This window comes from Hoeflea sp., assembly GCF_039975035.1.
Classification (GTDB): domain Bacteria; phylum Pseudomonadota; class Alphaproteobacteria; order Rhizobiales; family Rhizobiaceae; genus Hoeflea.
On record NZ_JBDWHW010000042.1, the window covers coordinates 1 to 115,343 of the forward strand.

Sequence of the window (115,343 nt, forward strand, 5' to 3'; positions counted from 1 at the left end):
GAATCAAACACCTCGTTCATTTCGCTTCGCAACAAGGTGGCGGTGATCCATGCAGTGGACAGCCAGAGGATGGTCAGCCCCAATCCAAGTGTCAGCGCCAATCGTCCCTGCAGAGAACCGGGCATTCTCATGCCGCACCAAATCGGTAACCCAACCCCCTGACCGTGTCGATCCGTTCACGTCCGAGCTTCTTGCGCAAGTGACTGACATGGACCTCGATGGTGTTGCTCTCGATTTCGGTTTCGAAGGAATAGAGCCGGTCTTCCAATTGCGCCTTGGACAGGAGCTGCCCCGGGCGTTGGACGAATGCCTCCAGGAGCACCCATTCGCGGGCGGTCAGCGCCACTGATTTACCGTCACGCCGGACGGATCGCGCCGCAAGGTCAATTTCCAGATCAGCTATCTTGACCAGAGGATTAGGGTTGCCGGAATAACGGCGCGCAACCGCTGCCACGCGCGCCGACATTTCGCTCAGATCGAAAGGCTTGACCATGTAATCGTCGGCGCCGGCATTCAGCCCCTCGATCCGGTCGCTGATCTGATCAAGCGCAGTCATGATGATCACAGGCGTTACGTTACCCCGCGTCCGAAGAGAGGTGAGAAACGTCTGGCCACGCCCATCAGGCAGCATGAGATCAAGCAGGATCAGGTCATACACAGCCACGGCGAGATATTCGTCTGCCGCATCCAACCGGGTGGCCCAATCAATCGAATGGCCATCGGCAGCAATCTGGTCGCGCACGGCAGCCCCCAATACCAAGTCATCCTCGATCAGCAGCACCCGCATGTTCTGTCCTATCCGTTTGAGAGCAGACCACTTTAGCGCCTGCGATTCTGAAGCGCACCTGAAGCGGATAGTCGCAGGTCTTAAGGTTGGCGTCACATCAGCAGTCAATAAGACAGCCTCAACGAGGGTTTAAGGAGTCGACAAAATGAAGAGATATCTGATCGCCATAACGCTGATTGGCGGCCTCGGCGGGGCGGGCATCGCCTTGGCCGATGACGATGATTGTCGGGTGCCTATGGCGGATTGGCAACCGCGTGAGGCTGTCCAGAAAATGGCCGAAGCGCAGGGCTGGACGGTACGCCGTATCAAGACCGACGATGGCTGTTACGAGATTGATGGGCGTGATGCGCAAGGGCGCGAAATCGAGGTCAAGGTCGACCCCGCGACCCTGGCGATCGTCGATATGGAATACGAGGATAACGATCACGACGATAACAGGGGGCACAATAAACCCGCGCTTCCGGCAGGATCAGTACAGCCGCCCGCAAACGGGCTCTTCACGCCTGGAACCAAGCCAGTGGTACAATAAACCCCACTGATCCCGCCTGGAACTTTCTTTTTAGCCCAGCCCACCATACCCCGTCGCCGCTTTCGGCGCGGCGGGGCTTTTTGTTGCCGCGCAAATTCTGAAGGCAGACTGAAGTGAATTGTCTCTCCGCCTCGGGAAGACATCAGCCAGCTCAACCAGACAGAGCCTCAAACAACCCACCCTGGAGATTTACGATGAAAACCCTGCTTGCTTTACTCGCCTTGACAACTGCCCTGACGGGTCCGGTGCTGGCCCGCCCTGTGACGCTAACCACCACTCTGACCCAGTATGGCGGCGATGGCGCCTATCTCGCACTTTATGTAACCGATGCCCAGGGCGTCTATAAAGGCAGCCTCTGGATGGCCGGGGGCAAGTCGAAATACTACACCCATCTCAGTGACTGGTATCGTGCGACCGCTGGAAACCCTGCCGAGATCAACGGGATAACCGGCGCCAGCGTTGGCGCGGGGCGGCAGCTGAAGATCACGCTCGATCTGGCGGATGCGCTGTTTGATGCGGGATATCAACTCCACATTGATGCCTCGGCCGAAGACATGCGCGACAGCCCCTCCGAAGTGGCCGTCCCGCTGAGCACAACCGGTGCGGGCCAGCCGGTTTCCGGCCGCCGCTACATCCGCGATTTCACCTACGACATGTAAGCCCACCAAAGGAGCCCTGCCATGCTGCGCGCCCTGCACAAATTTCCCGGACTGATCGCGGCATTGCTGATCGTCGTGATGACACTCAGCGGTGCGGCGCTGAGCCTTCTTCCTGCGCTGGAGGTCGTACAGGCACCGGCGCAGTCCGAACCAACACTGTCGGTCGCCACTCTGGCCGATCGCATCGCCAATGCCTATCCCGGCGTTGAACAGATCCGCCGCGCGCCATCGGGGCGGATCACTGCGTTCTATTTTGACGCAGGTCGGCCCGGCGCCGCCATCATCGACCCCGCCACCGGCTCCGGCGTCGCGGCGTATGAAGCTTCCGCCTTTCAGCGGTGGATGACCAATCTGCACCGCTCGCTGTTTCTGGACGATGCCGGGCGGCTGAGCGCAGCGGCGGGGGCGGCGGCGCTTCTGGTGCTGTCGATCTCGGGCCTGATGCTGACTGCCCGCCGGGTCGGGGGCTGGCGCCGCTTCTTCTCACGCTTGCGTGGCCCGCTGATGGGACGGTTGCATGTCGAAGTGGCGCGGCTGACCGTCGCCGGTTTACTGCTCTCCTCGATCACTGCGCTGTTGATGACAGCCAGCACCTTTGACTTGCTCCCGCAAAACAGCGTTCCGGCGTTTCCAACCGAGGTCAGCGGCCAGACAGGTGCCGCCCCCGGTGCCATGGCGCTGCTGCGCGAAACGCCAGTCAACTCATTGCGCGAACTGACCTTCCCCTATCCGGGAGACCCGACGGATGTATTCACGCTCAAGACCGCCGGTGGAGAAGGATATCTTGACCAGGGCACCGGGGCTGTGCTGGCCTGGACCGATGCCGGCACCTGGCAACGGATGAACGAAACCATCTACATGCTGCACACCGGGCAAGGCATGGCGTGGCTGGGGCTGGTCTTGGGGCTGATGGCGCTAGGTGCGCCGTTCATGGCCGTGACAGGCGTGGTGCTGTGGCTGCAGGCCCGCCGTGCGCGCCCCCGGATCAAGGGCAACGTGCCTGCGGCACAGGCCGATACCATCCTGCTGGTTGGCAGCGAAGGTGGCAGCACCTGGGGTTTTGCAGCGACATTGCATGGTGCAATGACGCAGGCAGGCCGCAAGGTTCACGCCGCACCGATGGCGCAGTTTTCGCCGGACAGATACAGGCAGGCCGAACAGGTAATCGTACTGGCCGCCACCTATGGCGAGGGCACGGCTCCGGCTTCGGCCAAAGGGTTCCTTGATCGGCTGGCGGCTTTGCCAAAGGCCCCGGCGATGCCGCTGGCTGTGCTGGGGTTTGGCGACAGGCAGTTTCCGGATTTTTGCGCCTATGCCGCCGATGTGGCCAGGATGGCCGAGCAAAAAGGCTGGGAGGCGGTGTTGCCGATGGCCACCGTGGACCGCCAGTCGCCACAGGAATTCGCCCGTTGGGGTCGTGATCTGGGCGCGGCACTTGGCCAGCCACTGGACCTGTCACACAGCCCGGCGATTCCGCCCAGCCATATGCTGACCCTGATCTCGCGCCGCGACTATGGTGCTGAGATGCAGACCCCTGCCGCGATTCTGCGCTTTGCCTTGCCGAAATCCGGTCTCTGGGCACGGCTGACGAGGCGTGGTCTGGGTCGTTACGCCGCTGGCGATCTGCTGGGCATCGTTGCCGAAGGATCCCACGTGCCGCGGTTTTATTCTCTGGCGTCGGGGCAGAACGACGGGTTTGTGGAAATCTGCGTCAGCCGCCATCCCGGCGGGCTTTGCTCGGGTCAGCTTATGGACCTTGCTCCCGGTGACAGCGTCAAGGGCTTTGTCCGCCGCAATCCGGATTTCCGGCCTGCAAGCAACCGAAAGCCGGTCATTCTGATCGGTGCGGGAACCGGGATAGGGCCTCTGGCAGGATTTGCGCGTGCCAACACCGCGCACCGCCCCATGCATCTCTATTTCGGAGCAAGACATCCTGACAGTGATCTCTTCTACGGAACGGAAATGCAGGAGTGGCGCGAAGACGGGCGTCTTGCTTCGGTCACCACCGCGTTTTCGCGGACCAGCGCTCGCTTCTACGTGCAGGATGCGCTGCGAGCCGATGCAATACAGATTGCCAAACTGATCGGCGAAGGCGCGCAGGTCCTGGTGTGCGGCGGCCGCGACATGGCCGCCGGCGTGGCGGATGCACTGGCCGATATTCTCATGCCTGCCGGGCTGCCCCCCGCCGTCTTGAAAGCACAGGGACGTTATGTCGAAGATACCTACTGATTACGAACGCCACGCCCTCAACGGCCCGACCATGGGCACCCGCTGGTCCGCTGTGTTTCATGCCCCCGCCGCGACCGATCCCGAACCGGTCCGCGCGGCACTGGCCGAAGCTGTGGATGTGGTGGATCGTCAGATGTCCACCTGGCAACCCGACAGCGACCTGATGCGGATCAACCGCGCGCCGGTCGGAACATGGCTTCCCGCGCCCGCTGACCTGATGCAGGTTCTTTCGAAAGGGCTGGAGATCGGGCAGCTTTCCGATGGCGCCTTCGACATCGGCATGGGGGACGTCGTCACTGCATGGGGGTTCGGGCCGCAAGAAGCGGATACGCAGGCGATCCGTACTTCGCTGGGCAAAGCCCACGCCCGGGCGCATGAGCATCTGGAGCTAGATCGAGATGCATTGCTAATCCGCAAACTGGCTCCCATCACGCTGGATCTGTCGGGCATTGCCAAAGGTTATGCAGTCGATCAGATGATGAAAGTGCTGCATCGTCTCGGGATTGAAAACGCTCTCGTCGGTGTGGATGGTGAGATGCGCGCTCGTGGCTTGCGGCCCGATGGTCGCCCCTGGACGATCGCCGTCGAACGTCCCGATTATGAGGCGCGGGCGCCGCTGTCGATTGTAGAATTGAACGACAGCGCCGTGGCCACATCAGGCGACTATCGACATTGGGTCGATGCGGGTCCGCAACGGCTCTCGCATACGATGGATCCGGCACGCGGCGGGCCACTGACGGATGCAGCCGCATCGGTCACGGTTCTGACTGAAACCTGCATGGAGGCAGATGCCTGGGCCACGGCCTTGATGGTTGCCGGAACCCGAAAAGCCACGCTGTTGGTCAAAAAGCATGCGCTGGCGGTGCTCTTTGTTCATCGCGATGGAAATGCTCTGCGCCAGACGCATATCGGCTGGAATGTGTAGCATTATCAACAATCGCGGCTCCTTTTTCAGCCGTCCACTCAATCAGAGCCACAGAATACTCCGCTTCGTGCAGCCTGTGTCAGTTGCCTCAAGGTGCGCGCGGCATGTCAGGCTGCAGCGCTTCTGGCGCAATCCCGCGTTTTTCTGCGCTTGCGCGCACGGCAGACTGGAGCGCTGTACTGCGCGACAGCAGCCGTCTGAAGCGCTGCTCGTCGAGGACAAGAAGCGTTGATGGTGCGATCGCGCGCACCTCTGTGCGCACCGCCTTCTTCATCAGGATCGCCATCTGGCCGAACATCTCTCCGCGCCCCAGCCGCCAGGTCTGGCCTGCGCTTGCCAGTTCCACCGCGCCGGAGGCGATGAAAAATACGCTCTTGGCCAAACCGTCCTTGCGCAGGATGACGTCCCCCGCATTCGCATAATGCGTCTGGAACGCCCGACCCAGCCGTTTCAGCGTGACATCGTCCAGATCCGCAAACAGCGGATACTGACGCACAAGCTCCCCGCGCTGGAGCGCTATATCAAGACGTGGGCGCTCTTCCGCAGCCACACGTCGAGCCGTAAGGTTCTCCATCAGAGTGGTATAAACCTCAGCACCGATCATACCATCGTCGCGCATGGCGGTGTACTCGCGCTCCTCAAGCCGCAATGCGGTGCGCCGTATGAAGCGGCGTTCAAGCTCCTCTGCGTATCCTGGATATTGCAGACGCAGACCTTCAAGCGCGGTTTCCACGGCCTCGATGCGTCTTGTCAGCAATTCGTGCAGAAGATCGGCAAGCCGCCGGCCATGGATGCGGCGGATGCGGCTATTGATGAAGGCTCCCAGATCCCGCAGGATCAGACGCTGGGACAGAAGCTGCTCAAAACGATCTGCCGTCATCCGCGCCAGCGGTCCCGACACGTGCAGACGGCTGTGCAGCATCACCGCGGCGCGGAAGGCGCGGCCATAGGAGACCGATTGGCGCGCCGCACGTTGATAGCCGCTGCGCCCGCCAGACCGGGCGGCTTCGATCAGCCGGTCGGCATCCGACAGAACCTGTTCTGCCATCCGGGCCGAGATCGTGCGTTCGCGGACACGCTCAAGGATCATGTCACGCTCGAATCCGGCCAGCGAGATCAGCCCCAGCGTGACCCGGTCCCGGTCGATAATGTCGGCGCTGTCTTCGGCCGCCTTTACCGCCGAAGCCAGTCGTTCGCCGAACTGCTTGGCCTCGGAGCGCACAATGTCGTGGGTCAATTCATAGTTTTCTGCAGTGCGTGCCACATCCTCACGCACGGTTTGCAAAGCCACCGCCACAACCTGACGCGACAACGCCTCGTCGATGGGCGACAAACGGTCCAGTCCAAGCCGGCCAATCACCGATCTGAGCGTCGTGCCCTGAACAATCAATGTAAATAGCGTAAAGCCCGTGGCCAGAATGGCAACGACGCGCTTGACCTCAACCGGCACCCGAAGACTTTCGGTCACCGCGAGCGCAAGTGCCAGTGTGACCGCGCCACGCAGGCCACCCCATAAGATCGCGAACCGGTAGGGTCTTTCGACCGCCGGGGAAATATGAAGGATCGTAAGCAGCGGCAAAAGCCCAAACAGGATTACCAGCCGCGCCGCAATGGCGGCAAGGATCACCACGCCGAGCAAGACAAAATCCTCGCCTCTGACCTCTTCCAATATCCGCGGGATCAGCAGTGCGGCCAGAATGAAGATCAGCGCGCCGGCCCAATGGGCCAGCAGATCCCAGACCTCGCGCAGGTTGACCCAGGCCTGCGGCGGCAGCCTCCCGGGGCCGCTCAGGTTCAAGGTGAGACCCGTGACAACAACCGCGATAACACCGGAAGCGCCGACGCTTTGTTCTGCAATGATATAGGCCAGATAGGGCAAAGCGACCGAGATCGAGATCTGCGCGAGTTCGTAACGGGCGAAAGCAGCCATCACCCAGACGCCAGAGCGCGCGGCCAGCCAGCCAACGATCACACCGCCCAGGATCAGCATCGGAAACCGGGCCAGTGCATCGCTCAACGTGGGATCCTGTCCGCCCAACATGACAAACCCCATGAACAGACCGAACAGCGCAATCGCGGCGGCATCGTTCAACAGGCTTTCCCCCTCAATGATCCGTGCAAGCCGTCGTGGCGCGGAGATCGAGCGGAAGATCGAGACAACCGCCGAGGGATCGGTGGTGGAAACAATGGCGCCAATCAACAGGCAGGCTGCCAGCGGAAGCGTGCTAGCCCATGAAAGCGCGTAGCCAACCGACAGTGTAGCTGCGACCACGGCCACGACTGCCAGCACCAGGATTGGAACCCAGTCGTCGATCATCCGACGCAGATTCATCCCCAGAGTCGCCTGGAATAACAGCGTGGGTAGGAAGACATAGAGAAACACGTTGGATCTGATCGGTAGGCCAAGAATTGCTTCGGCCATCGGGTTCAGCACATCCGTCAAGCCGGTCCGCAGGAAAAACAGCGCGGCTACACCGATCAGAATGCCGATCACCGCCAAAATCACGGTGTAAGGCAGACGCAAGCGCGCCGCCAGCGGCTCCGCTGCTCCAATAACGAGGAAGAGCGATGCGATGACGGTTGTGATCAGTACGATGTCCATGACATTGAAATATCATAAGGACTATCGAGCGCACCCACAAAATTCGAATTTTAAACCCTCAAATGGACGAGGACTCGCACTGTTGGTTTATTATCGGCGGAGTTTCGCGCTGCTTTAAAATCCGTCTGCTTATCGCTTAATGCCCAGCGTGGACATGTCGCGGTCCAAAGCCCCGGCAAGATCTTCAATGGAATCGAAAAGCAGTTCCAGCGCGTAATGCGGGTTGTGCGCATAGGCACCGGGATCGGCGTTGACGAACTTCCAGTTATAGGCGGCTTTCAGCAGGCGCGGGGTCCAGGCCTTGTAGGCCACCGGGTTGTCTCCGGTCAGGTCGGCACGACCGTCCCCGTTGGCGTCGGCAAAGAAATACGGATAGCGGTGTCCGTCATAGACCAGCGGCACGCCTGCCACGTCGGTCGCATAGTCTGCAAGCATCTGCTTCAATACACCCGCGTTGGCCGCGATGTCGGCGCTGATTCCCTTGGAAAGATCGCCGCTGCCATCATAGCTGAGCCGCGACAGGCGGATGTCTTTCGTGGCCGATTGTGCGTGACAGGTCATGCAGGTTCGTTCGGCCACCTCCAGCGAATGAGGCTCGTGGCACGACGCGCAACTGGCGACGGGGCGGGCATGGAAAAAGCGACCCGAATAATCCTTGCCGGGATACTGATAGCCCGAGCCGCCATAACCGCCCATCCAGGTCGAAGCGGCAACCGCATAATGCGGGTTGATGAAGCCCAAATCCGGGTTCGGCGCATCGTCGGCCATGTCGCCCACCGCGTTTTCGACCGTGGCGCCTGCTGCGCGGCCCTGATGGCAGGTCAGGCACGACGCCTCTCCCGGCTGGACAGGATGGATCAGGCCGCTGGGGAAGCGCACGGCTTCGATCTTGGACAGGCCGGGGTTGTGGCAGGTATCGCAATCGACGACTCCGCCGGTCGGCACCGGATGCTCAGGAACGCCAGGTGCGCTGCCGTCCAACCCGTAAAGCGAACGGAAGCCCGCACCAGCATGACAGGTCGCACAGACCGGCGGGATCTCACCATCGCCGTTCCAGTGCGAAAAAGATTCCGATGCGGCATTGGCATGGCCTGAGCGGGCCCATGCCGAGATGGCCGCTGCCTGCCCGATGGCAATCTGATCGGGACGAAACGGACCGGATTTCGGCATCAGATAGGGTTCCAACGCCTCTTCCAATTGTTTGATCGCGGGCGCCGCCGATGAGTCATCGCCGGTTTCCTGCGCCGAGGCGGGCAGCACCGAACCCATTAAAAATGCTGTAGAAAGCAACAATGCAGCCAGGCAAAAACGGTGAATTACAAAAGACATGGGTATCCGCCTCGATAGGTTCGTTCTAGACTGAGCACTTACGAAGCTATGTTAACAAGACCAAGCGTTGCGGCCAACCCGCATATTGTGCGGCAGGCCGACGACGGATCGGAGAATGATGTTCGCCCATCTCTTTCCCGCAGGCCTTCATCTGCCCCCCGTCGCAGTTGCCGCCGCCGAGGATTGTCCGGTCGTGCTGACCGATGAAGCCGCCATCACGGCCGATCGGAACGAAGAATTGCGGGTCGAGCCGCTGGTGACTGAGGATGCCCTGGTTGCCCAGGGTCAACCGCTGCTTCGATTGCGTGCCAATCCGACAATCGCCCTGGTTGCTCCCATGGCCGGCCGTGTGGCCCGAATCGAGCTGAAGCCGGGTCGTCGTCTCACCCGTTTGGTCCTGTTTCGAGAGGGCGAACACCGCCATGACTATCCGCACGGTCTGCAGGATGAAACGGCGCTGCGCGGACTGATGCAGGGCGCCGGGCTGTGGCGAAACCTGCGCAGCCGCCCTTTCGGGCGCATGCCAGACAGCGGTGAACGCCCAGCCGCGATCTTTGTGATGGCCACTGATACGCGCCCCGGCGCGCCCGATCCGGGAACCGCCCTGAAGGGTCGGGAAGAAGATTTCGCCATGGGTCTGGATGCGTTGCAGAGACTTACCGCAGGTCAGGTCTGGCTTTGCGTGGGCAAGGGGTGCGATCTGCCCGTACCCGCCGGCGTCAGCCGTGTTCAATGCGGCCCCCTGCATCCCCAGGGCCTGGCCGGTATCCAGATCCACCACCTGCACCCGGCCCGCCTTGATGCACCCGTCTGGGACATCCACGCCGAGGATGTTGCGGATCTGGGAGGCTTGCTGGCCACCGGGCTGTTGGCGGAAACGCGGCTGGTCAGCGTCACCGGAGCGGCGCTGCGCGAACCGCGCCTGCTGCGGTGTCAATCCGGGGCCGATTTGCGCGGGTTGGGGCACGGCTTTGTGCGCCCCGGTCCGCACCGTCTGTTCAGCGGATCGGCACTGGACGGGCAGCAGGCCCATTGGCTGGCGCCGCGCGACCGGCAGGTAACAGTCCTGCCAGGCGCGGCGGGTGCCGATCATCGCCATTGGTTTGGCGCCGCATTGCGCCGCGCGGCACGGCCAATGCCGGTGATCCCTACGGCGGCGCTGGAACAGGCTCTGGGCGGCGACATCCCCGCCCACGCCCTGATCCGCGCGCTGGCTTCGGGCGATCCCGAAGCTGCAGCCCGGTTGGGTGCGTTATCACTACTGGAAGAGGATCTGGCTTTGGCAGACTACATCACCGGCGCCGTGCCGCGCGTCTCGGCACAACTGCGTGCGGTGCTGCAAGGCATCGCAACCGAGGAAGCCGCCGCATGATCCGGGGCCTGTGGGATCGCGAGATGGTTGCTCTGGTGTTGCTGGCAGCCGTGATGCCGATGGCGCTGGCCTGGCTTTGGTACGGCGGCACTGCGGCCTTGGGCCGGTTGGTTCTGACGCTGTCGCTGTCAGGACTCTGGCATCTGGTGTTCATGCTGGCGCGCGCGCAACAGCCATCCTTTGCCGGGGCGTTGACCGCTCTGGCCGTGGCGATGATGGCACCGCCAGACTTGAGCATGTTTCAGATGGTTCTAGCCATCAGCTTTGGCTCCGTCATGGCCGAACTGGTGATGGGGGGCTGGGGGCGCAATGTGCTGAACCCCGCGACGGTGACGCTTGCATTTCTCGGCTTTGGCTTTCCCGCCGCCGCTTGGCCAGAACTGCCGTTACCGGTGGCATGGGCAGCGATTCCAGCGGCACTGATCGGAATCGTGGCCGGAGTGCTCCCTGCACGCATCGTGGTTGGAGCGGCACTTGTCGGCGGCCTGGCGTATTGGGCCGGACTGCCGATGAAGCCGTTGCTTCCCGCCGCCGGTATTGCGCTGGTGCTGCTGGTCGCCGACCCTGTGGCCAGCGCGTCGACCCGCATGGGCGGCTGGCTGAACGGGTTGCTCTACGGCGCACTGATGGTCCTGTTCGCAGCGTGGTGGGATCTTGCCGCGCCAATGCAGATGGCGGTGTCCGCGGCGCTTCTGGTGTCGCTGGCCGCACCGTTGCTTGATGAAATCGCCATCGCAGCATGGCTTGCGCGAAGGAAACGACGGCATGGCTGACTTGAACCCGATCAATGCGTGGCGCCGGATGCTGGCCCTGCCTAACGAAAGCCGCACCAAGACGGTGGTAATCGCCTTTCTCGTCTCGGGCATCTGCGCGTTGATGGTCAGCGGCGCAACCGTGCTACTGCGCCCGATTCAGACCATGAACCGCGCGGCCGAACAACAGGCAAGACTTGAATCGCTGGTGGCGGGCATCCCCGGAATGTCGGCGCTGCTGCAACAATCGGGTGGCAGGCTCGGCACTGTTGTCGTCGATCTGGCGCGCGGTGCCGCCGCCGCCGATGTCACGCCCGAAACCTTGCCAGCCGCACTGGACGATTCTGCAAACTGGACCGGACTGGAACAATCCGCAGATCTGGCTGGCCTGGGCAATCGCCCGAATTATGTACAAATCTATCTGCTGCGCAACGACAGCGGCGATGTATCGCTGGCGATCCTGCCGATCAGCGGGTCTGGATACAACGGCCCGATCAACGCCATCCTCGCTCTGGCGGCTGACATGACCACCATTGCGGGTCTTGCAATCACCGAACAGTCCGAAACCCCCGGCTTGGGGGCGCGGATCGAAGAACCCGCATGGCTGTCGCAATTCCCCGGCACCAAGGTTGCAGATGCTTCGGGCGACATTCGCTTCGCGGTGGCGCGCGGGGCGTCCGGCAATGAATATGAGGTGGACGGCATCACCGGGGCCACTCGCACCAGCAACGCAATCACGAGGATGGTGCGGTTCTGGCTGGGACCAGACGGCTACGGCCCACTGATTTCCGCGATTCAGCGCGGCGAGTACTAGGAAATGGCCCGTCCCGCTCTGTGGTCCGTTCTGACCGACCCGCTCATCCGCCAGAACCCGGTGACGCTGCAGATTCTCGGCATCTGTTCGGCGCTGGCAGTGACGACATCCCTGGCGACGGCACTGACCATGTCCGCCGCGCTGACGGCGGTTGTGGTCATGGGCGCGGGCATCATCAGCCTGATTCGGAGGCACATTCCCAATGCAATCAGGCTGATCATACAGATCGTCATCATCGCCTCCCTCGTGATCGTGATCGATCAGGTTCTCCAGGCCTATCTGCCCGAAATCAGCCGCAAGCTGTCGGTGTTCGTCAGCCTGATCACCACCAATTGCCTTGTTCTAGGACGCAGCGAAAGCTTCGCGCGCCTGAACCCGCCGGTCCCGGCCATGGTTGATGCACTTGGCAACGGGCTGGGGTATTCGCTGGTGCTGATCGTGATCGGCTCGATCCGTGAACTGTTCGGCGCGGGGTCTCTGCTTGGTTATCAGGTCTTGCCGACGGTGGATCAGGGAGGCTGGTTCACGCCACTGAACCTGATGCTGATGGCGCCCAGCGCTTTTTTTCTGCTCGGCGGGCTGGTCTGGGCGGTGCGCAGCGTGCTGCCCGCACAAATCGAGGCGCCCGAACACGTCGCGCCTGATACCGTGGAGGACCGGACATGAGCGCTCTCGGCTCGCTGTTCCTGTATGCAGCCTTTGTCGAGAACATGCCGCTGACTTTCTTTTTGGGGCTGTGCACCTTCATCGCGCTGTCTCGGCGCCCGTCCTCGGCGGTGGGGCTGGGCGTGGCGATGATTGCGGTGTTGGGCGTGACGGTGCCGCTAAACCATGTGATCTACGCGCTGCTGCTTGCCCCGGGCGCATGGGGATGGGCCGGGATGCCCGGCCTGGATCTGTCCTATCTGTCGCTGATTGCCTTCATCGGGGTGATCGCGGCCGTGGTGCAACTGTTGGAAATGGTGCTGGATCGCTATTTTCCGGCTATCTACACGGCCTTCGGTGTCTTCCTGCCGCTGCTTACCGTGCAATGCGCGATCCTGGGTGGCAGTCTGTTCATGGTTGAGCGGAAATATGATCTGGCCGAATCGGCGGTGTTCGGGCTGGGGGCGGGTACCGGATTTGCCGTCGCCGTGATCATGCTGGGTGCGATCCGCACACGGCTGGCCTATGCCGACCTGCCCGACGGGCTGCGCGGGCTTGGCATCACCTTCGTGATCGCCGGAATGATGTCGCTCGGCTTTTCGGCCTTCGCGCAGATGGTGGCGTCATGATGGAAATTGCACTGGGCACGCTGGTTGTCGTACTGCTGATCCTTGCACTGACGATGGCGCTGCTGATCACCCGGCGGCGGCTGATCCCGGCCGAGGCGCTGGCAATCACCGTCAACGAAACCACCACCATCGAAGCCTTGCGGGGCGACCGCCTGCTTGGGGTGTTGCAGGGCGCCGGTATAGGCATTCCGGCGGCCTGCGGCGGATCGGGCACCTGCGGCTTGTGCCGGGTCACTGTCGAGGGCGAAGGCGCGGGCCTGCCTCAGGCCACCGAAAAGGGCGTACTGTCAGCCGCCGAGCGCAAGGCGCGCCTGCGACTTGCCTGCCAGACCGTGCTGCGCGGCCCCTGCTCTGTCACCGTTCCGCAGGATTTCATGGATGCGTCCGGCTTCACCTGCACAGTGGTTTCGAACCGCCAGCTTGCCCCCCTGATCCGCGAACTGGTTCTGGACCTTCCCGAAGACCAGCCTTTCGATTTCCGCGCCGGGAGCTTCATGCAACTGACGTCACCGGCCTATCGGCTGGATTTTAACAACATCGAGGTCGAAGCACCGTTCCGCGACGCATGGCGCCATGCCGGTTGGCAAGACATGCACAGATCCTCCGACGCGCCGGTGACGCGCGCCTATTCCATCGCCAGCCGGCCCGAGGACGGCCGCCGCGCTGTGTTCAATATCCGGCTTGCCGTGCCACCCGCAGGTCGAGAGCTTGAAATCCCCCCCGGTGTGGTTTCAAGCTGGCTGTTCGCGCTGAAACCCGGTGCCTCGGTCGAGGCGTCAGGGCCCTTTGGGGATTTCCACGTTCAGCCCACGCACCGCGAGATGATCTTTATCGGCGGCGGCGTCGGCATGGCGCCCCTCAGAGCGATGATCCACGAACAGATCGGCCAGGGCACGGCCCGCAGCATGCGCTATTTCTACGGGGCACGGACTGCCGCCGATCTGTTCTATACCGAGGAATTCGACGCAATTGCTGCCGCGCATCCACAATTCAGCTGGACGCCGGCCCTATCCGATCCGGCCCCCGGCGACCGCTGGACCGGCGCCACCGGATTTATCCACGATACCGTTCGCGCCGCGCTGAAAAACCACCCCGCGCCCGAGGATTGCGAATATTATCTGTGCGGTCCCCCGGTGATGATCTCGGCTGTGCTGGCCATGCTGGAGCGGCTGGGGGTCGAACCGCAATCCATCTTCAACGACGATTTCGGAGTGTAACGCGATGAGCAGATATTCACCTCCTCCGACCCGGCGCGGTTTTCTGGCGTTGAGCGGTGCAGCGCTGGTAGTTGCCCCTACCATTCTGCGCGCCGCGCCGGCAGTCCAGCATATCGACGGACAGGCTTTCGGCAGCAGCTGGCGCGTCACCCTGCCCGGCTTGATTGGCACCGCCGCCTTGCGCCCTGCACTTGAGGCATTGTTGGCTGACATCGACCATCTGATGTCGCCCTGGCGCGCCGACAGTGAGATTTCCGCGTTCAACCGTACCGCCGAGTTCAAAGATCTGTCAGCTCAGACGGCGCTTGTCGCCTCCTCGGCGCTGGAGATTGCGCAAGCAAGCGATGGTTGGTTTGACCCCACTGTCGGTCCGCTGGTCCAACGTCTGGGATTTGGCCCGATCGTGGGCGCTGGAGGAAGGTGGACCGGCCTGCACATCGAAGACAACCACCTGTCCAAGGACGATGCCGGACTGACAATGGATCCCTGCGGCATCGCCAAGGGACATGCGCTGGATTTGATGCGCAACCTCTTGATTGCCGCCGGTCAGGGAGATTTCCTGATCGATCTCGGCGGGGAACTTGCCGCACGCGGTCATCACCCGTCCGGGCGTGACTGGCAAGTCGCGATCGAGGATCCCCGACCGGGCAAAACCGGCGGGGCGGCGGTGATGCGGCTGGACGGCATGGCGGTGGCAACCTCAGGCAACCGTGCGCAAGGGTTTGATCTGGGCGGGCACCGCCAGGGTCACATCATCGATCCCCATCGGGCGAGGCCTGCTGTCGGAACGCTGGCGTCTGTCTCGGTTCTTTCGGACAGCGGGATGATCGCCGATGGATGGGCCACGGCGCTGATGGCGGCAGGCGATACCGGGCCAGACCTCGCAAGTCGCAACGGGATCACCGCACTGCTCATCTTTGCCGAGGCGGATGGCCTGCGCCAGGTCACGACCGGCGGCTTTGAACGATACATGCTGTAGGAGGCACGCGATGGAAATTGTTCTGGTTCTGATGATCTTCCTTCTGGCGGTGGGCGGGCTCGCGCTGGGATTGGCGTTGGGGCGCGGGCCGTTGCGCGGATCGTGTGGCGGCATGTCTTGCATGAAGGACATCGCCTGCGAAGGGTGCCCACGTCGCCCCGCCGAGTCTCGGCGATGACCGTGGGACCCATCGACTCGCTGGTTGAAACCGCACCGTTAATTCTGCGACCGGAAACGCAGATTCGTCGCGCTGCCGCGCAACTGGCAGACACAGGCACCGCCTCCGCGCCCGTCACTGATGACACTGGATCCTTATTGGGGATCCTGACCCAGAAGGATTGTTTCCGTCCTGCCCTTCTGGCCAGCTATTATCGGGAATGGAACGGCTGCGTGGGCGATGTCATGAGCGCAACGCCGGCTACGCTGGATCTTGGCACCGATATGGTTTCGGCTGCCGAAGCGTTTCTGGAACTTCCCTTTCGGAGTTTTCCGATACTGGACAAAGACCGTCTTGTCGGGATGCTGCACCGCGAGACCGTTTTTCGGGCGTTGATCAAAGCGGGTTGACCATCACGGTAACCTCGATAGTGCTTTTAGCAAATGACAGGGCACTGCAAACTTTACGTTGCGAAGACACAATTTGGATTGTCGCTTTGGTTCGGATGGGGCGAAGGCGTGCGATCTGATGCCAAGTGTCCATGGCGATTGCCCGCAGCTCGCGATGATCGGCTGATGGGAGTTTTCAGCCCGATTGTTCAGACCTTTGTGCGAGCGATGCGCGACGCCGGGCATGATCTCCCGCTTCGCCGCATAATAGGACCAGAGCCTGTCGGAGATCATCACAGATGGCGAACACCTTGCCCTTGCATGAGCTTTCGCATCAAGCGCTTGGCAGCTTTGGCACAGCGTCAGCTCTGGACAAGGACGTCAAGGGACGAGATCCTCCTGATCAACGGCGCGCCAGAGCCAATGCTTCTTGCCCGTGACCGTGATCACAACCGCATGGGCACTCACATCGGCTGGAAATCGATAGCGGCGACAGAGGGATCACGGGGAAATTGGTCATGCCACCAGATTCCGTATTTTGATCGCAATCCGGTTTGTGACAGTGTCAAACGTTGCATTCATGGAAGGCGCAACATCACCTGTTCCCACCTTCGAAACGCCAGCGAGAATTCTCAACGCGGTTGTCTGCGCAGCGATCAGTTTCCTGCGAACGCACGTCGCATTCAAACGGAGTCAGCTGACGCGCGTCAGTTCTTGTTTCTGCATGTCGTAATCGCAAAACCGCGGGACACTTTTGCGCGACATGCACGGGCCGTCATTGCTGAAATTGTGCGGCGCGGCAGCAGGCGAGCGCAGTTGATTGATCACAATCTCGTCGCCGAGAATTCTCACACCCCGTTTCGGGTTGTTCGGGCGGTGGACTTAAGCGGCATTTAAGGAACCGAGACCAGACAGGGCGCAGAGCGTCCATCGGGACGCCTAAACTGTCCTCAAAGGAGATTCAGAATGATTACGGTAAAACACATTGCACCCGTCTTGTTCGGGCTTGTGCTTTCTCTGTCCGCCGGTTCCGGCTTGGCGGAGACCACTTCTCACCAGGAGCATGCCGCGAGCGAGCTTGCCCTGTCGCTGAATGCGGGTGAGAAATGGCAGGGCGACGCCAATATGCACCAGGGAATGGAGGCCATTCGTACCGCGCTCGCCGGACAACTTGTCGCGATCCACGAAGATCGCCTGCCGACCGACGACTACAAGTCGCTGGCGGCGGTGGTGATCGAGCAAACCGACTTCATGATCGAGAATTGCGTACTGGAACCAGAGGTCGATGAGCAATTGCACAGCGTCCTCGGCCAGGTCATTGAAGGTGCATTCGATATGGAAGAGGGAAGCGAGCGCCGCGCGGGCGCGGTGAGGATCGTGCAGGCTCTCAATGCCTATGGCGAGCATTTCGAGCATCCCGGCTGGCAGCCGTTGGATTAATCCGGGCAGTCAGAGCCACAAGTCCCGCGGGCCGCTGCGACTGATCGCGGCCCGCACTTGTCTCTGAGCCGGTTCTGACGTTCAGTGTCCAGACGGCGTGAAACCGTGGAAATCAAGGTTCATTAGGACGATGCGTATTCTGTTGGTCGAAGACGACACCCTTTTGGGCAAGGGCGTATCCGCAGGGCTTGTTCAGGCCGGCTGGGCGGTCGACTGGACCTTAGACGGGATAGATGCTGAAACTGCGCTGCACAGTATCTGCTATGATGCGGTGGTTCTGGACTTAGGTCTGCCGGGGATGGACGGGTTGACGTTGCTCGGTCGGCTGCGGGCGTCGAAGCATTCGATCCCGGTCCTTGTTCTGACCGCTCGCGAGACTCTTGCCGACCGGGTTGCCGGGCTTGATGCGGGTGCTGACGATTATCTGGTCAAACCATTCGATTTGACCGAGTTGCAGGCACGGTTGCGCGCTTTGCTGCGCCGCTCAAAGGGGGCGACAGGTCCGCTTCTGCATCATGGGCGAATTGTACTGGATCTCACCAGTCACAAGGTTTTTCTGGATAGCGCTCCGGTAGAGCTTTCTGCACGCGAATTTGCCACATTGCAGGAATTGATGATGAACGCCGGGCGGGTACGCACCCGTGGACAGCTGGAAGAAAGTCTTTATGGCTGGGGTGAGGAGATCGGCAGTAACACGATCGAAGTCTACATCCACAATCTGCGCCGGAAACTATATGCGGATCTAATTCGCACGATTAGGGGCGTGGGTTACACCATTACGGCGGGCAACAATTGATCCGTTCGTTGCGCCAACGCCTGATGATGATTCTCGGCGGCAGCATCATCGCGGCTTGGCTGGCCACGGCATTCTTCACCTATCTCGACACGAGACACCTGATTGACGAGATGCTGGACACCCACCTTGAGCAGTCGGCCGATCTTCTTATTGTCCTGCTCGACCGCCTGCCGCAGGGTGATCTGGCTAATACGATGCAGCGTCAGCAGGACGTCGATGCCGATCAAATAATTTCCTTCCGTGTTCATGCAGGTGCAGGCAGCGCGTCAGCCGTGTTCGTGGGCTCGCCGGGTTTTCCGGCGGGCCGTTGGCAACCAGGGTTTCACGATAGATCCTCCGCCGGCCAAATCTGGCGCGTGTTCGGAACATCAGATAGCGCAGGGCGCTCTGTCGAGGTGGCGCTGCGTCATGATGTGAAGAGCAAGTTCGCCGATCTGGTGGCAATTCACATTCTGCATCCGCTGTGGTTTGCAATTCCGCTTCTGGCAGGTCTGATCTGGTTGTCGGTGGGTTGGGGGCTTAGACCGTTGCGGGTCGTCACCAACGCCGTCGAACGACGCCGTCCCAATGACATGCAACCACTTGACGTCGGCGATGCACCGGACGAAATCCAACCGCTTCTTGGTGCGCTTGACCGATTGTTTGGACGGATTGCACAGCTTCTTGAACGCGAACGCCACTTTGCTGCCGATGCCGCGCATGAGTTGCGCACCCCGCTTGCCGCGATCAAGACCCATGCCCAGGTTGCCCGGCAGGAGCGTGATCGGGATAAATGCGCTGCAGCACTTGACGGGGTGATCGAAGGCGCCGACCGCGGCACTCGACTGGTCGAGCAACTGCTGGTGTTGTCGCAACTCGATCAGGATGCAGCCGCCGGTGCCGCGGCGCCGGTGGAACTTGTCGATCTGGTGATCGAATGTGTCGCGGCGGCAGTGCCCAAGGCGGTTGCGGACGGTCTGGATCTTGGCGTCGCCAACGCATCTTGCGATCGGGCCGTCGTGATCGGGAATGCCGATCTGCTTCGCATCCTGGTTCGCAATCTGCTTGATAACTCGATTCGCTATACCCCGGCAGGGGGCGAAGTGACCGCCTCTGTCGAAACCTCCGGTCAGGCTGTCATACTGCGGGTTTGCGACAGTGGCCCCGGCATTGCCCCGGACCTGCGCGATCGCGTGTTCGACAGGTTCTACCGTGTGGCAGGTAATGGACAGCAGGGGTGCGGGCTGGGACTGTCGATCGTCGCACGCATTGCCGCGCTGCACGGTGGAACTGTCGAATTTGAGAACAGGACGGACAAAACCGGGTTTACTGTCATCGTCACGCTGCCCTGGGTCAATCCGGACGAAAAGACAACCCGATGATCCTGCACGCATCTCCTACGGTATCGTGCCACCCATTTGGAATGACTGCATGGGGATGACGGTCCACGCCGATGCCCTCACGTTGGCCCTATATCTGGATTATCCAGGGATGACGCAGCTTGTCGGTGATCATCACATGCGGCGAACGCCTTGCCCATCCATGAGCTTTCGCATCAAGCGCTTGACAGCTTTGGCATAGCGTCAACTCTGGACAAGGACGTCAAGGACGAGACCTCCTGATCAACGGCGCGCCAGAGCCAATGCTTCTTGCCCGTGACCGTTATCACAACCTCATCAAGGTGCCGTTTGTCAGGAAGCCTGCCGGCTGAACTTCCCCGCCCACAGTCTGACAGTCTGGTGCGAGACAATAACGACACACGCTGCCAGCAGATCCTCAACCAAGCGCAGACTGAGCGGGAACCGAAAATAGAGCCAAACCGCATGGTCACTCACACCGGCTGGAAATCGATGGCGGCGACAGAGAGGATCACGGGTGAATTGGTCATGCCACCAGATCCCGGATTTTGATCGCAGCCCGGTTTGTAACAGTGCCAAACGTCGCTATCGAGAACCAAATCCTACAAAGAAATGCGACAGAACCTGCATTGTCACCCCCGAAAAATGTCGATCGAAGATTATCGGCACCCAGGTTAGCGAAAAAATTTCCCAACAGCCCCGCCGCTGATGCAGGGCTGCTGTGTCGGGCTGTTACGGTCAGGGCGCTTTGCCAAGGGTCCTGTAAAAATCTTCAAAGATGGCATCGCGATCGACGTCGAAGGCTTCGAGCATTGGATGGCGATGCGCAGGATGCTGCCAGTATAAATCTTCGTCCAGCACCGGCGATTGAGTCATGTGGGTCGAAACATAATCGGCATTGAACATCCACGCGACGTTGATGATATCCCAGATCACCCAAGTCTTGGTCTCGGGCTGGCTGATCACGTATTTCTTGTGCAGGGGATTATGGGTGTAAAGATGGTGCAAATAATCGCCAATCGCTCCCTTGCCCTTTACGAATTGCTCCATCTCGGGCAGCGAAATCGAAAGTTGGGCGCCGACATGATAGCCGGGCAAATAGACATGCGGGACGCCACAATCGAAGATCAGCCGGGAGGCCAGTTTGTCTTGCACCAGATTCAACGAAGGCCGGTTGCAGAAAGGCGCGTATGACGGAAAGGATGCCGTCCAGACCAGGACTATATTCTTGATGATATCGGGTGCCATCAACACCGCTGAAGCAATATTTGTCAGCGCGCCCATGGCCAGAATGTATAGCGGTATTTCGGGCTCGGCGCGTGCGCGTTCGATGATGAACCGCGCGGCTTCGGTATCCAGCGGGCTGTCAAAATCGCTAAGGTAGGCAGGCGATCCGCGGTAAACCATGCCTTCAGGATCAACACCGCAATGCTCGAAGACACGCACGATTTCCTGATACGACAACTCGGCACCTTCATCAGGCAATACAAATTTTATGCTTTCCGGGTCGGTGCCACTGTCGACGATGCGTTGCGCCCAACCGGCGAAACCGCCCATGAATTTCTCTTCCTCGGCATTGCCGGGCCCGCCGCGTTTCAAAATCTCGACGCTGCGGAGCATGCCTTCACGATGATGGATGAATGAAAACGGCACCGCAGTGACGCCCTCAAGGTTCATCCGTTCGGGCGACAGCAGCGCCCAGGCCAGCGCATACTGATCGTCGATCTCATTTGCAGTGTCGGTGTCGATGATCACCCGAGCCGGGCCTTGTGGCCGTTGCAGTCGCGAGGTGACAAAATCGGGATCGAGCTTGGGAAACCGCTCGAGAACTGTTGCGGGAATGGTCATTAAACTGGCTCCTTAATTGCCGAACCCCTTGCCGAACGCCTCTTCTTTTATGAAACGCTCGGAGATGATCAGAAGGATGATTCCGGGCAAGGTGACGACGAGTGTGATACCCGCAGCCGACGCATCCAGCGTGCCGCCCGCGATCTTGGAGAACAGCAGAGTCGGGAGCGTGATGATCTTGCCCTGTCCGAGAAAGAACGTAAGCAGGAAGATGTTGGTCGACACCAGGAAGGTGAACAGCGCACCCGCGACCACACCGGGCAGCAGCATCGGCAGCGTCACAAGGCGCAGGACCTGCCAGCGGCTTGCGCCGAGGATCATCGCCTGATCTTCAAAATCGCGGCCAAGACCCTGATAGACGGCGGTCAACATCCGCACCATATAGGGTATGGTCGGGATCAGATGCGCTATGATGATGCCAGTATAGCTTCCGGCAAGGCCCAGCCGGATGAACAGCATCAGCAGGGCAATCCCGATGGCGGCCTCGGGCACGATCAGCGGCATGGATAGAAAAAACTCGAACGAGTTTTTTCCGCGAAACCGTTCGCGGGCGAGGACACGCGCCGCGGGCAGGCTGATCGCAAGACAGATTGCAGTGACGATTATTCCGATCGCGACCGTGTTTACAGTCGCCTCCCAGATGCGGCTGTAAGGCGACAGGACATAATCCCAAGCCAGTGGCATCATCGATTTTTCGCGCTGCTCCAACCACCAGGTGCCCGGCAATATATCGGGCCAGGCCCAACGAAACGCCAAGCTCTGGATGACCAGCGGGATGAAGGGCCCGAGAATGAATCCGGCGATGATGATCAGATAGAACTTCTGGAAAGGCGACAGGCGCGACCCCAGATTTGCGGAAAATTTGCGCGCCATATCAATTCCGTCCTATGCGTTTTTCAAACCGGCGATACGCGACGAGATAGGTAAAAAGGATAGCACCCGAGATCAGCCCGATCGACACGACGGTCGCCATCCCCTGAAGCTGCAAGGTGTAATCGGCGTCGTTGAAATAGCGCCATGCAACCACCGGCAGTGTATCGGGGAACCCGCCGCCGAGGATGAACGGCGCTTCGAATGCGCCCACGTTGAATGCAAAACAGATCAGCGTGGACGACACGATTCCCGGAAGGATCTGGGGCAAGGTCACACGGAAAAAAATCGTCCACTTGTTCGCGCCGAGAATGGCTGCTGCTTCTTCCGTTTCCCGGCCGATGCCCAGAAGAACCGCGTAAATCGCCAGCGTGATGAACGGCAGTTGCTTCCACACATAAACGGCGATGATGCCCCAACCGTAGTGGTTCTTGAGGATTTGTGGAAACTGCCCCGGATCGTCGATAAATCCGAACAATGCCGCAAACCGCGACAATACTCCGCCATTGCTCAGCATCAGGACCGCCAGCGCTATTCCCACCGTGTAGGGTATCATCAGCGGAAGCTTGTAGAGATATTTGTAGAACGTCTTGCCGGGAAAGGTCTTGACCAACGCCAGGGAAAGAAGGATCGCGCCGACCAGCGCCAGAAAGGTCGAAACCGTCGCATAATACATCGTCAAGCCCAGCGACTGCCAGAAAGACTGCGATGACCACAGGGCTCCGAAATAGGAAAAATCGGGAAAGGTGTTGACCCCGAACCAGGGCGCGTATCCGAGCGACTGCACGATCGCCAGCAGCAGCGCGCCGCCGAACAGCACGAACAGCACCAGCATGATCGGGGTGAGTTGCAGCACAAGGAACAGCCGCTTCCGGCGTTCGCTGCGCGTTCTGGTGGCTTGTCTGACCATGACGTGTACTCGTTTTCGCGAAATCATGCCGCAGCCGGGAAATTTCCCGGCTGCGGCAATGGGCTTACTTCGTCAGGTTGGCTGCCGAGCGCGCCACGATGTCGGCGATCGAATCCTGGCTGTCCCGCTCGATATATTCGAGCCAGGTCGCCTCGATCACATCTACCAGCGTGGCATTCGTGTCAGGTGTGGTGTTGGCGTCCAGTTCTTCCTGGGTGACGCCGATGTGGCCGGGCGAAGCTGCGTCAAGTGCGGCACCCTGCTCATCATTCAGCTTCCAGCCATCAATGCCCGCCGACATGCCGACGAACTTCAGTTTCGAGATCTGTGCCTCGGGCGAAGTCATATAGTTCACCAGAACCATTGCGGCTGCCGGGTTCGGCGTATTGCCGGGCACCGCAAGATAGTTCTTGTTCTTGATCATCCCGCCTTCGGGGAAAATCATCTCTTCTGCAGCTTCAGGATAGGTGCCGTTTGCCAGGCCGACGGCCACGGCATACAGGCCGAACTTGCAGTTGAAATTGACCTCGCCATTCAGGAACAGCCCGTTCAACGCCGCGGAATCTTCGGGGTAGCGCGGACGGCCGCTCTCACCACCAAGCAACAGTGGCTGCAGATCCTTGAGATACTCGAGCCCAGGCGTGATCAGGCGTGCCAACTCTTCCGCACCCAGCTCTTCCATCGATTTCTGGAACGGAATGGCACCGGTGCCATCCGGGTTAAGCGCGTAAATCGCCGACTGGACGAAGGTGTTGCCTTCATAATGGGGCGGCTTTGTATAGATGAACTTTCCGGGGTTTGCTTCCAGGTAGGTCCGCAAGCCGGCAAAATCCTTGGGGCGATCTGATTCAGGCACACGGTCTGAATTGACGGCGCAGACATATTGTTCGCCCGACCATGGCATTTCCTTGCCCTCGGTCAGAACACCGAAATCCCGAAGATTGAGGAGCGACCGCGGGTCATTTTCGTCCCACTCGACGAACTTGGCATTCGGCAGTTTTTGCGCAAAGTTTCCGAACAGGGCGTCCTGTGACTTGAGTGTGCTGAAATTCTCGCCGTTCAGCCAGATCGCATCAACGCTGCCTGCACCGGCATTCTTGCCCGCGTTCTTCTCCGCGAGAACGAGGTCGACGGCGTCCTTGGTGCTGGTAATGCGCACCGCATTGAGCGTGATGCCTTCTGCGGCCATGGCGGGCGCGACGACGCTATCCATCCAGACGTTCAGGTTGTCGTTGCCCCCCCAGAAGTACATGTTGACTTCGCCCTGCTGTTTGGCGCGCTCCTGGACATCGGTCCAACTCAGATCACCGGCAAGAAAGCTCTTCTGAAAGGCTTCGCCGTCCGGGTCGGCGGCCATTGCCACACCCCCGGCCAGTAGCAGTCCGGTGGTCATGCTGATCATTAGTGTGCGTTGCATCATTTTCTCCTCCAAAGAATTGCGATGTTGTCGGTGTCCTATCCGGTCATCAACCAGATCCGCTCTGCCGCGATGTCGAGGCGGACGTCCATCCCGACATCCAGCAGCCTGCGTGATTGTTCGGTCACGATTATTCGGGTGTCTCCGCATTCGACCACGTAATTGACCGAAGCCCCGAAAAAGTCGCGTGCCACGATCCGTCCGTCGATCAGGTGCGGTGCAGCTTCGCCCTCCGCAGCATGGATATCGATGCCCTCGTTGCGCAGCATTGCATAGACCTTCGCCCCGCTAGACATGCCCTCCTGCCTGTTCACCTTGAGCGTACCAAAACTGGTAATGATGGTATCGTCGCCACTCAGTGTGGCCGGAACAATATTCGACGCCCCCATGAAATCAGCGACGTCCACCGAAGCAGGGTGACGATACAACGCCTCGGGTGCGTCGAACTGGGCAAGGTGGCCACCGAAAATGACGGCGACCCGGTCGGCCAGTTCCATCGCCTCAACCTGATCATGGGTCACAAAGATGGTGGTGATGCCCAACCGCTGCTGCAGAGTGCGGATGAACCGTCGCATTTCGCCGCGCAACTTGGTATCGAGATTCGCCAACGGTTCGTCCATCATCAGGACTGTCGGTTTGGTGATCAACGTCCGCGCAATGGCGACCCGCTGCATCTGCCCGCCTGACAGTTGTGCCGGAAACCGATGCCGGAACTCGCCAAGCTGGACCACGTCGATGATCTCGTCCAGACGTGTTTTGATCTCGGATTTGGGGGTGCCGCGCACTGACAAGCCGAAGGCAATATTCTTTTCCACCGTCATATGGGGGAACAGCGCATAGCGCTGGAATACCATGCCAACATTCCGGTCTTGAACCGCCACTTCAGAGACATCCTGATCGTCGAAGAATATCCCGCCTGTGGTCGGACTCTCAAGTCCAGCGATCATCCGCAGGGTGGTGGTTTTGCCGCATCCCGATGGACCCAACAACGCAACCAATTCCCCCGAACGGATGTCCAGGTCGATATTTTCGATCGCTGTAAATCTACCAAACTGCTTGCGGACCTGCCGAAGCTGAACTTGTGTCAATTTGCTGGACTCCCGGTCGCGATGAAAATTACTACAGTCGAATTGGTAGATACAAATCTATGTCGCCTGTACCCACCCTGTCAACGGCTAACACCACTTCGTGTGGCTTATCTGAGCGGGAGGCCGTCATGAGCGGCAATCAACCCCAATTGTTCCATCCCGCTCCATGCCGCGAACTCCTCGAACGCGGCACGCCAACTGCCCGGGACCAGCACAAAATGGTGTTCCAACCCGTGTTCCATGACACTGGTCACCACGGATGCGGCGTCCGATGCTCCGGACCGATCCGAGAAATTGCTGACCCATCCACGGCAACCCGTGTACCCGCTTTCTTCGGCGGCTACGACATCGCCCTCGACCGCGAATATCGCTGTGCCATCGCGCGCGACCCGCAGAATCGTTTGCGCCCCCTCGGCAAATTCATAATCTGCAATCGCACCGAATCTGGGGCCTTCTACAGTCCCTCGTCCGATCATCGGGTGATTGATCCACGCGGCGCGATCCTTGGCCATGTACAGCGGTCCACCGCCTCCGTGCCACATCAGAATCCGGTCGCGATCCAGTTGCGGCGACGTCATATCCAGCAGGCAGCCAACGCGACCTGTGATCTCTCTTACAGACAACTGTGTGACGGCACCCATCACATCGCCTTCTGAGGCGACAGGCAGATTGTCATGCTCTTCGATCCAGCTGAACGCCGCCCCCGGGTGCATTCCGGGAGTTTCTTGCAAGGCGGGCCAATCAGATACCGCGAGCGCGTCAAAGCCATTCTCCGCGGCGATCGCCCGTAACGCCAGTGCGGCCCGCGACGTCAATGCCATCTGTTCCGGTGATACGCCGCGCACATCCGCTGCGGCCGTCATTCTTGTCAGTTCGGTCGTGACCGCACTCTTATCGGCGGCATCCATCCGCGCCGTCATCTCGTGGATATCGACGTGAGAGAATGCCACGGCCAGTGCTGTCATAAGCCGGGCTTGCGATACATCCATGTTGTAGAATGTCGGGGCAAGCCCGCCGACCACGCCAATATTTGCTCCCTTCAGCGCGTGTGCCGCGCGCAGAGCCAGCAAGGTCTGCCGAAGCCGCGCTTTGAGCGCCGCGTCCTCGGGCGCGCCGATATACCACTGCACAGGGGCGCGGCGCAGATCGCGCACCCCGCGCGCAATCGACATAGTCATGTTGAGCGACACGAAACTGTTGAGCTGAATATCCCCCTCATGCCCCGGTTCGGGCGTGGCCCAGGCCCCCATCGGAAGGCCGGAAGCCGCAATCTGCCGCCCGACGTCACCCATCGTGAACCCGCCATGCAGCAAAAGCAGGAACCCTGCCCCATCGGCGCGGCAATGATCCACCGCCTTCTGTGCCGCACGGGCGTCCATCGGCACGTCGGGAGCAATTGACAGGCCGATGTTCAACTCATCAGTCAACGAGGCCAGCATCTTTTCCGCCGCCTCGAATACACCGTAACGGTCAGGGAAATAGCTGGGAAGCGAACCTTTGATCAAACCTATCCGAAACTGTGTACTCATCACGGGTTCCTCTCCTGCCGCGACGCGCCAACCAGCTCATAGGTAATCGGGGTATCGCGATACACTTCGTCATAGAACACCGGCGCCCCGGTATCATCCAATGCAGAGCAAGCCTGCGTCAGAATCAGCGCGTTGCAAGGCAGTCCAAGCAGTTCGGCCACCTCGTCCGTGGCAAGCTGCGGACGGATTGTCTCGCAGGCGCTGCCCCATTCCAGACCGAAGCGCCGGATCAAGATCCGCAGAATAGACTGGTCCGGTCCACCTTCGGGGAAATCGGCTGGGGACAGGTTGGGCACCGACCGCGTCGGCACCCAGGTATTCACGAGCATCCGAGGCTGACTATCCACGGTTCGCAGCCTCTGAATCCGGGTCACTGGCTCACCGAACATTTCTTGAACTGACGCGGGTGCATCGCCGTCAAACCTCTCGACGCCGATCAACCGCGCGCCCGGTATCCGTCCACTTTTCAAAATCGCATCCGTAAACGAGATCATGCAGGTCGTCGCCGGTGGTGACAGCGTGTTGACCATGTATCCGCTACCCTGCCGCGAGACCAGGTATCCGGAATTCACGAGCATCTCGAGCGAACGCCGCACCGTGACCCGGCTCACGCCGAACGACTTCGCCAGGACGTCCTCGGAAGGCAAACGGGTGCCGACCGAATACAGTCCCTGACTGAGACGGTTCAACATCTCTTTGTGGATGGTTTGATATCTGGGCAGCCGCTGTTCGGACATGTGTCAGGCTCTCATTTTCATCGTGTTTCAGGCCGTTGTTCTATACCATTCAGAGGCCTTGCCACACCGATTTCGTCTGCGTGTACAACGCCAGGGCGTCACGGCCCATTTCGCGCCCGTAACCGCTCTGTCCCATGCCGCCAAACGGCGAAGCCGCGTCTGTATCTCCCCAGCAGTTGATCCATACAGTACCGGCGTGCAGACCCGCACCCATTCTAGCGACACATCCGGCATTCCGTGTCCAACAACCGGCAGCAAGGCCATACTCGCTGTCATTTGCACGAGCGAGCACCTCGTCCTCGTCATCAAAGGGCAGAACGCACAAAACCGGGCCGAAGATTTCTTCACGCGCTACGCGCATATCGTCACTGACGCCTGCAAGGATCGTTGGCTGCACGAACCAACCCGTGTCACCCAGACGGCCGCCACCGGCAATGCATTGCGCACCACCCGTGCGACCGTCGGCGATATAGCCAAGTACCTTGTCCATCTGCACCCGCGAAATTACCGGCCCCAGGTCGTGGCCCTTCAAATCCATCCCCGGCCCAACCGACAGACCCTCGGCCAGCTTGCGCAGCCCGTCGAGAACCTGATCATGCACACTTCGATGCACGAACAGGCGGGCGCCCGCCGTGCAAGATTGGCCGTTGTTGCCGAACAGCGCCCAAAACGCACCTGGAACCGCACGCTCCAGGTCAGCATCGGCAAAGATGATGTTGGCGGCCTTGCCGCCCAGTTCAAGCGAGACCTTCTTGAGGTTCCCCGCCGAGGCCATGACAATCTGCCGGCCGGTCGCCGTCGATCCGGTGAAGCCGATCTTGTCAACGCCAGGATGTGCGGCCAACGCGGCACCTGCATCACCACCCAGCCCGGGAACCACGTTCAGCACGCCCGGCGGGAATCCGGCCTCAAGTGCCAGATCCGCCAGATACAACGCGCTAAGTGGTGTCTGTTCGGCGGGCTTGAGCACGATGGTGTTGCCTGCGGCCAAAGCCGGCGCCAACTTCCACGCGACCATCAACGTCGGGTAGTTCCATGGCGTGATCAGCCCGCATACGCCCATTGGCTCGATTCGCGTATGGTTCAGCCGGTTCGGTGTAGACACCGGAATTGTCGCGCCCTCGATCTTGTCCGGCCAACCGGCGAAGTAGCGAAAATGCCTTGCTGACCAGACCGCATCGACATCCCGCGCCACCGCGAACGGCTTGCCGTTGTCCAGCGCATCAAGCTGCCCGAAGATCGCTTTTCGCGCCTCGATCAATTCGGCCAGGTTCCAGATCAACCGACCGCGATCATGGGGGGAAAGTCGCCCCCAGGGGCCGCTCAATGCGGCGCGCGCCGCGGCAACCGCCATATCGACTTGTGCAGCGCCTGCTCCCGCGACCCGGCTAATGACCGACCCGCTCGACGGATCGACCACGTCAAGCTCGGAGGAGCCTGCCACCTCAGCTCCGTCGATCCTCAAAGGCTGGACGCGCGACAGGAATTCTTCGACTTCCGGAAGTCGGCTGATCAAGCTCATGCGACTGTCTCCGACAAGCGCGCCAGACGGCTGCGCCCTTCATCGGCGAGCCAGGCCTCGGCAGCGCCAGGACCGTCCTTGCCGAAGATGCTGATGGCATCGTGCCAGATTGCGCGGCCGCACATGAACCCTGCGAACCTTGCGCCCGAAGCCTTGGCCATCTTCAGCGCGCCTTCAAATTGTTCAAACGTCACTCCCGCCGACAGGTACAGCAACGGGATATCCCCGGCTGCCTCAGCGGCGCGGCGCAAAGCTGCGTCAGCCTCGGCACGGGTCATCGTTGGCGTCCCGAACCCCTCGACATGTGCCAGGTTTACCGGAAGCTCGACCTTCAGAAAGTCGATGCCAAACTCCGGCGCGGCAAACAAGCGGGTCGCTTCGGTCACCAGATCGGGCTTGAGCATGGCGAATTCCGCGCTGCTTTCATCCGGAATCCTGCGGTCAAAGACAATCGGCTCAAACAGAAATCTGATACCATGTTGCCGGCACTCGGCGCTGATCTTGCGCACCAGATCAAACTTTCGCTGATTTATCGCACCCTGGTCGTTCGGCTCGAAGTACAGGAAAAACTTCAGCACCTGCACGCCCAGACCCACGTAGTCCGCCACCTTCAGGTTTTCCGGCAAGACCGTCATTCGGTCCTCCCCGGTGATGCGATAGACATCTGCCTCGAAAGCCAGCATTTTTTCACAACTCGGGGCAATTAACGGTAAAAGCTCGCGGCCAAAATTCGCATCGACCAACACCGTGCTGGCATCCGCGCTGAGCTGCTCGACCACCAGACGTTTGAACAGCAGCAAATCGTCCTGTTGCGCATTCGGACCACGTGCCTTGCGCAACATTTCACCCAGACCGCTGCCTTGATCGACGGCAACACCACGAATCGGACGCATCTGCAAAGGTTCGGATCGGGTCACGTGGATCACTCCTTGTTTGGAATTTGAATGGCTGGAAAGTACGGCGTATCCGAAGGCGCGGCCCATAGGCGCAGCATGTCGCCATCGGGTTCAAGTAGCGAAATCGAGAAGCCGCCCATCTCCTGCGTCGTCACAAAGGAACCGATCATTGGCGCGATCGCGTCGATCCCGCGCGCAGCGAGTGTCTTGCTGGTTTCGTTCCAGACCGTGAGAAGCTCCATCATCGTGGTGCCCCCCATGCCGTTGACAATCACGGCGACCTGGCCGCCGCTGGCGATCGGATAATCCTCAAGCAGCTTGTCGACGATGAGTGAGACGAGATCGCGCACAGGCCCGACGCCGGTTCGCCCTATTCCCGGTTCGCCGTGCACACCCATACCGAGATAGATCTCGTCATCAGGCAATTCGAACATCGCGCGGCCGGTCAGCGGTGAAATGCCCGGCGACAGTGCCGCAGCCAGCGTCACAGTGCGTGCGCGCACAGCTTCACCCAGGATCATCAGGTCGTCGAGTTGCATGCCTTCCTCGGCTGCGGCGCCAAGGATCTTGTAGATGAACATCGTTCCGGGGGCACCGCGGCGGTCGTGCACGCGATCACGCGGGGCTGACGATATATCGTCATACATGGGCAACGCCCGCACGTTCAGCCCTTCTTCCTCGGCCAGCATGACGGCCGCACGTCCGTTGATCATGTCGCCGGAGTGCTGCGAGATCAAAAGGATACTGCCCGCTTTGCCCGACACCTCGCGGATTCCGTCAAGGATAAGATCAGCCGAGGGCGCTGCGAATACATCGCCAACCACATTGGCGTCCAGAATGCCCGGACCGACAAATCCCATGGCAATAGGTTCGTGCCCCGAGCCATTTCCGATTAACAAGGTGACCTTTCGATCCGGGTTTTTCACGCCTGTTGCCCGCACCACGACACGATCATCCTGTTTACCCCGGGCAACCTGGGCAAATGCCGACACATACCCATCGATCATGTCATCGACCATGGTTTCCGGCGCATTGAAAAGTTTTTTCATTGCGTGCCTTCCTTGCCTGCGAGGGTTTCAAGGATGATTACCACCGACACCGCGCCCGGATCGACGTGCCCCTGCCCGCCGTTCTCGACATATTGCGCCCGGCCCCGGCGTGCGCTCAGTTCGCGCGTACCGTCCCGGCCAGCAGCGGCTGCGGCAATCGCATCCTGTAGCGTGCCGGTTTCCAAAGCAGTGACTGCGGGGTCCAATGCGTCAACCATGCTCTTGTCGCCGACGTTAACCTGCCCCAGATCCATGATCCGGTCACAAGCCTTTCGCAGCCCCGCGCCCAATGCCTCGCCATCGTTGAGATGACGCTCCACTTCCAGCAGGATCAGGCCGAACAGTGTCCCGGATGCCCCACCCGAAGCACGCATGAACGCCTTGGCCTGCACGCCGCTTTCAGCCTGAGCTGCCCGCGTCAGACCACGCAGCATGGTCGTGCCATGGTCGCCATCGCCCAGTGCGGCATCCAACCGGTTCAATGCGTCGCAACGGTCTTCAATCCGGGCATGCAAGGCCGTGAAGAACTCTGGGCCGGTCATCGCACAAATGTCCTCTTCATGAAGTCGAGCGCCTGGCGCGCCGCCTCGGTGGGGTCAGGCTCGATCGCCCGCCAAATATTGACATCTGCGCTATTGGGATTGGACGGCATCACGAACATTTCCGCTGTGATCCAGCCATCATAACCGATATCCGAAAGTGCTGTTGCACAGCTTTGAAAATCGAAATGTCCGGATCCGGGAACGCCGCGGTCATTGTCGGAGACATGAAAATGAACCAATGCATCGCCGGTCGCACGGATCGCGGCGGCAGGGACTTTCTCTTCGATGTTCATATGAAAGGTATCAAGCAGTACCCCGATATGCGCGGCCCCGGTGGCACGGGCAATCGCGGTGGTGTCGGCGGCCGTACTTGTCAGATCAGTCTCGAACCGGTTCAGCCCCTCGATCCCCAGCGTTATGCCATTGTTGGCCAAGACAGGTTCAATCATGGCCAGCGTTTGCGCTGAACGATCACTGCGGCCGACAGCGCGGGGAGCAAAGACGCCCCAGGGTGCCGCGACAACGCCAGCCAACGATCTGGCCCCCAATGCCGCCGTGATCTCAACGGCCTCTGACAGGGCTTCAATGGCCCGCGCCCGAACTGCGTCATCCGCCGAGGTCGGGTCTGCATCCGGACCCAGTCCCGTCGAGCATGTCAGCTCCAGCCCACGTTCCTCGGCGGCTTTGCGGATCTGCGTGGCGCGATCCATGCCGATGCCCAGCAGCGAAAGCTCAACCCCATCAAAACCCAAATCCGTGGCAATATCAAAGATCGGCAAGGGATCGTCCTGCCACGTTTTCATCCAAAGCCCAGCATGAACACCGAATTTCATAAATCGCCCTCTCAATTGCCTCTACATATTAGTATATACAAATTGGGCAGGTCAACTGCCTTCTGTCTGCCGCAGTGCCTTTCGGTTGATCTTGCCGGACGATGTCATCTGGAACTCTTCGACATATTCGATCTCGCGAGGCGCCTTGTAGGGAGCGAGATTGACGCGAACATGTGCACGCAGCGCCTCAGTCAGTTCATCGTTGCCGATAAACCCGGCGGAAAGCCGGACGAACGCCTTGACTATGGCTCCCCGTTCGGCGTCCGGCTTGCCGATCACGCCAACTTCGGCGACGGCAGGATGCGCAAGCAGGCTATCCTCGATTTCTGCCGGTCCGATTCTGAAACCGGATGACTTGATCAGATCGTCAGACCGGCCCTTATACCAAAAGTACCCGTCGGAATCGCGCACGGCCAGATCGTGGGTGCGCATCTGATCCCCCAACTTCAGCTCTGCCTCTTTCTCCGGGTTGCGCAGATACCCGAGGAACCGGGTCGGAGAGGTGGCGGATGTCACAATCTCGCCCGGTTCGCCATCAGCCACCTCGATGCCGTCAGCGTCGACCAGACGCACGTCATGACCGGGATAGGCCACGCCCATCGAGCCCGGTTTGCGTGGATAAAGCCGCGAGCAATTGCCAATCAGGTGATTTACCTCGGTCAGCCCATAGAATTCATTGCACACCACACCCAGGGTGTTTTCGGTCCAGGCCAAGGTATCCGCCGCCAGCGCCTCTCCCCCTGTGCAGATCACCCGCAGGCAAAGATCGTAAGTGCCGCGCGGATTCTGGGTCTGCGCCAGGCGCTTGATCGCCGTCGGCGCCAGAAACGTATGCGTTACCCTGTGACGCGCCATGAAATCGAAAGCCCAGTCGGCCTTGAACCGCGCCTCGGACGTGACGACCGGGCGCCCCGCCAACCATGCAGGCATTAGCATGTCCAGCAATCCACCCACCCAAGCCCAGTCCGAAGGCGACCAGAACACGGCATCCGCCTCTTCCATCGACAGGTCGTAAAATAGGTTGATCGAGGGACGATAGGCCGCCAAAATCCGGTGCCCGTGCAATATGCCCTTGGGCATGCCGGTTGATCCTGACGTGTACATCAACAGTGCGGGATCATTGGCGCCCGAGTACTCAGGTTCGAACTCCTTTGGCGCAGGCCCGTCCAGAATGACGCGGAGGTCAGGCTCAGCCCCGGTGCTTTCAGCCACCAGCGCATCGGTCAAATGTTCAAACCGCCCTGAATCTTGGCGAAGAGGAGCCCATGCAGCCTCGGTGGTCAGCAGACAACGGGCCGCGCAATGGTTGAGTGCATGGGCCAGAGCGTCCGGGCCATAAAGCTGCGACAGGGTCACCGCGGTCGCGCCCAGTTTGCAAACGGCCATGTGCCCGATCGCCGTTTCGGGGCGCATCCCGGTGTGAAGTCCGATAAAATCACCGCGCCCATAGCCCAATCCGCGCAGATGCGCGGCGAGCGCAGTGGCAGCGGCGTCGATTTGAGCAAAGCTCCATGTCTCGATGCTACCGTCTTCCCGCTCGAACAGCATCGCCGGGTTATTGCCGTTCTCAAGTCGAAGCTGGCGCCCCACGGTCATCGCAAAGATGTTGGCATCCGGTGGGATGTCAATCACGACGTCGCCATTTTCACGGCGAAGCCCGATTTGCGCAAGGCGCGCCTCTGTCCAGGTTTCAAACATCCTCAGTCCTCTCCATCCAATCGCAACCACAGACCAGGCCGCTCCCCCTGGGGGACGACCAACCTGCCACCTTCATTGATTTCCTCAGGATTTTGCAGGGCAACCAGTGTCGCCCCGTCTGCCCCGTCGAATCGCACCAGTGCATGGCTTGCCGCCACGCCATCGGTGCGAAAGATCACCCGCGCCTTGCCGCTCAGTTCGACCCAGTCATGCGTTCCGGTTCCGCATTTTTCGCACCGGACGCGCGCCGGAAAACTGAGCCAGCCACAGCCAGCGCAGCGTGACGCCAGTGCACGCCCATTGCGCAATGCATCGAAATAGGGGGACAATTCACCCTCCGGCAGCGTGTAGTTCAATGTGAGTGTCAATTTCATTTCGCAGCCCCGAGAATGGTTACGGCGCAAAGTGTCGCGATCCCGCCATGAGTGTCGGCCAATGCGAACCGCGGCGGTGTCCCTGGCGCTACGCCGGCATACCGCCCTTCAAGCTGCTGGGCGCAAGTCAACACTTGTGCCACGCCGGTGGCACCTACCGGGGCGCCCTGCCCCAGTAATCCGCCTGACAGGTTGACCGGAACGGCGCCTGACGCACAGAACATGCCTTCGCGTTCCGCGCGGACCACATCGTCGGCAAATCCCAGCGCCTCAAGCGCCTGAAGCTGAGCACCCGAATAACTGTCATAGACTTCTGCCAGTCCGATCTCGGCAGGCGTGATTCCGGCGCTTGAATAGGCCCGTTGCGCTGAAAGACGCTTCGCTGCGAAATCGCCGGGATCCGCCCGTTCTGCCAGCCTCACCCGGTCATTGGCGCACCCCATGCCCAGGATCCGCGCTCTGTCCTTGCCCATTTCCGGCAGGTTTTCCGGGCGCGAAAGGATCACGCAAGCCGCACCGTCGCTCAGCGGTGAGCAATCCAGCCGCCTGTAGGGCGCTGAAATAACAGGCGAGGCAGCAACATCGTTCAAGGTGATATCAAGCGGCAAATGGGCATTCGGATTTTGCCGCGCGTTCTGCCGGTTGCGGACCGCTATACGGGCGAAATCCTGTTGCGTTGCCGCGGTTCGCTGCATGAACGCCAGCGCCGACAGCGCATAGATCGAGGTCGAATCCACGCCGGTCATGCCGTCGGTCCAGGCGTCATATGAGAACGAATAAAGCTCGCTTACTACCGCACCGGGGAGATGAGATGCCGAAGGTTCCAGCCCCAGAACCGCAACCCGTTGCGCCTGACCCGATGCCACCAGTGCGGCTCCAGCCTGCACTGCTATCTGGCCCGAAGCCCCGCCGCCCTCGACCCGCATCAGACGGATACCAAACAGACCGAGTTCATCAGCCAAGAGGCTTGCGGGATTGAGTTGCAAAGTGAAGAAATCGCTTTCCGACGCGACGACAAGCGCGTCGATATCGTGACGTTCCAAACCGGCATCGCGCAGTGCCGCAGAAAAGGCCGCCTGCGCCCAATCGCGATAGCTGCTGGCGTCCTTGCGCCGATTGAACCGGGTCATCGCCCCGCCTGCGATCATGACACACATGCTATCCACCATCATTGCCAAGCCCCTCGCCGCGGCAGCCACAACAACAAAACCAGGCCGGCCAGGTTCATTGCAAGCAAAACTCCCGCCAAAGCCCGGAAACCTGCCCATTGCCACATCGCGCCGCCTGCCGCTGGTCCCATTGCCATCATCACCAGTCCGATCATTGCGATCAGCCCCAGATCGCGGCCCAATCGGAACGGCGGTATATACTGGCGGGCAAGAACCGGGCGCAGGATCGTGTGCATCCCGTAGCCAGCGCCCTGAAGCAGGAGAATGGGCAGGATCGTCTCGACCCGGTAGGGCAAGACCAGCAGCGCCAAAGGCGGCACCAGCATCAGCGCAAAAATGCCGCGCACTGCCACAACCGGGTTGCAATGCCGGACCAATGGCGCACAAACGAGACGCCCGACAATCTGAGCCGGTCCCAGAAGCGCCGGAAGGATCAATGCGAATCCGGCGGTTTCGGGCACCTCGAGCAACTGCACGGGCAAGGAAAACAGCACTGCCGCATGGCTGAACATTACAAAGGAAAAAGCCAGACCGATCACCAGAACATTTCGCGATGCCCGGCCCGTCGCCGGTGATGGGTCTGGCGCATTGGCTGCGGCAGGCGGAACGCCTTCGGACGGAATCATCAAGCCCGCCACCAAGACAAGTGCCGCCGCAGCAAGCATCACCGAGCGCCAGCCTGAATGTTCCAGCATCCAGTTCACCAGCGGAAAGGTCAAAAGTGTGGCAAAGCCCGCGATCAGCGTAACGATCGCCACCGAACTGCCGCCCGACGTGCCGAACCGGCGCAGCATCAATGCAAAGCAAGGATCATAGAGTGTGGCTGCCATCGGCACACCCAACAGCACCATGAACGGAGCAAACCCCGCGACTGACTGGGCCTGTGACATCGCCACAAGCAGCACAGCACCCAAGACTGCGCCCGCCCGCATTGCCTGTGTGCCCTGCCCTCGGTCAATCGCCCGCCCTACCCACGGCGACACAAACGCCCAGAGTAAAAAGCCGGCGGTAAATGACGCAGTCAAATGCTGGGCCATCCAACCCGTTTCGGCGAGGATGTGGGCGGCCAGCGCCGGGAACAGATAATAGAGCCCCGACCAGAGAAACAGTTGCGCAACCGCGTGCCGTCCGACGAAAAATGCCCGCCCGTGCTGATGATCGGGCGGACCATCTGTCCGTACCTGCGCGATGTTGGCGACCACCCCGATTCTCCGGCATAAAGTTGTTAATACAAATTAATTAGGACAGTTTTCAGAGGCAATCAAGGATTAATGCGCAGTGCGTTTGATCGACCTCATATCAGTGGCTTCGAAATATCTTCCGGGCGGTGTCTGATAGACCGGAATGGGGTTGATTGGCTGCCGGACTGATCACAATTTCGGCGGCGTGAACATCAAATATCAATCTCAAGCGTCACGGTATCGAAACAGCAGTTTGCTGTTCTCAGCCCGATGGTCGAGACTCCTGTACGCGCCCCGTTGCAAACCTTTTGAGATGGTTCGAATTGTAGAAAACTATTCCCCGGCCGGCCACAATTGTGCTTTTGACTCCCTAAAATGGCTGCTGCGAAAAGGCTAAGCGTCAGAAAATACGCGTTTTGATCGTAGTCGGCTCTCGCTTTAAAAGCTCATTCTACACGAGGAAAACTTTGCAAAAGAACCGTCATGCGGCTTGGCGATTGGTGCCGTCGGTCAGTGTCAGCATGTCGAACGCGCTGAGACCGGCGCCATAGGGACGCTCCATCAACATGCGGCCCCCGACGTCCGGAGCGGCATCCTGTAACGCGCCGGGCAGGCTCTCACGCAGATCGTAGCCCTGACCGGAGGAGGCGAAGAAGGTGCAAGACCTGGCATGTACATTATCGTTCAACCGTATTTGTTTGAACGATCACGTACATGCATCATTTCAAAGTGTTACAGCGCGGCGCATCCGACTTGATCAACGGCACACCAGAGCCGGCGCGTTCGGTCAGTGGTTGAAGTCACAGCCTCGCCCGTCACTGTAATACCTGGATGGCGCCCGTTTGGTAAGGTGATGTCTGAAGCTTGGCGGGTAGGGTGTAGTCCTGTTTCCGGCCTATAAGCGCGAGTTGACTATGATCGCTGCCTCATTGAAGGTCCAAGCCGACGAGCGGCAGGTTAGGTCAATCTCAATCGCTCCGCCTCCATCTGCGCCTCGGCCTTTCGAGCGAACAACTCGGCAGGCATCCCAGGCGGGATCGGGGGCAGATAGGAGACGGTGATTGTCCCGCCACGTTTGCTCGATCGGCCAAGCCCCCAGAATTTGCCGGAATTCACCAGGACGGGCAGCACAGGCGTCCCCAGCTTTGCATACAGCAGCTCCACTCCTCGCTTGAACTTGATCGGTTCCAGCTCCTTCATACGTGTCCCCTCGGGGAAAATGAGGATCGAACGTCCGCCAGCGAGCGCTTCACGACTCTGGTTCAGCATCGTCTTCAGCGCCTTGGATCCGGTCTCGCGATCGATGATGATCATCGGGGATTTTCGCAGATACCAACCGATGATCGGGATCCGCAGCAGTTCCTGCTTCGCGACAATCGCAACGTTAGGGAAGAGAACCAGAAACGCGAGCGTTTCCCAAGTGGATTGATGATTGCAGACGATGAGACATGGTTCTGCCGGAATCAGGTCGCGACCCGTCTCGACATAATCCAGCCTTACAACATGCCTGAGCCCGAACAGCACTCCGCGCACCCACAGGCGGGTTGTTGCCCTGATTGCCTTTCCAGGCGACCCAACCAGCCAGAAGCCCAGTACCCCCAAGGCGAACCAAACAGTCCAGCCAGCTAAGAACGCGTCGAACAGGTGCGATTTCACGTTGATGTGATGCATGGCGCGGTCATTTCAGTCAGTGAGAAGCCGCTGATTGAATCGGCAGCCACAGATAGGTTTCTTCGTAGCGAGAGATTGGCATGGGCCGCTCTTCTTTTCAATTCTCTTTCGGTTTGGCGTAGCAGTTCGACTCTCCAGAAATGCGGATATTGAGCGGACCTGACGCGATGTAGTTCGCCGAACGGGGTTGTTCAACCTGTCAAAACTGTCTGTGTGGTGGCTCAGGCTCGGCATATCCATAGAACGGATCAAACCCGGAAACCCGCAACACAACGGCAGGCATGAGCGCATGCACCTCACCCTCAAGCTGGCGACCACAAAACCGGCTGGCGCCAACTTCCTCGAGCAGCAGGGCAAATTCGATGACTTCGTCGAGGTCTTCAACACCGAACGGCCGCATCAGGCCCTCGCCATGGCCGTGCCCGCCGACCACTACCAACTCTCACCGCGCCAATATCAGGGCCTGCCTGACATTGACTACCCCTTCCACGACAAGGCCGTCACCGTCACCACATGCGGGCGCATCTGCTTCAACCGGCGCAAGATCAATCTCAGCCAGGTCTTTGCAGGTCAAACCGTCGGCATCAAGCAGACCGACGACCGAATCTGGCTGGTCAGCTTCATGGACTACGATTTAGGATACTTTGATGATCAGACATGCAGGGTGAAACCGCTTCAAAACCCATTCGGGCCAAAACTGTTACCCATGTCTCCGGTATAAACCGTAACCTATGGGTCCGGAACTGACCCAATTTGAAGTGGTGCCCGGAGGCGGATTTGAACCACCGACACGCGGATTTTCAATCCGCTGCTCTACCAACTGAGCTATCCGGGCATCTCACCGGAACTCGTTTTACCGGGTTCCTGCCGCTCGCCGGCGAAGGAATTTTCCAACGCCGAAAGCGAGCGGGTTATACCATCTTGAAAGGCCCTGTCCAGCACCCTTTTCGGCTTTTTTCGCTGCTTGCCGGTGAAACCGGAAAGCGCGCTGCGTGACGAGGATGACGAAGCCTGGTTTTGGCGAAAACCAGGGCAGACGAGAGACTTGCTCGCTGCTATCGGGTCTGCCCCTACGGCCAGGATCAGCCCTGCCTGTCAGCCGCGGTCGTCGAAATCCTCGTCCTGATTGTCCTCGACTTCGGTGACAGGGATGGCATAGCCGCCTACCAGCCAGCGATTGAGATCGACAGCACGGCAACGCTCCGAGCAGAACGGATAGCTGTCGCGGGTCGACGGGCGTCCGCATTCCGGACATGGCTGCGCCTTGCGCAACGGTGTCACATTGCTGTCCGTCATATGCTCAACCCTCAAGCCATTTGAAGTGAACATCATAGCCTTCACCGGTGAGAAGGCCAACAGTCTCGTAAAGCGGCAGGCCGACCACATTGGTGTAGGAGCCGACCAGCTTGACCACAAAGCTTCCCGCCAGCCCCTGAATGGCGTAACCGCCGGCCTTGCCGCGCCATTGGCCCGAGGCAAGATAGCTTTCGATCTCGACCCGCGAGAGCCGCTTGAAGCGCACCCTTGTCTCGACAATCTTCTGGCGGATTGTGTGGTCGGGCGTCACCAGGCAGATACCGGTGAAAACACGGTGATTGCGGCCCGAAAGCAGATAGAGCCCATTCGAGGCCTCGTCGATCTGCTCGGCTTTGGGCAAGATGCGACGACCGACGGAAACCACGGTGTCCGCTGCCAGAATATAGGCATCCTTCCACGCCGGATCGAGCCGCGTCTCCCTGAGGGCGGCTTCCGCCTTCTCGCGCGACAGCCGCCGCGCCAGCGAGCGAGGATGTTCCGAGCGCTGAGGAGTCTCGTCAAGCTCCATCGGCATCAAACGGTCAGGCGCAATACCGGCCTGGTCGAGCAGTTCAAGCCTGCGCGGCGAACCGGATGCGAGGATCAGTTTTTGCGAACGCGCCATGGGATGGCCTCACCCCTCGCTTACTTGAAGCGATAGGTGATGCGGCCCTTTGTCAGATCGTAAGGCGTCATTTCGACCAGCACCTTGTCACCCGCGAGCACGCGGATGCGGTTCTTGCGCATGCGGCCAGCGGTGTGCGCAATGATCTCGTGCTCGTTTTCGAGCTTCACCCGGAAGGTTGCGTTCGGCAGCAGTTCGGTGACCACGCCGGGGAATTCAAGAACTTCTTCTTTCGCCATTCAGTGTCTGTCTTTCCAGTTCAAAGAGGCGGCGCAATATGCGCGCACCTGAAATTTGGCCGGAACCTACACAATGACAAGCCGTTTGTGAACCAAATTGATTCACCCGCCCGCAGCGGGGCGCGACCAGCCATTGCCCGAGCTTATCCGAAGTCTGAGCATGTCGCGAACCTCGCGATAGGCATCGAGAATGCGTTCACGGGTTCCTGTCACCACCGTCGGATCCGGTGTCGGCCAGTATATCACATCAACCGCATTGCTGCGGGTCAGTTCCAGCGCCCTGTGGTGGGCTTCCGGCGCCAGCGTGACGATGACATCGAAAAAGTCATCCTCGAGTTCATCCAGCGTTTGCGGCTGCCGGTGTCCGAGATCCAGATCTATCTCGGCGAGAACCGTATCGACGAATGGATCGCGCTCCCCCGGACGCACCCCGGCGGACGCAATATAGGTGCCCGCCGGCAGGATCGAACGGGCGATGATTTCGGCCATTGGCGAGCGGATCGAGTTCATGCCGCAGACAAACAGCAATGCACCGGGCGTGGCTCTGGCCGGGGCCGGTCTGGTGTCCGCCATGGCGGCCCTATCCGCGCCAGTGCAGCACGCAAACCAGCGTGAACAGCCGACGGGCGGTATCGAAATCCATCTTGATCTTGCCCTCCAGCCGGTCCATCAACGTCTGCGAGCCTTCATTGTGTATGCCGCGCCGGCCCATGTCGATGGCTTCGATCTGGCTCGGCGTGGAGGAACGGATGGCCTCGTAATAGCTCTCGCAGATCATGAAATAGTCCTTCACGATACGGCGAAACGGCGTGAGCGAGAGAATGTGGGTGGCGACCGGTTCCTCGCTCTGCGTGGAAATGGAAAACACCAGCTTGGAATCGATCAGCGACAGGTTGAGCTTGTAGGGACCCTTTGCTTGGCCTACCGGCTCGAAACTGTTTTCCTCGATCAGGTCGAAAATGGCGACCGCACGTTCGTGTTCGACATCGGGCGTCGCGCGTCCGATGGTATCATCCAGAACAACATCCGAGAGCCGTTGGGTTTCCTCAGCCGCCGTCATTCCAGCTCACGCCCCTCCTCCAGGTTGTCTTCCCTCGGGTTCACCCTGATCGATACCGAGCGCGCATGGGCATCAAGCCCCTCAGCCCTTGCCAAGGTTATGGCAGCAGGGCCGAGCGACTGCAACTGTTCCGGTCCGAGCCTGAGGATCGAGGTGCGCTTGACGTAGTCAAGCACCGACAGACCCGAGGAAAACCGGGCCGACCGCGCCGTGGGCAGGACATGGTTGGAGCCGCCGACATAATCGCCGATGACTTCGGGTGTATGGCGGCCGATAAAAATGGCGCCGGCATTGCGGATCCGCTCCGCCAGCGCTTCGGCGTCATCGGTGGCAATCTCCAGATGCTCGGCGGCAATCCGGTTGGCCAGCGGCACCGCGGCATTCCAATCCGGCACCACGATGATTGCGCCGAAATCAGCCCAGCTCTGCCTGGCCGTCTCGGAGCGGCCAAGGGTGACAAGCTGACGTTCGACCGCGGCGATCACCGCCTCGCCAAAGGCCTCGTCACGGGTCATCAGAATCGATTGCGCGCCGACATCATGCTCGGCCTGGGCCAGCAGATCGGCAGCGATCCAGTCGGGATTGTTGTCCGGGTCTGCCATCACCAGCACTTCGGAAGGGCCGGCGATCATGTCGATGCCGACGGTTCCGAACACCTGCCGCTTGGCAGCCGCCACCCAGGCATTGCCGGGTCCCATGATCTTGGCCACCGGCTTGATGGTTTCCGTTCCATAGGCAAGCGCGGCGATCGCCTGCGCACCGCCGATCCGGTAGATCTCGTGAACACCGGCGACGCGGGCGGCGGCCAGCACCACCGGGTTGAGCGCACCTTCACGCGCCGGCACCACCATCACGATCCGTTCGACACCCGCCACCCTGGCGGGCACCGCGTTCATCAGCACAGAGCTCGGATAGCTCGCCGTCCCACCGGGAACATAGAGTCCGACCGCTTCGATCGCGGTCCAGCGCGACCCGAGCTCGACGCCCAGGCCATCCACATAGTGATCATCCTTCGGCATCTGCCGCTGATGGTGGCTGACGATGCGGTCATGGGCGAACTCCAGCGCAGACACCAGCTCCGGCGCCGTCGCCTGGTAGGCCGTCTCGATTTCATCGGCGGTGACCGCAAGGCCGAGTTGGCGCGTATTGATGCCGTCAAAGCGCTCAGTGAAATCATGCAGCGCGGCGTCGCCGCGTTCCCGGATCTCGCGAATAATGGCGCGCACATCGTTTTCGACGTCCTGGGAAACTTCGCGCTTGGTGGTCAGGAAGGCGGCAAAACGGTTCTCGAAATCCGACTGCCGGTAATCAAGCCTCAATACCACTGCCTTGCCCCCATCATCATGTCCATCGGTCTGGTCAGCCGGCGACCGGATGGCGCGGCTTGAATTTCGTTTCCCAGCCGCCGCCGATATCGGCGAACTGGACTTCTATGCAGTCAACCTCCAGGCGGATCACCGCGCCGCCGGACAACACCAGTTCGATTGCACCGGCCGGTGCTTCAGCGCCGGCGACGAAGGTCAGGGCCAGCAGCGACTGTACGGCGTCGGTGTCCTTGAGATTGATGCCGCGGGATTTGACGGCCAGAACCTGCTTGACCGCGAGCACCGCCCGGCGGCGTTCCAAAGCCTTCTTGTTCTTTCCCTCTTCCCAAACAAAGCGATTGCCTTCAAGCGTGAAGGTTCTGTCCTTGCCCGCGAAGGCGGTGTCGCCGGTCTTGAACACGGCGTCCTGCAGACAGGCGGAGATAACAGCCAGATCCGTTTCGTCAAGCGCGATCAGTTTCAGACTGTCCATGATATTCCTCGGTTAACTGTGGCGGGACGCGGTTCACCGCGAAGTATGTGCTGCACTGCAAGGTAGGTGCGGCAAGGCCAAAGCGCAATGAGCAGAAGGTTGCGGTCGTTGTTTGCGGACCGTACCAAAGGCTCAATCGCTGATGCGTTCGACCACGGCGCCGCAACTGGTCAGCTTTTCTTCCAGCCGCTCAAAACCGCGGTCCAGGTGATAGACCCGGTTGACGATCGTTTCGCCTTCGGCGGCCAATCCGGCGATGACCAGCGACACGGACGCGCGCAGATCGGTGGCCATCACCGGCGCGCCCCGGAGTACCGGTACGCCGGTCACCGTCGCGGTCTGGCCCGACAGCGATATCCTGGCGCCCAGGCGGGCCAGTTCCTGGACATGCATAAATCGGTTTTCGAAAATGGTCTCGGTGATGTGCGAAACACCGCTGGCGCGGGTCATCAGCCCCATGAACTGCGCCTGCAGATCGGTCGGAAAACCGGGAAACGGATCCGTCGTGACATCCACCGGCAGGATGTCCCCGCCATTGCGGCGGACGCGAATGCCGCCGGCTTCGGGCACGATCTCGACGCCTGCGCGGCGAATGGCAAGCAAGGCATTCTCGAGCAGGTCTACGGAGGTGTTTTCGAGCAGCACATCGCCGCCGGTCATGGCCACTGCCATGGCATAGGTGCCGGTCTCGATCCGGTCAGGAAGCACCCGGTGGCGCGCTCCGGAAAGCGAGGCAACACCATCAATGGTGATGGTCGAGGTGCCTGCGCCTGAAATTTTCGCCCCCATGGCGATCAGGCACTTGGCGAGATCCGCCACTTCAGGTTCGCGCGCGGCATTTTCAATCACCGTCTGGCCCTTGGCCAGCGTCGCCGCCATCAGCATGACATGAGTGGCGCCCACGGAGACTTTGGGGAATACGTAATGCCCGCCAGTCAGGCCCTTGGGCGCGCGGGCATTGACATAGCCGTTCTCGATGGTGATTTCGGCGCCGAGATGTTCGAGCCCGTCGATGAACAGATCGACCGGCCGGGTGCCGATGGCGCACCCGCCCGGAAGCGAGACCTTGGCCTCACCCATCCGCGCCAGCAACGGAGCGATGACCCAGAAACTGGCGCGCATCTTGGAGACAAGCTCATAGGGCGCGGTGGTGTCGACGATGGTGCGGGCGGTAAAATGCACGGTCCGGGCATAGGCACCGTCCTGTCGCTCGCGGCGGCCTTCCACGGCGATATCCGCACCGTGATTGCCCAGAATGCGCTGCAATTGCTCGACATCGGCGAGATGCGGCAGGTTTTCCAGCGTCAGCGTTTCAGCGGTGAGCAGCGAGGCGATCATCAACGGCAGTGCCGCGTTTTTCGCGCCTGAAATCGGAATGACGCCATTGAGCGGATTTCCGCCAACGATCCTGATGCGATCCATGCTGTCCTCTTGAAATAGTGACCCGCGCCTGTGCTTGGGCGAGGCGGCTTTGAAAGAAATCTGCGGCGGTGTTTAGACCATCATGGGGAATGCGGCAACACGAGGACCGGATTGGCGTCAAGCTCGATCGGTACCATTGCCATCGCGCGACACCTTGCCGGCGGCGGGCAGACCTTCGGCCTCATCGGCGCCGCCCTCGCGCCGCGCCCTGGTCTGCGCCTTGCGGCGCTGCAGATTGGCGCGCAACTGTTCGGCGCTGCGTTCGGCGCGCTTGGCGGCCTGACGTTCGGCCTCGCTCTTGTGTTGCGGCGGTGTTTTCTGGCTCATGATCCGGTCTGGATAGCGCAAAATTCATGGAAGGTGAAGATCGCACCGCCGGGACCGGCTTTGTTCCCCGGCAATGGAAGCCCATCCGCGTCTGCGAAAAACCGGCATCCTTCCACCTGTCCGCACGAGGCCTCACAGGCATTTTCACGGTTGCCGGAACAATCGCCGGTTTGTGCTTGCACTCCTGTCCAAGCTGTGGCAATAGCGGGCCGCTTCAGTCGTTTACAGCCTTTCGGGAATGACGATAGCGGATCGCGAACAGCGGCCGACCGAGACAATCCTCTGGTTGGACCTCGGGCCGGGCCTCTGGCCTGGATCGCCGATCCGGAACTGAAGCAGAGGGCTGCCGTAGCTCAGGGGTAGAGCACTCCCTTGGTAAGGGAGAGGTCGAGAGTTCGAATCTCTCCGGCAGCACCATTTTCTCGCATTGCAAATGCCGGGAATCCCAACTCTCCATTTCATCCCGTTTTTCACTTGCGATCCAATGATCAGCAAACCGGTCAATAAGTATGGGCCTATAGCCGCCCGGAAATGCCGCTATGGAATGGAATTTCCGGACAATCGGTGACTTGGAGAAAGATGTCCGCAATCTCCGGGAATGGTATGCAGCGGTAAACCTGTTCGCTATCATGTTCGCCGAACGCTTCACGGCGTGACGGCATCTGACACCGCCAGGGACCGGGCCAGATACATAAAGTTCATGATGCTCGCAGCAGCGTCACAAATGGCCCGAAAGAATGCGATGCTTGACGTCCTGTATTGGTTTTTTGGCTTAGTACTCCTGGTGACAATGACGGTGATTTTTTGCCGTCTTGTGTTTGCGCTTCCCAAATCCACGGCGCGTTCTGATACAGTTGCGAAGCCGGCGCCCGGATCCGGTCCACTGGCCGTTGCTCTGTCCGAATCAAGATCAGGCCATGAGGGACTGACCGGCATCGCTCCGCTTGAGGAAGGCGCAAATGCATTTGCGGCACGGGTCAGTCTCGCCGATGCAGCCATATCATCCATTGATGCCCAATATTATATCTGGCACAACGATCTGACGGGATATCTGCTGCTGGACGCATTGCAGCGCGCAGCAGATCGTGGTGTGCGGGTCCGGTTGCTGTTGGATGACAACGGAGTTTCCGGACTTGATTGCGAGCTGGCACATCTGGATGCCCATCCCAACATCGAGGTCCGGCTCTACAATCCGTTCAACCTGCGGCGGCTGAAGCGGCTGTCATACGGGTTTGACTTTTTTCGGCTGAACCGCCGGATGCACAACAAATCGTTTACGGTAGATGGCCATGCGACGATTCTCGGCGGGCGCAATGTCGGTGACGAGTATTTCGGGGCAGGTACATCGGCGCTTTTTGTCGATCTGGACGTTCTCGCGGCAGGCAAGGCAGTGTCCGACGTTTCAGCTGATTTTGATCGTTACTGGGCGGCCCCATCAGCCCACCCCGCAGGCGCGATCCTTGGCAAAATCAAATCGGAAAATCCGATTTGCGAAGGGCTGGCCCGGCTTCGCAAGAACCCGCGACCGAATGCATATCGCGAACTGCACGAAACACCTGACATCGTCGAAGCCCTGGCCCAGGGCGATCTGGAACTGGAGTGGACAACCGCACTTCTGGTCAGCGACGACCCGGTGAAGGGTGAGGGCGCAGTGCCGCGTGAGGATCTGCTTGCTGTGCGTCTGATGAAGGCGGTCGGGGAGATTCAATCCCGGTTCGACGGCATATCACCCTATCTGGTGCCGAGCCGGGCCGGGGTCAGGGCTTTCAAGGCACTGAAGAAACGGGGCGTCGCAGTGCGCATGCTGACGAACTCGCTGGAAGCGACCGACGTGCTTCCGGTTCATGCTGGCTACGCAAAATACAGAAAGAGAATGCTTCGCGCCGGTGTGAAGCTGTTCGAATTGCGGAGCCAGGCAGCACCCAATCCACCAAGCAAGATGTTTGGGCATTTTGGGTCTTCAGGGTCAAGCCTGCACGCCAAAACCTTCGCCGTGGATGGCAAGCGCATCTTCGTCGGATCATTCAATTTCGACCCGCGATCGACAACGCTCAATGCTGAAATGGGCCTGCTGATCAACAGTGAACGGATGGCCAAAGGCATTCATGAAGCCTTCGATCGTGAACTGGCCGGCTTGGCTTGGGGTGTCGAACTGAACAACGGGCATCCCGCATGGGTTGATCTCAAGACAGGCAAAAAAACAGGTGAAGAACCCGGCTCAAATACGTTCAAGCGAATCGCCCTGGCGGTCATCGGCTGGCTGCCGGTTGAGTGGCTTCTCTGAGCGGAATGTCGCCGGTTAAGACATGTCGCGCAAAAGTGCGTCGCAATTCTTCGAGATACAAAACAAGGCGCTGACACGGGTTACCGGAACCGGTTTGCATGCGACGCGCGTCAGCTGGATGACCACTCGATTTTCTGCCGCATTTGCATGGCTGTTATTGCCTCGACGTTACGCGAAAACAGCGCAATTGACTGCCTTCCGGAACACTGGCAATTGCTCGAATCGTTCCCATATTCATTTGAATGGCGACACAGCCAGACCGTTAGGAGCCATGTCTGTATCGGAGAACAGCCGGTGTAAAACCGTGATGGGGCACGAACTGCGCTGCTGTCGCCCGCATCTGGCGCATGAACAGAGGAAATATTACTATATTTGATATGGCTCAAAATACGAAAACGGTGGACAATACAGCTACTTCGCTGAGCATTGCGACGTACAATGTTCGCAAGGCGATCGGCCGGGATTATCGACGAGACCCGAAACGTATTCTTGACTCCGTATCAGATCTGGATGTTGACATCGTCGCCTTGCAGGAAGCCGATTATCGCTTCAAGCAGCGCCAACCTATTTTCACCTCAGAACAGGTTCGGCATGTGACGTCGATGCACACTGTAGCATTGGATCACAGCCAGAACGGGCTTGGCTGGCATGGCAACATTCTTCTGGTGAATCCGAAAATAAGGATTGTCCACGCCCGTACCATCGAACTGCCCGGTCTGGAGCCCCGTGGAGGGCTGCTGGTCGATCTTGCCTATGACGGAAGGGAAATCCGGATCGTTTCCGCCCATCTTGGAATTTTCGCAGCCTATCGCCGCCGCCAGGTCGAGGTCTTGATGGAAGCCGCGGATATCGAATCGGGACGTACCACATTTGTGCTGGGAGATTTCAACTGCTGGGGGAAGTCACGGTGGAGCCTGAAGCCGTTTCGGGATTGCCTGCATGAGGCCGCCTGCGGCAAGACATTTCCCGCAGGCAATCCGGTCGCCTCGCTCGACCGGATTTTCTACACTGACCATGCGCAGTTGAAATCCTGTGGCCCGGTTTTGAACGGCTTGACTCGGGTTGCGTCTGACCACTTGCCCGTGCGTGCGCAATTTGCCATCGCGACCGCACGGAACGAAGCTGAAGAACACGCCGTGGTCGAAAAGCCCAATGCCGCCGTATCGGGCATTGGACTTTGATCCCTAACGCACGTCGCATGCAAAGGGATTCAGGCGACGCGCGTTAGCTCTTTGTTTCTGCATGTCGTTGTCGCAAAACCGCAGGACACTTTTGCGCAACATGCATGAGCCCAGCTTTCGGTCTCGCGGCTGAGCAGCGGGCGCTGACCAGCCTGGCACCGCCTTCCAAGAGCTCGCAAGAAGCCATGCATCCAAGGCATGACGGATTCAGATGAAGTCACTCTGCCGCAATATGGCTTCAGCCTTCGGCGAGCTTGTCGAGGACTGTCTCCAGCCTGGCGACCGTGCCATCGACATCGCCGAGCTTGTCGAGCCCGAACAGACCGATGCGGAAGGTGCGAAAATCGGCGGGTTCGTCACACATCAGCGGCACGCCGGCTGCAATCTGCATGCCCTCCGCGGCGAATTTCTTGCCGTTCTGGAATTCCGGATCGGCAGTGTAACTCACCACAACGCCCGGCGCCTCGAAGCCCGGCGCGGCGACCGATTTGCAGCCGTTTTCAGCAAGCAGCGCGCGGACCCTGCGGCCCAGTTGCCATTGCCGTTCGCAGGCGAGATCGAAACCGAAATCCCGGGTTTCGATCATCCTGTCGCGAAACACTTTCAGGGCATCGGTCGGCATGGTCGAATGATAGGCATGTCCGCCGCCAACATAGGCCTGCATGATGTCGTGCCATTTGCGCAAATCCACCGAAAAACTCGAACTGGTGGTCTCGCCAAGCCGTTCAAGCGCACGTTCGCCGAGCATGACAAGACCTGCGCATGGCGAGGCGCTCCAGCCTTTCTGCGGCGCCGAGATCAGCACATCAACGCCGGTTGCCTTCATGTCGACCCAGACGCAACCCGAAGCGATGCAATCGAGCACGAACAGGGCACCGACATCGCGCGCAGCTTCCGAGATCGCCTTGAGGTACTCATCGGGAAGGATGACACCCGATGACGTTTCCACATGCGGCGCGAAAATCACGGCCGGCCGCTGTTCGCGAATCCTGGCGGTGATGGTTTCAATCGATTGCGGCGCGAAAGCCGAGGTGCTTTCGTTGCCGGTCGGGGTGGCCTTGAGCACTTCTGTCTGAGCGGGAATGTCGCCCATGTCGAAGATCTGCGTCCAGCGATAGGAAAACCAGCCATTGCGAAGCACCATGACATTTGCGCCGGTCGCGAACTGCCGGGCGACCGCTTCCATGCCAAAGGTTCCGCCGCCGGGCACGATGACCGCCGCGTCGGCCTGATAGACCTCGCACAGCATGGTGTTGAGATCGGTCATGACGCCCTGGAACGTCCTGGACATGTGATTGAGGGACCGGTCGGTGAAGACCACCGAAAACTCCATGAGACCATCGGGATCCACTGGTGACGTTGTCATGTTCATACCTCTTGTTGCTCCTGCTCCGTGCCCGACTTCGCACAGTCCTGCATCCGCTATAGCCCTGTTTTGGATATGTTTGAAGGCGTGGGCCTGCGATAGATCGTCCCTGAATGGCTCGCGAAAATTCCGGCTTGCCTTTTGGCCCGAGGCGAACGCTGACGGGGAATGCCGATTTTGTCCGACTGGCGGTATCCCGGCAGCAAACCAGCGGATAGAACGGGAGCGAAGGGAGACCATCATGACCTATAGCTGTTTCACGCTCGAGATCGCCGAGCATATTGCCCATATCCGCTTCAACCGGCCGGACAAGGCGAATTCGATGACCATGGAGTTCTGGAAGGAGTTGCCGGAGGCGATCGACAGGGTTTCCAACAGCGCCGAAGCGCGGGTTATCGTGATCTCCTCGGAAGGCAAGCATTTTACCTCCGGCATGGATATCTCGGTGTTCATGAGCGGCGGACTGGACACTGATCCGGCCAACAGCCAGGTGTCGGCGGAAGCGTTCCGCCACAAGATCAAGCTGTTGCAGCAAACCTTCTGCGCGCTCGAACGCGCGCGCCAGCCGGTGCTCGCAGCAATCCAGGGCGGTGCGATTGGCGCGGGCGTCGACCTCGTCACCGCGTGTGATTGCCGCTACGCGTCCGCGGACGCTTTCTTCGCGGTGCAGGAAACCGCAATTGGCATGACCGCCGACGTCGGCACGTTTCCGCGTCTCGTGCGGCTGATCCCGGAAGGGTGGGCGCGGCAAATGGCCTATACGGCGGAACGTCTTCCGGCGGAGAAGGCCAGACAAATCGGCCTGGTCAACGAGGTGTTTGAAACACATGACGCGCTGCTGGACGGGGTCATGGAGATTGCACGCAAGATTGCCATGCATTCGCCGCTGGCAGTTTCGGGGTGCAAGGCGATGGCGAATTACGCCCGCGATCATTCGACAGCGGACGCGCTCGATTATGTTTCGGTCTGGAATGCCGCCATGTTGCGCCCCGACGACATCAAGGAAGCGTTCATCGCGCGCGGAGAGAAACGACAGCCGATCTTTGATGATCTCAAGCCGATCGGCGACTAGGCAGGCGCGAGACGGTGCCGCCTATGATTGCGGCATGACCGGAGCCTCAGGTTTGCTGATTGCTGCGCAACAAGGCCGATTCCCAGGCCAGTGCGCTGGCGACAATTTCATCGATATCGTCATGGCGCGGCGACCACTCGAGCACGGTGCGGGCCCGGGTTGAATCGGCCACGGAAGAGACGATGTCGCCGTCCCGCCGTCCGCCCAGACAGATTTCGAAATCCCGCCCACTGATGCGACGCACCGCGTCAAGCACTTCGCGCACGGTGTAGCCGCGGCCATAGCCGCAATTGGCGATCAGGCTCTCGCCGCCGGCACGCAGATAGGTCAGCGCGTCGAGATGAGCCGCGACCAGATCGGTGACATGGATAAAGTCACGCACGCAGGTGCCGTCCCGGGTTGGATAGTCCGTGCCGAAAACCTCGATTCGGTCGCGCTTGCCCATCGCCGCTTCCGTCGCGACCTTGATCAGATTGGCGGCGCCGCGCGTCGATTGACCGGTACGCCCCTTCGGGTCGGCACCCGAGACATTGAAATAGCGCAGCGCCGCATAACGGAAATCATGAGCCGCGGCTGCATCGGCCAGCATGGTTTCGGTCATCAGTTTGGAAGCGCCATAAGGCGATTGCGGTAGGGTCAAGGCGGTTTCGGTCACAGGCTGGTCACCCTCGGGGTCGCCGTAGACGGCGGCCGTCGACGAAAACACGAAATTCCTCACACCGGTCGCGATGGCGGTGCGGATCAGTCCGAGCGAATTGACCGTGTTGTTCTGGTAATATCCCAGCGGATCGGTTATCGATTCGGGCACCGAGATCGATCCGGCGAAATGAACAATCGCCTCGATGTCGTGCGCCTTGATGATTTCGGCGATGGTTTGGGTATCCGCGATATCGGCGCGGATGAGTTTGGCTTCAGGCGCCACCGCCCACTCGAACCCGGTCGACAGCCGGTCGACAACAACCACCTGTTCCCCGGCGTCGATCAGCGCCCACACCATGTGGCTGCCGATATAACCTGCTCCGCCGCTCACCAATACCGTCATGGCGTTTCCTCACTGGGATTTTCAACCGGAGAATGAACTGCAACATTCAAGAAACCGTGAACGGTGCCGTCAGGCTCCGGAGCGGAACGCAATCATGTTCGATTGTTGCTAAAGCGAGGAAATGTAACCTGCCAGCCGGCCGGCCGCTTCCTCGACATGATCGAGCCGGCGCAGGAAGCAAGCGCGCAGGAACGTGTCGCCGCCGGCACCGAACGCCGTGCCCGGCGCCAGGCCGACGCTGGCGCGGTCGACAATATCGATAGCCGCGGCACGGATGTCGGTGACGCCGTCAATGCGGAAGAACGCATAGAACGCTCCATCCGGCTTCTGGGTGACGACCCGGTTGGTGCCGGTCAAGGCGTCGCAGAACAGATCCCGCGCCGCCGTCGCCTTGGCAATTTGCGCATCAACATAGGAATCGCCCTGCTCGAGCGCAGCCAGCGCGCCTTTCTGCATGAACTGGGCAACACCGGAAGTCTGATATTGGATGCTGTTTTCGAGCACCTGAATGATCGAGGGGGGCGCAACGATCCAGCCCACCCGCCAGCCGGTCATCGACCAGTTCTTGGAAAATGTGTTGACGAAGATGATACGGTCGTTGTCGTCCATGATGTCGAGAAACGACGGTGCCCGTCCGCCCGCATAGAAGAAGCGGGTGTAAATCTCGTCGGCGATGATCCAGAGCCCATGCTTGCGCGCCAGTTCGAGGATCGCGACGAGGTCCTCGCGCGTCGCCGTCCAGCCGGTGGGGTTGGATGGCGAGTTAATGAACAGCGCCCGTGTTTTGGGTGTGATTGCGCTCGCGATCCGCTCGGGATCGATGCTCCAGCGGCCATCGGCGTAATCAAGCGTCGCCGCCACCGGAACACCACCGGACAGTTGCAGCGCTGCAGCGAAGTTGGGCCATGCTGGCGTGATCTGAATAACTTCATCGCCCGGATCGACAACGGCCTCGATGGCGATCTTGATGGCCTGCATGCCCGAACCGGTGACGCAGAAAGCGTCAAGCGGCAATTGCTTGCCAAACAGCCGGGCATGGTAATCGGCCAGAGCCTGCCGGAGTTCGGGAATACCGCGTTGCCAGGTGTAGAAGGTTTCGCCCGCCAGCAAAGCGTCAGCGGCGGGCCGGCTGATGAATTCCGGTGTGGACTCGTCACCTTCGCCGGCCCAAAGCGGGATCAGGCCCGGCTTGAGACGACCGTGATTGACCACGGTGACAATGCCGCTTTCAGGGGCTTGAATCGCGCGGCGGCTGAGACTGTCAATCTGATTCATGGCAAACTCCGTTTGCCTCTCATAACTGTTCTTGTCGATTGCCGCATCCATGACAGCGTTATCAATCGATGGATTTTTCTGATGGAACAAGTCACCGAACAAGAAAGGCCCCGGCAGTGTCGCGCCGGGGCCATCTATTCATTCTCGTCATTCACCTGCGGTTGCGCAGGCCGGCGGTGACAGCTTACTGCTTCTTCAGCAGATCCCTGATATCCGTGAGCAAGGCAATGTCAGCAGGTGGTGCAGCAGGTGCAGCCGGGGCGACTTCTTCTTCCCTGCGCATCGAGTTGACTGCCTTGACCATCATGAAAATGATCCAGGCCAGGATCAGGAAATTGATCAGCACGGTCAGGAAATTGCCGTAAGCAAGCACGGCGCCCTGCTCCCTGGCTGCATCAAGTGTCGTTGCCGTCACACCGCTCGCAAGCGGGATGAAGAAATTGGAAAAATCGATGCCGCCGAAGATGGCGCCAACAATCGGCATGATGATGTCATCGACCAGCGATGAAACGATAAGACCGAATGCGCCACCGATGATGACACCCACGGCCAGGTCCATGACGTTGCCTTTGGCGATAAACGCCTTGAATTCGTTCAGCATATGCAATCACTCCGTTTGACGCGAATTGTCCCTTATGGAAAAAAAACCGTGTGATCCGCGCGTCTCGTCCGTTCGGTTTTAGGAGTTTCTAACACAGCTGTACCAGCAGGTAACCGGCAATTTTTTATTGCAAAAGGATCGGTTACGCCGGGTTTTCCTCAACCAAAGGCTGCCTTGTCTGGCTGCTTGAACGGTCTATGCTGCGGATTGGAGGATTGGTGGGGAGCGCGAACCAATGATGCCCGGCTGGCTGGTTTTTGGATCAGCCCTTTTTTATCTGCTGATGCTGTTCGCAATTGCGACCTATGGCGACCGCTCGGCACGTCAGCGGCGGCGGCGGACTGCGGGCCGTCCGATCATCTATTCGCTCAGCCTGGCGATTTACTGCACTTCATGGACCTATTTCGGTGGTGTCGGGCTGGCGGCATCGCGCGGACTGGAATTCACCGCAATCTATATCGGCCCTATCCTGATGTTCACGCTCGGTATGCCGATCCTGCGGCGTATCGTGAATTTGGCCAAGGCCGAAAAGCTCACATCAATCGCGGATTTCATGGCGGCGCGCTACGGCAAGAGCCCGCTGGTGGCCGCACTTGTCGCCCTGATCGCCGTCATCGGCACCATTCCCTACATCGCCCTGCAGCTCAAGGCAGTCTCCTCATCGGTGGCGGTGATGGTGGACGTTGAACAGTTGCACAGGGTCACCGAGACCTTCTTCCTGTCGGACATTTCCTTCTTCGTCACCCTGGTTCTCGCGGCTTTCGCGGCGATCTTCGGCACGCGCCATACCGATGCGACCGAACACCAGGACGGCCTGATTCTCGCCATCGCCATGGAATCGCTGGTCAAGCTGCTGGCCTTCACGCTGATCGGACTGTCGGTGATGTTCGTGATGTATGACGGTCCCTGGGATCTGCTTGCCGCGGCAACCGCGCAAGCCGACGTGATGGCGGCGCTGACCTACGAGACGCCGCCGTTGCGCTGGGGCCTGCTGATCGTGCTCTCGGCTTTCGCCATCATCCTGCTGCCGCGCCAGTTTCATGTGGCCGTGGTGGAGAACCGGACGCCTGGCGAGCTGCGGCTGGCCGGATGGCTGCTGCCGTTCTACCTCATCGCCATCAACATCTTCGTTCTGCCGGTGGCCATCGCCGGCGTTCTGCAGTTCGGGTCTGGCGGCGCAAGCGACCTTTTCGTGCTGGCCCTGCCGATGGCCAATGACATGCCGATCATTGCCCTGCTGACCTTTATCGGCGGCTTCTCGGCGGCAACCGCGATGGTCATCGTCGCCTCCGTGGCGGTGGCCATCATGGTGTCCAACGACATCATTGTTCCCGTGGTGCTCAGACGGCGCTCGCGGCGTGGCCAGAGCGGCGATTTTTCCGGGCTGATCCTGATCATCCGGCGCACTGCGATTGTCGCCATCCTGCTGCTGGGATTTGCCTATTACCGCGCCGCCGATATCAATGCGGGTCTGGCCTCCATCGGGCTTTTGTCATTTGCCGCGATCGCACAGCTGGCGCCGTCGTTTTTCGGCGGATTGATCTGGCGTCAGGCCAATGCGCGCGGCGCGATTGCCGGTCTGTCGAGCGGGATTGTCATCTGGGGTTATCTGCTGATGGTTCCGAGCCTGGGCGGGCCGGACAACAGCCATGTCGCCGCGGTAATCCTGGATTTCATCATTCCGGGCACTAACAGCTTTACCGGGCCCGGGTCGGATCCGTTGTTCAACGCGGTCGTACTCAGCCTGATCGCAAACTGCCTGCTTTATGTGCTCGGATCACTGTCGCGACGCCCCAAGTCCATCGAGCGGATTCAGGCCGCTATGTTCATTCCGGAGAGCCGGAGGCTGACCAATTCGGGCCGGAGCTGGAAGACCAAGGTAACCGTCGCGGACCTGAAGCAGACAATCAGCCGCTATCTCGGCCATGAGCGGACAGAACGATCGTTTCATTCGCACGAACGCGCCATTGGCCGCTGGATCAATGCCGACGACCCCGCCGACATGGGGTTGTTGCGGTTTGCCGAACAATTGCTGGGCAGCGCCATCGGATCGGCCTCGGCGCGACTGGTGTTGTCGCTGCTGTTCGAACGCGCCGATGACATACCCGGCGACACCGCCCGGCTTCTCGATGAAGCCTCCGAAGCGCTGCAATACAACCGCGATCTGCTGCAAACCGCGCTTGGGCAGATGAACCAGGGCATCACGGTTTTTGACAGCACCAACCGGCTAACGGTCTGGAACAAGCGATTCCGCTCCTTGCTGGAACTGCCCGAACAAGTGGGCCAGGTCGGATTTCCGCTGGAAAACATCATCTCGATGCTGATTGAACGCGGTGACATCAAGGCCGGCGAGGAACAGGACGTCGTCGATCGCTTTCTTGTCATGGATGCCGCGTTTTCGCTGACCATCGGGCCCGAAAAGAGGATCATCGAGATACGATCGAACCCGATGCCCGACAGCGGCATCGTGACAACCTATGCCGACATCACCGAGCGGGTCGCCGCCGACATGGCGCTCAAACAAGCCAACGAGACACTCGAACAAAGGGTCACCAAACGGACCGCCGAACTGACGCGGGTGAACCGCGAGCTGGAGAAGGCGCAACTGACGGCGGAAGAGGCGAATATCGGCAAGACACGGTTCCTGGCCGCAGCAGGGCATGACATCCTGCAGCCGCTCAACGCCGCCAGGCTTTATTCCTCGACGCTGGTGGAGCGGCTGGGCAATTCACCCGACCAGAAGCTGGTGCAGAACATCGATTCCTCGCTTGAATCGGTGGAGGCCATTCTCGGCGCGGTGCTGGATATCTCGCGGCTCGACACGGGCGCGATGAAACCGCAAGTGGCAAGCTTCCCGCTCAATGAGCTGTTGCAACGGGTGGTCACCGACTTCGCACCGGTGGCGCGGGAGAAAAATCTCCGGTTCACGGTGATGCCGACAAGCGTGTATGTGCGCTCCGATCCCAACCTGCTGCGCCGGCTGGTGCAGAATTTGGTGTCGAACGCGATCAAATACACCCGCGAAGGGCGGGTGCTGGTCGGTGTACGGCGCCGCGGCGACAAGGTACTCATCCAGGTCATCGACACCGGCATCGGAATTCCCTCGACCAAGTTCCGAACCGTATTCCGCGAATTCGCCCGGCTTGAGGAAGGCGCACGCACAGCCTCCGGACTGGGTTTGGGCCTGTCGATTGTCGATCGCATCGCCCGCGTTCTCAAGCATTCGGTCGATATTGCCTCACAGTCCGGAAAAGGCACCGAATTCCGGGTGGAGTTGCCGCTTGAAACCAATATCAAACGCATACAGGAACAACCCAAACGCGCCGGCGCTGATGGCGTGAACACCAATCTGAAGGGACTTCGGGTGCTCTGCATCGACAACGAGCCCAAGATTCTGGAAGGCATGGTGCTGCTGTTGAGCGGATGGGGCTGCGTGGTGCTTGCATGCGGTTCGTTCACGGAGAGCCTCAAGATTGCCGAAACCGAGGATGCACCCGACGCCATTTTCGCCGATTATCACCTCGACGACGGCACCGGACTCGAGACAATCGTCGCGCTTCGCAAATTGTGGAAAACGGATATCCCGGCCCTTCTGGTCACCGCCGACCGGTCCCCAGAGGTCCGCGCCGCCGCCGAAGCCGACCGCATCGCCATTCAGAACAAGCCGATCAAGCCAGCAGCCCTCAGGGCCTTCCTCAATCAGGTCACGGTCACCCGGCGCACCGCCGCGGAATAGAGCCACAGCGCTGCACTTCGGGCCGGACAGGCAGCATTACGGATCAATCGGTCTGGTTGAGGACTTCCGCACCAATCTTGGAAAGATGGATGACCGCCTGGGTGCGGCTGTCCACGCCGAGCTTTTGCAGCACCGCCGACACATGCGCCTTGATGGTGGCCTCGGACACGCCGAGCTCATAGGCAATCTGCTTGTTGAGCAGGCCTTCGGCCAGCATCCCGAGCACCCGGCCCTGTTGCGGCGTCAGGGTTTGAATGCGGGCAATCAGGCTTGCGATTTCCGGGTCGTGCTCTGATCCGAGATCGACGTCGGGCGGGGTCCAGATACCGCCATCAAGCACCGTGCGCACGCCCTGGCGGATCTCGTCGATGCTGGCGGATTTGGAGATGAACCCGGATGCGCCCAGTTCGAGCGCTCGCCGCATGGTTGGCGGATCGTCGGAGGCCGACACCACCACAACCGGCAGGCTGGAAAATTCCGCGCGGAAAGCAATCAGCCCGGACAACCCCGAGACCCCGGGCATGGTCAAATCCAGAAGGATCAGATCAGCCTCGGGGTGAGCCCCGGCTTTCTTGCGGGCGCCCTCAAGATCGCCGGCTTCGAGAATCTCAATACTGTCGCCGATCCCCTCCAGGGCCTGGCGCATCGCCCCCCGAAACAATGGATGATCGTCGGCTATGATGAATGTCAATGGCGCCATGCGCTCCCCCCTCCCGACCGCGTTGCCGCGGCGAACCCGGTCAAAGACGCGGATTGTGAAAAACACTCTAGCGGCGCGCCATGCATTCGCGCAAGTGTGACAGACGGATGACGGACCAGAGAGCACTCCGGGCTTTTCCCGGAGCTGGAATCGGCAGGATCGGGCAGAGTGCCGCAGGCGGTCGGGTGAACCCGGTTTCAGGTCCGGTCGGGGATCGGCTCTGACGGGATTTTCGGTTTGTCTTCAAAATCCCTTTGCAACTCTTCAACCATCCCGAAAAAGCGGCGCATCACTTTTTCCATGGCGCCAAGAGCCCGATCCAGTTCGGCTTCGTCGGGAATTTCGGATGTGCCGGCGGACGGAGCCATGGCATCAAGACGTTGCTCCAGTTCGCTGACGCGGGCTGAAAGATCTGTCAGGGTTTGCTCGAAAGCGCGGCGTTCGTCTGCGGCCAGTCTGCACACCAGTTGATCTGCCTTTTCGGAGCAAATCGACATCTCGCCGGTCAGCGTGTCCATGCGGACAAAGCCGTTTTCCGTCTTTTCCATGGTGAAACGGTTTGCTATCGGCTCTTGCGAGAAGGCCTGAGCGGATATCAGCAGCGCCAAAGCGGGGACACACAGCATTGCAAAACGGGTCATGACGGTACACTCCTGTTTAGCCTGTCATGGCACGCAATAACGACAGAATCGAGAACAGTTCCCGAAAGTCGCGCCCAAAAGCGTTTTTCAGGGGCATCGCAACAGACAAGCGAGACATTCAGCCATGCATGCGACAATCTACAAGATCACACCGGATGCGCTCTGGCGCACTGCAGAAACCAAAGGCCGCTTTACCGGCGCGCCGGTGGACCTGGCCGACGGCTTCATTCATTTCTCAACCCGCGACCAGGCGATAGAAACAGCCAAACGCCATTTCAGCGGACAGACCGACCTGCTGCTGGTTGCCGTCGACGCCAGCGCTCTGGGCGAGAATCTGGTCTTCGAGACCTCGCGCGGCGGCGCCCTGTTTCCCCATCTCTACGCGGACATGCCGCTGTCGGCGGTCAAATGGGTCAAGCCGCTGCCGCTCGGACCGGACGGACAGCATGCGTTTCCGGACATGGAGCCATGAGCAGCCTTTTCGACAGTGTTGCCCGCAAAGCCCTGTTCACGCTTGATCCGGAAACCGCGCACGGACTTTCAATCTCGGCCCTGAAGAGCGGGATGGTGCCCGGATGCGGGGCCGTTCGCGATCCGCGTCTGGCGGTGAACGTTGCCGGCCTCGCATTTCCCAATCCGCTCGGCATGGCGGCGGGGTATGACAAGAATGCCGAAGTTCCGTCGCAACTGGCACGTCTGGGGTTCGGCTTTGTCGAAGTCGGTACACTGACCCCCAAACCGCAAGCGGGCAATCCCAGGCCGAGGATCTTCCGTCTGGTGAAGGATCATGCCGTGATCAACCGGCTGGGGTTCAACAACCAGGGCCATGCCGAAGCCCATGCCCGGATTTCCGGGCGGCGGCGCGAGGGTATTCTCGGGATCAATATCGGCGCCAACAAGGATAGCAGCGATCGTGCGGGTGATTATGTCGCCGGCATCTCCTGTTTTGCCGATGTGGCGGACTATTTCACCGTCAACATCTCCTCGCCGAACACTCCGGGACTGCGCAACCTGCAGTCCCGTGCGGCGCTGTCGGACCTCCTGAGCCGGGTGTTAGCCGAGCGCGACGCGAAGGCCAGACGGATTCCGGTTTTTCTCAAGATCGCGCCGGATCTGAGCGAACCCGACCTTGACGACATCGCCGCGGAATGCCTGGCGCAGAAACTCGACGGGGTCATCGTGTCCAACACGACGCTGTCGCGCACCGGGCTCTCCGCCGATCCGAAGACAGGCGAAGCCGGCGGGCTCTCCGGACGACCGGTCTTCACGCGCTCGACGATCGTGCTCGCCAAGATGCGGCAACGGATTGGCGCGGACATGCCGCTGATCGGCGCCGGCGGTATCGACAGTGCGGAGACGGCTGCGGAGAAGATGCGCGCGGGCGCTGATCTTGTTCAGCTCTACACCGGGTTCATCTATGGCGGACCGTTGCTGCCCGAACGGATCCTGCGGGGTCTGGCGCTGATTTGCGACCGCGAAACCCTGGCGCGGCTTTCTAACCTGCGTGATTTAAAAACCTCGCATTACGCCGCGATGGCCATTCCGGAGTAGGTCAGGCGGCGCCGAAGGCCCGGTCCATGCGGCGCGGCAGGATTGCCAGCAGTGTAAATCCTCGGGCAGCCAGAAACACATTCAGGGAGATCCAGAGCCCCTGATTGCCGAGGACTTCCGTCAGCGCGAGCGACAGGATGATGAACAAGGCGAGCGAGAGCAGCATCATGTTGCGCATGTCGCGCGACCATGTGGCGCCGATATAGACGCCATCCATTTCGAAGGCGAGCACACCCGCAAGCGCGGTCAGCGCCGCCCAGAACAAATATGTGCCTGCCTCCTGGCGTACGGATTGAAGCGTCGTCATCCATTCAACCACCGTTGCCCCGAACAGCAGGAAGAACACCGTGGTGAAACCCGCGAGTGCGAATCCCCAGACAAGGGTCAGCTTCACCGCCTTGGCGAAGGCCGGTCTGTTGCGCGCGCCGATCGCACGTCCGGCAATCTGCTCGGCGGCTGTGGCGAAGCCATCGAGATAGTAGCCCGCGACCATGAAGAAATTCATCAGGATGGCGTTGGCCGCCAGTGTGGTTTCGCCGAACCCCGCACCCATGCGGGTGAACCAGGCGAAGGCCGCGACAAGCGCAAACGAGCGGATCATGATGTCGCCGTTGAGCGCCATCAGTTTCATGATCGAAGACCTGTCGATGATCCGGTGCCAGGACGGGCTGTCGTGGCGGTCAAATCTGTGATGGATGATCCAGAAGCCAACCGCGCAACCTGTGATCTCGGCCATCACCGTGGCTGCGGCAACGCCCTTGAGGCCGAAGTCGAGGCCCAGCCCGAGCCAGATCGACAGCACGATATTGGTGCCGTTGATGATCGTTTGCAGGAACAGGCCGGTTCCGCCCATGCCACGCCCGAGCACGTAGCCAAGGATGGCGTAATTGGCGAGTGCCGCGGGCGCCGACAGCGCCCGGATGACGAGATAGGTCGAGGCGGCGGCGGCGACTTCACCCTCGGCCCCCAGCAAGGGCAGACCAACCGTCAGCAACAGTGGCGTGGCGGCAATGATGGCCAAACCCGCGGCAACCGAAATCATCAGCGATCGCCAGAAGACCGCCTGCTCTTCGGTTGGATCGCCCCGGCCCATGGCTTGCGCAACAAGGCCTGTGGTCGAAGAGCGCAGGAAATTGAAGGTGGTGAACACGAGATCAAACAGGATCGCGGCCATTGCCAGCCCGCCGATCAGCGCCGCATCGCCCAGCCGCCCGACGACTGCGGTGTCGACCAGCCCGAGAAGCGGTGTGGTGAGGAACGCCAGCGTCATCGGCACCGCAATGGCAAGCACCATGCGGTTGTTGACCTCAAAGGCTCTGATTTTCGGAGCCTCGGTCTGCGCGTCTTGAAGCTGCATGCAAATGTCCGCTTGCTGGAAATGATTCGGACTCAAATCGAGGAGAAAATAGACCGGGGGGAGCAGAAAGCCTATCGGGAGATATGGACGAATTCGCAACCGTGGGCCACAACACGGGTGATGCCGCACTTGCCGATTGTCCATGCTCCAGCCTATGACGCCGGATTTGCTCCGGGCCACCGGTTTCCCATGGGAAAATACACGCGGCTGATGGAATTGATCGAAGAAACCGGTCTTGGCTCCATGGCGAGGTTTCATAGGCCGGCGCCTGCGGCGGCTGCATGGCTGGAACTGGCGCATCACCGGCTCTATGTGGATCAGGTGCTGGCCTGCAATGTGCCCGCGCTCATCGAACGCGAGATCGGCTTTCAGGTCGATGAACGGGTGAGCCTGCGCGCCAGGCTGGCGACGGCAGGTACAGTCATGGCCGCGCGGCTGGCGCTCGCCGAAGGCATTGCCTGCAACACCGCCGGTGGCAGCCACCATGCGCGGCGTGCGCAAGGTGCCGGATTCTGCACCTTCAACGATGTCGCGGTGGCTGCACAGCTGCTTCTCGCCGATGGCGAAGCCGGTCGGGTGCTGGTGCTCGATCTTGATGTGCATCAGGGCGATGGCACTGCCGAAATCTGCAATGGCATCGAGGCGATCCGCACCGTTTCAATGCATGGAGAGAAAAACTACCCGGTGCGCAAACAGATCTCGACGATCGATGTCGCCCTGCCCGATAATCTGCGTGACGAGGCCTATCTGGAGACGCTTGACTGGCTGTTGCCGCGAACGGTTGAAGGCTTCGTGCCGGATCTGGTTTTCTACAATGCCGGGGTCGACCCGCATGAAGAAGACCGGCTTGGTCGATTGTCGCTAACCGACCAGGGCTTGAGGGACAGGGACCGAAAGGTGTTTTCGTTCTTCCGTGAGCGCGGCATTGCAATCGCATCGGTGCTTGGCGGCGGCTACAGCCACGACATCGACGCAATTGCCCGGCGGCATCTGCTGACCTTCGAGGCGGCGCTGGAATTCGTCTGAGACTATTTGCGCAGGCTGAACAGCCGGATGATGATGAAGACCGGGATCACCACGCCGGCGCCAAGCGCAAGATATCCGCCGAAGCGACCGAGTGCGGCAAAACCGGTTTCCCAGAGATTGACCAGAAAATCCCGGACGATGAACAGGATGTCGACCGGGTACCAGTTGAAGGCGGCCATGACCACACCGACGACAAAGGATGCGACAAGCAGTTTGAGCGCGGTGCGACCGGGTGTGTCGCCCAGAAAACGTGTCAGACCATTGCTCATGCCGGCGATTCCCAGTTTGCGTTCCGCTTTCACTTAATCATGACAGCCTCGCCGGACAAGCCTGTTACCGCGGCGCGTCGATCATTGCCTCAAGCGTTTCAAGCCGGTCAGCCTCGCCGGGCGGCTTGTCCCAGCGCAACCGGCTGATGCGCGGGAACCGCATGGCGACGCCGGATTTGTGCCGGTTTGAGCGATTTATCCCTTCAAAGGCCACCTCGAACACCAGCCCTTTGTCCGGTCCGGCGCGGACCGAACGCACGGGACCGAAGCGCTCGATCGTGTTTTCGCGGACATATTTGTCGATCTGCAGGAGTTCCTCGTCGGTGAAGCCGAAATAGGCCTTGCCGACGGGCACAAGTTCGCCGGGCTCGCGCCAGACCCCGAAGGTGTAGTCGGAATAATAGCCCGAGCGCTTGCCGTGGCCGCGCTGGGCATACATCAGCACCGCATCGACGAGAAACGGATCGCGCTTCCATTTGTACCACTCCCCCTTCGGTCGGCCCGGCAGATAGGGCGAAGCCTTGCGCTTGATCATCACCCCCTCGATCACCGCGAAAGGCGGATTGGCGCGCAGTTCGGCAAGTTCATCCCAGGTTTTGAATTGCAGCAATTGCGAGCAATCGAAGCGCATCGGATCAAGCCCCGAGACAAAAGCCTCGAGCCGTGCGCGGCGTTCGAGGAAGGGTCGAGCACGCAGATCCTCCGGACCGTCCTGCAGCACATCATAGGCGCGGAAGAACGCCGGGTGGTCGCGCAGCTGTTTGGCGCTCACCGTCTTGCGATTGAGACGCTGCTGCAGATCGGAGAAACTGCCGGTTTCGACACCCTCCCCGTTTGGACGCGCGACCAGCAATTCGCCGTCGAGCGCGCCTTCAAAGGCAATAGCGTCGACCAGATCGGGAAATGTTGCGGAGATATCGTCCCCGGTCCGCGTATAGAGCCGGCTGACACCGCGCTCGGATGTCGCCTGCACGCGAATGCCGTCCCATTTCCATTCGGCCGTGAAGTTAGCCGGATCAAGCTTGTCAAAATCACCCGGGTCGATGGCGTGTGACAACATCGCAGGTCGGAACGGGGCAGCTGCCGCATTGACCGGTTTGGCACCAACTCCTTCCAGCCAAGCGAAAAGGTCCTGATAAGGTGGCGTCAGCCCGTGCCAGAGCTCCTCGATCTCATTGACATCACCCCCTCCGAACCCGGCCAGCGCCTGCTTTAGCAAACGGCTGGACAATCCCATGCGGAAACCGCCGGTGACCAGTTTCAAAAGCGCGTAGCGGCCCTTCGGGTCAAGCCGGTCGAGCCAGCCCTCGATGAGGTTTGGACCTTCCCTGCGCGACGATGCCTGCAACGTCTCGACCACCTCGGCCAGACCCGGAGCGTCGTTACGTCCGGCCACAGCCTTTTGCTTTGACGGCCAGGCAAGCGCGATGGTTTCGGCCAGATCGCCGACATAATCATAGGAATAGCCGAACAGTTCGGGATCCATGCGGGTGGAGATCAGTTCGCGCATCTGTGCCGGCTTGACCGAAGGAATGGCGAGGTCGCGGGCAAGTGCCGCCAGCGCATAACCGCGCTCCGGATCGGGTACGGTGCGAAAATAATCCTGCAGCAGCGCGAGTTTGGCATTGCGCGACGGCGTGAACGCCAGCATGTCGAGAAGATCGGCGAAGCGGTTCACGGTTCAATCACCCTCATCTTCGTAGCCGACCAGATGCAGCGGCTTTGCCGGAATGCCCTGCAATTCGCACCAGCGCACCAGCGCTTCCTCGCGGCCATGGGTCACCCAGACTTCGCCGGGGGAAACGGCCTGGATTGTTTCGGCCAGTTCGTCCCAGTCGGCATGATCGGAAATCACCAGCGGCAGCTCAACGCCGCGCTGACGAGCCCGCGCCCGCACCTGCATCCAGCCGGAAGCGAAGCTGACCAGCGGATCAGGAAAACGCCGCGCCCATTTGTCGCCGAAGGCTGAAGGCGGGCCGAGCACGATGGCGCCGGCAAAATCCCCCTTGCCACTCGCTTCCACCGTGGCCGGTCGCAGATCGCCGAGTGCGATGCCCTGGCTTTGGTAATAGTCACAAAGTTTTTCAAGCGCACCGTGAATGAACAGCGGCTTGTCGTATCCGGCATCGCGGATCAGACGGATCACCCGTTGCGCCTTGCCCAGCGAATAGACCCCGACCAGATGCGCCCGATCCGGATTGCGGTTGACCGAGCGCAACAGGCGCTGAATTTCAACTGCAGCATCAGGATGACGAAACACCGGCAAGGCAAAGGTGGCCTCGGTGATGAAGACATCGCAAGCCACCGGCTCGAAGGTGGCACAGGTCGGATCCGGCCTCGGTTTGTAATCGCCCGAAGCGACAATGCGCAGCCCGTCCTTCTCGACCGCGATCTGGGCTGATCCAAGCACATGGCCTGCCGGATGGAACCGCACAGTCACATCCCTGATGCGGATCGCTTCGCCCAGACCTGCGGACTGGGTGGTAGTCGCATGGTCCGCGCCGTAGCGGATCGCCATGATGTCGAGTGTCTCGGGCGTGGCCAGCACATGACCATGACCGGCGCGGGCGTGGTCAGCATGGCCATGGGTGATCAGCGCCCGGTCGACGCCGCGCACCGGATCGATGTAGAAATCGCCCGGCGGACAATAAAGCCCCTCGCGGCGGGGAATGAGCAGTTGTTCCGGTTTGAGCGTCATCCCATCAAGTTAGGGCGGCAACAGGCCAAGCGAAAGGGCTTGCGTTTTCCAGCGCTCGGCAGCATAGGCTGAACGGCAATTCCGCATCCGGTTCCTACATGACATCCTACCAGCTTTCCTCGGGCGATCTGACTGCTGATCGCCGCGCCCATTATGCTTTGCAGTATGCAGAGGGCGGTGATCTGTGCGCAGCCATCGACCTGCAGACGCAGGCGCTGGAACTCGCCCACAGCTGGGCGGCGGGCTGGCACCAGCTCGCGCGGTTCCGCGAAAAGGCCGGCGACTTGACCGGCGCGGCTGAAGCCTGGCGCACGGTGCTGGCGTTGTCACCGGTGGACATATTCGGCGCGGGCCTGAAACTGTCACTGACCGGGCAGGCCGAAACGCCGCCGGTTCCGCCGGCTGAATATGTCGAGGCGCTGTTCGACGGCTATTCGGATCGCTTCGACACCGCCCTGGTGAACAATCTGGGCTACTGCGTGCCGCAACGGCTGATGGCGCTGCTGAGCGAGGTCGCGGGCGCCGGCACCCACTTCGCCAAGGTAATCGACCTCGGCTGCGGCACCGGATTGTTCGGCGAGCGAATCCGGCTCAAGACCTCCTGGCTTGACGGCTATGATCTGTCGCAGGGCATGCTGGCGAAGGCCGCTGAAAAAGGTGTCTACGATCATCTCGGGCAAGCGGATATCGGCTTCGGTTTCCAGCCGGACGGACCTGCCTTTGAGGTCAAGGCCGACCTGGTGGCTGCCTCGGATGTGTTTGCCTATTTCGGTGATCTGGACGGCGTCATCGGCATTGCCTCGGATCTGGTCAGACCCGACGGACTGCTGGCTTTTTCCTGCGAAGCGGGACGCGAGGGAGCCGACTGGCTGCTGCAGACCTCGTTGCGCTACAGCCATGGCGAAGCCTATTTGCGCAATCTCCTGGACCGGCACGGCCTGATCGTCGAACGGCTGGAGCGCGAACCAATCCGCCGCGATGGCGCGGAGACGATCGAGGGCTATCTGATCATCGCCCGCAGACAACCCCAACAGAGGCCATTTGCCGGCATCTTGCCGGAGATGATCGCCGGCTCTGAAGAGTCGGCTGACTTGACGGATCAATTGTCAGTGTTGATCAGTCCTTTCTGACGGGATCAGACATCTGGCAACCGCGACCGGTGCAGTTCGGCTTGGAGTGGCCGCATTGATGCACTACATTGAACGCCGTGATAGCCGATTCCGCACCAGTCACCGACACCACCGGTTTGCAACTGTCCGAGCCGTTTCGCGGTTGGTTCACCAGTCGTGGATGGCAGCCGCGCGCGCATCAGCTGGAACTGCTGGCCGAAACCGCCAAAGGGCGATCGATGCTGCTGATCGCACCCACCGGGGCCGGCAAGACGCTGGCCGGTTTCCTGCCGAGCCTGACCGAGCTGACCGCGCGCGGCAAACCCAAACCCGGTGCCGCCGGGTTCAGATCGCTGCACACGCTCTACGTCTCGCCGCTGAAGGCGCTGGCGGTGGACATCGAGCGCAATCTTGCACGCCCGGTCGAGGAGATGGGTCTGCCGGTGCGGATCGAGACCCGGACCGGCGACACGCCGCAATCCAAACGCGCCCGGCAGCGCAGCGATCCACCCGACATTCTGCTGACCACGCCGGAGCAGGTGTCGTTGCTGATTGCCAATCAGCACGCCGAACGGCTGTTTTCCGGCTTGCGCTATGTGATCTTCGACGAGCTGCACTCGCTGATTGCCTCAAAGCGCGGTCATTTGCTGTCTCTGGCGCTGGCGCGGCTGCGCAAGCTCGCTCCGGGCCTGCGCACCATCGGACTGTCCGCGACGGTTGCCGATCCTGAAGAGCTGCAGCGCTGGCTGGTGCCGCAATCGCCTCTCACTGATGCGCTTTCCGGACGGATCACGGTGGCCGGCGGCGCCAGTCCGGTGATCACCATTCTCGAGAGCGCCGAGCGCATACCCTGGTCAGGGCATTCGGCGCGCTACGCCATCCCCGACATCTACCAGACCATCAAGGATCATCGGACCACACTGATTTTCGTCAACACGCGCAGCCAGGCCGAATTGCTGTTCCAGGAGCTATGGCGGATCAATGACGACAGCCTGCCGATTGCGCTGCATCACGGGTCGCTGGACGCGGCGCAACGGCGGCGGGTGGAAGCCGCCATGGGTCGCAACGAACTGCGCGCCGTGGTCGCCACCTCGACGCTGGATCTGGGGATTGACTGGGGTGATGTCGATCTGGTCGTGCATGTCGGCGCGCCCAAGGGCGCAAGCCGGCTGGCGCAGCGCATCGGCCGCGCCAATCACCGCATGGACGAGCCAAGCCGGGCGATCCTGACACCGGCCAACCGGTTTGAAGTGCTTGAATGCCAGGCCGCGATCGATGCCAATTATGTCGGCGCGCAGGACACGCCATCGGGCGGCGATGGTGGGCTGGATGTGTTGGCCCAACATGTACTCGGGATGGCAGCGGCTGCGCCTTTCGATGCGGATGAGCTTTTTGCAGAGGTCACCAGTGCCGCGCCCTATGCCTGGCTTGACCGCGACACTTTCGGCAAGGTCATCGATTTCGTCGCCACCGGCGGCTATGCGCTGAAAAGCTATGACCGGTATGCCCGTATCCGCAAACGTGCTGATGGTTTGTGGCGGATCTCGAACCCGCAGGTGGCGCAACAATACCGGCTCAATATCGGCACCATCATCGAGGCGCCGATGCTCAATGTGCGGATGATCAGCCGCAAAAACGGCACGCTGTCGGGACGTGGGGGGCCGGCGCTGGGCAAGGTCGAGGAGTATTTTCTCGAAACCCTCGCACCGGGGGATACGTTCCTGTTTTCGGGAAAAATTCTCAGATTTGAAGGAATCCGGGAAAACGAATGCCTGGTGTCGAAAGCCTGGGATCAGGATCCCAAGGTGCCGGCCTATGCCGGCGGCAAGTTTCCGCTGTCGACCTATCTGGCAGAGATCGTCCGCGCCATGATCGCGGATCCGGGCAAATGGGGCGCCCTGCCCGATCAGGTGTCGGACTGGCTGCGGATGCAACAGCAGGTCTCGCAACTGCCGGCAGAAGACAGTCTGCTGATCGAGACCTTTCCAAGAGCCGAACGGCACTACATGGTATTTTATCCCTTTGAAGGCCGCGTTGCGCACCAGACGCTCGGCATGCTGCTGACCCGGCGGCTCGAACGATTGGGCGCCCAGCCGCTCGGCTTTGTGGCAACAGATTATTCGCTTGCGGTCTGGGCGCTCGAGGACATGGGCGCAATGATCTCGGACAGGCGTCTCGATCTCGGCCAGCTGTTTGACGAAGACATGCTGGGCGACGATCTTGATGCCTGGCTGAACGAATCCTGGCTGCTCAAGCGCACGTTTCGCGCCTGTGCGGTGATCTCCGGCCTGATTGAGCGGCGGCATCCGGGCAAGGAGAAGTCGGGCCGGCAAGTCACGGTGTCGGCCGATCTGATCTATGACGTGCTGCGTAGCCACGAACCGGACCATATCCTGCTCCGCGCGACCCGGGCTGACGCGGCGCAAGGGCTTTTGGATATTCAGCGGCTCGGCGCTATGCTCAAGCGAATCAAGGGCCATATAAGGCACCGGGCGCTTGAGCACATCTCGCCGCTGGCTGTTCCGATCATGCTGGAAATCGGTCGTGAGCCGGTTGCTGGCGAGGCGCATGAGAGCATTTTGGCCGAGGCGGCGGAAAATCTGCTTGCCGAAGCGCGAAACCTGACTTGAACGGAGCACCGATGCACGCAGCCACCGCGGCGCTCAAAGCCGATGCCGGACCATCGGTTGTCGAGATCGATGTCAACGGGACCCTTGTGCTGTGTGACCGCGTCGGAGTGCTTTGGCTGCCGGCAAGCCGCGCACTGGTGGTCTCAGACCTGCATCTGGAGAAAGGAGCAGCCTTCGCACGGCGCGGCATGCTGTTGCCGCCCTATGACACTGCCGCGACACTCATCCGCCTTGGCGGGGCGATCGCCCGCTATGACCCGCGACTGGTCATCTGTCTGGGCGACAGTTTTCACGACCGCGGCGGATCAGAGTATCTGCCTGATCCGTACAGGCAGGATTTGCGGGCCTTGCAGCGGGGCCGGGACTGGGCCTGGATCGAGGGCAATCATGATCCTGAAAAACCGGTGGGGCTGGACGGTGCCTGGTACAGCGAACTCCATCTTGAAACCCTGGTGTTCCGGCATGAACCGCAGCGTGGCGCCGCCGACGGCGAAATCGCCGGACACCTGCATCCGGCAGCGCGCGTGGTGCGACGCGGCAAGGGCGTGCGCAGGCCCTGTTTCGCCAGTGACGGCAAACGGGTGGTGATGCCTGCCTTCGGCTCGACCACCGGGGGGCTTGAGTTGCGCCATCCCGCCATGCGCGGATTGTTCGAGCAAAGTGCACTCATTGCCCATCTGCTGGGCAGCAAACGGATCTATTCCGTTGCGTTCAATCGCATGAACGGTTGAACCGCCGGCTTTGAATGCGGGGTTCGTTTGCGCGCGCCCGTCGGCTCAGTCCTTGCGGAAGATCACGCTTGCAAGCCACCCCGTTACGGTCGCCAGAAAAACGGCGAAGACGCCGTAGGCCAGTCCGTAGAGATGCGCGAAATTGTAGATGAACTGCTCGAGGCCGGTTTTGACCACCCGGAGCGGAATCACCTTTTCCATGACAAACTGGTTGTTCTTGTACAGAACCGCGCGGACCGTGTGGACGCCGACGGGGATGTTGGCTGGAAGTCGCACCGAGGCGCGGAACAGGGATTTGGAAATGAAGCGAACGCCGGTCGGATCGCGCTGATAAAGTCCGGAAGTCTGTTTGATCCGGCGCAACGCATCGCGGAATTCGCTAACACGGGATCCATCTCCGATGCCGCCGGTTGGAACCAGGCGAATGTTGTTGATGCCGATATAGCGTGACCCAAGTTCCATCGTACTGGCCACGTTGGCCAGAGGCCGTGTGCTCGACATCGAATAGGACGCCGGGATTGGTTCGAAACTTATCGAATGCCGGTTGATCCAGATCCCCGCCACTCGTTCCTTGCGGCGTACGGTGGTGGCTTTGCGCGGTCCTTCAAGCGCCACCACGACATCATAGGCCCAGGTGGAAAGCAGCAATTCATCGGCGCCGTCGATTGCGCCGAACACGGTGATGTCGGCGCCGGAAAAATCCGAGGAGATGGCGATCTCGTTGGTGGAGATGCCAATATCGATCCGCTCGGAAAATTTGTCGTTGATCGTGACAGTCGGATCGGCGAGCTGGGCCGCTGCCGGCAAGCACAGGAACAGGGAAACTGCAATCGATAGAGCCGCGGAGCGCATCAGAAACCTATGCTCCCGCTGACAACGGAGTATATTTCATCGGGCGGCAACACCAGGCCCAGTCCAAGACGGATACCGACACCCAGCACAAGCAGCGCAAGGCCGGCGCGCAATTGCTCTCCGCGCATTTTCTGACCTACCCGGACGCCGTATTGCGCGCCGATGACGCCGGCAGTCATCAACAGCCAGGCCAGCACGATATCAACAGAGTAGTTGGTCGCCGCCTGCACGATTGTGGTGAAGGCGGTTACGAATATGATCTGAAAAAGCGATGTGCCGATCACGACATTGGTCGGAATACGCAACAGATAGATCATCGCCGGCACCATGATAAAGCCGCCGCCGACACCCATGACAGACGTCAGGATGCCAATCAAAAACCCGAGCAGGATCACCGGTATGACGCTGAGATAGAGCTTTGAACGCTTGAACCGCATTTTGAACGGCAGCCGGTGGACCCAGTTGTGCTGTCCTGGCTTGCGCATCGACACCGGCTGGTTTTTGGCGGCGCGGCGCAGCGAGATGACGCTTTCCCACAACATCAGTCCACCGATCGAACCCAGGAACACCACGTAGAGCAGCGAGATGATCAGATCGAGCTGACCAAGCCGGCGCAGCATCGAGAAGATCTGGATGCCCACGGTGGCGCCGGCCAGACCGCCGACCAGAAGCACAAGCCCGAGTTTGATATCAAGCGTTCCCCGGCGGAAATGAGACAGCGCACCTGAAATCGACGACGCCACAACCTGATTGGCGCCGGTGGCGACAGCCACGACGGGCGGTATGTTGTAGAAAATCAACAACGGTGTAATGAGAAACCCGCCGCCAACACCGAACATGCCGGACAAGAAACCCACAGCCGCGCCCATCCCGAGGATGACGAAGATATTGACCGACAATTCAGCGATCGGCAGGTAAATTGTCACCTTGCGCTCCCGGACGTCAAAGGCTGGGAAAAAGGGTTAAGCCAGGCAACGCCTGATACATTCGTATTGCGCGTTTCGACCGCTCAAGTCAAATCGGAATGGTCAGTATCGCGTTGAAACGGAAGCTTTTTGCGGATCTTTTCCTGGCCGCTGACAAAGATCGCTGGCCGCGGCAGAGCAGATCCCTCGTTGTGAAATCTCCAGCCGCGGCGCGACGCCTGCCACACCCTGTCAGACCCCCCCGCGAGCACACCGCGCTTCCATCGCCGCGAAGGTGACGTCCGACCCCGGACGCCACCTCAAATCGGGATGGTTCGGGACAGCGGGCAGGCAAACCTAACTGTTGCGTTCAAGCAATTCCTTGACCAGTTTGTCGTCGATTTCTCCGGTGACTTCCATTCCGATCGAGGATTGGAACGCCTTGATTGCCGCCGTGGTCTTCTTGCCCATGACGCCATCCGGCGTGCCTGCGTCAAATCCGTTGTTGTTGAGGATGGCCTGAATGTTGCGAACGGCCTTTTTCATGTCAACCGACGCGGTTTCGTTGGATTCGCCGCCCCATGAGGCAGGCACTTCCACCGAGTTCGCATCCGGGTTGATTGGCTTTGCTGTCCAGTTGGCGACAGCCGCGCGGGCCGATTCCACCTGTTCGGGCCGCAGGGCGTTGAACACCTCGTCACGTTTGACCGCAGCATCCTTGTCGCCGTCATTGGCGGCGATCGCGAACCATTTGTAGGATTGCTCGAGATCCCGCGGGACACCGTCGCCGCGAGCATAGAGGATGGCGAGATTGACCTGGCTGTCGCGGACGCCCACTTCTGCCGCGTGGATGAACCATTCTGCAGCGTTGTCGAAATCGGGCGCCGGCCCGGCCGTGGCATAAAGCACGGCAAGATTGTGCATGGCGCTGGCGTTGCCCTGCTCGGCAGCCATTTGATACCATTTCTTTGCGGCATCCAGATCGCGTTCGACCCCGCTGCCCTTTTCATAAAAATTCGCGACCCGATATTGCGAAGGAGCATGTCCGAGATCTGCGGCGCGCTGATACCAGGTCGACGCTACCTCAAGATCAACCGGTACGCCACGTCCCTCGGTGAAGCGTGCGCCGATCTCGTAGAAGGCCAGCGGATTGCCTGCAGCGGCGGCGGCCTTGAGTGCACCGGAGGCCGCACCGTTGGGCAGCGCATCAAGCTCGCTGGCGAGCGAGCCGCTGATCGGCGGCGCCGGTTCAGTGGCCGTGATGGCCGAGGTTTCTTCTGGCGACGTGACCACCGGACCCATATCGGACATGGCGACAGAAGCATCGTCGGTCGAAGCGAATGTCGATTGCGCCTCCGTCACCGGTCCATCCGCGCCCGGCTCGATCACCCGGACTGCCGGCAAGCGCACTTCGTTGGCGACTTCCTGATCCTGTGCATCCAGCACGGTCGTGTTGTCGGTGGCGGGCGTAGCGGTTTGCTCAAGCACGGGAGCAGGCTCGACAATTGCCGGTTCAGTAGCGGCCAAGTCTTCACTGCCTCCCGACAGCAGGCCAGTAACAAGCGGGAACGACATGATCGCCAGCAAGACCGCGCCAGCCGCCATCAGAATCGGACGCCGGCGCGATTTGAGAACCTCCAGCAAACCGCTGCCGCCGCTTTTGCGGCTCTTGCCGATCGTTTCCACTTCGGCGGCGGCGGCCATCGCGGCACGGCGCGCGGAGGCAAGGAACTCCGCCTTTTCCGATCCGTCTTCAGCCGGCTTGCCGCCACGCTGGCGTTCAGCGGCCTGCGCCTCGCGCACCTTTTGCAAGATGCGATTGATATCAGGCGCGCCGGAGCCCGGTTCGAGCGGCATGTTCGCGGTTTCCGGATCCATCTGCATGGAGGGATCGAGCGGCGGCGAATCATCTTCGGTGAACTGAGGTTCGGCCGAGGACTTTGACGTTTCCCAGCCCGGCCGAATGCGGGCAGCCAGTCCCGACAGGAACGATTTTTCGGTTGTGCTGTCCGGGGGCAGCTGGGCCTCGTCACTCTCCGCCCCGGCTTCCTGGCTGGACGCAAATGCTGCGGCAAGTGCTGCAGCCTCTGACGGTGTCCGCGCCGGCTGACCATGCTGGCCCGGACGGCTCCGGTCCGTGTGCGTCGCCTCGGCGAGGTACTCGTCGCGCGGCTCCAGCACATCGTCAATTTCGGCGGTTGAAGCCTGGGGCATTGCCGTTTCGATGGCGCTGCGCGCATCGGCGACCGCATCGCGCATGTCATTCAGTCCAGCCTGATGCAGCGATGACGGGGTGACATCGAGGCGCTCCAGGCGACCGGCGATCTTCAACAGCGTATCCTGCACCGCTTCAAAGGCGCGCATGGTCCGGTCATCGGTTTTGCGGCTGAGGCTTTCGAGTGCCTTGAGATCATCGGCCAGCGCGGTGATGATTTCAATATTGGCAATCGATTGAGGAGACTGCGCGCCGCCGCCAATCTGACCGGAATAGGCACTCAAGGCTGCTTCGGCAGCCTGTCGCGCGGCTTCGACAACAAACTCGTCGCTTGTCGCCAGATGCTCCTCGATGGAGGAGAACCTTTCATCGAACGCCTCGAAGCTGGCGCCCTGAGGCGCCGAACTGACAAGACGCGACAGGTTGGCGATCTGGTCTTCAAGGCCGCGCAGCGCATCATCGCTGGGACCGACCTGGGTATTGCTGGACATGTCCAGACGATTGGCGATGTCGGCGAGCCTGGCTTCGAGACCCTCGATACCCGGGATCATCATGGCCGACTGGTCGGGGGCGGGGCGATCAAGCCTGGCGGAAATGTCGGCCAGTTGGGCCTCGACATTTTCAAGCCCGCTCATCGGCTGCATGGCAATACCGGCGGCGGTCAATTCAGCCTGTTGAAGCTTGGATGAAATATCAGCCAGCTTGGCGTCCAGGGTTTCCAGCCCCGGCAGCGGGTCAACCGTGCGCGAGGCGGTGGCTTCGGCACGGCCGATCAGCGCTTCGAGGCGGCCTATGACAGCCTCCGGCATGCCGGAGGACTCATGCGCGGGAACCGACAGGCTGTCGATCTGATGGGCCAACTGGTCAAGCCGTGCAATCAGCGTCTCGTCAACGCCGCGCGCATCAAGAGCCTCGATCTTGCCAGAAATGTCGGTCAGGTAATCCGTCAGTTCCGGCATGCGGCCGCCGTGAGCACCATCCTCGATCAGAGCCTGCAGACGTTCGATCCGGGCATCCAGACGGGCGACGGCTTCCTCGTCGGCCAGTTGCGCGACGCGTGCGGCCAGGCTTTCTATACGATCACCAATGTCGAACTGGACCGATGCGGGCTCCATGTCGTCGATCTTGCGGGCGACAGACGCCAGACGAGCTTCCAGCCGCTCAAACGGGGCATTGTCGACCGGCGGAGCAACGGGAGCAGGCATCGCCGCAATGGCGCGGGTGATTTCATCAAGACGCGCGCCGAGCAGATCAAACTGGTGCGGCAGCTGCCGGGCTGCTGTATCCGGCTGCCGCGTCATCGCTTCGATGGACTGGGACAGCTCGGCGATCTTGTCTTCAATCGCCCTGGCCTGATTGTTGGCCGGCATGGTGCCCAGGACTTCGCGAATGTCGTCGACGCGGTAGGCCAGATTTACGAGTTCGTCACGCAGGCCCGTCATGTCGAGGCTGGAGACCTGCTCCTCCATCGACTGCCAGCGGGACTCCAGCGCCTGAACGCTGTCTTCGCGCGCCAGCCGATCGACCATAGCGCGCATTGAATCGAGTTCCAGCCGCAGCGCATCAGCGCCACCATCATGGGTTCCCAGCGCATCAATCGAGGCCGAAATGCCGGCCAGATCGCGGCGCAATTCCTGCGGCAGCGCCTGGTCGCGGGCTTCGGCCCGCAATTCACCCATCTCGCGGCGCAGGGCGGCCATTTCCTTGATCAGGACCTGGCTGATGTCCGTGTTCGGCTGCTGCTCCGGCGCAGCTTGCGCTTCGGGGGCAACAGTCCGGGCTGCGGCTGCCTGGGCGGGATACCGCCGGGCTTGCTGGTCAACCCCGGGAGCATTGATGTCCGAACTCGTCATGGAAGCGGGTGCGGGAGCGCGACGGGCGCCCTCAAGCACTCTTTGGCGCGCGCGGATACCGTCAAGAAGATCGGCGCCAGCGCCTTCGGGCTGAGACTGTCGCGATGTCGGCGGATACCTGCCTGCGGCGGCATTGCCTCCGCGGCCGAGGATGTCTTCAATTCGCGCTTCCAGACCCTCTATTGTGCGATTGAGCGCATCCAGAGAGGATTCGCCCGCACCAGGCCGGTTTGAATAAGATCGCGATCCGTTCATTGTCGTTTCCGCTTCGCGTTGTTGCCAGGAGCTCTCGGCTCCGCCCCCATCCGCAGTCAATCCGCACCTCTCTTCGATGGATGGCGCGATATCGCCACACGTCAAAGAGCCAGACTTCAAACCGGAAAAAACAAGATACAGGGAATCCAGGCTTACTGCTCGTAACCCGCACATTCCGCGAAACGTGGTAAACAACCCGTTAACCAAGGTTACTTTTCTTCTCCGCAACGCCTGTAATTTGCCGCGACTTGACGTTTCGAAAGGTTTAATGTCACACCCCGGTCCTCATTTGGGGCAAAACAGAAGAATGACGGTTTAGCTAGCGATGAATGACATGACCGACACAAGCGAGGGCCACGACGAGCCGATCTACAAGATCGGCGACCTGGCGGATGAGTTCGGCGTCACTCTGAGAACCCTTCGGTTTTATGAAGACAAGGGCCTGCTCAAACCGACCCGCGCCGGGGTGACGCGACTGTTTACCAAGCGCGACCGGGCCAGGCTCAAGCTCATCCTGCTTGGCAAGCGCGTCGGGTTCTCGCTGACCGAAGTCAAGCGAATGATCGACCTTTATGACCCGCGCGGAAAGAATGTGGCCCAGTTGAAAGTGGCGCTGTCGAAGGGTGAGGCGCAGATGCGTGTGCTTGAGGAACAGCGCGCCAGCATCAACACCGCGATCACGGAACTTGACCAGACCATCGCGGTGGTCAGGGGCATGCTGCACGAAGCGGAATAGACGTCAGCGCCATCACTAAAACAGCCATCAAGACCCCAGCCCGCCCGCAAGGTGGGTTTTTGCTGTTCGCCGCGCGTCAACAGGCTGGAATGGCACGTGAATTTGACTCTTCCGAAAAACCGGGAGCCAATTTTTTCGATTTTTTTCGACGCAGACGTTGAATATTATCGCTTTTCGGCCACTTTTTTGGCTTTGGTGGTTGTTCTCTCTGCATTTCTCCATATTTTTACGTTTACGCGAACGTCAAAATTGAGTAAGCAATCAAGCGAGGATCGCCGGGTTATTGTGCCCGATGCGACAAACGTACAAGGGATGAGGATCCATGCCAGTCTTCAAGGCGCCGGTCGATGATACGCTTTTCATTCTCAACGATGTGCTCGGATACGAGCGCTACATGAATTTGCCCGGGTTTGCCGATGCAAGCCCGGACATTGTCGAGGCCATCCTGCAGGAAGGCGCGCGAATTTCCGAAGAGGTGATGCTGCCGCTCAACCAGATCGGCGATCAGGAAGGCTGCACCCGTCATGACGACGGGACCGTATCGACACCGAAGGGCTTCAAGCAGGCCTACCAGCAATATTGCGAAGGCGGTTGGCTCGGCCTTGCGGCGCCCACCGAATATGGCGGCCAGGGCCTGCCCTACACGCTGCACACCGCTGTCTCGGAATACATGATCTCGGCCAACCTGTCGCTGTTGATGTATCCCGGGCTGACCCAGGGCGCCGTCGCCGCGATCAACGAACATGGCACCGACGAGCAAAAGACCAAATACCTGCCGAAGATGATCGAGGGTATCTGGACCGGCACAATGAACCTGACCGAACCGCATTGCGGAACGGATCTGGGTCTGCTGCGCACCAAGGCAGTGCCGCAAGACGATGGCAGCTACAAGATTTCCGGCCAGAAAATCTTCATCTCGGCCGGCGAACACGACATGTCCGACAACATCATCCACTTGGTTCTGGCGCGCATCGAAGGCGCTCCGGAAGGGGTCAAGGGCATCTCGCTGTTCATCGTACCGAAGTTCATGGTCGGCGATGACGGCTCGCTGGGTGATCGCAACCCGGTGACCTGCGGATCTCTCGAAGAGAAGATGGGCATTCACGGCAACGCCACTTGCGTGATGAACTACGACGAGGCCACCGGTTATCTGATCGGTGCGGAGAACGCCGGTCTCAAGGCGATGTTCGTGATGATGAACGAGGCGCGCCTCGGCGTTGGCCTGCAGGGTCAGGCGATGGGCGAGATCGCCTATCAGAATGCCGTGGCTTACGCGCGGGAACGGCTGCAGGGCCGGTCGCTGTCCGGCGCCAAGTACCCCGACAAGAAGGCCGACCCGATCATCGTGCACCCCGACGTGCGCCGCACGCTGCTGACCATCCGCGCCTTCAACGAAGCCGGACGCGCCTTCATGCTGTGGACCGCGCTGAAATCCGATGTGGCGCACAAGTCCGAAGTCGAAAGCGACGTTCAGGAAGCCGACGACCTGCTCAGCCTGGTTACTCCGGTGGTCAAGGGGGTGCTGACCGACAAAGGGTTCGATCACGCAGTAATGGCGCAACAAATGTTCGGCGGCCACGGCTACATCGAGGAATGGGGCATGAGCCAATATGTCCGCGATGCCCGTATCGCGATGATCTATGAAGGCGCCAACGGCATTCAGGCGCTCGACCTGGTCGGTCGCAAGCTCGGATTGAATGGCGGCCGCGCCGTGATGGCGTTCTTTAAGGAAGTCGGCGACTTCTGCGAGGAAAACCGCTCCAACGAGGAACTGGCGCTCTATACCAAGGCGCTCAAGAAGGGGCTTGGCGATCTGCAGGCCTCGACCATGTGGCTGATGCAGAACGCCATGGAAAAGCCCGACAATGCCGGCGCTGCCTCGACGGATTACATGCATCTGTTTGGCCTGGTGTCGCTTGGCTACATGTGGGCGCTGATGGCGAAAGCCGCAATCGAAAAGCGCGCCAGCGGAGCCGATGGCAAGGAAGAATTCCTGGCGTCGAAGCTGCTGGTCGGCAAGTTCTACATGGAGCGTATCATGCCGGAAACGGCACTGCGCAAGACACGGATCGAGACCGGCAGCGACACCATGATGGAGCTTTCAGAAGCTGCATTCTAGACCAGTTTCGCAGTCAGGTTTTGCGGCGAGCGAATTCCTTCGCCCGCCAAATCGGGTGGGAGAAAGACATGGCGACTTTGCCGTCGGAAGTTCTTGGAGTGCCGCGTCCGGACTGGATGGATGACGACGTCTCGATGCTGGAGGACATGGCCTACCGCTGGCTGGAAGCCGAGGTGGCGCCGCACTACGACCGTTACGAGAAGCAGGAGATGGTTGACCGCAGCGCCTGGGAAGGCGCAGGCGCCGCCGGTCTGCTCTGCGCCTCGATGCCGGAGGAATACGGCGGTTCGGGTGGCACGTACGCGCATGAGGCGGTAATTGCCGAGGCGCTCGGACGCACCGGCACCGACGGCTTCGGCATCGCCCTGCACAATGCCATCGTCGCACCCTACATCCTGCATTTCGGCTCGGAAGAGCAGAAGCAGAAATGGCTGCCGAAAATGGCGTCGGGCGAACTGATCGGCGCCATCGCCATGACCGAACCGGGCGCAGGCTCCGACCTGCAGGGCATCAAGACCACGGCCCGGAAAGACGGCAATCATTACGTCATCAACGGTTCGAAAACATTCATCACCAACGGCCAGCACGCCAACCTGATCATCGTGGTGAGCAAGACGGATCCGTCCAAGGGCGCCAAGGGCGTCTCGCTGATGGTGGTTGAAACCGATGGCGTCGAAGGTTTCCGCCGGGGCCGCAATCTCGACAAGGTCGGGCTCAAATCCAACGACACGTCGGAACTGTTCTTTGACAATGTGCGCATTCCCACCGCCAACATGCTTGGCACGGAAGAAGGCCAGGGCTTTGTACAACTGATGACCGAATTGCCGCAGGAACGATTGCTGATCGCCAATCAGGGGATCTCGATGATCGAGCGGGCGCTGGCGATCACCATCGACTATGTCAAGGAACGCAAGGCGTTCGGCAAGGCGATCATCGATTTCCAGAATACCCAGTTCAAACTTGCCGAGCTGAAATCGGAAGCGGTGATGGCACGGGTGTTTGTCAATCATTGCATCGGCGAGCACCTCAAGGGCCAGTTGTCCACCACCACGGCGTCGATGGCCAAGTACCTGGTCTCCGACCTGCAATGCAAGGTGGTGGACGAGTGCGTTCAGCTGCATGGCGGCTATGGCTACATGAACGAATATCCGGTGGCGCGGATGTTCCGCGATGCCCGGGTGCAGCGAATTTATGGTGGAACCAATGAGATCATGAAGCTGTTGATCGCAAGGAGCCTGTGAACCGATGACCGATTTTACGCTGGATTGCTTTTTAGAAAGCGGCAATGCCTACAAGGCGGCGTTGATGCTTGAGCTGTGCGGCGCCGGCTGGGCGCCCCGGCGTGTCGCCTTCTTCACAGGCCAGACACGCTCCGACGAATTCCGGGCGCTCAACATCATGGGTGAAGTGCCGGTCATGACCCATCACAAGGTCGACGGCGATGTGGTGCTGAGCCAGTCAGGCAGCATTCTCGACTACCTGTCACGCGAGTTCGACCGGTTCGGACCCGCCAACGAGGACGAGCGCCGGGAAATTCTCCGCTGGATCCTGTGGGACAATCACAAGCTGACCAGCTACACCGCAACCGCGCGGTTTATGAGCCACTTCCAGAAAAAGACCGACGATCCGGTCACGCTGTTTCTCGCGGCCCGCGCAACCAACGCCTGGAAAGTTCTGGACGCACATCTTAAATCCCGCGACTTTGTCGCCACCGGCCATCCGACGATCGCTGATCTATCGTTGTGCGGATATCTGTTCTGGCCCGATGAGATCGGCATGGACATGTCCCAGTACCCGTCAATTGCCGCCTGGCTGGACCGGATTGCCGCCCTGCCCGGCTACAAGCGCCCCGAAGAACTGATGCCGAGCGGAATGGATCCCGCCACGGCAACGGCCTGACACGAACACGTTAAACCTGGAGATCACCGCAATGGCTGATGTATTTGTATATGATCACGTTCGCACCCCGCGGGGACGCGGCAAGAAAGACGGAAGCCTGCACGAAGTGCCGTCGGTGCGGCTGGCCTCGCACATGCTCAAGGCGCTGCGCGACCGCAACGGGCTCGACACCGGCAAGGTCGATGACATCATCATGGGCTGCGTCGATGCCATCGGAGAGGCCGGCGGCGATGTCGCCCGCGCCGCGACATTCGAAGCCGGATACGCCACCGAAGCACCCGGCATCCAGATCAACCGGTTCTGCTCCTCCGGGCTTGATGCAATCAACATGGGCGCCGGCAAGATCGCCTATGGCGCCGACGATATCGTCATTGCCGGCGGCGTGGAATCGATGTCGCGCATCGGCATCGGCGCGCAGGGCGGCGCCTGGTTTATGGATCCCTCGGTCAACATTCCGGCCTATTTCATGCCGCAGGGCGTGTCGGCCGACCTGATCGCCACCAAATACGGCTTCTCGCGCGATGATGTCGATGCCTATGCCATGGAAAGCCAGAAGCGCGCCGCCCATTCATGGGAAAAGGGCTATTTCGACAAGTCGGTGGTGCCGGTCAAGGACATCAACGGCCTGACCATTCTCGACCGTGACGAGCACATGCGGCCGGGTACGGACATGCAGGCGCTCGCCAGCCTCAACGCATCGTTCGGCATGATGGCCGATATGGGCGGGTTCGGCGCCGTCGCCATTCAGGCGCATCCGGAAATCGAGAGCATCAACCACGTTCATCACGCCGGCAATTCGTCGGGTATCGTCGATGGCGCCAGCCTGGTGCTGCTTGGCTCCAAGCGCGGCGGAAAGACAATGGGTCTCGAGCCCCGCGCCAAGATCCGCGCGTTCGCCAATATCGGCTCCGACCCGGCGCTGATGCTGACCGGCCCGGTCGATGTGACCGAGAAACTTCTCAAGCGCGCCAAGATGAAGATCTCGGACATCGATCTGTTTGAACTCAACGAGGCCTTCGCCGCGGTGGTGCTGCGCTTCCAGCAGGCCTTTGACATTCCGTCCGACAAGATCAACGTCAATGGCGGCGCCATTGCCCTGGGACATCCGCTCGGAGCCACCGGCGCGATGATCCTGGGCACGGTACTCGACGAACTCGAACGCCGCGACCTCAACACCGCCCTTGTAACGCTGTGCATCGGCGCCGGCATGGGCACCGCGACGATCATCGAACGCGTCTGATTTTGGAGAATTATTATGAGCAGTGAGATTTTCACAGTCGATATCGACAATGACGGCATCGCGCTTGTCACCTGGGACATGGTCGGCCGGTCGATGAACGTGTTCACGCAGGCAGCGCTTGAAGAGCTTGACGGGCTGGTTGACCGCTTCATCGCCGATGACGCCGTCAAGGGCGTTGTCTTCACCTCCGGCAAATCATCCTTTTCCGGCGGCGCCGACCTGACCATGATGAAGACCATGCTGACCAGCATGGCGGATGAAAAGCGCAACAACCCGGACAACGCACAAAAACTGCTGTTCGATATGGTCGGCAGGATGAGCTGGCTGTTCCGCAAGATCGAAACCTGCGGCAAGCCGTGGGTCTCGGCAATCAACGGTGTGTGCATGGGCGGCGCATTCGAACTGTCGCTGGCCTGCCATGGTCGGGTGGTCGCGGATTCGCCCGCAGTCAAGCTGGCGCTGCCCGAAGTCAAGGTCGGGATTTTCCCGGGCGCCGGCGGCACCCAGCGCGTGCCGCGGCTGACCAATGCGCAGGACGCGCTGCAGATGATGACCACCGGACAGTCGCTGTCACCGGCGCGCGCCAAGGCGATGGGCCTGGTGCACGAAGTGGTGGAGCCCAAGAAGCTGGTTGCCGCCGCCAAGGCGATGATCAAGGGCGGGCTTTCCCCGGTTGCTCCCTGGGACGTCAAGGGCTTCAAGCTCCCCGGCGGCAAGGTCTGGTCGGTGCAGGGCGCGCAGCTCTGGCCCGCTGCCTCGGCGATCCTGCGCCGTGAAACCCAGGACAACTACCCCGCCGCAAAGGCGATCCTGCAAAGCGTGTTCGAAGGCCTGCAGGTGCCGTTCGATACCGGACTGCGCATCGAGCAACGCTATTTCAGCCATATCCTGCAGACACCTGAAGCGCAGTCGATGATCCGCTCGCTGTTTGTCTCGCTGCAGGAAATCAACAAGGGGGCTCGCCGTCCCGAGGGCATCAAGCCGACCAAATTCCGCAAGATCGGCGTTGTCGGCGCCGGTTTCATGGGCGCGGGTATTGCCTATGTGACAGCCAAGGCCGGCATCCCGGTGGTGCTGATCGACCGCGACCTGGAAGCAGCCGCCAAGGGCAAGGCCTATTCCGAGGATCTGGTCAAGAAAGGCCTTCAGAAAGGCAAGACCACCAAGGAGGTAGGCGAAAAGCTGCTCTCGCTGATCACCACCTCAGCCGATCACGCCGATCTGGCTGACGCCGATCTGGTGATCGAAGCGGTGTTTGAGGACCGCGACGTCAAGAAGGCGGTGACTGAATCCATCGAAGAGCAGATCCGGCCGACCACAGTCTATGCGTCCAACACCTCGACGCTGCCGATCACCGGACTTGCCAAGAACTCGAAGCGGCCGAAAAACTTCATCGGCATCCACTTCTTCTCGCCCGTCGACAAGATGTTGCTGGTGGAGATCATCCTGGGCCGCAAGACCTCGGACAAGGCGCTGGCCGTGGCACTCGATTATGTCGCCGCGATCAAGAAGACCCCGATCGTGGTCAACGACACCCGTGGCTTCTTCGTCAATCGCTGCGTGCTTCGCTACATGAACGAGAGCTACAACATGCTGGCAGAAGGCGTGCCGCCGGCGATGATCGAGAATGCGGCGAAAATGGCCGGCATGCCGGTCGGCCCGCTGGCGCTCAACGACGAAGTGGCGATCGACCTGTCTTTGAAGATCCTGCGGGCGACCGTGACCGATCTGGGCGAAAAGGCAGTTGATCCGCGTCATCTGGCGCTGGTCGAACGCCTGGTCGAAAAGGAAGGCCGGCTCGGCCGCAAGAATGGCAAGGGCTTTTACGATTATCCGGCCAAGCCTGCCAAGAAGCATCTCTGGCCTGGCCTGAAGACGCTCTACCCGCAGCTTGATCCGGCCAAGGTCGATGTGCAGGAGTTGAAGAACCGCTACCTCGCGGTGATTGCGCTGGAAGCCGCCCGCACGGTCGAGGAAGGCATTGTCACCGACCCGCGCGAGGCCGATCTGGGCACCATTCTGGGCTTCGGGTTTGCGCCCTACACCGGCGGTGCTCTGAGCTACATCGACAGCATGGGCGCGAAGGCCTTTGTCGACATGTGCAAGGGTCTTGCGCGCAAATACGGCAAGCAGTTCCGTGCACCGAAGCTGCTGATCGACATGGCCGAGAAAGGCGAGACCTTCTACGAGCGGTTCAATCCCTACCGCGAGGACAAGGCTGCGGCGTAAGGCACGGCCCGCACCCATGCAGTTTCAAACGGGCCTTCGGGCCCGTTTTCATGTCAGGGTTTTGCCGCAACCAGTGTGTAGCACAGCGGCAATTGTGCGGCGTTGCCTTCATAGATGCTGTACTCCACCTCGCGGTTGGAATGCGGATATTCCACCAACTCCACGATTTGCAATCCTGCACTTACGCACCCGGTGACGATGTCGCCCATGGTCTGAAAATGCCAATAGGACGGAGGCGCGCTGAAAAACCTTGCCGGAATGCCCGCTCTTCTCCAATGTCGGGACGAGGAGAATCGTCCAATGGCTGAAATCGACTACTACTTCTACTGTGCGTCACCGTTTACCTATCTAGGGCACAACAAGATTTGCGAAGTGGCGGAGCGCCACAAGGCGACGCTGAACTACAAGCCGGTCAATTTGCACGCGATCTGGGATGTTTCCGGCGCGGTGCCGCCGGGGCAGCGTCCGCCGGTGCGGCAACGGCAGCGCCTGGTTGAACTGCAGCGGCTTGCCGCCTGGCGCGGCCTGCCGATCAAGACGGAGCCGAAGCACTGGCCGGTTGACGCGGCACTGGCCGATCGCGTCATCATCGCGCTGGTCGAGGCGGGACATGACCCGCGCTATTTCATGAGCAAGGTTCTTTCGGGCGTATGGGCCAATGACGACAACATCGCCGACGAGGCCGTGCTGACATCGTACCTGTCGCAGGTCGGGCTTGATGCCCTGCCGGCGCTGACAGATGCAAAAACCAGCGTGGTTGCCGCCATCCGGGACCGGAATTCACAAGATGCCATCGCCGCCGACGCCGTGGGAGTTCCCACCTATGTGCTCAATGGCGAAGCCTTCTGGGGTCAGGACCGCATAGAATTGCTCGATGAGGCGCTGACGACAGGCCGAAAGCCGTTTCACCCGAAGTGATCGAGACCGGTTGGTTGAGAAGGCACATGCGCGAGTGAGGATATTTTTCCTAACCGGCTTTACTCGACCCCGGCTGATCATGTAGAAATGCATCGCCCGGGCATGCCAGTGCGTGCCCGGATTTGTCCTGAAACAGCGGGAACCTCGACCATGCTCTCGCATGAACGCATCTGGTCAGCGCTCGACGCGCTCGCCGAACGTCACGGGCTTTCTGCCTCGGGGCTGGCCCGCCGCGCCGGGCTGGATCCCACCGCATTCAACAAGTCCAAGCGGTGCGGGGCAGATGGCCGCGACCGCTGGCCCTCGACTGAATCCCTTGCAAAGGTGCTCGACGCCACCGGCTCCTCGCTTGAGGATTTCATGAGCCTTGTGCGGGGCGAACAGGCACAGGGCGAAGCGCTTTTTCCCGACGGGGCTTTCCCACCCCAGACCGGATCTATTCCGCTTTTGGGATTTGCCCAGGCAGGCTCGGGCGGGTTCTTCGATGATGGCGGCTTTCCCGCCGGACAAGGCTGGGACATGGTGGATTTTCCCGCCCAGCCATCCGAAAGACCCGGCGTCTACGCGCTTGAAGTCCAGGGTGACAGCATGCTGCCGCTCTATCGCGATGGCGATATCCTTGTTGTCGAACCCGGGGCGCAGATCCGCCGGGGCGACCGGGTGGTGCTGCGCTCGCGCGAAGGCGAGGTGATGGCCAAGGTGCTCAACCGGCAAAGCGCCAAATCCATCGAGCTTGTCTCGCTCAACCCCGATCATCCCAACCGCAGTTTCGAGTTGAGCGATGTCGACTGGATGGCGCGCATCATCTGGGCAAGCCAGTAGGAGCCGGCGCTCGGGTTTGAAGTGCTGCTGCAGAATACCTAAATGCAGCATGCGCAACTTGTGAAGCCGGACCCGAGTTCTTATTGTCGCGCCAAATCAAGAGGAATTTCGATCCATGTCTTCGCATATCTCCACCCACGACGCTCTCATCTATCTCATGGTCACCATGTCCGCCGTCGACAAGGCGATGAACGATGCCGAACTGGCGCGTATCGGGCGGTTGGTCACCTTTCTGCCGGTGTTTGACGGATTTGACGAGGAGCGGCTGGTGGAAGTCACCCGTGCCGCGGCAGAACTGCTCAACGGGCCGGAAGGGCTCGACATCGTGCTTGAAGTGTTGCGCGACACCGTTCCGCACAAATTCTACGACACCGCCTATGCGCTGGCGGTGGAGATCGCCTCTGCCGACTACAATATCCAGCAGGAAGAAATCCGGCTGTTGCAGATGATCCGCGACCGTCTCGGCCTTGATAAGCTTACTTGCGCGGCGATCGAACGCAGCGCCATTGCCCGGTTCAGAAGCGCCTGACCGGGTAGGTCCGCGCCATCGTGTCGCAGCCATTCACCTGAACGTGTTTCGCCAGCAGTCGCAAGCTGTGGCATGAGAGCGTCCTACCACGAAACGGAGGCGCGGAATGACACTGTTTAGCCTGTCCGAGCCGGTGATCCGGCTGCTGGCGTTTTCAACCATTTTTATCGCACTCGCCGCCATCGAATTGCTGGCGCCACGGCTTGAGCGTGACGAGATGCGTGGCGCGTTCAAATCCCGCCGATGGGTGACGAACCTTGCCATGGTCGTGCTGTCGTCAGTGGCGCTGAGGATCGTCTTTCCGCTTGCCGCCGTGGGCACCGCTGTCTGGGCGCAATCATCCGGATATGGCCTGTTTCCGTTTCTCGGACTTCCGCTCTGGGTAGCGGGCATCATGGCTTTCATCGTTCTGGATTTCGCGGTCTGGCTCGAGCATGTGGTGAGCCACAAATGGCCCTGGCTGTGGCGCATCCACCGCATGCATCACGCCGATACAGGATTCGACCTGACAACAGCGTTGCGGTTTCATCCGCTCGAAATCGTGCTGTCTATGGTCTGGAAAGCGGCGGTGATCGTCGCGCTCGGAGCGCCACCGGTAGCGGTTCTTGTCTTTGAAATCGTGCTCAATGGCGCCGCCATGTTCAATCACGCCAACATAAAGCTCCCCAAGGCCGTGGACGCCGTATTGCGGCTGCTCATCGTAACGCCTGACATGCACAGAATCCATCATTCAACCGACCACCGCGAAACCGATTCGAATTACGGGTTCAACCTGGCGATATGGGACCGGATTTTCTCAACCTATACCCATGTTCCGCGGCGCGGTGACACCGGTATCGAGATTGGACTGGCGGAATGGCGCGATGGGCAGACGGCCAATCTTGGCTGGGCACTCGCTCTGCCCTTCCGGTTTCCGCCGAAGACGCGACCTGAGCCCAAGACGGATCAATAAAGCCCGTTGGGAAACCAGCGCAAATAGAGTTCGGTGAAGCGGCCGTTTCTGGTCAGAGCGGCAATGGCCTGATCAAAGGCCGTGACCAGGTCGGCGTTGCGCGGGTTGACCGCTATCGCCAGCCCTTCCCCCAGGTAGGCCTGAGAAAAATACGGTCCGTCAAAGAACCGGCAACAGGCGTCTGCGGCCTGGCTTGAAAGCCAGAACGACAATTGCAATCCATCGCCGAACACCGCATCGATCTGGTTGGCTTTAAGCGCATCGAACATCCAATCCTGGCGGGAAAACGTGACCGGCTTGATGTCGGGAAACCAGTCGCGCAGCATGGCTTCATGCGCGGTGCCATCCATCACGCCGACCCGCCGCGCCTGAAGCGCACCGGCGCCAGGACCGCCTATAGCGGCGTCCTTGCGCAGGGCGAAGCGCGCCGGCAAGGCCAGATAAGGACGGGTGAACCGGTGGTTGGCCCGTGTCTCAGGCGTGATCGCCAGTCCGGAAATCAGCGCTTCGGCCTGTCCTGACGATAGCGCGCCATCAAGTTCGTTCCATGGCAGTGCCTGGATCTGGCATTTCGGCAGGACATTCAGTTCAGCGCAGATCGCCCGAGCGAGATCGACATGAAAGCCGGCAAGGCGGCTGGTTTGGTCGAGAAAATTGAACGGCGGGAAATCTACGGTGGTCACGAAGCGGATGCGGCTGACGGCCTGCAGATCAGGAACCGGAATGCGTTCGCGCGGTTCGATGTAGTTGGGAACAAGAATCTCGCTGGCGCTCGCCACCGGCAACGCAACACCCAAAAAAACAACCAAAGCGCAAGCAATGCGGGAAATACCCTTAATTGTTAGGGGTGTATTACTGCGCATTTTCACTACCATAGATTTAGTATCCCAGTGTCACCGCTATATGATTATCAGAGTCATGGCCCCAAGCAAAACCATCGATCAGCCTATCTCCGGCAATACATGGCCAGGATTGAGACTGGTTGGCGGCAAGCACCGCAGCGCGGACCCGATGGCCTCCGCGAAACCGGGCAAGCTGGGTGGAGACGGTCGCGACGAGGCACAGTTTTTCCTCAGGTGTGGCATCGGCAAACCGCATGTCGACGCCGCGACAAGGGCCGCGCGGATCAACGCGACCACCATCGAAAGAGAGCTGATAGCCGAAGGCCTGATTGAGCCGAAACTCTATTATCGTTGGCTGGCAGGTGAACTCGGGCTCCAGCACATCGACCACATCGACCCCGCAGAAGTGGTTCGACTGCCGAGTATGGACGTGCTGCTGCGCAGTGACGGACCGATCAGATTGTCGCGCCAGGACCGACAAATCACGGTGATCGCCCCCGAAGCCCGCCGGCTCGAAGAGCATAAGGCGCAGATAAGAGCACGACCCGGATTGCAGGGCGACCTGGCCTGCGCATCACCCGCGATCATCCGCGAAGCCGTGTGGCAGGCAGGCGCCGGCGACAGGGTGAGGCAGACAACGTTTCAACTGGATCAGGATCATCGCGACACCAGCGCCCGCCGGGTCATGACCGCCGCCCAGGGGTTTTTACTGGGGTTGGTGCTGTTTTTCAGCATGACCGGAATTTTGCTGTGGCCGTTCCTTGCCTTCACCATGCTGCATCTGGTGCTAACGCTGTTTTTCTCCGGCTGCATCCTGTTGCGCCTGACGGCTCTGATCGCTTCCGGATTGATGCCCCAAAAGCTGTGTCAGGCCGACATTACCGATGGCGTCCGACTTCCCGTCTACACAGTGCTGGTCGCCTTGCACGACGAAGCCGCGATGGTGCCTGCACTGGTTTCACGGATTTCGGCGCTGCGTTGGCCCAAAAGCCGTCTGGATATCAAATATGTGTGCGAGGCTGATGACGTGGCCACCATTTCTGCCTTGCTGGCCCAGAATCTCGGACCACAATCCGAGATCGTCCGCACGCCGGGATTCGGACCACGCACAAAGCCCAAGGCGCTGCAATACGCGCTGCAGGGCGCGCGCGGCTCGCTGATCGCGGTCTATGACGCGGAGGACAAGCCCGCACCCGGTCAATTGCTTGAGGCCTGGTCCGCATTCTTTCACGGCGATGCACGCCTTGGCTGTCTGCAAGCGCCGCTGGCGATCGCCAATCTGCGTTCAAACTGGATCTCGGGGCTGTTTGCTCTCGAATACAGCGGATTGTTCCGCGTCCTGATCCCTTTCCTGGCTCGCGCGGGCATGCCCATCCCGCTGGGCGGCACGTCAAATCATTTCAGGCGGTCAGCGCTCGACGCGGTTGGCGGATGGGATCCGCACAATGTGACCGAAGACGCTGATCTCGGCATGCGGCTTTATGCGCATGGCTACCGCACCGGCACACTCAGAAGCGCCACAGTTGAAACAGCGCCGGTCTCGCTCGATGTCTGGATCCGGCAGCGAACCAGATGGCTCAAGGGATGGACACAGACCTGGCTGGTGGTGATGCGGCGTCCGATGCGCACCTTTCGCGCGCTGGGACCGGTCGGCTTCCTGGTTTTCCAGCTGATGATCGCCGGCATGCTGGTTTCCGCGCTGGCCCATCCCTTGATGTTTGTTTTCATCGGACTGACGCTGATTTGGCTTGTCAGCGGCACGATGACGGCAGACCCGACTTTGTACAACATCCTGATGTGGGCCGATTTCATCAATATCAGCGGAAGCTACCTGGCCTTCATCGCCTTGGGCTTTCGGGGCTTCACCAAACACGAGCGCACCAGGATCCGGAAACGATGGCTGATGCTGACACCCGTCTACTGGCTGCTGATGTCATTTTCAGGCTGGCGCGCGCTGGGCCAACTGATGACCAATACGCATTTGTGGGAAAAGACGCCGCATCACCCCACTTCATAAGGCCGGGCCATCGCCTGCCCCCGTCAGCACGATCAGGGGCCTGACACACACAGGGGACCGGGCAAATGGGAGGATGGAGCGGGTGAAGGGAATCAAATTCAACGCTAAGTCATTGTTTTCGCGGCGTTTTTCGCTTTCCATTTTCTCGATACCGTCACCGATACCGTCAGAAAGGTGAGACGCAGAGAGCCTAAATGCGTCCTTTTGAGACACATTGAGCAACGCTCTTGTCACACAACAAGCGTCCTCGCGGAAGACCGCGAGGCTGATTCATCCCCAGTCTTAGGTGATCAGGCTTTGCGTTCCAGTGCAGCGATGTGCGTTTTGATTTCGTTCAAAAGAGTTGGGTCTGGCTTTTTACCAAAGACCTCCTCCATCCACTCGCCGTGGGTTTCGAGGTAGATCACTCTCGCCCTATAGTCCGGCAGCGTAACTGGCGGGAAGAAACGCATGACGGCCATCCATGCGATTATCGTGCATTGGACCAATTCTTGCACACAACCTTCCAACAATGATTGGACGAGGAACGGACCCATGTGTGCGTCGGCGTTTGGGTCTGGTCGAAGCATGGTGAAGCTGGCGAAAGTAGGATGGCCACATAGGACGCAGAGGCGCTTATAATGTGCAGCCCGCTTCTGCTCAACAAAGCCATCGCGCTTGTCTAGTGCGTTGCGGATTATCCATGGTTTGAACTTCTTTTCGCGCTCACTTTCGGGAATGAGCTTCCAAGCTTGCACATGCGCAGGGTCCATTTTTAGATAGTCGATCAACCAACCTGTTTCGAGGATGTAACGTATCTGTAGGCCGGATGATTGGTAGTAGCCGCCGAGCAGCAGCTTCAGGGCCGAGCCTATCGAGTTGAACACGCTGGCACCGAGCAGGGCGATGACCAGTTGGTCGTCCGACATCTTAGGAGTGTTCTGACGAACGTATTGAAGCATATCCATACAGGTCTCGACCATCGCAATGTGGCGCAGCAGGTCGGCATCAGCTTCAATTATCTCAATAGATTTCAGGCGAAGAGTCTCCTCGCCTGAATGGAGCAGTGAAAGGTTGTCAGGAAACTTCTTCATGTTGATTCACACCCTATCGCTCCATGCAACGCTTGACGAAATGCTCCCACGGTGAAGCGGAGCAGTGGTGATTATCATTCACAGGCGTAGGTAGAGCAATTGGTTCTGAGCCAGCTATCGCCGCAATTCGCGCTGGCACCAAGGCCGCGCACTCAGGATTAAGCTCGCATAGGATCGCTTTGCGCCCGTGCTTGATCCACGCAGTCACCTACCAATACAGCAAGAGAATCAGAATTACCGTCTCCAAATTCGTTCAAATTATAATCCCATCCGCTAGCAGTCTAATCAACAATATGTTGAATACATGTAGCGGGATTCGCTGATAAGGTTCAATGATTTATTTGAGAATTATTCTGATTCAATTTGCCTATGTTGATTAGTAGTTCGATTCCCGTCTTTAGAACCTAACCCTCGTCGCCTTCAGGAATCGAACTAGCAGGCATAGCAAAGCAGCGCCCAACAAAATCAATGAGTTGGGACGCTGCAAAAATCAGGTCTGACGGTATCGGGGACGGTACGCTCTACGATACCGTCACGAGTACCGACGAATGAGATTCATAGGGAGTAGGATAAGCTAAAAATCGGGAATATCTTAGAATAAATTCCGCTGATTATTTGATTAAGAGAATTGTATTCTGTAATTTCAGCTATTTGGGAAATTAGATTCCAATGGAGCGGGTGAAGGGAATCGAACCCTCGTCGTAAGCTTGGGAAGCTTCTGCTCTGCCATTGAGCTACACCCGCGCGCAAGAACGATCCATGGCGTTCACCGGTCAAACTGTCAAGCGCCAACAATGGACGAAACCGGCTTGACCAGGCAAGGGCGCGACCTCATATGACAACGGTTTGCACGTGAACCCGATGGCTTTTTATGATTACACTCCAGGCCTTTCTTACCTCGCGCCGGTTTGAAACATTCATCACCGCGCTGATCATCGTCAATGCCATAACGCTCGGGCTTGAAACCGTGCCTCAGGCAACCGAGCGGTTCGGTGGTCTGCTGAATGTGCTCGACCGGGCCATTCTCGTTGTCTTCGTGCTCGAAGTGGCGGCCCGGCTGGCAGCCTGGCGGCTCGATTTCTTCCGTGATCCCTGGCGTATCTTCGATCTTCTGGTGGTTGGTGTGGCGCTGATCCCCGCGACCGGCAGTCTTTCCGTCTTGCGGGCGCTGCGTGTGCTCAGGGTGCTGCGGATGATCAGCATGGTGCCCTCGCTCAAGCGTGTGGTGGGCGGCCTTGTCGGCGCTCTGCCCGGCATGGGATCGATCATGCTGCTGCTGACGCTGGTGTTTTACGTCTTCTCGGTGATGGCGACGAAACTCTACGCGGAAACCTTCCCCGAATGGTTCGGATCGATCCCGGCCTCGGCCTATTCGCTGTTTCAGATCATGACGCTGGAAAGCTGGTCGATGGGGATTGTCCGGCCGGTCATGGAGGTGCACCCGATGGCCTGGGCGTTTTTCCTGCCGTTCATCCTGTGCACGACATTCACCGTGCTCAACCTGTTCATCGGCATCATCGTCTCGGCCATGCAGGAAGAGCATGAAGTCGAAGCCTCCGCCGACCGGGAAGCGATGGCAACAGAACAGGGCGAGATGCTCAGGGAGCTCAAGGCGATCCGCAGGGAACTCGCCGAACTGCGCACAACCGCGAAAGAGAAGGCCACGGCATCGGAATAGCGCAGGCGCCCGCCGGAACCCTGACTGCGGTCAGCCGCGAAAGTGCTTGGACAGCTTCAGGCCCTGCGCCTGGTAATTCGATCCCAGCCCGGAGCCGTAGAGTGCGGCGGGACGTTCGAGCATGTGTTCATAGACCAGCCTGCCGACAATCTGGCCGTGCTCCAGGATAAACGGAACTTCGTGGCTGCGCACCTCAAGCACCGCGCGGCTGCCCGCACCGCCAGCCTCGGTGTGTCCGAAACCGGGATCGAAGAAGCCGGCATAATGCACCCGGAATTCGCCGACGAGCGGATCGAACGGCGTCATCTCGGCGGCATAGAGCGGCGGCACATGTACCGATTCACGGCTGGCCAGAATGTAGAATTCATCCGGGTCGAGGATCAGGTCGGCGGAACCGCGATTGTGAAGCGGTTCCCAGAAATCGAAAATGTCATGAACCGCGCGCTTGTCGACATCGATAACCCCGGTGTGGTGCTTGCCACGATACCCCACAAGGCCATCGGTGCCGTGTCCCATCAGGTCGATCGACAAGGCAATACCGCCGCCCGACACATTTGGCGTATCGGACGCGACGAGGGTTTCGTCCCGGTGGAGGCGCGACAATTCCTCTTCGCCAAGCACCGCGTGGCCCTGTCTGAAGCGGATCTGCGACAGCCTCGATCCGGTTCGCGCCACGATCGGAAAGGTCCGAGGGCTGACCTCGAGCCACAGCGGGCCGTTGTAGCCGGAAACGATCTTGTCAAATTCCTGACCATAGTCGGTCATCACACGCGTGAAAATATCGAGCCTGCCGGTCGAGCTTTTGGGATTGGCCGAGGCCGATATCCCTTCGGGCAAAGCCAGGCTTTCAAGCAAAGGCACGATGTAGACGCAGCCGGTTTCCAGCACGGCACCGGCCGAGAGATCAATCTCGTGCATGCTGAGCCGCTTGAGTTTGTCCTCAACCCTGGCGGACGGGCCGGGAAGGAAACTGGCGCGAACCCGGTAGGCGCGCGCGCCGAGCCGGAGATCGAGGCTGGCCGGCTGGATCTGGTCAGCATCAAGCGACCGGCCGGAAGCAAGCTTCCCACCATCAAAAAGCGCCCGAATAGCGCGGTCCGAAAGAATACCGGCGCCCAATTTCTGCGTGCTCCATTTCACCCATGCCTTGATGGCAAGGTGAGACGATTGACGCAAGCGCGGTGACACACTAAAAGACACGTTATCCCGTGGTGATTTGGCCGACCGGCTTGCAGCCACGTTAAACAAGTCGCTAAAAAGGTCGGGTTGCAAAACCGGCTGGCGACTTGGCGAGCCGGTTTTTTTTGTGTTGGACCTCGACAATGACAAGCAACCGACAATTCCGCCCCGCCACCCAGCTCGTGCATGGCGGAACCACCCGCTCCGGGTTTGGCGAGACTTCCGAAGCAATTTACCTGACCCAGGGGTTTGTCTATGACAGCTCGGAAGCCGCTGAAGCGCGCTTCAAGGGCGAAGATCCCGGTTTCATCTATTCGCGTTACGCCAACCCGACTAACGACATGTTCGAAAAACGCATGTGTCTGATGGAAGGTGCTGAAGACGCCCGCGCCACCGCGTCGGGCATGGCCGCCGTTTCCGCGGCAATGTTGTGCCAGCTCACGGCTGGCGATCATGTGGTTGCAGCGCGCGCGCTTTTCGGTTCCTGCCGCTGGATCGTGGAAAAACTGCTGCCTCAATACGGCATCGAGTCGACGCTGGTCGATGGCCGCGATCTCCTGAATTTCGAGACCGCCATCCGTCCCAATACCAAAGTGTTCTTTCTCGAGAGTCCGACCAACCCGACGCTTGAGGTGGTCGACATTGCGGGCGTTGCCAGGCTTGCCAACCAGATCGGCGCAAAACTCGTGGTCGACAACGTGTTCGCCACACCCTTGCTGCAGAAACCGCTGGAACTCGGCGCGCATGTGGTGGCCTATTCGGCGACCAAGCACATCGATGGCCAGGGCCGCTGCCTCGGCGGCGTGATCCTGTCTGACAAGGACTGGATTGACGAACACCTGCAGGATTATTTCCGCCACACCGGGCCATCGCTATCACCGTTCAACGCATGGACACTGCTCAAGGGTCTTGAAACCTTGCCGCTGAGGGTTCGCCAGCAGACCGAAAACGCCGGCAGGATCGCCGACTTCCTGGCGGATCATCCGGCGGTCGCACGGGTGATTTATCCCGGGCGGGCCGATCACCCGCAGGCGGAGATCTGCGCACGCCAGATGAAGGGCGGATCAACCATGGTGGCCTTCGATCTCAAGGGGGGCAAAGACGCTGCATTTGCCATGCAAAATGCCCTCGAGGTGGTCAAGATCTCGAACAATCTCGGCGATTCAAAAAGCCTGATCACCCATCCGGCGACGACCACCCACAAGAACCTTCCCGATGAAGCGCGGGACGAACTTGGCATCGGCCCCGGCATGGTCAGGTTTTCGGCCGGCATCGAGGATGTCGCGGATCTGGTCGAGGATTTCGAGCGGGCGCTGGCGGCTCTCTGAAGCTTCAGTTTCCGGCGGGGTGGCCCGGACAGGTTCCGCCCGCTGAATTCTTGTATCAAGGGACGGCTTCGCAAACCCGCCACGTGGGCTTGAGTGTACGCGGCGCGCTTCAGTTCGGAAACTCGGCCCGTGCCTGGACGATGCGCGAGAGCGCTGTATAGAGGCAGATTGCGGCGAACACCCAGGCTACCGGCGAGAACCATGCCGGCCAAATGCAGAATATCGCGAACACGACAAAGGTTTCGCCGGCTTCGGCGAGACCGGTGGTGAAGTAGATCGATTTGACGCCGCGTTGCGTCGTGGACAGCCCGTGTTTTTCGGCCATGATCGCATAGGCAAGAAAACTTGCGCCATTGATGTAGAACGAAAAGATCAGCGCCGCGCCGGCCAGTCCATTGGCGGCAGGATCGTGGATGACGAAGCTGAGCGGAATGGCGCCGTAGAACACGAAATCCAGTGTGATATCCAGAAAACCGCCGAAGTCGGTCTTTTCGGTTGCCCTGGCCACCGACCCGTCAAGTCCGTCACCGATCCGGCTGATGATGATCACCAAGAGGCCGGTCATCATATACCCCGATACGATCAACCATCCTGCAGCAAGGCCGAGAAGGCAGGCGACCACTGTGACATGATCGGCTTTCACACCATGCCGGGCGAGCCACAATCCGGTCCGGTCCAGGCTTGGCTCAATCATTTGACGCGCGGTTCCGTCAATCATGCCGGGAACTCCTTTTTCAAGCTTCGTGATAACGCGACGTTTCGCATCCGTCACGCCCTCTGCCGGTTCCCAGCCATCACAATAAGGTCAACCCAAATTGATGGATCGTCCGGTTTGCCGGCGTCGAAATGCTTGACGCAAGCACGGCGCTGTACAATGAGTATCGTAAGGAGTGGCAGATGTACCGCGCGCTGACCCGTGACATAGAAGTAACCGTGGATCCGTATTATCTCGAGGACCAATCGGACCCCGAGGACGGGCGCTATGTGTGGGGCTACCGCGTCGTGATCGCCAACCACTCCGACCAGATTGTCCAGCTTCGAAGCCGGCACTGGAAAATCACCGACGAGAACGGTCTTGTCGACGAGGTTCGCGGTCCCGGTGTGGTGGGCGAACAGCCGGTGCTTGGCCCCGGGGACACCTATGAATACTCCTCCGGTTGCCCGCTGGATACACCGTCGGGGGTGATGGTTGGGTCCTATCAGATGCAATCCGCGGCCGGCGAGTTTTTCGATGTCGAGATCCCGGCGTTTTCGCTTGACCTGCCGGGCCTCGCAAGAACCCTGAATTGACCGACCTCACCGAATTTCGGCCTGTCATGCTGGTGACCGGCGCCCTGGTCGCCACACTCGGCGCAGCCATGCTGTTGCCGGCCCTGGTTGACCTGGCGGCCAACAATGACGACTGGATGATCTTTACCAGCGCGGCGATGGTGACAATGCTGTTCGGCCTGGGGCTGTTTGGCGCCAATCGCGGTGCACCGAAGGGACTGTCCACCCGGCAGGCGATGCTGATGACAGTGATTTCCTGGGTGGCGCTTGTGGCCTTCGGGGCATTGCCATTTCACTGGTCGGGCATTGTGCCGACCTATACGGACGCCTTTTTTGAATCGATGTCGGGATTGACCACCACCGGCGCAACCGTGATCACCGGTCTCGACACCGCACCGCCGGGGCTCCTGTTCTGGCGTGGCCTGCTGCAATGGCTCGGCGGCCTCGGGATCATCGTCATGGCGATCGCCGTGCTGCCGATGCTGCAGATCGGCGGGATGCAATTGTTCAAGGCCGAAGCCTTCGACACAGCCGAGAAAATCCTGCCGCGCGCCACCCAGATTTCGACATCCATCACGCTGGTTTTCATTGCCATGACCGGGATCTGCGCGATTGCCTACATGGCGGTGGGCATGGCGGCCGACGACGCAGTGATCCATGCCATGACCACGGTCGCCACCGGAGGGTTTTCGACCAAGGACGACTCCATCGGCTTCTTCAACAACCCCGCCGTCGAATGGATCGCGATCATATTCATGTTTCTGGGTTCGATCCCCTTCCTGCTGTATGTGCAGATGATGCAGGGGCGGTTCCGCACAATCCTGGCCGATGACCAGGTCAAGGCATTCACCGGCTTTCTCGCCGTCGCCATCCTTGCCGGCTGGATGATGGCCCATTTCAGCGAGTATCACATCGGCCTGGAAGGCTTGCGACACTCAGCCTTTAATGTGGTCTCTATCGTCACGGGAACCGGATATGCCTCGACCGATTATGGGCTGTGGGGATCGCACGCAACGGCGTTTTTCTTCATCATCATGTTTGCCGGCGGCTGTGCCGGCTCCACCTCGTGCGGCATCAAGATCTTTCGCTTCCAGGTTCTGTTCGAGGCGGTGAGACAACATATATCGCAGGTCATGTACCCCAACGGGGTATTCCGCGCCCACTTCAACGGAAAACCGATCCAGGATCGCGTCGTTTCCTCGGTGATGAGCTTCTTCTTTCTTTTCATGACATCTTTCGTGGTGCTGTCGATCCTGCTCAGATTATCCGGCCTCGATACGATCACGGCGCTGTCCGGCGCGGGAACAGCGCTCTCCAATGTCGGGCCGGGACTGGGCGATATCATCGGCCCGTCCGGCAATTTCCAATCGCTGACCGACACGCAGAAATGGTTGCTGGCCGGCGGCATGCTGCTTGGCAGGCTTGAGCTGTTTACCGTGCTGGTGCTGTTCCTGCCGCGCTTCTGGCGATCCTGATTGCCGCCAGCCATGTGCTGAGTGTGGTTTCAGGACTGACGCACGATCTGGCGGCGGCCATAGAGCAGGGACAGGACACGGGCAAAGTCATCGCCGATGCCGACAAGAGCGGGCACGAGAAACAGCACCAGCAGCGTGGTCATGGCAAGGCCGAAGACAATGGTGATCGCCATTGGCAACAGGAATTGTGCCTGAAGGCTTGTCTCATACAGCAGTGGCAACAGCCCGCCGATGGTGGTCAGCGAAGTGAGAAGAACCGCGCGAAAACGGTCACGGCTTGCACCGACAGCGGCCTCGGCGAGACTGTCGCCCGCCGCACGGCGTTCCTCCAGCCGGGCAACCAGAATGATCGAATCATTGACCAGGATCCCGGCCAGGCCAAGCAGTCCGATAAACGACAGGATCGTCAGCTGATAGCCGAGCACCCAATGGCCGAAGATCGCGCCCACGACGCCAAACGGGATAATCAGCAGGACCGCGACCGGCCGCCAGTAGCTGGCAAAGACCCAGGCCAGAATGATGTAGATGACGCTCAGTGCGACGGCCACTCCAAGCTTGAGATCAGCAAACGCGTTCTCCTGCTCCTCGGAGCGGCCGCCGAAGGAATAGCTGACGCCATGGCGGGCGGTGATCAGATCAAGCCCGCCTCCCGCAGTCAGTTGCTCGACCACCGCTCCGGTGGTGGTGACTGCGGTATCAATGTCGCCGGACACCGAAATGGTGCTCTTTCCGTCGCGGCGCTGGATCGCGGAAAAGCCCTGACGCTCGGTCGTGTCGACAACTTCCGACAGCGGCACGAAGGCACCGGAGGGACTTCTGAGATCAAAGTCGCGCAACGCCTGGGAACCCGGCGAGGCAGGAGACTGAACCAGGCGCACGGTGACCTCGTCATCGCCGCGCGGAAACCGGAAGGGAATCGCACCATCGAAAGCGTTGCGGATCTGACGGCCGACATCTTCAATGGAGAACCCCATCGCCGCGCCGTGCGGGGTCAACTCCATGACCAGTTCCGGTTTGCCCCACGGCAGATTGTCATCCAGTCCGCTGATTCCACTGACGCCGGAAAGCAAGGCCACAACGTCGGCGGCGGCGGATTTGAGCGCCGCCACGCGCTCGCCCTGAAGCCGCACTTCAATGTCGCGGCCCGGAGGTCCGCCACGGGATTGGGCGATTGTGAAACGGCTGACACCGGAGATATCCGGCGCCGCCTGGCGCCAGGCATTGACCATATCGGGGGTGCGCACGTCACGTTCTTCCGATGTGGTCAGTTGCACCCGTATCCGCGCAGTGGCGCTACCGCTGCGACTTGAGGCCCCGAAGGTGGTGAAGACCGCCCGGATCGAAGACGGACCAGAGCCCGAAAGCGCCTTATCGGCATCACGCAGTGCCTTCTCATGCGCAGCAATTGCCGTGAGCGCGGTCTCTTCGGGCAGACCTGCGTTGAAAACAATGGTGCCGTGAATATTCTCGGCTTCCGGCGACGGGAAGAACACGAATTCGACGCGGCCCGACCGCGCCAGACCGACAGCGAGAACCATCGCCATGGCAATGGCAATCGCCAACGTCACATAGCGCCAGTCCCAGGCGAGTTGCACCAGCCTCTGGAACGGACCATCCCGGAACAGGTCAAACCCATGATCGAAGGCGCGGCGGAAGCGACTGTCGCCAACGCCAATCGGAGACCCGGCGGCCCGGCTGTTGCGCCTGCGCACTACCAGCAGGCCCCACTCAACAGCGCTTGCCAGCGCCAGCGATACTGCCACTACGACCGCGGCGCGTGCGGATGAGGGCCATCCGGCGAAATCACCGGCAGCGGCGCGCACACCGCTTTCGCCCGCACCCGGCGCAAGATCGACAGCCAACCGCCCGGCGAGGCCGGAGAGAAAGACCATCAGCACAAGCGCGATCAGAAACTGACGCCACCAGGACCAGCCCGCCGGCTTGCGTTCACCAAGCGAACTGGCCAGATGGCCGGGCAGAACCAGAAAGCACTCAAGCAGGCTTGCAACCAGAACCGCGATCACCACCATCGGCAACACCGCCATCATCTGGCCGATGGTGTCGCCGATCAGCAGGATCGGGGCGAATGCCGCAAGCGTCGTCGACATCGCCGCCATCACCGGCGTGAACATCATGCTCACGCCATTCTCCGCCGCCAGTTGCGGACTGTCGCCCATCTCCAGCCTGGTCGCGGTATGTTCGCCCACGACAATCGCGTCATCGACAATGATGCCGAGCATCATGATCAGCGAGAACAGCGACATCATGTTGATGGTTTGCCCGGAGATGAACATGAAACCGATGGTGGCGAGCATGGCGACGGGAATGCCGGCCGCGACCCAGAAGGCAATGCGGGCGTTGAGGAACAGGAAAAGGATCGAGACGACCACCAGCAGGCCCCCAAGCCCGTTCTTGACCAGCAGCCATATTCGCGCGGCAAGCGCATCGGACGCCACTTCATAGGTTGCAAGCTCGATGCCCGGCGGCAGTTGCGGCGTGATCTCCTCCATATAGGCGGACAGGATCGATGCGGTCTCGAGTGTGTCGGCAGTCGGCGCGCGACGGATATCAAGCTCGATGGCTGGCGATCCGCCGGCAAGCCCGCGGGTATCATCGACATCGAAACCATCGCTTATGCGTGAGATATCGCCGAGCAGCACCTTTTCACCACCGGTGAAGGATTTGACCTCGACATCGGCCAGTTGCCGTGCGCCCTGGGCATCGGCAAGAGTGCGCAACTGGCGTTCAACCGCACCCTCGACAGTCCCCGATGGCAGGTCGCGGCTGTTGGCGGCAATCGCGCTCGAGACATCGGATATTTTCATGCCGAGACGCCGGAGTTCGATTTCGGGCACCTCGATACGGATTTCCGCATCGCGCAGGCCGGTGAAATCGATCTTGTCGATGCCGCGGTCGATCAGGTCGTCGCGGATTCGCTTGGCCCAGACCCGCTTGATCGCCTCATCAGCGGTGCCGAAAACCGCGAGTTTGGCGACCGTATCGAAAAACACCGAGCGCGCGATCGTCGGTTCTTCGGCATCCTCGGGCAGATTGCTGACAGCCTTGACGGAGGTTTCGACATCGGTCAGGGCCTGGCTCATGTCGGTGCCGTCTTCAAATTCGAGCCGCACCGTGGCAGTGCCCTCCGCCGCCGTCGATGTCATCCGGTCAACGCCGGAGATATAACGCACGGCTGGTTCGATCAGCACCAGAATGTTGGTCTCCACATCCTCGGCGCTGGCGCCTGACCAAGTGACACCGATGGTGATCGTCGGCCGGTCAATGGAGGGAAAGAATTGTGTGTTGATGCGGGCGACCGAAAACGCGCCGAACAGGATCATCAGCACCATCAGCAGATTGGCCGCGTTGGGATGCCGGATGAAGGTGCTGACAAACCCGCCCTCCCGCCCCACTCCGGGAAAACCGCCGTTGCTCATCGGCCGGTATCCTTGCCGGCGGCCGGCAATTGCTGCGCATCGGGCGACGCAGCGGGAACGCCTGACGGATTGCGGACCCTGACGCCTTCGGAGGCTTCGGTCAGCCGTGTGACCAGGATCCGGTCCCCATCCACAAGGTCACCGTCAAGGATGGCGTCTTCGCCATCCCAGGCGATCAGGCGGACATCGCGCCGCCGCAGCTTGCCGTCGACCACGATAAAGACGTGATCGCCTGATCTCAGAGCGGTCTCGGGCAGTCGGAAGGTCCCCGGCCAGTTCCTGTCGGGCACTGTCAGCGCAACAAAGGCGCCGGGACGCAACTGCACCGGATTGTCCGCCGGATCGATACGCGCGAGGACCTCGACCCCACCGCGTTCGGCTGTCACCCGCGCGCCGATGCGGTCGATGACTGCCGGCCAGACATAGCCCATGCCTCCGACACGCCACGTCAGTTCGACCTGACGGCCGACAAGCGGGTCGGCATCGGTCGCCATGCGGCCATATTGCGCATTTGTCAGAGTAAAACGGACTTCCAGCGCGGTATCGTCATAGATCGAGGCCACCACTTCATTGCTGCTGACCGACCGGCCAGCTTCCACGGTCTCGTCGGAAATGATGCCGTCAAAAGGCGCGATCAGCGCGGTATCGGCAAGCTTGCGTTCAGCCTCGCGGACTTTCCACTCCAATCGCTCGGCATTGGCCTCCTGCTGGATACGCTGTGCTTCGGCAATGAGGATGTTGTTGCGCGACTGGCTCAATGCCTGTTGCCGCTGGGAGAGGACCAGACGCCGGGCGTCAACTTCCTTGCCTGTCAGTGCACCGGACTTTTCCAGCGACAGCGCGCGGTCGAGATCGGCGCTTGCCAGCTGCAACTGGGCGGTGGCTGCCTCAAGCTGCTCGCGTTCGGAGGCAAGCCGGGCGTCGATTTCCGCAATCGAACCTTGCACGGCCGAGAGGTTGGCGCGGGCTTCAAGAAGCGCGCCCTCATAGGCGAAAGGATCGATACGCATCAACACCACGCCCGCGGTGACGCGGCGGCCGGCGACGAGGTCCGGGTGGATCTCGATCACGTCGCCGCTCACGACGGTGCGCAGATCAACACTGCGGCCGGTATCGACCTGCCCGTAAAGGCGGATTTCGGGCCTGTTGTCTGCGCGTTTCGCGGTGATCATGTCAACGGTGTAGACTGTTGGGGTGAAGGCGCGGGGCGAGCGTTCCACCCTGGAAGCAGCCAGGCGCTCCATGGCAATCCAGGCGCCACCCAGCACCAGCGCCATCAGCGCGAATTGCACCACGGCCCGCAAAAAGCCGTGCCTTGCCGAAGACTTCAGTCCGCTTTCGGGTCCCGCCTGTAAATTCACACGGTTGTCGGCCCTGTCGAGCATTGGGTCACTCCGTTGAGACACAACAGGTAACGCAATGCCGCCGCATGGCAAATTAAAGTTTGGTCATGTTTCACCCACGCCCGGCGCAGGATTGTGAACCGAGGCCCGGCGCGCCGCACCGATGTCGAGCCAATGCAGGTTGCCTGCCGCCCGGCAAACCGGGCGACGGGGGTCAGGCGTCAGGCGTCGAACTCTGACGGATCAAAACGATAGGCGGTCGAACAGAATTCGCACTGCACGGTGATCGCGCCGTCTTCAACACTGTCGCGAATCTCCTCGGCGGAAAATCCGCTCAGAACTTCGCCCAGGCGTTCGCGCGAGCAGCTGCACTGATCAAACACCGGAACCGGCGAATAGATTTTCGCGCCACGCTCGTGAAACAGCCGGTATAGCAGGCGTTCGGAGCCAACCTCCGGATCGGTCAATTCGCCCGGCTGCACGGTACTGACAAGCGCCTTTGCTTCGGCCCAACTGTCGTCATCGTCATGCAGGATGTCATCGATGTCGTCCGGGGCATCGCCGCCGGGCAGGTCCGGCTGGCGCATCCGCTCAGGCGCATGCGGCAGAAACTGAACGACAACGCCGCCGGCGCGCCAGCTGTGGCGCGGGTTTCCGTCGCTGTCGCGGTCAATCAGTTCTGCCACGGCCAACCGGACAATGGTCGGGATCTGCTCGGATTGCCGGAAATAGGTTTCCGCCATTTCCTGCAGGCTTTCGCCGTTCATTTCGACGATCCCCTGGTAGCGCTGCATGTATTCGCCCTGGTCGATGGTGAACGCCAACACACCGCGACCAAGCAGATCGGTCGGGCTTACAGCACCACTGGCCTGCGCCGCGGCAAGGCGGTCGGCATCAAAACGGGCATAGGCGCGCAGGTTTCCCGGCGCAGAAAAGTCCGCGACAAGCAGATCCACCGGGCCGTCACCCTTGGTCTGGATGATCAGCTTGCCTTCGAATTTGAGCGAGGTTCCGAGCAATACGGTCAATGCGATGGCTTCGGCGAGCAATCGCGCCACCGGCTCGGGGTAATCATGACGGCCAAGAATGCCGTCAATCATCGGACCAAGCTGCACGGCGCGTCCACGCACGTCGAGACCATCCACCTCGAACGGCAGAACACGGTCGTCACCGGCGAAACCCGGTTCGCCGTGGGTTTGGATATCGGTTTCCATCATCATTCCCGATTGTTTCAAGAGGCGCGTTCGGCCGTCACAAGGCCAGGCGCGAACCGCGTCCACATTTCAAACCGCGCATATAGGTATTGACCGGCCGAACCGCCAGAGGCGTCAGAGGCGTCAGAGAACGCCCATGCACCAGCGCATCACCGCCTTTTGCGCATGCAGACGGTTTTCGGCTTCGTCAAACACCACTGAACGCGGCCCGTCCATCACTTCGTCCGTGACTTCCTCGCCACGATGGGCAGGCAGGCAATGCATGAAGAGAGCGTCCGGATTGGCCTTGGCCATCAGTGTTTCATTGACCTGATAGGGAACAAAAATATTGTGGCCGCGGGCTTTGTGTTCCTGGTTCATCGACACCCAGGTATCGGTGATCACGCAATCGGCACCCTCGACCGCGCGGTCGGGATCGGCACTGATATCTATCTCGGCACCCTGTTTGCGAGCCCAGTCGACGAACTTCGCATCCGGCTCAGAGCCTTCGGGCGTGGCGATCTGCATGCGGTAGCCGAATTGCGCCGCGCCTTCGATCAGCGAATGAAGCACATTGTTGCCGTCGCCGGTCCATGCCAGCGTCTTGCCTTTGACCGGGCCGCGATGTTCCTCAAAAGTGAGAATATCGGCCATGATCTGGCAGGGATGGGTATCATCGGTAAGAGCGTTGATAACGGGCACGGTTGCATGTTCGGCCAGTTCCAGCATGCGGGAATGGTCAAGCGTGCGGATCATGATCAGGTCGACATAGCGCGACAGCACCTTGGCGGTGTCGGCAATGGTTTCGGCCCGGCCAAGCTGCATCTCGGTGCCCGACAGGAACAGCGTTTCTCCGCCGAGCTGGCGCATGCCGACATCAAACGACACGCGGGTGCGGGTCGAGGGTTTTTCGAAAATCATCGCCAGCATCTTGCCTTCGAGCGGGCGATCGGTCTCTGCGGCGGTCTTGGCTGCACGCGCCGCATCAAGCATGGCGCGCAAATCGCTCGCGCTGACTGCGGAGAGATCGAGAAAATGGCTGGTGCCGACGGATTTGGTCTGTGTCATAGCGTCCGATCCGGTTAATTGGCTTTGCGAGACAGCGTGTCGAGCGCCGCCTCGATCCTGGAGAGGGCGTCACGGGCTTCTTCCGCGGTCACGATCAGAGGCGGCAGCAACCGCACCACATTGTCACCCGCCGGCACTGCCAGCAGATGCTCGTTGCGCATCGCCATGACCAGCTCGGCATTGGGCTTGGCACATTTGATGCCGAGCATCAGACCGGTTCCGCGGATGTCTTCGATCAAGTCGGGATAGCGGTCCTTGAGCGACGCCAGACCCTGGTTCAGAACCAGGGCGATATCGTTGACGTGGGTAAGGAAGCCGTCTGCGAGCACGACGTCAAGCACTGCGTTTCCAACCGCCATGGCCAGCGGATTGCCGCCATAGGTGGTGCCATGCGTGCCGGCGGTCATGCCGTCAGCGGCGTCCGCTGTGGCCAGGCAGGCGCCAAACGGGAAGCCGCCGCCAATGCCCTTGGCAACCGCCATGATATCGGGGGTGATACCTGCCCATTCGTGGGCGAACAGTTTGCCTGTGCGACCGACACCGGATTGCACCTCATCGAGGACAAGCAGAATCCCCTCTTCGTCACACAGGTCGCGCAAGTCGCGCATCCATTGCCTGGATAGCGCGCGGATACCGCCCTCGCCCTGCACCGGCTCGACCAGAATGGCGGCCGTTTCCTCGCAGATTACTGCCTTCAAAGCCTCCAGGTCGCCGAACGGCACCTGGTCGAAGCCCTCGACCTTCGGACCGAAGCCCTCAAGATACTTGGCCTGACCGCCAGCAGCGATGGTCGCCAGCGTGCGGCCATGAAACGCGCCTTCCATGGTGATGATGCGGTAGCGTCCGGGCTGTTCATTGACGAAGAAATGACGACGCGCGGTCTTGATCGCGCATTCAAGCGCCTCCGCACCGGAATTGGTGAAGAACACCTTGTCGGCGAAGGTCACTTCGCAAAGCCGCTTGGCCAGACGCGTCTGATCGGGCATTTCATAGACGTTAGACAGATGCCATAATTTGTCGGCCTGGCTCTTCAACGTCTCCACAAGATGGGGATGGGTATGGCCGAGCGAATTGACCGCAATGCCTGCGGCGAAATCGAGATAGCGTTCGCCGGTCGGGGTCTCCAGCCAGACGCCATGGCCGCGCTCGAAGACCATCGGCGCGCGATTATATGTATCGTAAAGCGGCTTGGCCTCGGCCATGGCGCTCTTCTCCCCTTTAACAAACCACACGGGCGCATTGAACGAAGCTTGACGGGCGCCATTGGAACCCGTCGAGCAACCCTGTGCCGGAAAACCAAAATGCCGCCCTTCCGGGGCGGCGAGGGCACTATTTACATTTCAGTCTGGCCTGTCAATGAGACAAGCTGCGTCCCCGGCGCGCCGGCAATTCCGCCGCCTTGCAGGGCCACTGTCACGATCTGGCCCGCTGTGCGGGAAAAGTGGTGCAGCAAGAACACAACCCACGCCCGTAAGTTGGGGAAAACCGAGAAAAGGAATCACCATGATTCGGCTGACTCTTGTCATGGAGTCAGCCGACCACTACGTTAAACCCATGAAATAGGCGTTCGCGGCGGACACTATTTACCTCACAGTAACCGAGCGTTTGAGCTCCGGTCATCCGGGGCCTAGGTGAGGGATTCTGCCATCCCGGGCTACGGGATACAGGGAGAGCAAGGCATGAACTGGACTGATGAACGGGTTGAAAGACTCAAGAAACTCTGGGCGGACGGGCTCAGCGCGAGCCAGATCGCCGCGCAATTGGGCGGCGTCAGCCGCAATGCGGTGATCGGCAAGGTGCACCGGCTCAACCTTCCTGGCCGGGCCAAGAGCGGCGGACAGGCGTCAGTGCGGACCAAGCGCACGACAGCCGCGCCCCGCGCACCCAATTACGCCGGACGTACGGCGACACAGACAACCCGCACAGTCAGCCGCGCAAGCGGCGGCAGCGCGCAGTTGAAGCAGGATCTCGACGTTGTTGCGGTGGAAGATCTCGACACGCGGCCGCTGGAAGATGTGGTTGTGCCGATTTCCCGGCGGCTCACCCTGGTGGAACTGTCCGAACGGACCTGCAAATGGCCGATCGGCGACCCGCTGCAGGAAGGTTTCCATTTTTGCGGCAATGATTCAGGCGAAGCGTCACCCTATTGCGGTTATCACGCCAAACTGGCTTTCCAGCCCTCAAGCGAGCGCAAGCGCGCCCGCTAAAAAAGCTGGATGGACGCAACACAAAAGCCCGGATCGTGTCCAACGAGCCGGGCTTTGTTTTTGTTGTCGGGATGCTCCTGCGCCGCCTCAGCTCTCGATCGAGTAGCCGGCGCCGCGGACGGTGCGGATGATGTCGCGCATCCCGGAGAGATTGACCGCCTTGCGCAACCTGCCGACATGCACATCGACTGTACGTTCATCGACATAGACATCGTGGCCCCAGACACCATCGAGCAACTGCGCGCGCGAGTAGACCCGGCTGGGTGAACTCATCAGGTATTCGAGCAGGCGGAATTCCGTCGGCCCCAACTTGACGTCACGGCCACGCCTGCGCACCCGATGGGTTTCGCGATCGAGTTCGACATCGCCAACCTTGAGCAGGCTGGAAATCACTTCGGGCCGGGCGCGCCGCAGCATGGCCCTGACCCGGGCCAGAAGCTCAGGGGTGGAAAACGGCTTGACGACGTAATCGTCAGCGCCGGTGGCCAGACCGCGAACCCGTTCGCTTTCCTCGCCGCGGGCAGTGAGCATGATGATCGGCAACCGTTCGGTCTCCGGCCGGGCGCGCAGACGCCGGCACAGTTCGATACCGGAAATGCCGGGCAGCATCCAGTCGAGGATCAACAGATCCGGAACACGCTCCTGCAACCGGATTTCCGCTTCGTCGCCACGCAGCACCGTGTCAACGTCGTAGCCTTCTGCTTCGAGATTGTAGCGAAGCAGCACCGAGAGCGCCTCTTCGTCTTCAACCACTGTTATTCGCGGACTCATCGCCATGTTTTATGCACTCCGTGACGCGATCACGCCGAACCCGGTGCGGGCGCGACCATGCTGGCGGTATCATCATCTTTCGGACGGTCGGCCGACAATTGCTCGCCGGTGGCGACATAATAGACCGTCTCGGCGATGTTGGTGGCGTGATCGCCGATGCGCTCGATGTTCTTGGCGCAGAACAGCAGGTGGGTACAGGCGGTGATGTTGCGTGGGTCTTCCATCATGTAGGTCAGCAATTCGCGGAAAAGCGAAGTGTAGATTGCATCGATTTCCTCGTCGCGTTCGCGGATGGAATTGGCCAGTTCGGGTGAGCGTGTGGCGAAGGCGTCAAGCACTTCCTTGAGCTGGGTCAGCGCCAGTTCGGCCAGGTGCTCGAGCCCGCGCACCAGCTTGCGCGGTTGCGCCATGGTGTGCACGGCGATCACCCGTTTGGCAATGTTCTTGCCCAGGTCGCCAACGCGTTCCAGATCGGAGGCGATCCGGATCGATCCGATAACCTCGCGCAGATCGGACGCCATCGGCTGGCGCTTGGCGATCAGGATGACGGCTTTGTCGTAGATCTCGCGCTCGCCATTATCGAGCAGGAGATCTTCCGAGATTACCCGCTGGGCGGAGGCCGTGTCGGCATTGACCAGGGCGGCAACGGCGTCGGCGACCATACGCTCGGCGATCCCGCCCATTTCCGACAGGCGGCGTACAAGGAAGCGGAGTTCGTCATCATAGGAGGTGACGGTATGAGCTTCGGGCATGGCTTGATCCTTCAATTCTGTCGTCATGATGCAATAAGTGATCGCATTAGCCGAAGCGGCCGGTGATGTAGTCCTGGGTCAGCTTGTTGTCCGGATTGGTGAACATCTTTTCGGTGGGACCTTCCTCGACAAGATTTCCCAGATGGAACATGGCAGTGCGCTGCGAGACGCGGGCGGCCTGCTGCATCGAGTGGGTGACGATGACGATGGTGAAATTGGCACGCAGTTCGTCGATCAGTTCCTCGACCTTTGCGGTGGCGATCGGGTCAAGCGCCGAGCATGGCTCGTCCATCAAAATGACTTCAGGGCTGACAGCGATGGCGCGCGCAATGCAAAGCCGCTGTTGCTGGCCACCGGAAAGACCGGTTCCAGGCTCATCGAGGCGATCCTTGACTTCTTCCCAGATCGCAGCCTTGCGAAGGCTGGATTCAACGATCTCGTCAAGCTCCTGTTTCGACTTGGTCAAACCATGAATGCGCGGTCCGTACGAGATATTCTCGTAGATCGACTTCGGAAAAGGGTTAGGCTTCTGGAACACCATGCCGACCCTTGCCCGCAACTCTACGACATCGATCTTCGGATCGTAGATGTCTTCATTGTCGAGCGTGATATTGCCTTTGATGCGGCAGATATCAATGGTGTCGTTCATCCTGTTCAAGCAGCGCAGGAATGTAGACTTTCCGCACCCTGAAGGTCCGATAAGCGCCATCACCTGGTGTTCGGGAACCTTGAGGTCCACGCCGAACAGGGCCTGCTTTTCGCCGTAGAACACGTCGACCTTTTCGCCGCGCATCTTTATATTTGGCTCTTTGGTCATGGCGGTTAGCTTGTTCTCGATTGTCGTGTCGGTGAGCATATTCATGTCCTTTTACCTTTTTACCAACGACGCTCGAAGCGCTGCCTGAGGAAAATTGCAATTGAGTTCATTAAGACGAGGAAGCCGAGCAGCACCAGAATAGCTGCGGACGTTCTGGCGACAAAGCCACGTTCCGGGCTGTCGGCCCAGATGTAGATCTGGGTCGGCAGCGCGGTGGAAGCCTCAAGCACACCATCGGGCGGGCTGGTGATGAAGGCGTTCATACCAATCAGAAGCAACGGTGCCGTCTCACCCAGCGCCTGAGCCAGGCCGATGATGGTACCGGTCATGATCGTCGGCATCGAAAGCGGCAGGATGTGGTGCAGGATGGTTTCATGCTTGGATGCTCCGATGCCCAGAGCCGCCTCCTTGATGGAGGACGGAACAGACTTGAGCGAGGCTCGCGTGACGATGATCAGCGTGGGCAGGGTCATCAGGGCGAGAACCATGCCTCCAACCAGCGGTGCTGAACGGGGAAGGCCGAACCAGCCAAGGAAGACCGCCAGACCGAGAAGACCGAACACCACCGATGGAACTGCAGCAAGGTTGTTGATGTTGACCTCGATCACGTCGGTGAAGCGGTTTTTGGGAGCGAACTCCTCAAGGTAGATTGCAGCCGCGATACCTATCGGGAAGGAGATCAGGAAACAGACCAGCAACACCCAGAAGGATCCCGAAATCGCACCGGCGAGACCGGCAAGTTCGGGGAAGCGGCTGTCCGAGTTGAAGAACAGGCCCCAGTTGAAAGGCTGCGAGAGGGCGCCTGCTGCTTCGAGCTGATTGTAATACTTGATCTGGACGTCACTGACCCGACGTTGATTTTCAGGCAGGTCCGGATTGATCTGCCCCTTGGCAAGCTGATCGAGCGGGTCAGACAACGGGATGGAAAACAGCGAAGCTTTCCCCAGAAGTTCCGGGTTCTTGATCACCTGGTCCCTGACAATGAAGTGCGCGGAAGAGGTGAATATGTTGAAAAATTCCCTCTCGTTGGAACGCGGCAACTCGGCAACCTGGTTACGCAAAGAATCGCGCACAACACCACGCCAATTCGCCGCCATGAGGTTTTCAGGGTCGATATCTGCTCCCGCAAGATCGATTTCGACCGTGGCCATTGTCTGAACGAAAGCCCGGTAACCGGTAAATGTCAGCGTGCTGACGAGGATCAGAAGGAACCCGAGAGCGAAGAAAATCGCCAGCATTCCGTAGGCCTGGAGGCGACGGTCTGCAGCATAGCGCGCCTTGCGGCGCGCAGCCATAGCGGGCGACTGCCAATCGACAGTGCGGGTCTTGCCCCCGGCCAGAGCACCAAGTGACGAAGCTGTGTTACTCATCAGTACTTCTCCCGGTATTTGCGCACGGTGTGGAGTGCGATGAGGTTCAAGCCAAGGGTGATGGTGAAGAGCACCAGACCCAGCGCGAAGGCTGCAAGGGTTTTCGGATTGTCGAACTCGCTGTCACCAATCAACAAGGTGACGATCTGGACGGTCACGGTGGTGACCGATTCAAACGGGTTGAGCGTCATCTTGGCAATAAGCCCTGCGGCCATGACCACGATCATCGTCTCGCCAATAGCGCGGCTCAAAGCCAGCAGCACGCCACCGATGATGCCCGGCAAGGCCGCCGGCAATAAGACCTTGCGGATCGTTTCGCCCTTTGTTGCACCAAGTGCATAGGAGCCGTCCCGCATCGCCCGTGGCACCGCAGCAAAAGCATCGTCGGAGAGCGACGAGATGAATGGAATGAGCATCACTCCCATCACACCACCTGCTGCCAGTGCGCTGTTGGGCGAGGCGTCAATGCCAAGTGACATCGCCAGATTGCGGATTGCCGGAGCGACCGTCAACACCGCGAAGAAGCCGTAGACGATGGTCGGGATCCCCGCCAGAATTTCGAGCAGAGGCTTGACCACCGAACGGAAACGGCTGTTGGCATATTCGGTCAGATAGATCGCCGAGAAAATGCCGGTCGGGATGGCAACCAGCATGGCAAGCAGCGAGATCACCATGGTGCCGAAAAGCACCGGGATCATGCCGAATGCACCCTGCCCTGCCACCTGGTCGGCGCGGATGGCGATCTGCGGCTCCCAGCGCAGGCCGAAGAAGAATTCCGTAAACGGAACCTTGGCAAAAAACTGGGCCGCTTCGTAAACCAGCGAGGACACGATGCCAAGCGTCGTGACGATGGCGACGATCGAGGAAAAAATCATGAACCAGGTCACAGACCGCTCGACGCTGTAGCGCGCCTGGTAGCGATGCTGGATGATACGGAAGCCGAAGAAAGCCCCGATGCTGGCCAGAGAGGCCGCCACGGCAACCATTGCCCAGCGGAAAATGAACTCGAGCGACCTTAGATGCTCGACCCCTACCAGCACCTCCGGCGACGGTTCGGTGAACAGGTTTCCAGCACGAACCTGCCGGATCTCGCTAATCAACAGGTTCCGCTCTGCGCCGGTCATTTGATCCGCGCCGGGGAAACTGGAAAGGACAAGCATGTCTTGAAAGCTTGATTCACTCATCGACCACAAAATCAGGAAGATGAGCGCTGGCACGCCGGTCCAGATGGCGGCGTTAAGGGCGTGATAAATAGGTCGCGAATGAACCTTGACTGTCGCGAGTTCGCGCTGCTTGCGCGCGCGGATAAGTCCCGCCATTGCTGCAGCGATCGACGCCACCAGCAAAATAATAATTAGATAGCTCACCATTGTCCCGCTTGCCCCTGTATCAAACAAGGTCGCCCCTCACCAGGAGGGACGACCATCTCGCCAGTGGCGATTACGAGCCGAGCTTCTTGCCTTCGGCAACGTTCTTCTGGACTTCCATGCGCTTCTCGTCGGAAAGCGGAGTGAGGCCACGCTCAGGAAGGTAACCGTCGGAAGAAAGAGCGGAGTCCGAGAGATACTCGGCGAGGAACTCCTTCATGCCCGGGATCACATCGCGGTGCGCGTTCTTGACGTAGAAGTAGATCGGACGCGCAACCGGGTATGAGAAGTCAGCGATCGTGTCGAACGTCGGCTCAACACCGTTGACCAGAACAGCCTTCAACTTGTCGTTGTTTTCATACAGGAACGAGTAGCCGAAGATACCGACCGCATTGGCGTCGGCCTCAAGGCGCTGCACGATCAGGTTGTCGTTTTCACCAGCTTCGACGAAAGGACCGTCCTGACGCATACGCGAGCAGACTTCTTCCCACTTGTCTCCGTCAGACTTCTTCAGATCTGCCATGCCAGGAAGTTCCGAACAACCGTCATGCATGACGAGTTCAACGAAAGCGTCACGAGTGCCTGATGTCGGGGGAGGACCGAAAGCAATGATGTCAAAATCAGGCAACGAAGCGTCGATGTCCGACCACTTCTTGTTCGGGTTGGCGACGAAACCGCCATTGCCATCCGGAAGTTCGGCAGCAAGTGCCTTGAAGATCTGCTCTTCGGTCAGATCCATCTCAGGAGCCGAACGGGCATGAGCGATCGAAAGACCGTCGTAACCGATAAGGGCTTCGGAAATGTCGGTCACGCCATTGCTGGCGCAAAGCTCGGCTTCCGAATCCTTGATCGCACGCGAAGCGCCGGTGATGTCTGCGAAGTCCGGGCCGATGCCGCCGCAGAATACCTTGAAGCCACCGCCGGTGCCGGTCGACTCAACAACCGGAGCAGGGTTTCCTGTCTTGTTGGCATATTCCTCAGCAGCAGCCTGAGAATAGGGAAATACGGTTGACGAACCGACAACCTTGACTTGATCGCGGGCAACAGCGGCGCCAGCGAAGGCCGTGGACGCCACGAGTGCGGCAGCAGCGAATTTGAGTGCGTACATGAGAATCTCCCGTTGTGGGTAAAGGTGGCTAGGCCCTGTGGCAGGGCTTCGGGTCAGCCGTCTAAGGCTGGCCCTTTCTAGGCCTTTCAAGATTCCGTTTTATGACAGTAGCATCACTGTTTTATGACACACTATGTAATTGTTATTACTTATATATCTCGTTACTTGCTGGTTTAATGCCCGGTTCAACCGGGCTGAATTTGACAGTGAAGACCGATCCCTCGCCAAGAACCGACTTGACCACCAGCCGGGCGCGGTGCCGGGTGAGGATGTGCTTGACGATGGCCAATCCCAATCCTGTCCCCTTCTTGGTCCTGCTTGTTTCCACATCGACGCGGTAGAACCGCTCAGTCAGACGCGGCACATGCTCCTTGGCGATGCCCGGACCGAAATCCCGTACGGAAACCTGCGCGCCGTCCACGTCGGAACCCGCGACAGCAATCTGAACTCGCTGGCCGGTCTGGCCGTATTTGCAGGCATTCTCGATCAGGTTGGAAAAGACCTGGATCAGCTCATCCACATCCCCGGTCACTATCAAGGGGGCGGACGGCAAGGCCAGATCGACCTCG

The 115,343-nt window shown here is 60.2% G+C and carries 102 protein-coding genes, 3 tRNA genes, 3 pseudogenes and 1 riboswitch (1 of these 109 running past the window's edge); of the genes and pseudogenes, 44 read left to right on the forward strand and 64 right to left on the reverse strand.

Features of this window, described 5'->3' with window-relative positions; translation table 11 throughout:
- Positions 1-127 precede the first annotated feature (127 nt).
- Entirely contained in the window at positions 128-787 is a 660-nt protein-coding gene (locus ABJN75_RS02995; protein WP_348436707.1) for a response regulator transcription factor, read from the reverse strand.
- 145 nt (positions 788-932) lie between these two features.
- Between ABJN75_RS02995 and ABJN75_RS03000 the strand changes: the two genes are divergently transcribed.
- The 4 genes from ABJN75_RS03000 to ABJN75_RS03015 all read left to right on the forward strand — a co-directional run bounded on the left by ABJN75_RS03000 (position 933) and on the right by ABJN75_RS03015 (position 5,129).
- Positions 933-1,316: a PepSY domain-containing protein gene (locus ABJN75_RS03000; protein WP_348436709.1), complete on the forward strand. Its 384-nt coding sequence runs from the start codon at positions 933-935 to the stop codon at positions 1,314-1,316.
- A gap of 194 nt (positions 1,317-1,510) precedes the next feature.
- Positions 1,511-1,975 carry a DUF2271 domain-containing protein gene (locus tag ABJN75_RS03005; protein ID WP_348436711.1) on the forward strand — a complete coding sequence of 155 codons (465 nt, stop codon included), beginning with the start codon at positions 1,511-1,513 and terminating at the stop codon, positions 1,973-1,975.
- 21 nt (positions 1,976-1,996) lie between these two features.
- On the forward strand, positions 1,997-4,204 hold the full coding sequence (locus tag ABJN75_RS03010) for a PepSY domain-containing protein (protein ID WP_348436713.1): 2,208 nt from the start codon (positions 1,997-1,999) through the stop codon (positions 4,202-4,204).
- Complete coding sequence (locus ABJN75_RS03015) at positions 4,185-5,129, forward strand: FAD:protein FMN transferase (RefSeq protein ID WP_348436715.1); 945 nt, start codon at positions 4,185-4,187, stop codon at positions 5,127-5,129. Before ABJN75_RS03010 ends, ABJN75_RS03015 begins: the two co-directional genes overlap by 20 nt.
- A gap of 88 nt (positions 5,130-5,217) precedes the next feature.
- Here the strand turns inward: ABJN75_RS03015 and ABJN75_RS03020 are convergent, their stop codons facing one another.
- On the reverse strand, positions 5,218-7,731 hold the full coding sequence (locus ABJN75_RS03020) for a cation:proton antiporter (protein ID WP_348436717.1): 2,514 nt from the start codon (positions 7,729-7,731) through the stop codon (positions 5,218-5,220).
- Between the two features lie 129 nt (positions 7,732-7,860).
- Positions 7,861-9,060, reverse strand: a complete 1,200-nt coding sequence (locus ABJN75_RS03025) for a cytochrome C (RefSeq protein ID WP_348436719.1) — start codon at positions 9,058-9,060, stop codon at positions 7,861-7,863.
- A gap of 115 nt (positions 9,061-9,175) precedes the next feature.
- Between ABJN75_RS03025 and ABJN75_RS03030 the strand changes: the two genes are divergently transcribed.
- From ABJN75_RS03030 to ABJN75_RS03070, 9 genes are read left to right on the forward strand one after another with little or no spacing between them, the layout of a single operon-like run.
- Positions 9,176-10,432: a Na(+)-translocating NADH-quinone reductase subunit A gene (locus ABJN75_RS03030; protein WP_348436721.1), complete on the forward strand. Its 1,257-nt coding sequence runs from the start codon at positions 9,176-9,178 to the stop codon at positions 10,430-10,432.
- Complete coding sequence (locus tag ABJN75_RS03035; RefSeq protein WP_348436723.1) at positions 10,429-11,205, forward strand: RnfABCDGE type electron transport complex subunit D; 777 nt, start codon at positions 10,429-10,431, stop codon at positions 11,203-11,205. Before ABJN75_RS03030 ends, ABJN75_RS03035 begins: the two co-directional genes overlap by 4 nt.
- Positions 11,198-11,998 (forward strand): FMN-binding protein, encoded by an 801-nt coding sequence (locus ABJN75_RS03040; RefSeq protein ID WP_348436725.1) that lies wholly within the window; start codon positions 11,198-11,200, stop codon positions 11,996-11,998. Before ABJN75_RS03035 ends, ABJN75_RS03040 begins: the two co-directional genes overlap by 8 nt.
- Before the next feature lie 3 nt (positions 11,999-12,001).
- Entirely contained in the window at positions 12,002-12,664 is a 663-nt protein-coding gene (locus tag ABJN75_RS03045; protein ID WP_348436727.1) for an NADH:ubiquinone reductase (Na(+)-transporting) subunit D, read from the forward strand.
- A complete protein-coding gene (gene nqrE, locus ABJN75_RS03050; RefSeq protein WP_348436729.1) occupies positions 12,661-13,272 on the forward strand; it encodes an NADH:ubiquinone reductase (Na(+)-transporting) subunit E in 612 nt (203 codons plus the stop codon). Before ABJN75_RS03045 ends, nqrE begins: the two co-directional genes overlap by 4 nt.
- Entirely contained in the window at positions 13,269-14,489 is a 1,221-nt protein-coding gene (gene nqrF / locus ABJN75_RS03055) for an NADH:ubiquinone reductase (Na(+)-transporting) subunit F (RefSeq protein ID WP_348436731.1), read from the forward strand. Before nqrE ends, nqrF begins: the two co-directional genes overlap by 4 nt.
- A 4-nt stretch (positions 14,490-14,493) precedes the next feature.
- Complete coding sequence (locus ABJN75_RS03060; RefSeq protein WP_348436733.1) at positions 14,494-15,468, forward strand: FAD:protein FMN transferase; 975 nt, start codon at positions 14,494-14,496, stop codon at positions 15,466-15,468.
- 10 nt (positions 15,469-15,478) lie between these two features.
- Positions 15,479-15,646, forward strand: coding sequence for a hypothetical protein (locus tag ABJN75_RS03065; protein ID WP_348436735.1), 168 nt, complete (start codon positions 15,479-15,481; stop codon positions 15,644-15,646).
- On the forward strand, positions 15,643-16,035 hold the full coding sequence (locus tag ABJN75_RS03070) for a CBS domain-containing protein (RefSeq protein WP_348436737.1): 393 nt from the start codon (positions 15,643-15,645) through the stop codon (positions 16,033-16,035). Before ABJN75_RS03065 ends, ABJN75_RS03070 begins: the two co-directional genes overlap by 4 nt.
- A 109-nt stretch (positions 16,036-16,144) precedes the next feature.
- On the opposite strand, the pseudogene ABJN75_RS03075 reads toward ABJN75_RS03070, so the two are convergent.
- A pseudogene (locus ABJN75_RS03075) lies at positions 16,145-16,467 on the reverse strand (DDE-type integrase/transposase/recombinase); the annotation flags it as partial.
- Positions 16,468-16,980: 513 nt separating this feature from the next.
- Between ABJN75_RS03075 and ABJN75_RS03080 the strand changes: the two are divergent.
- The 3 genes from ABJN75_RS03080 to ABJN75_RS03090 all read left to right on the forward strand — a co-directional run bounded on the left by ABJN75_RS03080 (position 16,981) and on the right by ABJN75_RS03090 (position 19,611).
- Positions 16,981-17,454, forward strand: coding sequence for a hypothetical protein (locus ABJN75_RS03080; RefSeq protein ID WP_348436739.1), 474 nt, complete (start codon positions 16,981-16,983; stop codon positions 17,452-17,454).
- Positions 17,455-17,584: 130 nt separating this feature from the next.
- Positions 17,585-18,250 (forward strand): response regulator, encoded by a 666-nt coding sequence (locus tag ABJN75_RS03085; protein WP_348436741.1) that lies wholly within the window; start codon positions 17,585-17,587, stop codon positions 18,248-18,250.
- Entirely contained in the window at positions 18,247-19,611 is a 1,365-nt protein-coding gene (locus ABJN75_RS03090) for an ATP-binding protein (RefSeq protein ID WP_348436743.1), read from the forward strand. Before ABJN75_RS03085 ends, ABJN75_RS03090 begins: the two co-directional genes overlap by 4 nt.
- 112 nt (positions 19,612-19,723) lie before the next feature.
- Here ABJN75_RS03090 and ABJN75_RS03095 read toward each other — a convergent pair.
- The 19 genes and pseudogenes from ABJN75_RS03095 to ABJN75_RS03185 all read right to left on the reverse strand — a co-directional run.
- Positions 19,724-20,127 (reverse strand): annotated as a pseudogene (locus ABJN75_RS03095) (DDE-type integrase/transposase/recombinase); the annotation flags it as partial.
- Positions 20,128-20,325: 198 nt separating this feature from the next.
- On the reverse strand, positions 20,326-21,435 hold the full coding sequence (locus ABJN75_RS03100; protein ID WP_348436745.1) for a nucleoside hydrolase: 1,110 nt from the start codon (positions 21,433-21,435) through the stop codon (positions 20,326-20,328).
- A 12-nt stretch (positions 21,436-21,447) separates the two neighbouring features.
- Entirely contained in the window at positions 21,448-22,308 is an 861-nt protein-coding gene (locus ABJN75_RS03105) for an ABC transporter permease (RefSeq protein ID WP_348436747.1), read from the reverse strand.
- Position 22,309: 1 nt separating this feature from the next.
- Positions 22,310-23,215, reverse strand: a complete 906-nt coding sequence (locus tag ABJN75_RS03110; RefSeq protein ID WP_348436748.1) for a sugar ABC transporter permease — start codon at positions 23,213-23,215, stop codon at positions 22,310-22,312.
- Positions 23,216-23,279: 64 nt separating this feature from the next.
- Positions 23,280-24,632, reverse strand: a complete 1,353-nt coding sequence (locus ABJN75_RS03115) for an ABC transporter substrate-binding protein (protein ID WP_348436750.1) — start codon at positions 24,630-24,632, stop codon at positions 23,280-23,282.
- Between the two features lie 38 nt (positions 24,633-24,670).
- On the reverse strand, positions 24,671-25,720 hold the full coding sequence (locus ABJN75_RS03120) for an ABC transporter ATP-binding protein (RefSeq protein WP_348436752.1): 1,050 nt from the start codon (positions 25,718-25,720) through the stop codon (positions 24,671-24,673).
- Between the two features lie 107 nt (positions 25,721-25,827).
- Positions 25,828-27,249, reverse strand: coding sequence for a hypothetical protein (locus ABJN75_RS03125; RefSeq protein ID WP_348436754.1), 1,422 nt, complete (start codon positions 27,247-27,249; stop codon positions 25,828-25,830).
- Positions 27,249-27,986, reverse strand: a complete 738-nt coding sequence (locus ABJN75_RS03130; RefSeq protein ID WP_348436756.1) for a GntR family transcriptional regulator — start codon at positions 27,984-27,986, stop codon at positions 27,249-27,251. Before ABJN75_RS03130 ends, ABJN75_RS03125 begins: the two co-directional genes overlap by 1 nt.
- A 49-nt stretch (positions 27,987-28,035) precedes the next feature.
- Positions 28,036-29,508: an aldehyde dehydrogenase family protein gene (locus ABJN75_RS03135; protein WP_348436758.1), complete on the reverse strand. Its 1,473-nt coding sequence runs from the start codon at positions 29,506-29,508 to the stop codon at positions 28,036-28,038.
- Positions 29,505-30,425, reverse strand: a complete 921-nt coding sequence (locus ABJN75_RS03140) for a tagatose 1,6-diphosphate aldolase (protein WP_348436760.1) — start codon at positions 30,423-30,425, stop codon at positions 29,505-29,507. Before ABJN75_RS03140 ends, ABJN75_RS03135 begins: the two co-directional genes overlap by 4 nt.
- A 5-nt stretch (positions 30,426-30,430) precedes the next feature.
- The gene (locus tag ABJN75_RS03145; protein ID WP_348436762.1) at positions 30,431-31,453 is read right to left on the reverse strand and encodes a dihydroxyacetone kinase subunit DhaK; all 1,023 of its coding nucleotides are present in this window, start codon (positions 31,451-31,453) and stop codon (positions 30,431-30,433) included.
- Positions 31,450-31,995 (reverse strand): DAK2 domain-containing protein, encoded by a 546-nt coding sequence (locus ABJN75_RS03150; protein ID WP_348436764.1) that lies wholly within the window; start codon positions 31,993-31,995, stop codon positions 31,450-31,452. The genes ABJN75_RS03145 and ABJN75_RS03150 overlap by 4 nt, the downstream gene beginning before the upstream one ends.
- Positions 31,992-32,774, reverse strand: coding sequence for a sugar phosphate isomerase/epimerase family protein (locus ABJN75_RS03155; RefSeq protein WP_348436766.1), 783 nt, complete (start codon positions 32,772-32,774; stop codon positions 31,992-31,994). Before ABJN75_RS03155 ends, ABJN75_RS03150 begins: the two co-directional genes overlap by 4 nt.
- Before the next feature lie 105 nt (positions 32,775-32,879).
- A complete protein-coding gene (locus tag ABJN75_RS03160; RefSeq protein ID WP_348436768.1) occupies positions 32,880-34,526 on the reverse strand; it encodes an AMP-binding protein in 1,647 nt (548 codons plus the stop codon).
- A gap of 2 nt (positions 34,527-34,528) precedes the next feature.
- Positions 34,529-34,900 carry a zinc ribbon domain-containing protein gene (locus ABJN75_RS03165; RefSeq protein WP_348436770.1) on the reverse strand — a complete coding sequence of 124 codons (372 nt, stop codon included), beginning with the start codon at positions 34,898-34,900 and terminating at the stop codon, positions 34,529-34,531.
- Complete coding sequence (locus ABJN75_RS03170; RefSeq protein ID WP_348436772.1) at positions 34,897-36,057, reverse strand: thiolase family protein; 1,161 nt, start codon at positions 36,055-36,057, stop codon at positions 34,897-34,899. Before ABJN75_RS03170 ends, ABJN75_RS03165 begins: the two co-directional genes overlap by 4 nt.
- Before the next feature lie 11 nt (positions 36,058-36,068).
- A complete protein-coding gene (locus ABJN75_RS03175) occupies positions 36,069-37,271 on the reverse strand; it encodes an MFS transporter (protein WP_348436774.1) in 1,203 nt (400 codons plus the stop codon).
- Between the two features lie 460 nt (positions 37,272-37,731).
- A complete protein-coding gene (locus ABJN75_RS03180; RefSeq protein ID WP_348436776.1) occupies positions 37,732-37,938 on the reverse strand; it encodes a hypothetical protein in 207 nt (68 codons plus the stop codon).
- A gap of 269 nt (positions 37,939-38,207) precedes the next feature.
- Positions 38,208-38,921: a lysophospholipid acyltransferase family protein gene (locus ABJN75_RS03185; RefSeq protein WP_348436778.1), complete on the reverse strand. Its 714-nt coding sequence runs from the start codon at positions 38,919-38,921 to the stop codon at positions 38,208-38,210.
- A gap of 184 nt (positions 38,922-39,105) precedes the next feature.
- Here ABJN75_RS03185 and ABJN75_RS03190 point away from each other — a divergent pair.
- Positions 39,106-39,642: pseudogene (locus ABJN75_RS03190) on the forward strand (integrase core domain-containing protein); the annotation flags it as partial.
- Between the two features lie 38 nt (positions 39,643-39,680).
- On the opposite strand, the gene ABJN75_RS03195 reads toward ABJN75_RS03190, so the two are convergent.
- From ABJN75_RS03195 to ABJN75_RS03240, 10 genes are all read right to left on the reverse strand, one after another.
- A tRNA-Phe gene (locus tag ABJN75_RS03195) sits at positions 39,681-39,756 on the reverse strand.
- Between the two features lie 260 nt (positions 39,757-40,016).
- Complete coding sequence (gene yacG / locus ABJN75_RS03200) at positions 40,017-40,217, reverse strand: DNA gyrase inhibitor YacG (RefSeq protein WP_348436780.1); 201 nt, start codon at positions 40,215-40,217, stop codon at positions 40,017-40,019.
- Positions 40,218-40,221: 4 nt separating this feature from the next.
- Positions 40,222-40,842 carry a Maf-like protein gene (locus ABJN75_RS03205; RefSeq protein WP_348436782.1) on the reverse strand — a complete coding sequence of 207 codons (621 nt, stop codon included), beginning with the start codon at positions 40,840-40,842 and terminating at the stop codon, positions 40,222-40,224.
- A 20-nt stretch (positions 40,843-40,862) separates the two neighbouring features.
- Positions 40,863-41,081, reverse strand: a complete 219-nt coding sequence (infA, locus tag ABJN75_RS03210) for a translation initiation factor IF-1 (protein ID WP_004435948.1) — start codon at positions 41,079-41,081, stop codon at positions 40,863-40,865.
- A 102-nt stretch (positions 41,082-41,183) separates the two neighbouring features.
- A complete protein-coding gene (locus ABJN75_RS03215) occupies positions 41,184-41,654 on the reverse strand; it encodes a low molecular weight phosphatase family protein (protein ID WP_348436785.1) in 471 nt (156 codons plus the stop codon).
- 7 nt (positions 41,655-41,661) lie between these two features.
- Positions 41,662-42,141 (reverse strand): UPF0262 family protein, encoded by a 480-nt coding sequence (locus ABJN75_RS03220; protein WP_348436787.1) that lies wholly within the window; start codon positions 42,139-42,141, stop codon positions 41,662-41,664.
- The gene (gene hisD, locus ABJN75_RS03225) at positions 42,138-43,466 is read right to left on the reverse strand and encodes a histidinol dehydrogenase (RefSeq protein WP_348436789.1); all 1,329 of its coding nucleotides are present in this window, start codon (positions 43,464-43,466) and stop codon (positions 42,138-42,140) included. The genes ABJN75_RS03220 and hisD overlap by 4 nt, the downstream gene beginning before the upstream one ends.
- Positions 43,467-43,500: 34 nt before the next feature.
- On the reverse strand, positions 43,501-43,938 hold the full coding sequence (locus tag ABJN75_RS03230; protein WP_348436791.1) for a DUF2948 family protein: 438 nt from the start codon (positions 43,936-43,938) through the stop codon (positions 43,501-43,503).
- A 132-nt stretch (positions 43,939-44,070) separates the two neighbouring features.
- Positions 44,071-45,360, reverse strand: coding sequence for a UDP-N-acetylglucosamine 1-carboxyvinyltransferase (gene murA / locus ABJN75_RS03235; RefSeq protein WP_348436793.1), 1,290 nt, complete (start codon positions 45,358-45,360; stop codon positions 44,071-44,073).
- A gap of 117 nt (positions 45,361-45,477) precedes the next feature.
- Positions 45,478-45,687, reverse strand: a complete 210-nt coding sequence (locus ABJN75_RS03240) for a hypothetical protein (protein WP_348436795.1) — start codon at positions 45,685-45,687, stop codon at positions 45,478-45,480.
- Positions 45,688-46,029: 342 nt separating this feature from the next.
- Between ABJN75_RS03240 and ABJN75_RS03245 the strand changes: the two genes are divergently transcribed.
- The 3 genes from ABJN75_RS03245 to ABJN75_RS03255 all read left to right on the forward strand — a co-directional run bounded on the left by ABJN75_RS03245 (position 46,030) and on the right by ABJN75_RS03255 (position 49,152).
- A tRNA-Thr gene (locus ABJN75_RS03245) sits at positions 46,030-46,104 on the forward strand.
- A gap of 373 nt (positions 46,105-46,477) precedes the next feature.
- A complete protein-coding gene (locus tag ABJN75_RS03250; RefSeq protein ID WP_348436797.1) occupies positions 46,478-47,971 on the forward strand; it encodes a phospholipase D family protein in 1,494 nt (497 codons plus the stop codon).
- 347 nt (positions 47,972-48,318) lie between these two features.
- Positions 48,319-49,152: an endonuclease/exonuclease/phosphatase family protein gene (locus ABJN75_RS03255; protein ID WP_348436799.1), complete on the forward strand. Its 834-nt coding sequence runs from the start codon at positions 48,319-48,321 to the stop codon at positions 49,150-49,152.
- Between the two features lie 238 nt (positions 49,153-49,390).
- Here ABJN75_RS03255 and ABJN75_RS03260 read toward each other — a convergent pair whose 3' ends face one another.
- Positions 49,391-50,518, reverse strand: coding sequence for an aminotransferase class V-fold PLP-dependent enzyme (locus tag ABJN75_RS03260; RefSeq protein ID WP_348436801.1), 1,128 nt, complete (start codon positions 50,516-50,518; stop codon positions 49,391-49,393).
- Positions 50,519-50,759: 241 nt separating this feature from the next.
- Between ABJN75_RS03260 and ABJN75_RS03265 the strand changes: the two genes are divergently transcribed.
- Positions 50,760-51,590 (forward strand): crotonase/enoyl-CoA hydratase family protein, encoded by an 831-nt coding sequence (locus ABJN75_RS03265; protein WP_348436803.1) that lies wholly within the window; start codon positions 50,760-50,762, stop codon positions 51,588-51,590.
- A gap of 46 nt (positions 51,591-51,636) precedes the next feature.
- Here ABJN75_RS03265 and galE read toward each other — a convergent pair whose 3' ends face one another.
- From galE to mscL, 3 genes are all read right to left on the reverse strand, one after another.
- Positions 51,637-52,632 carry a UDP-glucose 4-epimerase GalE gene (gene galE, locus ABJN75_RS03270; protein WP_348436805.1) on the reverse strand — a complete coding sequence of 332 codons (996 nt, stop codon included), beginning with the start codon at positions 52,630-52,632 and terminating at the stop codon, positions 51,637-51,639.
- A gap of 108 nt (positions 52,633-52,740) precedes the next feature.
- The gene (locus ABJN75_RS03275; RefSeq protein WP_348436807.1) at positions 52,741-53,907 is read right to left on the reverse strand and encodes a pyridoxal phosphate-dependent aminotransferase; all 1,167 of its coding nucleotides are present in this window, start codon (positions 53,905-53,907) and stop codon (positions 52,741-52,743) included.
- 184 nt (positions 53,908-54,091) lie between these two features.
- The gene (gene mscL / locus ABJN75_RS03280) at positions 54,092-54,508 is read right to left on the reverse strand and encodes a large conductance mechanosensitive channel protein MscL (RefSeq protein ID WP_348436809.1); all 417 of its coding nucleotides are present in this window, start codon (positions 54,506-54,508) and stop codon (positions 54,092-54,094) included.
- A gap of 235 nt (positions 54,509-54,743) precedes the next feature.
- Between mscL and ABJN75_RS03285 the strand changes: the two genes are divergently transcribed.
- Positions 54,744-58,244, forward strand: a complete 3,501-nt coding sequence (locus ABJN75_RS03285; protein WP_348436811.1) for a PAS domain-containing hybrid sensor histidine kinase/response regulator — start codon at positions 54,744-54,746, stop codon at positions 58,242-58,244.
- A gap of 43 nt (positions 58,245-58,287) precedes the next feature.
- On the opposite strand, the gene ABJN75_RS03290 is transcribed toward ABJN75_RS03285, so the two are convergent.
- Both ABJN75_RS03290 and ABJN75_RS03295 read right to left on the reverse strand, forming a co-directional pair.
- A complete protein-coding gene (locus ABJN75_RS03290) occupies positions 58,288-58,944 on the reverse strand; it encodes a response regulator transcription factor (RefSeq protein ID WP_348436813.1) in 657 nt (218 codons plus the stop codon).
- A gap of 197 nt (positions 58,945-59,141) precedes the next feature.
- Complete coding sequence (locus ABJN75_RS03295) at positions 59,142-59,585, reverse strand: hypothetical protein (protein WP_348436815.1); 444 nt, start codon at positions 59,583-59,585, stop codon at positions 59,142-59,144.
- A 124-nt stretch (positions 59,586-59,709) separates the two neighbouring features.
- On the opposite strand from ABJN75_RS03295, the gene ABJN75_RS03300 reads away from it, so the two are divergent.
- Together ABJN75_RS03300 and ABJN75_RS03305 are read left to right on the forward strand one after the other, a co-directional pair.
- Positions 59,710-60,057, forward strand: coding sequence for a DUF952 domain-containing protein (locus tag ABJN75_RS03300; protein ID WP_348436817.1), 348 nt, complete (start codon positions 59,710-59,712; stop codon positions 60,055-60,057).
- A complete protein-coding gene (locus ABJN75_RS03305; protein ID WP_348436819.1) occupies positions 60,054-61,136 on the forward strand; it encodes a quinone-dependent dihydroorotate dehydrogenase in 1,083 nt (360 codons plus the stop codon). The genes ABJN75_RS03300 and ABJN75_RS03305 overlap by 4 nt, the downstream gene beginning before the upstream one ends.
- Before the next feature lies 1 nt (position 61,137).
- Here the strand turns inward: ABJN75_RS03305 and ABJN75_RS03310 are convergent, their stop codons facing one another.
- Positions 61,138-62,493 carry an MATE family efflux transporter gene (locus ABJN75_RS03310; protein ID WP_348436821.1) on the reverse strand — a complete coding sequence of 452 codons (1,356 nt, stop codon included), beginning with the start codon at positions 62,491-62,493 and terminating at the stop codon, positions 61,138-61,140.
- A gap of 120 nt (positions 62,494-62,613) precedes the next feature.
- Here ABJN75_RS03310 and ABJN75_RS03315 point away from each other — a divergent pair, with 120 nt between their 5' ends.
- Entirely contained in the window at positions 62,614-63,519 is a 906-nt protein-coding gene (locus ABJN75_RS03315) for a histone deacetylase (protein ID WP_348436911.1), read from the forward strand.
- 2 nt (positions 63,520-63,521) lie between these two features.
- On the opposite strand, the gene ABJN75_RS03320 is transcribed toward ABJN75_RS03315, so the two are convergent.
- The 3 genes from ABJN75_RS03320 to ABJN75_RS03330 form a co-directional block, all read right to left on the reverse strand.
- Entirely contained in the window at positions 63,522-63,788 is a 267-nt protein-coding gene (locus ABJN75_RS03320) for a DUF6460 domain-containing protein (protein WP_348436824.1), read from the reverse strand.
- 64 nt (positions 63,789-63,852) lie between these two features.
- Positions 63,853-65,466, reverse strand: a complete 1,614-nt coding sequence (locus ABJN75_RS03325; RefSeq protein ID WP_348436826.1) for a cisplatin damage response ATP-dependent DNA ligase — start codon at positions 65,464-65,466, stop codon at positions 63,853-63,855.
- Between the two features lie 3 nt (positions 65,467-65,469).
- Positions 65,470-66,486 (reverse strand): ligase-associated DNA damage response exonuclease, encoded by a 1,017-nt coding sequence (locus ABJN75_RS03330; protein ID WP_348436827.1) that lies wholly within the window; start codon positions 66,484-66,486, stop codon positions 65,470-65,472.
- Positions 66,487-66,584: 98 nt separating this feature from the next.
- On the opposite strand from ABJN75_RS03330, the gene ABJN75_RS03335 reads away from it, so the two are divergent.
- From ABJN75_RS03335 to pdeM, 3 genes are all read left to right on the forward strand, one after another.
- On the forward strand, positions 66,585-67,616 hold the full coding sequence (locus ABJN75_RS03335; protein WP_348436830.1) for a methyltransferase: 1,032 nt from the start codon (positions 66,585-66,587) through the stop codon (positions 67,614-67,616).
- Positions 67,617-67,732: 116 nt separating this feature from the next.
- The gene (locus ABJN75_RS03340; RefSeq protein WP_348436913.1) at positions 67,733-70,225 is read left to right on the forward strand and encodes a ligase-associated DNA damage response DEXH box helicase; all 2,493 of its coding nucleotides are present in this window, start codon (positions 67,733-67,735) and stop codon (positions 70,223-70,225) included.
- Between the two features lie 11 nt (positions 70,226-70,236).
- Complete coding sequence (pdeM, locus tag ABJN75_RS03345; RefSeq protein WP_348436832.1) at positions 70,237-70,956, forward strand: ligase-associated DNA damage response endonuclease PdeM; 720 nt, start codon at positions 70,237-70,239, stop codon at positions 70,954-70,956.
- Between the two features lie 45 nt (positions 70,957-71,001).
- Here pdeM and ABJN75_RS03350 read toward each other — a convergent pair whose 3' ends face one another.
- From ABJN75_RS03350 to ABJN75_RS03360, 3 genes are all read right to left on the reverse strand, one after another.
- The gene (locus tag ABJN75_RS03350; protein WP_348436834.1) at positions 71,002-71,808 is read right to left on the reverse strand and encodes a TIGR02186 family protein; all 807 of its coding nucleotides are present in this window, start codon (positions 71,806-71,808) and stop codon (positions 71,002-71,004) included.
- Positions 71,808-72,734 carry a sulfite exporter TauE/SafE family protein gene (locus ABJN75_RS03355; RefSeq protein ID WP_348436836.1) on the reverse strand — a complete coding sequence of 309 codons (927 nt, stop codon included), beginning with the start codon at positions 72,732-72,734 and terminating at the stop codon, positions 71,808-71,810. The genes ABJN75_RS03350 and ABJN75_RS03355 overlap by 1 nt, the downstream gene beginning before the upstream one ends.
- 336 nt (positions 72,735-73,070) lie before the next feature.
- Complete coding sequence (locus ABJN75_RS03360; RefSeq protein WP_348436839.1) at positions 73,071-77,036, reverse strand: peptidoglycan-binding protein; 3,966 nt, start codon at positions 77,034-77,036, stop codon at positions 73,071-73,073.
- A gap of 334 nt (positions 77,037-77,370) precedes the next feature.
- On the opposite strand from ABJN75_RS03360, the gene ABJN75_RS03365 reads away from it, so the two are divergent.
- The 6 genes from ABJN75_RS03365 to ABJN75_RS03390 all read left to right on the forward strand — a co-directional run bounded on the left by ABJN75_RS03365 (position 77,371) and on the right by ABJN75_RS03390 (position 85,259).
- The gene (locus tag ABJN75_RS03365) at positions 77,371-77,772 is read left to right on the forward strand and encodes a MerR family DNA-binding transcriptional regulator (RefSeq protein ID WP_348436841.1); all 402 of its coding nucleotides are present in this window, start codon (positions 77,371-77,373) and stop codon (positions 77,770-77,772) included.
- Between the two features lie 322 nt (positions 77,773-78,094).
- Positions 78,095-79,891 carry an acyl-CoA dehydrogenase C-terminal domain-containing protein gene (locus tag ABJN75_RS03370; protein WP_348436843.1) on the forward strand — a complete coding sequence of 599 codons (1,797 nt, stop codon included), beginning with the start codon at positions 78,095-78,097 and terminating at the stop codon, positions 79,889-79,891.
- Positions 79,892-79,959: 68 nt separating this feature from the next.
- Positions 79,960-81,132 (forward strand): acyl-CoA dehydrogenase family protein, encoded by a 1,173-nt coding sequence (locus ABJN75_RS03375; RefSeq protein ID WP_348436845.1) that lies wholly within the window; start codon positions 79,960-79,962, stop codon positions 81,130-81,132.
- 4 nt (positions 81,133-81,136) lie between these two features.
- Entirely contained in the window at positions 81,137-81,790 is a 654-nt protein-coding gene (locus ABJN75_RS03380; protein WP_348436847.1) for a glutathione S-transferase family protein, read from the forward strand.
- Between the two features lie 31 nt (positions 81,791-81,821).
- Positions 81,822-83,030 (forward strand): acetyl-CoA C-acetyltransferase, encoded by a 1,209-nt coding sequence (locus ABJN75_RS03385; protein WP_348436850.1) that lies wholly within the window; start codon positions 81,822-81,824, stop codon positions 83,028-83,030.
- Positions 83,031-83,045: 15 nt separating this feature from the next.
- Positions 83,046-85,259, forward strand: a complete 2,214-nt coding sequence (locus ABJN75_RS03390) for a 3-hydroxyacyl-CoA dehydrogenase NAD-binding domain-containing protein (RefSeq protein WP_348436852.1) — start codon at positions 83,046-83,048, stop codon at positions 85,257-85,259.
- A gap of 53 nt (positions 85,260-85,312) precedes the next feature.
- On the opposite strand, the gene ABJN75_RS03395 is transcribed toward ABJN75_RS03390, so the two are convergent.
- A complete protein-coding gene (locus ABJN75_RS03395) occupies positions 85,313-85,468 on the reverse strand; it encodes a hypothetical protein (protein ID WP_348436855.1) in 156 nt (51 codons plus the stop codon).
- 91 nt (positions 85,469-85,559) lie between these two features.
- Between ABJN75_RS03395 and ABJN75_RS03400 the strand changes: the two genes are divergently transcribed.
- From ABJN75_RS03400 to ABJN75_RS03415, 4 genes are all read left to right on the forward strand, one after another.
- Positions 85,560-86,177: a 2-hydroxychromene-2-carboxylate isomerase gene (locus ABJN75_RS03400; RefSeq protein ID WP_348436857.1), complete on the forward strand. Its 618-nt coding sequence runs from the start codon at positions 85,560-85,562 to the stop codon at positions 86,175-86,177.
- A gap of 150 nt (positions 86,178-86,327) precedes the next feature.
- Positions 86,328-86,999, forward strand: coding sequence for a helix-turn-helix transcriptional regulator (locus ABJN75_RS03405; RefSeq protein WP_348436860.1), 672 nt, complete (start codon positions 86,328-86,330; stop codon positions 86,997-86,999).
- Positions 87,000-87,114: 115 nt separating this feature from the next.
- Positions 87,115-87,528, forward strand: coding sequence for a tellurite resistance TerB family protein (locus tag ABJN75_RS03410; RefSeq protein ID WP_348436862.1), 414 nt, complete (start codon positions 87,115-87,117; stop codon positions 87,526-87,528).
- Positions 87,529-87,634: 106 nt separating this feature from the next.
- The gene (locus ABJN75_RS03415; protein ID WP_348436864.1) at positions 87,635-88,480 is read left to right on the forward strand and encodes a sterol desaturase family protein; all 846 of its coding nucleotides are present in this window, start codon (positions 87,635-87,637) and stop codon (positions 88,478-88,480) included.
- On the opposite strand, the gene ABJN75_RS03420 is transcribed toward ABJN75_RS03415, so the two are convergent.
- Positions 88,474-89,277, reverse strand: a complete 804-nt coding sequence (locus ABJN75_RS03420) for a transporter substrate-binding domain-containing protein (protein ID WP_348436866.1) — start codon at positions 89,275-89,277, stop codon at positions 88,474-88,476. The two genes, ABJN75_RS03415 and ABJN75_RS03420, sit on opposite strands and share 7 nt — an antisense overlap.
- A gap of 121 nt (positions 89,278-89,398) precedes the next feature.
- Between ABJN75_RS03420 and ABJN75_RS03425 the strand changes: the two genes are divergently transcribed.
- The gene (locus tag ABJN75_RS03425) at positions 89,399-91,339 is read left to right on the forward strand and encodes a glycosyltransferase family 2 protein (protein ID WP_348436867.1); all 1,941 of its coding nucleotides are present in this window, start codon (positions 89,399-89,401) and stop codon (positions 91,337-91,339) included.
- Between the two features lie 290 nt (positions 91,340-91,629).
- Here ABJN75_RS03425 and ABJN75_RS03430 read toward each other — a convergent pair whose 3' ends face one another.
- Both ABJN75_RS03430 and ABJN75_RS03435 read right to left on the reverse strand, forming a co-directional pair.
- Positions 91,630-92,412 carry a hypothetical protein gene (locus ABJN75_RS03430; protein ID WP_348436869.1) on the reverse strand — a complete coding sequence of 261 codons (783 nt, stop codon included), beginning with the start codon at positions 92,410-92,412 and terminating at the stop codon, positions 91,630-91,632.
- A 670-nt stretch (positions 92,413-93,082) separates the two neighbouring features.
- Positions 93,083-93,156 (reverse strand) — tRNA-Gly (locus tag ABJN75_RS03435).
- 127 nt (positions 93,157-93,283) lie between these two features.
- Between ABJN75_RS03435 and ABJN75_RS03440 the strand changes: the two genes are divergently transcribed.
- Entirely contained in the window at positions 93,284-94,090 is an 807-nt protein-coding gene (locus ABJN75_RS03440; protein ID WP_348436871.1) for an ion transporter, read from the forward strand.
- 30 nt (positions 94,091-94,120) lie between these two features.
- Here the strand turns inward: ABJN75_RS03440 and ABJN75_RS03445 are convergent, their stop codons facing one another.
- The gene (locus ABJN75_RS03445) at positions 94,121-95,209 is read right to left on the reverse strand and encodes a 2'-deoxycytidine 5'-triphosphate deaminase (RefSeq protein WP_348436873.1); all 1,089 of its coding nucleotides are present in this window, start codon (positions 95,207-95,209) and stop codon (positions 94,121-94,123) included.
- Positions 95,210-95,288: 79 nt separating this feature from the next.
- A riboswitch (SAM riboswitch) is annotated at positions 95,289-95,367 on the forward strand.
- Positions 95,368-95,412: 45 nt separating this feature from the next.
- Here ABJN75_RS03445 and ABJN75_RS03450 point away from each other — a divergent pair.
- Positions 95,413-96,597 (forward strand): O-succinylhomoserine sulfhydrylase, encoded by a 1,185-nt coding sequence (locus ABJN75_RS03450; protein WP_348436875.1) that lies wholly within the window; start codon positions 95,413-95,415, stop codon positions 96,595-96,597.
- Positions 96,598-96,706: 109 nt separating this feature from the next.
- On the opposite strand, the gene ABJN75_RS03455 is transcribed toward ABJN75_RS03450, so the two are convergent.
- Positions 96,707-97,315 carry a CDP-alcohol phosphatidyltransferase family protein gene (locus ABJN75_RS03455; protein ID WP_348436877.1) on the reverse strand — a complete coding sequence of 203 codons (609 nt, stop codon included), beginning with the start codon at positions 97,313-97,315 and terminating at the stop codon, positions 96,707-96,709.
- A gap of 179 nt (positions 97,316-97,494) precedes the next feature.
- On the opposite strand from ABJN75_RS03455, the gene apaG reads away from it, so the two are divergent.
- Entirely contained in the window at positions 97,495-97,887 is a 393-nt protein-coding gene (apaG, locus tag ABJN75_RS03460) for a Co2+/Mg2+ efflux protein ApaG (protein WP_348436915.1), read from the forward strand.
- Positions 97,884-99,341, forward strand: coding sequence for a TrkH family potassium uptake protein (locus ABJN75_RS03465; RefSeq protein WP_348436879.1), 1,458 nt, complete (start codon positions 97,884-97,886; stop codon positions 99,339-99,341). Before apaG ends, ABJN75_RS03465 begins: the two co-directional genes overlap by 4 nt.
- A gap of 29 nt (positions 99,342-99,370) precedes the next feature.
- On the opposite strand, the gene ABJN75_RS03470 is transcribed toward ABJN75_RS03465, so the two are convergent.
- From ABJN75_RS03470 to ABJN75_RS03490, 5 genes are all read right to left on the reverse strand, one after another.
- Positions 99,371-102,778 carry an efflux RND transporter permease subunit gene (locus ABJN75_RS03470; RefSeq protein ID WP_348436881.1) on the reverse strand — a complete coding sequence of 1,136 codons (3,408 nt, stop codon included), beginning with the start codon at positions 102,776-102,778 and terminating at the stop codon, positions 99,371-99,373.
- A complete protein-coding gene (locus ABJN75_RS03475; protein WP_348436883.1) occupies positions 102,775-104,163 on the reverse strand; it encodes an efflux RND transporter periplasmic adaptor subunit in 1,389 nt (462 codons plus the stop codon). Before ABJN75_RS03475 ends, ABJN75_RS03470 begins: the two co-directional genes overlap by 4 nt.
- A 179-nt stretch (positions 104,164-104,342) precedes the next feature.
- On the reverse strand, positions 104,343-105,335 hold the full coding sequence (locus ABJN75_RS03480) for an Hsp33 family molecular chaperone (protein WP_348436885.1): 993 nt from the start codon (positions 105,333-105,335) through the stop codon (positions 104,343-104,345).
- Between the two features lie 123 nt (positions 105,336-105,458).
- Positions 105,459-106,382, reverse strand: coding sequence for an ornithine carbamoyltransferase (gene argF / locus ABJN75_RS03485; protein ID WP_348436887.1), 924 nt, complete (start codon positions 106,380-106,382; stop codon positions 105,459-105,461).
- Between the two features lie 14 nt (positions 106,383-106,396).
- Positions 106,397-107,584, reverse strand: coding sequence for an aspartate aminotransferase family protein (locus tag ABJN75_RS03490; protein ID WP_348436889.1), 1,188 nt, complete (start codon positions 107,582-107,584; stop codon positions 106,397-106,399).
- Between the two features lie 477 nt (positions 107,585-108,061).
- On the opposite strand from ABJN75_RS03490, the gene ABJN75_RS03495 reads away from it, so the two are divergent.
- Positions 108,062-108,589, forward strand: coding sequence for a GcrA family cell cycle regulator (locus tag ABJN75_RS03495; protein WP_348436890.1), 528 nt, complete (start codon positions 108,062-108,064; stop codon positions 108,587-108,589).
- Between the two features lie 87 nt (positions 108,590-108,676).
- On the opposite strand, the gene phoB is transcribed toward ABJN75_RS03495, so the two are convergent.
- From phoB to ABJN75_RS03530, 7 genes are all read right to left on the reverse strand, one after another.
- Entirely contained in the window at positions 108,677-109,360 is a 684-nt protein-coding gene (phoB, locus tag ABJN75_RS03500) for a phosphate regulon transcriptional regulator PhoB (RefSeq protein ID WP_348436917.1), read from the reverse strand.
- A gap of 29 nt (positions 109,361-109,389) precedes the next feature.
- The gene (phoU, locus tag ABJN75_RS03505) at positions 109,390-110,112 is read right to left on the reverse strand and encodes a phosphate signaling complex protein PhoU (protein WP_348436893.1); all 723 of its coding nucleotides are present in this window, start codon (positions 110,110-110,112) and stop codon (positions 109,390-109,392) included.
- A gap of 46 nt (positions 110,113-110,158) precedes the next feature.
- On the reverse strand, positions 110,159-110,974 hold the full coding sequence (gene pstB / locus ABJN75_RS03510; protein WP_348436895.1) for a phosphate ABC transporter ATP-binding protein PstB: 816 nt from the start codon (positions 110,972-110,974) through the stop codon (positions 110,159-110,161).
- A gap of 14 nt (positions 110,975-110,988) precedes the next feature.
- The gene (gene pstA, locus ABJN75_RS03515; RefSeq protein ID WP_348436898.1) at positions 110,989-112,299 is read right to left on the reverse strand and encodes a phosphate ABC transporter permease PstA; all 1,311 of its coding nucleotides are present in this window, start codon (positions 112,297-112,299) and stop codon (positions 110,989-110,991) included.
- Positions 112,299-113,669, reverse strand: a complete 1,371-nt coding sequence (gene pstC, locus ABJN75_RS03520) for a phosphate ABC transporter permease subunit PstC (RefSeq protein WP_348436900.1) — start codon at positions 113,667-113,669, stop codon at positions 112,299-112,301. Before pstC ends, pstA begins: the two co-directional genes overlap by 1 nt.
- 70 nt (positions 113,670-113,739) lie before the next feature.
- Positions 113,740-114,774, reverse strand: a complete 1,035-nt coding sequence (locus tag ABJN75_RS03525) for a substrate-binding domain-containing protein (protein ID WP_348436902.1) — start codon at positions 114,772-114,774, stop codon at positions 113,740-113,742.
- 145 nt (positions 114,775-114,919) lie between these two features.
- A protein-coding gene (locus ABJN75_RS03530; RefSeq protein WP_348436903.1) for an ATP-binding protein crosses the window boundary here: on the reverse strand, positions 114,920-115,343 show its 3' end. It continues 872 nt past the right edge of the window; 424 of the gene's 1,296 nt are visible here — the last part of the coding sequence; its start codon lies off the right edge, out of view; the stop codon is at positions 114,920-114,922.

What these genes read in the sequence shown, in the direction of transcription:
- ABJN75_RS02995 (WP_348436707.1), bottom strand. Translation starts at nt 787, where the DNA reads ATGCGGGTGCTGCTGATCGAGGATGACTTGGTATTGGGGGCTGCCGTG.
- ABJN75_RS03000 (WP_348436709.1), top strand. Translation starts at nt 933, where the DNA reads ATGAAGAGATATCTGATCGCCATAACGCTGATTGGCGGCCTCGGCGGG.
- ABJN75_RS03005 (WP_348436711.1), top strand. Translation starts at nt 1,511, where the DNA reads ATGAAAACCCTGCTTGCTTTACTCGCCTTGACAACTGCCCTGACGGGT.
- ABJN75_RS03010 (WP_348436713.1), top strand. Translation starts at nt 1,997, where the DNA reads ATGCTGCGCGCCCTGCACAAATTTCCCGGACTGATCGCGGCATTGCTG.
- ABJN75_RS03015 (WP_348436715.1), top strand. Translation starts at nt 4,185, where the DNA reads ATGTCGAAGATACCTACTGATTACGAACGCCACGCCCTCAACGGCCCG.
- ABJN75_RS03020 (WP_348436717.1), bottom strand. Translation starts at nt 7,731, where the DNA reads ATGGACATCGTACTGATCACAACCGTCATCGCATCGCTCTTCCTCGTT.
- ABJN75_RS03025 (WP_348436719.1), bottom strand. Translation starts at nt 9,060, where the DNA reads ATGTCTTTTGTAATTCACCGTTTTTGCCTGGCTGCATTGTTGCTTTCT.
- ABJN75_RS03030 (WP_348436721.1), top strand. Translation starts at nt 9,176, where the DNA reads ATGATGTTCGCCCATCTCTTTCCCGCAGGCCTTCATCTGCCCCCCGTC.
- ABJN75_RS03035 (WP_348436723.1), top strand. Translation starts at nt 10,429, where the DNA reads ATGATCCGGGGCCTGTGGGATCGCGAGATGGTTGCTCTGGTGTTGCTG.
- ABJN75_RS03040 (WP_348436725.1), top strand. Translation starts at nt 11,198, where the DNA reads ATGGCTGACTTGAACCCGATCAATGCGTGGCGCCGGATGCTGGCCCTG.
- ABJN75_RS03045 (WP_348436727.1), top strand. Translation starts at nt 12,002, where the DNA reads ATGGCCCGTCCCGCTCTGTGGTCCGTTCTGACCGACCCGCTCATCCGC.
- nqrE (WP_348436729.1), top strand. Translation starts at nt 12,661, where the DNA reads ATGAGCGCTCTCGGCTCGCTGTTCCTGTATGCAGCCTTTGTCGAGAAC.
- nqrF (WP_348436731.1), top strand. Translation starts at nt 13,269, where the DNA reads ATGATGGAAATTGCACTGGGCACGCTGGTTGTCGTACTGCTGATCCTT.
- ABJN75_RS03060 (WP_348436733.1), top strand. Translation starts at nt 14,494, where the DNA reads ATGAGCAGATATTCACCTCCTCCGACCCGGCGCGGTTTTCTGGCGTTG.
- ABJN75_RS03065 (WP_348436735.1), top strand. Translation starts at nt 15,479, where the DNA reads ATGGAAATTGTTCTGGTTCTGATGATCTTCCTTCTGGCGGTGGGCGGG.
- ABJN75_RS03070 (WP_348436737.1), top strand. Translation starts at nt 15,643, where the DNA reads ATGACCGTGGGACCCATCGACTCGCTGGTTGAAACCGCACCGTTAATT.
- ABJN75_RS03080 (WP_348436739.1), top strand. Translation starts at nt 16,981, where the DNA reads ATGATTACGGTAAAACACATTGCACCCGTCTTGTTCGGGCTTGTGCTT.
- ABJN75_RS03085 (WP_348436741.1), top strand. Translation starts at nt 17,585, where the DNA reads ATGCGTATTCTGTTGGTCGAAGACGACACCCTTTTGGGCAAGGGCGTA.
- ABJN75_RS03100 (WP_348436745.1), bottom strand. Translation starts at nt 21,435, where the DNA reads ATGACCATTCCCGCAACAGTTCTCGAGCGGTTTCCCAAGCTCGATCCC.
- ABJN75_RS03105 (WP_348436747.1), bottom strand. Translation starts at nt 22,308, where the DNA reads ATGGCGCGCAAATTTTCCGCAAATCTGGGGTCGCGCCTGTCGCCTTTC.
- ABJN75_RS03110 (WP_348436748.1), bottom strand. Translation starts at nt 23,215, where the DNA reads ATGGTCAGACAAGCCACCAGAACGCGCAGCGAACGCCGGAAGCGGCTG.
- ABJN75_RS03115 (WP_348436750.1), bottom strand. Translation starts at nt 24,632, where the DNA reads ATGCAACGCACACTAATGATCAGCATGACCACCGGACTGCTACTGGCC.
- ABJN75_RS03125 (WP_348436754.1), bottom strand. Translation starts at nt 27,249, where the DNA reads ATGAGTACACAGTTTCGGATAGGTTTGATCAAAGGTTCGCTTCCCAGC.
- ABJN75_RS03130 (WP_348436756.1), bottom strand. Translation starts at nt 27,986, where the DNA reads ATGTCCGAACAGCGGCTGCCCAGATATCAAACCATCCACAAAGAGATG.
- ABJN75_RS03135 (WP_348436758.1), bottom strand. Translation starts at nt 29,508, where the DNA reads ATGAGCTTGATCAGCCGACTTCCGGAAGTCGAAGAATTCCTGTCGCGC.
- ABJN75_RS03145 (WP_348436762.1), bottom strand. Translation starts at nt 31,453, where the DNA reads ATGAAAAAACTTTTCAATGCGCCGGAAACCATGGTCGATGACATGATC.
- ABJN75_RS03150 (WP_348436764.1), bottom strand. Translation starts at nt 31,995, where the DNA reads ATGACCGGCCCAGAGTTCTTCACGGCCTTGCATGCCCGGATTGAAGAC.
- ABJN75_RS03160 (WP_348436768.1), bottom strand. Translation starts at nt 34,526, where the DNA reads ATGTTTGAAACCTGGACAGAGGCGCGCCTTGCGCAAATCGGGCTTCGC.
- ABJN75_RS03165 (WP_348436770.1), bottom strand. Translation starts at nt 34,900, where the DNA reads ATGAAATTGACACTCACATTGAACTACACGCTGCCGGAGGGTGAATTG.
- ABJN75_RS03170 (WP_348436772.1), bottom strand. Translation starts at nt 36,057, where the DNA reads ATGTGTGTCATGATCGCAGGCGGGGCGATGACCCGGTTCAATCGGCGC.
- ABJN75_RS03185 (WP_348436778.1), bottom strand. Translation starts at nt 38,921, where the DNA reads ATGCATCACATCAACGTGAAATCGCACCTGTTCGACGCGTTCTTAGCT.
- yacG (WP_348436780.1), bottom strand. Translation starts at nt 40,217, where the DNA reads ATGACGGACAGCAATGTGACACCGTTGCGCAAGGCGCAGCCATGTCCG.
- ABJN75_RS03205 (WP_348436782.1), bottom strand. Translation starts at nt 40,842, where the DNA reads ATGGCGCGTTCGCAAAAACTGATCCTCGCATCCGGTTCGCCGCGCAGG.
- infA (WP_004435948.1), bottom strand. Translation starts at nt 41,081, where the DNA reads ATGGCGAAAGAAGAAGTTCTTGAATTCCCCGGCGTGGTCACCGAACTG.
- ABJN75_RS03215 (WP_348436785.1), bottom strand. Translation starts at nt 41,654, where the DNA reads ATGGCGGACACCAGACCGGCCCCGGCCAGAGCCACGCCCGGTGCATTG.
- ABJN75_RS03220 (WP_348436787.1), bottom strand. Translation starts at nt 42,141, where the DNA reads ATGACGGCGGCTGAGGAAACCCAACGGCTCTCGGATGTTGTTCTGGAT.
- ABJN75_RS03230 (WP_348436791.1), bottom strand. Translation starts at nt 43,938, where the DNA reads ATGGACAGTCTGAAACTGATCGCGCTTGACGAAACGGATCTGGCTGTT.
- murA (WP_348436793.1), bottom strand. Translation starts at nt 45,360, where the DNA reads ATGGATCGCATCAGGATCGTTGGCGGAAATCCGCTCAATGGCGTCATT.
- ABJN75_RS03240 (WP_348436795.1), bottom strand. Translation starts at nt 45,687, where the DNA reads ATGAGCCAGAAAACACCGCCGCAACACAAGAGCGAGGCCGAACGTCAG.
- ABJN75_RS03250 (WP_348436797.1), top strand. Translation starts at nt 46,478, where the DNA reads ATGACGGTGATTTTTTGCCGTCTTGTGTTTGCGCTTCCCAAATCCACG.
- ABJN75_RS03255 (WP_348436799.1), top strand. Translation starts at nt 48,319, where the DNA reads ATGAACAGAGGAAATATTACTATATTTGATATGGCTCAAAATACGAAA.
- ABJN75_RS03260 (WP_348436801.1), bottom strand. Translation starts at nt 50,518, where the DNA reads ATGACAACGTCACCAGTGGATCCCGATGGTCTCATGGAGTTTTCGGTG.
- ABJN75_RS03265 (WP_348436803.1), top strand. Translation starts at nt 50,760, where the DNA reads ATGACCTATAGCTGTTTCACGCTCGAGATCGCCGAGCATATTGCCCAT.
- galE (WP_348436805.1), bottom strand. Translation starts at nt 52,632, where the DNA reads ATGACGGTATTGGTGAGCGGCGGAGCAGGTTATATCGGCAGCCACATG.
- ABJN75_RS03275 (WP_348436807.1), bottom strand. Translation starts at nt 53,907, where the DNA reads ATGAATCAGATTGACAGTCTCAGCCGCCGCGCGATTCAAGCCCCTGAA.
- mscL (WP_348436809.1), bottom strand. Translation starts at nt 54,508, where the DNA reads ATGCTGAACGAATTCAAGGCGTTTATCGCCAAAGGCAACGTCATGGAC.
- ABJN75_RS03285 (WP_348436811.1), top strand. Translation starts at nt 54,744, where the DNA reads ATGATGCCCGGCTGGCTGGTTTTTGGATCAGCCCTTTTTTATCTGCTG.
- ABJN75_RS03290 (WP_348436813.1), bottom strand. Translation starts at nt 58,944, where the DNA reads ATGGCGCCATTGACATTCATCATAGCCGACGATCATCCATTGTTTCGG.
- ABJN75_RS03295 (WP_348436815.1), bottom strand. Translation starts at nt 59,585, where the DNA reads ATGACCCGTTTTGCAATGCTGTGTGTCCCCGCTTTGGCGCTGCTGATA.
- ABJN75_RS03300 (WP_348436817.1), top strand. Translation starts at nt 59,710, where the DNA reads ATGCATGCGACAATCTACAAGATCACACCGGATGCGCTCTGGCGCACT.
- ABJN75_RS03305 (WP_348436819.1), top strand. Translation starts at nt 60,054, where the DNA reads ATGAGCAGCCTTTTCGACAGTGTTGCCCGCAAAGCCCTGTTCACGCTT.
- ABJN75_RS03310 (WP_348436821.1), bottom strand. Translation starts at nt 62,493, where the DNA reads ATGCAGCTTCAAGACGCGCAGACCGAGGCTCCGAAAATCAGAGCCTTT.
- ABJN75_RS03315 (WP_348436911.1), top strand. Translation starts at nt 62,614, where the DNA reads ATGCCGCACTTGCCGATTGTCCATGCTCCAGCCTATGACGCCGGATTT.
- ABJN75_RS03320 (WP_348436824.1), bottom strand. Translation starts at nt 63,788, where the DNA reads ATGAGCAATGGTCTGACACGTTTTCTGGGCGACACACCCGGTCGCACC.
- ABJN75_RS03330 (WP_348436827.1), bottom strand. Translation starts at nt 66,486, where the DNA reads ATGACGCTCAAACCGGAACAACTGCTCATTCCCCGCCGCGAGGGGCTT.
- ABJN75_RS03335 (WP_348436830.1), top strand. Translation starts at nt 66,585, where the DNA reads ATGACATCCTACCAGCTTTCCTCGGGCGATCTGACTGCTGATCGCCGC.
- pdeM (WP_348436832.1), top strand. Translation starts at nt 70,237, where the DNA reads ATGCACGCAGCCACCGCGGCGCTCAAAGCCGATGCCGGACCATCGGTT.
- ABJN75_RS03350 (WP_348436834.1), bottom strand. Translation starts at nt 71,808, where the DNA reads ATGCGCTCCGCGGCTCTATCGATTGCAGTTTCCCTGTTCCTGTGCTTG.
- ABJN75_RS03360 (WP_348436839.1), bottom strand. Translation starts at nt 77,036, where the DNA reads ATGAACGGATCGCGATCTTATTCAAACCGGCCTGGTGCGGGCGAATCC.
- ABJN75_RS03365 (WP_348436841.1), top strand. Translation starts at nt 77,371, where the DNA reads ATGACCGACACAAGCGAGGGCCACGACGAGCCGATCTACAAGATCGGC.
- ABJN75_RS03370 (WP_348436843.1), top strand. Translation starts at nt 78,095, where the DNA reads ATGCCAGTCTTCAAGGCGCCGGTCGATGATACGCTTTTCATTCTCAAC.
- ABJN75_RS03375 (WP_348436845.1), top strand. Translation starts at nt 79,960, where the DNA reads ATGGCGACTTTGCCGTCGGAAGTTCTTGGAGTGCCGCGTCCGGACTGG.
- ABJN75_RS03380 (WP_348436847.1), top strand. Translation starts at nt 81,137, where the DNA reads ATGACCGATTTTACGCTGGATTGCTTTTTAGAAAGCGGCAATGCCTAC.
- ABJN75_RS03385 (WP_348436850.1), top strand. Translation starts at nt 81,822, where the DNA reads ATGGCTGATGTATTTGTATATGATCACGTTCGCACCCCGCGGGGACGC.
- ABJN75_RS03390 (WP_348436852.1), top strand. Translation starts at nt 83,046, where the DNA reads ATGAGCAGTGAGATTTTCACAGTCGATATCGACAATGACGGCATCGCG.
- ABJN75_RS03395 (WP_348436855.1), bottom strand. Translation starts at nt 85,468, where the DNA reads ATGGGCGACATCGTCACCGGGTGCGTAAGTGCAGGATTGCAAATCGTG.
- ABJN75_RS03400 (WP_348436857.1), top strand. Translation starts at nt 85,560, where the DNA reads ATGGCTGAAATCGACTACTACTTCTACTGTGCGTCACCGTTTACCTAT.
- ABJN75_RS03405 (WP_348436860.1), top strand. Translation starts at nt 86,328, where the DNA reads ATGCTCTCGCATGAACGCATCTGGTCAGCGCTCGACGCGCTCGCCGAA.
- ABJN75_RS03410 (WP_348436862.1), top strand. Translation starts at nt 87,115, where the DNA reads ATGTCTTCGCATATCTCCACCCACGACGCTCTCATCTATCTCATGGTC.
- ABJN75_RS03415 (WP_348436864.1), top strand. Translation starts at nt 87,635, where the DNA reads ATGACACTGTTTAGCCTGTCCGAGCCGGTGATCCGGCTGCTGGCGTTT.
- ABJN75_RS03425 (WP_348436867.1), top strand. Translation starts at nt 89,399, where the DNA reads ATGGCCCCAAGCAAAACCATCGATCAGCCTATCTCCGGCAATACATGG.
- ABJN75_RS03430 (WP_348436869.1), bottom strand. Translation starts at nt 92,412, where the DNA reads ATGAAGAAGTTTCCTGACAACCTTTCACTGCTCCATTCAGGCGAGGAG.
- ABJN75_RS03440 (WP_348436871.1), top strand. Translation starts at nt 93,284, where the DNA reads ATGATTACACTCCAGGCCTTTCTTACCTCGCGCCGGTTTGAAACATTC.
- ABJN75_RS03450 (WP_348436875.1), top strand. Translation starts at nt 95,413, where the DNA reads ATGACAAGCAACCGACAATTCCGCCCCGCCACCCAGCTCGTGCATGGC.
- ABJN75_RS03455 (WP_348436877.1), bottom strand. Translation starts at nt 97,315, where the DNA reads ATGATTGACGGAACCGCGCGTCAAATGATTGAGCCAAGCCTGGACCGG.
- apaG (WP_348436915.1), top strand. Translation starts at nt 97,495, where the DNA reads ATGTACCGCGCGCTGACCCGTGACATAGAAGTAACCGTGGATCCGTAT.
- ABJN75_RS03470 (WP_348436881.1), bottom strand. Translation starts at nt 102,778, where the DNA reads ATGAGCAACGGCGGTTTTCCCGGAGTGGGGCGGGAGGGCGGGTTTGTC.
- ABJN75_RS03475 (WP_348436883.1), bottom strand. Translation starts at nt 104,163, where the DNA reads ATGCTCGACAGGGCCGACAACCGTGTGAATTTACAGGCGGGACCCGAA.
- ABJN75_RS03480 (WP_348436885.1), bottom strand. Translation starts at nt 105,335, where the DNA reads ATGGAAACCGATATCCAAACCCACGGCGAACCGGGTTTCGCCGGTGAC.
- argF (WP_348436887.1), bottom strand. Translation starts at nt 106,382, where the DNA reads ATGACACAGACCAAATCCGTCGGCACCAGCCATTTTCTCGATCTCTCC.
- ABJN75_RS03490 (WP_348436889.1), bottom strand. Translation starts at nt 107,584, where the DNA reads ATGGCCGAGGCCAAGCCGCTTTACGATACATATAATCGCGCGCCGATG.
- ABJN75_RS03495 (WP_348436890.1), top strand. Translation starts at nt 108,062, where the DNA reads ATGAACTGGACTGATGAACGGGTTGAAAGACTCAAGAAACTCTGGGCG.
- phoB (WP_348436917.1), bottom strand. Translation starts at nt 109,360, where the DNA reads ATGAGTCCGCGAATAACAGTGGTTGAAGACGAAGAGGCGCTCTCGGTG.
- phoU (WP_348436893.1), bottom strand. Translation starts at nt 110,112, where the DNA reads ATGCCCGAAGCTCATACCGTCACCTCCTATGATGACGAACTCCGCTTC.
- pstB (WP_348436895.1), bottom strand. Translation starts at nt 110,974, where the DNA reads ATGAATATGCTCACCGACACGACAATCGAGAACAAGCTAACCGCCATG.
- pstA (WP_348436898.1), bottom strand. Translation starts at nt 112,299, where the DNA reads ATGAGTAACACAGCTTCGTCACTTGGTGCTCTGGCCGGGGGCAAGACC.
- pstC (WP_348436900.1), bottom strand. Translation starts at nt 113,669, where the DNA reads ATGGTGAGCTATCTAATTATTATTTTGCTGGTGGCGTCGATCGCTGCA.
- ABJN75_RS03525 (WP_348436902.1), bottom strand. Translation starts at nt 114,774, where the DNA reads ATGTACGCACTCAAATTCGCTGCTGCCGCACTCGTGGCGTCCACGGCC.